Source organism: Thioclava sp. PTB-PU3-1, from assembly GCF_055666785.1.
The window spans coordinates 54,323-165,938 of the sequence record NZ_JBVNVL010000006.1; the positions used below are offsets into that span (position 1 = coordinate 54,323).

The window sequence follows — 111,616 nt, forward strand, 5'->3', positions numbered from 1 at the left end:
AGCTGTCAGGGTCTTGCCCAGATGCACCGTGTTGCGGGCGCTGTCGGGCCAGTCGTAATGCGGGCACTCGGCCAGCAGCTTGCCATCCTTCGCGACGGTCTTGCCCCGCGCGATGACCTGCTCGACCGGCAGCGTCGCCAGATCCGAGGTCAGGATCAGATCGGCCCGGCGGCCCGGGGTGATCGAGCCCAGCTCGCGCTCCAGCCCGAAATGCGTCGCGGTGTTGATCGTGCACATCTGCAGCGCGACCAGCGGATCGGCCCCGCAGTCCACCGCATGGCGGAAGACCCGGTTCATATGCCCGTCATTCACCAGCGTGCCGGAATGGCAGTCATCGGTGCACAGGATGAAATTGCGCGGATCGAGGCCCTTCTCGGTCACGGCGGTGATCTGCGTCTCTACGTCATACCAGGCCGAGCCCAGCCGCATCATCGAGCGCATGCCCTGACGCACCCGCGCGATGGCGTCGGCCTCGCAGGTGCCCTCGTGATCGTCGGCAGGCCCGCCCGCGACATAGGCGCGGAACGGCGCGCCCAGATCGGGCGAGGCGTAATGCCCGCCGACCGTCTTGTGCGCGTCTTGCGTCGCCGCGATCTCGGCCAGCATTTTCGGGTCGGCATTGATCACGCCGGGGAAGTTCATCATCTCGCCCAGACCGATGATGCCGGGCCATGTCATCGCCTCGGCCACATCCTCGGGGGTGATCTCGAAACCCGTGGTCTCCAGCCCCGGCGCGGAGGGCGCGCAGGAGGGCATCTGGGTGAAGATGTTCACCGGCTGCATCAGCGCCTCGTCATGCATCATCCGCACGCCGTCGAGGCCCAGCACGTTGGCGATCTCATGCGGATCGGTGAACATGCTCGTCGTGCCATGCGGGATCACCGCGGCGGCGAATTCGGCGGGCGTGAGCATCCCGCTCTCGATATGCATATGCGCATCGCACAGGCCCGGCACCATGTAGCGGCCCTCGGCCTCGATCACTTCGGTGTCGGGTCCGATGCTGTGCGAAAGATCGGGAGCCACGGCGGCAAATCGCCCTTCGGCCACGGAAATATCGTAGCCCTCGAGAACCTCACGCGTGTGGACATTGACCCATTTGCCACCCCGGATCACGAGGTCAGCGGGTTCGCGCCCGGCAGCCACGGCAATCAATCGCGGTGCGGCTTCGGGCCAGGATTTGATCTTGTTCTTCTGTTCCATGTCCAAGCCTGTCATTGCGTGCGGGAAGGTTCAAGAGACGTTGTTATGCCTTCACACAGCCTCTACCTATGACGGATGACAGAAACGCAAAGGGGGCCGTGATGCCGACGCTTCTTTCCATCGGACATGGCTATTCCGCCCGTGCCCTCGCGCCGCTTCTTCTGGCGCGCGGCTGGCGGGTGATCGGCACGACGCGCAGCGTAGAGAAGGCCGAAATGCTGCGCAGCGAAGGCGTGGAGCCGCTGGTCTGGGAAGGCGGGTCTCTGCCGCTCGATCAAGCGACACATCTGCTGAGTTCCGTGGCGCCGGGGCCAGAGGGCGACCCGGTTCTCGCTGCGCAGCATTCCGAAATTGCTGCAGCGCAGCATATCGAGTGGATCGGCTATCTTTCAACGGTCGGCGTCTATGGCGATCACGCGGGCGGCTGGGTCGATGAGGCGACGCCGCTGACCCCCTCGACCAAGCGCGGACAGGCGCGGGTGGAGGCCGAGGCGGCTTGGTGCGCGCTGGCCGCAGCTCATGACCTGCCGCTGCATATCTTTCGGCTCGCGGGGATCTATGGCCCCGGGCGCGGGCCCTTCGAGAAGGTGCGGCAGGGCAAGGCCCGGCGGATCGTCAAGGAGGGGCAGGTCTTCTCGCGCACCCATGTCGAAGATATCGCGCAGGTGTTGCTGGCCTCGATCGAGCATCCCGATCCGGGCGCGGTCTATAATGTCTGCGACGACGATCCCGCGCCGCCGCAGGACGTGATCGCCTATGCCGCCGAGCTGCTCGACCTGCCGCTACCGCCCGAGGTGCCGTTCGATGAGGCCGATCTGAGCCCGATGGCGCGCAGCTTCTATGCCGAGAGCAAGCGGGTGCGGAACGACAAGATCAAGCGCGACCTTGGCGTTACGCTCCGCTACCCAGATTACCGCGAAGGGCTGCGCGCGCTGCTCGATCAGGCGGGCTGAAGCTCGACCCGTTTCTCGCGCACCGGCAGGTGCACGATGGCCGAGAATGCGCCGACGCCCACGCCGACCCACCAGACCAGCGTGTAATCGCCGTAGATGTCGTAGAGCTTGCCGCCAAGCCAGACGCCGAGGAAGGCGCCCACCTGGTGCGAGAAGAAGACGATCCCGTAAAGCGTGCCCATGTAGCGCAGCCCGTAGATATGCGCGACCAGCCCCGACGTCAGCGGTACGGTCGCAAGCCACAGCGCCCCCATCGCGAGCGAGAAGATCAGCACCGTCGCGGGCGTCATCGGCGTCAGGATGAAGGCGCCCGCGACGAAGGTGCGCAGCAGGTAAATCCCGGCCAGCAGGTATTTCTTCGACCAGCGTTTGCCCGCCCAGCCCGCGTAGATCGTGCCCACGATATTGGCCAGCCCGATTACCGAGATCGCCGCCGCGCCAAGCGCCGAGGTCGTCTCGATCCCGATCCCGGCGAGCAGCGATCCGGGCGGCACCGCGCCGCACATCTCGGTCACCATCGCGGGGAAATGCGCGGTGATGAAGCCCAGTTGGTAGCCGCAGGAGAAGAAGCCGAGGAAGATCAGCGTATAGGAAGGATCGCGGAAGGCGCGCATCAGGACGCTGCCCATGCTCTCAGCCAAGTCTTCGCGGCTGGCGCGTTCGGGCGCGCGGATCAGCGGCAGGAAGGCCAGCGAGGCGAGGATCACGGCGGCGAAGATCACGAAGACCGTCTGCCATGGGAAATGGCCCAGCAGCAGCTCCGCCATCGGGGCGCCGAAGACCTGCCCGGCCGAGCCTGCCGCCGTCGCGATGCCAAGCGCGAGCGAGCGGTTCTCGTCCGAGGTCGCGCGGCCCACCACGGCAAGGATCACGCCGAAGCCCGTACCCGCGATGCCGAAGCCCACGAGGATTTCCAGAAGCTGATGCTGCCCCGGCTCCACCGCGAAGGCCGACAGGACCAGCCCCAGGGCATAGACCAGCGCGCCGAGGATGATCGCGAGCCGGTCGCCCCAGCGCTCGGCAATCGCGCCGAAGATCGGTTGGCCGATGCCCCAGGCAAGGTTCTGCACCGCGATGGCGAGCGAGAATTCGGCGCGTGGCCAGTTGAACTCGCTGGCGATCGGAATCTGGAAAACGCCGAAGCTCGCCCGGATGGCGAAGCTCAGCATCAGGATCACGGCACCGCCGATCAGAACCGGCGTGAACAGTTTGGCTTGCGTCATTTTACATCTCCCGGCGGATCTCCCTTCCGCGCGGGCCGCATATCGACATGTATGCTGCAGCGCGTCAATCTTGGGCTTGTCCGGGTCACAATCGCGCGGAGATGATTGTGCGGTGCCCTTGAACCTCCCCGGCAGCCGTGGCCCAATGTCGCGACTTTCGACGGGAGGCAGGATGTATACGGTTATCGGAACGGTCGGCTCGCGGACGCTGCGCGTGCTGTGGATGCTGGAGGAACTGGGCGCGGAGTATCAGCATGTGCGGGCCGCGCCGCGCTCGGACGATGTCGTCGCTTTCAACCCGGCGGGCAAAGTGCCGGTGCTGGTCATCGACGGCACGCCGATCACCGATTCCACGGCGATTCTCACCTATCTCGCGGATGCGCATGGGAAATTTACCCATGAGGCGGGCACGCTGGAGCGCGCGCGGCAGGACAGTCTGACGCAATTCCTGCTCGATGAGTTCGACGCGAATCTTTGGACCGCGGCGCGGCACAGTTTCATCCTGCCCGAGGAATTGCGGCTGTCGGGCATAAAGAATTCGCTGCGCTGGGAGTTCGAGCGGTCGCAGCGCACGCTGATCCACCGGATGGGCGAGGGTGAGTTCGTGATGGGCGAGGAAATGACCGTGCCCGATATCATTCTGGCGCATTGCCTCGACTGGGCGCTGATGGCGAAATTCCCGATCGTCGAGCATCGGCTGAGCGAATATCACGACCGGATGCGGGCGCGCCCTGCCTATAAGCGCGCGGTTGCGATGCGCGACGGGTGAGGGGGCGGCCTGCGAGCCCCCACTCCGCACTGGCAATCAGCCTTGACCCAAGTCATTCATCTGAAGGCGAGTAGCCGTCGGTGAGGGTTTGCAGGAAGGCGATGATATCCGCCTGATCTGCCTCGGTAAGCGCGTCGCCATCCTCGGGCGCGCGTCCGAACGGCGCATCGGCGCGATCGATATTTCCCTGATAGCGAGTGGGCAGGTCGTCGAAGCGCTTCACCTGACCGTCGCGTGTGGGGTAGATCGCGCGTGGGTCGCTGTCGCGCTTGGCGTAGAAGCGCAGGACCTGTTTCAGGCTCGTATAGACGCCGTTGTGAAAGAAGACGTGCCGGGTCGCGACGTTGCGCAGGCTCGGGGTCTTGAACATCCCGCAATTGCCGGGCTGCGTCGAAATCGCATCGTGGCGCAGCGGGCCGCAGAGGCCGAGATCGACATAATGCGGATCGGCATTGGCCGGGATCGCCGGGTTGCGCGGCACGCCGAGCGCCTCGTATTCGAAATCCGTGAATTGCGGCGGGCGACCATCGGCGGACCGTGTGTCGAGATGGCAGGCAGCGCAATTGCCTTTCTTCGGATCGTCGAAAAGCGCGCGCCCGCGTGCCTCGGCGGGCGACAGCTGCGCCTCGCCCGCCAGCACGGCATCGTATTTGCTGGTATAGGGGTGAAATTCCACCGCCTCGGTCTGGTAGCGCGACAGCGCGAAGGCAGCCTCGTCGATCAGCATCTTGTCGTCGTCCCGCACGGCAGCGGCGAAGAGCTGCGCGAAGCGGTCGCCGTAGCGCGCTCGTAAGGTTGCAGCGAGGGTTGCGCGGTCGGGCTCTGCCATCTCGAAATGGGTGAAGAGGACGGCCAGCGCCTGCTCTTGCAGCGTGTCCGCGCGCCCGTCCCAGAACAGACCGCCGCGCAGCACCGGGCTCGCAGCAGGGGGCGCGCCAGCGGTTTTTCGCGGCGCGGGCTGGGTGGAGGCGCTTGGCGCTGCAGTCTCTTTCGCGCCCGTCCCCTGCTGTGCGACCGCCAGCGGCGCGGCCTCGCCCGCCTCCGAGGTCGGGTCGAGCACGCCGAAGGTGAAGGGCGGCGTCTGGCGCTTATAAGTGAGCGAGGGCACCGCGCGCAGCCCCGGCAGGTCGAGATGCGGCCCGCCAAGCTGCACTGCGCGGGCGTTGGCGGGGGCGAAGTGATTTTTCGGGTCGTGGCAGCTCGCGCAGCTCATCTGGCCACTGGCTGACAGCGTGGGGTCGGAAAACAGCGCCTTGCCGATCGCGGCCACGGCGCTCAGATCGACATCGCCCTGAGGGCGCGCACCCGGCGCGGGATCGGTCGCCGCCCCGACGGAGGCGGCCGAAAGGAAAGCCGCGAGCGTGATGCTCGCGGCCCCCTCTGCCGAACGGATCGTCTTGGGAGTGATCAATCGTAGGTTCGGCAATCTCATCGCCTCAGCCCTTCGGGGTGCCGGTGGCCGGGTCGAGGATCAGCTTGCCATTGGCCGCTTTCGAGAAGTCGAACATGCCGTTGAGCGTGCCCGCCTGTGCGTCGAAGGAACCCTGACCGATGCGCTGCCCGTTCAGCCAGTTATCCTCGATGAACTTTGTGACCGAGGATTGATCGACCAGCGTGTGATCCACCGCGTTCTTCTTCGCATAGGGCGAGATCACCAGCATCGGGATGCGGGTGCCGTAGCCGCAGCGGCCCTGCGCCGGCTTGTCGTCGAGACCGGGCAGCGTCTTGTCGCTGGCGCAGTTGCTGCCATTGAGCACGTCATAGCCCGCGACCGGGATATTCGAGCCGTTCACCACCGCCATCGCGTGGTCATACCAGCCATCGGAGTCGTCATAGGTCACGACGATCGCGGTGTCCTTCCAGTCCTTCGACTTCTGCAGCGCATTGACCGCGTTGACGATGAATTCCTGCCCGTCGAGCGGGTCGGAATAGCCCGCATGACCGTCCTGATAGGCGGACGCCTTGAGGAACGTCACCGCCGGCAGGTTGCCGTTCTTCAGCGCAGCGTAGAAATCCTTGCTGTCATATTGGTGGTTCGCGCCGCCATCGTCCGAGGTGCCGATCGCATCGACCGAGGCGGGCCGGGTGTGATCGAGGTTCTGGGTCGATTTGTAATACTGGAAGGGCTCGTGGTGGGGGATGTAGTCCTTCGAGGTCTCGCCGGTCACCTGCGAGAGCGACGAGCGGTCGCAGCCGGTGGTGCCGTTGCCGTTCACCGCGGTCAAATCGAAGCCGCCCTCGAACCAGCCCCAGGTTACGTGTTTTGCGTTCAGCAGATCGCCGATATTCTTGCCGCCCATCAGCGTCGTCGGGTATTTCGGGTTCGAGCAGACATCGCCGGTCGGGTCGAGATCCGAGATCATCGTCCAGCCGCCATTGCCGTCGGGCACGACGCGCCCCTTGTCATAGGTGCCATCGGCCTCGAGTTTGTAGCCCTTGGGCAGCACCGCGCCATTGGTCTGGCCCGAGACGAGGTTGATCGCGCCGGGCGTCGAGGGGCCGAAGGTGCTCGAGAAGGCGTTGTCGTTCATCGCGTAGGCCTGCGCGTAGTTCCACAGCGCGGTGACGGTGTTGCCGTCATAATAGCCCATCACCTGACCCTTGGTGCCGAAGGCGCCCGTGCCGCCCTTGGTGCCCTTGCCGGTATTGGCCGGGAAGGCATCCATCTTGCCGCCGTGGAACGCGGCCTGCTCGGCGGTGTAACCGTGGTTCTGGTCCGCAGTCGCGGCCTGCGTCCGGTCGAGCCGGAACGGGGCGGCGGCATTCGCGCCATTGGCGGCATTGGTCTTGTTGGGGTTGGTCTTCAGCAGACCGGCGCTTGCGAGCGTATCGGCCTTGGGCGTGTCTTTCGCGGCGGTGAATTGCGGCTCGCCCTTGGGGTTCGCAGCGTTCGGATAGGTCGCGAAGTAATGGTCGAAGGAGACGTTCTCCTGAAAGATCACCACGAGATGCTTGATCGGGGTGGCGGTCTGGGTGTCGGCGGCGGCGGAGGTGCCCGCTTGGGCGGTCGCGGCGGCGCAAGCCAGCGCGAGTGCGCTGACGGCACCGGTGAGGCGGAGCGTGTCGGTCATCTAAAGTCCCTCATTCAAATGGCAGCTTCCCCGTGAGCTACGGGGCGCGTGGCATCTCGCTAGGAACGGCGTGTGGCAATTTGGTGACAGTCCCGCTCACGCACCATCACCACTGGGTGAGACCCCCGCGGATGCACGCGGATGGGATGCAGCGTGAGCGTTCGGTGATCGGCGCGGGCGGTGGCGCGGCGCGATGGGTGAGGGGGCTCTGCCCCCCGTCGCCGGAGGGCGACAAGCAATGCGGAAAGAGGGGGCTCTGCCCCCGGTCCTACGGACCTCCCCCGGGATATTTACATCAAGGGGAAGAGAGCCGTTGGGCCGCGGCGCGCCCGGCATGGCGGCCTGAAGCGAGGCAGGCGGTCAGCAGGTAGCCGCCCGTCGGGGCCTCCCAGTCGAGCATCTCGCCCGCGGCGAAGACGCCGGGCAGGGCTGTCAGTTCCAGATCGTCGGTGAGGCTGTCCCATGCGATGCCGCCCGCGCTGGAGATCGCCTCGGCGATCGGGCGCGGCGGGCCGAGCGGGATACGCAGAGATTTGAGCGTTGCTGCAAGCTGCGCCGGGTCCTTGGGCAGCGGGCGGCCCCATTCCAGCGCAAGCGCGAGTTTCACCGGATCCAGCTTCGCGCCTTTGCGCAGGCGGTTCGTCAGGCTCTGTTTCGGCGGGATTTTCGCAAGCCGCGCGGCGAGGTCTTCGGCGCTTTGATCCGGGGCGAGATCGAGGCTCAACGGCGCGCCCTCGCGCAACTCGGTGGAGAGTTCATAGATGCCGCCGCCTTCGAGCCCGCGCTCCGAGATCACGAATTCTCCGCGCGTGCGCCGCGTCGGCGTAATCAGCGCCGCACCTTTCACGGGCTGGCCAAGCTGGTTTGTCATATGCGCCGACCAGTCGATCTCGAAGCCCATATTGGCGGGGGTGAATGGGGTGATCTCCACGCCTTTCGCGCTCAGCCACGGCACCCAGGCCGCATCCGAGCCAAGCCGCGGCCAGCTTGCGCCGCCGAGCGCGAGGATCGTAGCGTCGGGCCTCAGGCTCTGACGGCCTTCGGGCGTGTCGAAGATCAGCGCTGCGCCGTCGAAGCCTTGCCAGCGCCAGCGGGTGTGGATCGTGACGCCGAGGGATTCGAGCCGCGCGATCCAGGCGCGCAGCATCGGCGAGGCTTTCATCACGGTCGGGAAGACCCGACCGGTGGAGCCGGTAAACAGCTCGATCCCAAGATCGCGGGCGAAGCTCTGCGCCGCCTCGGGGCCGAAATCGCGGGTGATCGCGGCGATCTGCGGGTGGGAATAGTGGGACAGGAAGGCGTCGAGCGGCTCGTCCCTCGTTAGGTTCAGCCCGGATTTTCCCGCCATCAGGAATTTGCGCGCAAGCGTCGGTTTGGCCTCTGCCAATGTCACGGGAACGCCGGCCCGCGCCAGTTCCTCGGCTGCCATCAGGCCCGCCGGGCCGCCACCGATGACGAGCGCGGATTTCGCCGCCGCGCTCACCGCCGGGCCAGCATCGCGAGCCGCATCAGCGCGCGCTCCATCACCGCCATTTGCGGCGCGCGGCTGGCGGAGCGCAACGTCAGATCGGTCTCGACCAGTTCCTTCAGCGCGGTCTCCAGCTTGTACATGCCCCAGCTTTGCGCCTGCCGCTGCATCCTGTCGCGGCGCGGGCCGAAGATCGGCGGGCGCATCCGGGCGATGCCGGCACCCGGGCCCTGCGGGTCGGAAGCGGCGGCATGCAGCGCGCGGAAATGGCGCATCGCGGCGATGGCGAGTTGCACGGGCTGCACCCCTTGGCTTTCCAGCCGCCGCATCACCGGGCCAAGCTCTGGTGCGCGGCCCTCGGCCACGATGGAGAGCACATCATCGACGCCCGCCTCGACCGAAGACGGCGCGCAGGCGGCCACGTCGGCGGGGCCAAGTGGCGTGTTGTCGCCGAATTTGTAGAGCGAGATCTTCTCGACGGTCTGGCGGAAATCGCCCGGATCGAGCGCGCGCGACAGCGCCACGAGGTCGGTCATCGCGTCGTTCGAGATATCGCGCAGATCGGCGCGGCGCAGGATGTCCTCGATCTCCTCGCGGCTCGGCGGGTCGTCGTAAATCCCGACGGAATAGGCGTTGTTATGGCCCTCGAAGGCTTTGCGCAGCTTCGATTTGGCGGCGAGCGAGCCTGCGGTGACCACGATCTGCGCATCGCCTTCGCGCCATTCGTCGAGCGCGGTCTTCACCGCGTCCGAGACCGCATCGGTCGCATCCTCGACGAAAGCCACGCGCGGGCCGGGGAAGAAGCCGACCTCCTTGATCGCATCGAGCAGCAGTGAGGGTTGCTTGCGCAGATCGCCGCCCGCGATCCGGCTCAGGCGCATCTCTTCTTCGCCCTTCGGGCCGATCAGCGCGGCGATGACTTCCTGACGGCGCAGGGCCACGCGCATCGCATCGCCCCCGAAGATCAGCAGGCCGGTGCGCTCAGGCTCGGGTTTGGCGAAATAGCGGGTCGCTGCTACGCCGGTCAGCTTCATTCCGGTAGACCCGGCGCTTGTGACAGAAGTCGCGTCACGATCTGATCTGCGAGGATCACCATCAGGCGGCGATGCGCGTCTTCCTGCGCGGCCTGCGAGGCGACCACGGTGCCGGTCGCGGACCACGAGGTAAAGGAGGTGACGCGCCCGGTCAGCAGCACGGCATTATCCGCCGCATCGCGCAGCGTGTAATCCACCGTGCCATTGAGCTGGTAGCGCGTCGTCGCATTGTCGGGCGAGATGCCCTGACCCAGCGACTCGGTGTCGATCTTGTAGTCGAGCCGGTAGCGGGTGACCTGCGAGGCCCCCAGCCGCGCGTTCAGCTGCTGGACGAGGGCGAAGGCGTCGCGCGTCGTGGGCGCGGCCGGTTCGACCCCTTCGAGCAGTTTCGCCGCCCCACCCTGAGGCCCGTAGGCCGGGGTGAAGCCGCAGCCCGCGAGAAGGCCAGCGGCCCCCGCGAGCCCCAGAAATCCGCGTCTGTCAGATGACCACATTGACGATCCGCCCCGGCACAACGATCAGCTTCTTGGGCTGGCCACCGGCCAGCGCCTTCACGACAGCTTCGTCGGCCAGAACCAGCTTTTCAACCTCTTCCTTCGGCATGTCCTTGGGCACCGAGATTTCGGCGCGGCGCTTGCCGTTGATCTGGATCGGCAGCGTCACCGAATCCTCGACCAGCAGTGCCGGGTCCGCCTCGGGCCAACGGGCTGCGATCACGAAGCCCTCGCCGCCCAGCATCGACCAGACCTCTTCGGCGAGGTGCGGGACCATCGGCGCCAGCAGTTGCGCCATCAGCTTCATCGCGTCGCGCTTGGTCTCGGCCCCGGCCGTCGATTTCGACATCGTGTTGGTCAGGCCATAAAGCGTGGCGACCGCCTTGTTGAAGGTGAAGCCCTCGATCGACTTGGTGACTTCGTCGATCGCCTTATGGGTGGCCTTCAGGAGCGCCGTATCCTCTGCCTCATTCGCGGGCGCATCCGAATTGGCGATATCGTCGGCAATTCGGTGCACGCGGGCGAGGAATTTCGAGGTCGCTTCGGCGCCAGCGGCGGTCCATTCGACGTCGCGCTCGGGCGGGCTGTCGGACATCACGAAGAAGCGGGCGGTATCGGCCCCGAACTCGGCGATGATGTTCATCGGATCGACAACGTTCTTCTTCGATTTCGACATCTTGGCCGAGGGGATGGTCTCGACCGCTTCGCCGGTGGCCTTCAGCTTGCCGTCTTCGACCTCTTCCGGGAGGTGGTAGACGGGACGATTCTTGGCGTCACGCGTGAGGTAGATCTCATGCGTCACCATGCCTTGCGTGAACAGCGCGTCGAAGGGCTCGATCGCTTTCGCGGGCAGGTGGCCGGTCTTGTGCATCGCGCGGGCATAGAAGCGCGAATAGAGCAGGTGCAGAATCGCGTGCTCGATGCCGCCGATATATTGGTCGACGTTCATCCAGTACTCGGCCTCGGCCGGATCGGTCGGCGTGGTAGCACCGGGCGAGGTGAAGCGCGCGTAATACCAGCTCGAATCGACGAAGGTATCCATCGTGTCGGTCTCGCGCTGACCCGGCCCGCCGCAATTCGGGCAGGTGCAGTCGCGCCAGCTCGGATGACGATCGAGTGGGTTGCCGGGAATCGAGAAGTCGATCTTCTGGCCGTCCTCGTCATAGGGCAGCTCGACGGGGAGGTTTTCCTTCTTCTCCGGCACCACGCCGCAGGTCTCGCAATGCACGACCGGGATCGGGCAGCCCCAGTAGCGCTGGCGGCTCAGGCCCCAGTCGCGCAGGCGGAACTTGGTCACGCCCTGACCGATGCCGTTTTCCTCGCAGAAGGCGATCGCACTCGCGACGCCCTCTTCGCCGGTCTGCACTTCGTCGCCCGCGAAACCACGGATGTAGCGGACTTTCTCGGATTTCAGCGGAACGTATTCGGCCTCAGGGTAGTCACCCTCGACCGGCTCGAAGACGGGCGTGATCGGCAGCTCGTATTTCGTCGCGAATTCGAAGTCGCGCGCGTCATGCGCCGGGCAGCCGAAGATCGCGCCGGTGCCGTAATCCATCAGGATGAAGTTGGCGATATAGACCGGCAGTTCCCAGCTCGTGTCGAGCGGGTGGCGGACCTTGATGCCGGTATCCATCCCCAGCTTCTCGGCGGTTTCGATGGCTTCCTCGGTCGTGCCGCCTGCGCGGCATTTCGCGACGAATTCCGCGACCTTGGGATCGTGCCGCTCCAGATGCTTAGCAAGCGGATGATCGGGCGAGATCGCCGCGAAGCTCGCGCCGCGCAGCGTGTCGGGGCGGGTGGTGTAGACTTCGAGCCGGTCGAAGCCTTCCGGCGCATCGACGGTCGAGAAGGCGAATTGCAGACCGCGCGACTTGCCGATCCAGTTGGCCTGCATCAGGCGCACCTTCTCGGGCCAGTCCTTGAGGTTGTCGAGCGCGTCGAGCAATTCCTCGGCATAGTCGGAGATCTTGAAGAACCACTGCGTCAGCTCGCGGCGTTCGACTTCCGCGCCAGAGCGCCAGCCCTTGCCGTCGATCACCTGCTCATTGGCCAGCACGGTCATGTCGACCGGGTCCCAGTTCACCACCGCGTTCTTGCGATAGACCAGACCGGCCTCGAGCATGTCGATGAACATCGCCTGCTGCTGGCCGTAATAGTCCGGGTCGCAGGTCGCGAATTCGCGCGACCAGTCGATCGAGAGGCCGAGCGGCTTCATCTGGTCCTTCATCACGGCGATGTTGCCGTAGGTCCAGTCCTTCGGATGGCCGTTATTGTCCATCGCGGCGTTCTCGGCGGGCATCCCGAAGGCGTCCCAGCCCATCGGATGCAGCACGGAAAAGCCCTTGGCCATCTTATAGCGCGCGACGACGTCGCCCATCGTGTAGTTGCGCACATGGCCCATATGGATGCGGCCCGACGGGTAGGGGAACATCTCGAGGACGTAATATTTCGGTTTGGCCGGGTCACGGCGCGCGGCGAAGAGATCCGCCTTGTTCCAAGCCTCTTGCCATTTCGTCTCGCTCTGGCTCGGTTCGTAGCGTGCCATGTCGGGCCCCTCATCACGTCGAATTCTGCGCGAGCTTGCTACACTGGCCTTGGGGGCGAGGTCCAGCCGCCGCGCTCATTTGGACAGAAATATCCCCGCCGGAGGCTGGCTCGGGCGGGGATCTGAATGCGTCTTACGGTCGCCTTGCGGGAATCAGAGTTGCGAGTCGCGGACCCGCAGCTGGCGTGCGCGGGTGAGAATCGCGTTCTCCACGGCGCGCTGCGTATCTGCCGAGACCGCGCCACCCTGTGTGCGGATCGACACTTTGAGCGAACGCGCATCGAGCGCCGGGTCGGTAACGTAAACCGTGGCCTTATAGGCGCGACCGCCGCCCGGCGGGGTGCCATAGCCGGTCACGATGACGCCGGAGAAGGGGTCAACCTCTTGAATCGGCAGGAAGTCGAGCACTTCGAGCGAAGCCTGCCAGAGATACTTGTTCACTTCGACGGTGATGTTCGGATCGCCATTTCCGCCGAAAATATCCCAAACGGTCGATTTCTTCTGAACGCGGCGCGTGGGGCCGTCGATCACGGCTTCGTTCGAGCCGGGCGTGTGGTCGAGCTGATTGGCTTCGCGCTGTGAAGCGGTAGCCCCGCTGCCACCCGAGAAGATGTTGCCGCTCGAGATACCCTTGCCGCAGCCTGCGAGCACGAGGCACACGCCCAGAATTGCCGTGCGTTTCAAAAGGGTTCTGGAAGTCATGCGAAGCTGTCCCCGTCGGCCTGCGTCATTGATTGCCTTTTCTCTAGCTCATGGCCCCCAGCCCGACAAGGTTTTTCCCCTTTGCCCCCGGATTTCGACCGACCGGCGCCTCGGGGGAATGCCGCCCGATGCCGCTATACGCGCATGTAAGGGGCATTGTAGGGCGGTGTCAGAGGCCAACCGCAATTGCACGCTGACGTTACTGTGACATGTCTGCACCATCAAACACCCTATTCGACCCGGGCGGGCGCTTTGAGTTGCAATGAAAGGGGTGGGGAGAGAAAACACCGTCATACCCAACTTCGGATTCCCCAGGTTGGGGGTTACCTGTAAGACAATGAGGGAAAACGATGAAAAAGGTTCTCTTCGCGACGACCGCGCTCGTGTTCTCGGCTGGCATCGCTGCCGCTGAGGTCTCGGTTGGCGGCGACGGCCGCATGGGTGTCGTCTACAACGGCGACGACTGGAATTTCTCGAGCCGCATCCGCGTCTCGTTCACCGCTTCGGGCACCACCGACGGTGGCCTCGAGTTCGGCGGCTCCGTCCGTGCTGACCAAGCTATCGCTGCTACCCGCGGCACCTCGGCTTCGGTCTACATCTCGGGCGCGTTCGGCAAGCTCTCGATGGGCGACGTTGTCGGCGCTCCGGAAGCTCTGTTCGGCGACTTCTACGAAGTTGGCTACACCGACCTGTCGTCGGCTGGCGGTTCGAACGACATCGGCTACCTGACGGCTGACAACGGCGGCAACGTCGACTGCACCAACGTCGGTCCGGGCATCAGCGCTTGCGCCAACTCCGGCCCGAACCTGCTGTACACCGGCACCTTCGGTGCGTTCTCGGTCGCAGCCTCGATGTCGGACGGCAAGCTGAACGGCGCAACCATCGGCGGTCTCGGCGTTCCGGTCGCGGTCGGCAACAGCACCGTTGCTACGCTCACCACCGAGACCTCGGTCACCCAAGAGTACGCCATCGCTGGCGCTTACACCTTCGGCAACTACACCGTTGGCATGGGCTACGAGTACTCGAACGGCCGTAACCAGCTCTCGGGCACCGACATGGACGTCGACATGATCTCGCTCGCTGGCGTCGGTCAGTTCGGCAACACCTCGGTCAAAGCCGTGATCGCTCACCGCGGTCAGGATGCTGACGTTGATTGGTACGGCATCGGTGCTTCGTCGGTCTTCGGCGCAACCACCGTTGGCGGCTACATCCAGTACGCTGAAGACAACAACGCCAACACCGACGTGACCTGGTACGGTCTCGGCGCTGAGTACGACCTCGGCGGCGGCGCGTCGATCAAAGGCGGTATCGCTGACTCCGACGTTTCGGGTTCGGACGCGGTTGCTGACCTCGGCGTGAAGTTCTCGTTCTAATCCTTCGGGACAGAACGATGGGAAGAGCGGGCCTTGTGCCCGCTCTTTTCTTTTTGAGCCCTTCGGTGTTTCTTGGGCGCGCTGACGAGGGAGGGCCAGATGGGACTGAGCGACATTCAGGCGCGGATCGCGAAAGCGGAATCAGAGGCAGGGCGCGAGCCAGGATCGGTGAAGCTGATCGCCGTGTCGAAAGTTCAGCCCGCCGAGCGAGTCGAGGCGGTTCTGCGCGAAGGCCATCGGCTGTTTGGCGAGAACTACGTGCAGGAAGCGCAGGGCAAGTGGCCCGCCTGGCGCGAGGAATTTCCCGGCTGCGAAGTTCATATGATCGGGCCGCTGCAATCTAACAAGGCGAAGCTGGCGGTGGAGCTGTTCGAGGCGATTCACACGCTCGACCGGCCCTCGCTGGGCAAGAAGCTGGCCAATCTGGCGCAGACGCGCGGGGCCTCGCCCGATCTCTTCATTCAGGTAAATACCGGGTGCGAGCCGCAAAAGGCGGGCGTGCTGCCCGATGATCTCGACGCTTTCGTCGCGGATATGCGCGGGAAGGACCTGCCGGTCGTCGGTCTGATGTGTATTCCTCCCGAATCCGAGGACCCTGCGCCGCATTTTGCGATGCTGGCCGAGATGGCCGGGCGCAACGGGCTCGACGGTCTGTCGATGGGGATGAGTTCCGATTTCGAGAAAGCGATTGCCGCCGGTGCGACCCATGTGCGTGTGGGTTCGGCGATCTTCGGCGCGCGCGACTATTCCTAAGCTTTGTCGCGGGCGTTGAGCGCCGGGGGCTTTCCGCCCCCGGACCCCCGGAGGATATTTCCGCCAAGCCGAAGGGGAATCTCCAGCGGCTCACCTGGTGTGATGCGCTGTGCGATCCAGATCAGGTGATCGCGGCGGAAGGCGAGGCAGCCCGCAGTCGGGTAGCCCGCGCGGCGGCGCTGATGCAGGAAGATGGCGGAGCCTTTGCCTGCCTCTGCGGTTGGATAGTTCCAGTCGGTCACCAGCACGATGTCGTACAGGGGATCGGCGCGCCGCATCGCCTCATGCGAGGCGGGGTAGGGGGCGCGAACCAAGTGGTTATAGGCCGAATCCCCGGATGCATCGCACCACAGATCACGCGGGCCGATCGGTTCAGCCCAGTCCTGAGGCGCAACGATCCGATCCGCGCGGTAGAACATGCGCAGGATATGCAGCCGCCCCGAAGGAGTCGCGCCGTCGCCCTCCTGCTTGCTGTCGCTGACGCCGCCGCGGCCGATCTCGACCGGGAAACGGCGGCCGCGGAACAGGAGGCCCGTGGGCGTGAGGCGCATCACAGGATATGCCCCGATTTCGCGGCTTTGGTGGCGAGGTAGTTCTCGTTATGGCGGCTCATGCCGACCTTCAGCGGCACGCGCTCGGTCACGTCGATGCCATTGGCTTCCAGCATCGCCACCTTGGCAGGGTTGTTGGTCAGCAGCCGCACCTGCGAAAATCCGAGCTTGCGCAGCAGCGCCGCGCCGATGCGGAAATCGCGCTCGTCATCCTCGAAACCGAGCCGGTGGTTCGCCTCGACCGTGTCGAATCCCTGATCCTGCAGCGAATAGGCGCGCATCTTGTTGGCCAGCCCGATCCCGCGCCCTTCCTGATTGAGATAGAGCAGGATGCCCGCGCCCTCATGCCCCATCAGCGTCAGCGCCGCGTCCAGCTGCGGGCCACAATCGCATTTCAGCGAGCCCAGAACGTCGCCGGTGAAGCAGGCCGAATGCAGCCGCGCGAGGACAGGTTTGGAGCGATCCGGGCGACCGATCTCGATCGCGTAATGCTCCTCAGCGCCATTGTCGGGGCGGAAGATATGCAGCCGACCGGCTTCGGCGGCGCGCATCGGCACGCGCGCGGCAGAGACCGGGGCGAAAGCCTGCGGGATGTCGGCGGCGGCAAGCGCCTCTTCGGCGGTGATGCAGGTCAGATCGGTCGGCGTGGGATCGGGCGCTGCGACCATCAGCGCTGCGGGCAGAAGCTGCGCGGATTTCGCCAGCCGGATCGCGGCGCGGGCGAGGTCCGCAGCGCCGCCGCGAAGCGCCTTGAGCGGGCCTTTCATCGGCACGCGCAGATCGTCTGCCGGATCGGCGAGCGCGCGCAGCCAGAGCAGATCGGCGTCAGCGGGCACCTCGATCCGGGCGATATCGGCGTCGTAGACGCGCGCTTTCAGCGTCTCGGCCCGGCGCGCGGTCAGGACCAGCGTCAGCGGCCCCAGCGCGCGCAACGCCGCGAGCCGCTCGGGCGAGAGCGTCTCGACCGCCACGGTGAGGTGATCGGATAGCAAAACGGGCAGCCCCATGCGCAGATCGGCGCGGGCGCGATTCAGTCGTTCAGCCGGGCTCGGCCCGAGGGAAAAATTGCCGGTCATGCGCTCTGAGATAGCCTCGACTGTAACAAATTGAAATATCTGCCGGTGATTCGACACGTCAGCGTGAGATAGGTTTCACCACCCTTGCCATCGCTGTGAAAGGGCAACAGCTATTCGTCGAACACATATGGAGGCTCAGGACATGGCATCATTGAAGAAGGTCCTTTTGGTTGACGATGACAACGATCTGCGCGAGGCGCTCGCCGAGCAGCTCGTCGCGACCGATGATTTCGAGGTCTTCGAGGCCAGCAATGGTCACGAAGCGGTAGATAAGGCGAAATCGACGCTTTACGACCTCGTCGTGCTGGATGTGGGCCTTCCCGATACCGATGGCCGCGAGCTGTGCAAGAAGCTGCGCAAGAGCGGCGTGAAATGCCCGGTCGTGATGCTGACCGGCCATGACACCGATGCCGACACGATCCTCGGCCTCGACTCCGGCGCCAACGACTACGTGACCAAGCCCTTCAAGTTCCCGGTGCTTCTGGCCCGTCTGCGCGCCCAGCTGCGCACCCATGAACAGTCCGAAGACGCCGTCTTCCAGCTCGGCCCGTATACGTTCAAGCCCGCGATGAAGATGCTGGTGGACGACAAGGACCGCAAGGTGCGCCTGACGGAGAAGGAAACCAACATCCTCAAGTTCCTTTACCGTGCGACCGACGGCGTGGTGCCGCGCGATGTGCTGCTGCACGAGGTCTGGGGTTACAATGCGGGCGTCACCACCCACACGCTCGAGACGCATATCTATCGCCTGCGTCAGAAGATCGAGCCCGATCCCTCGAATGCGCGCCTGCTGGTGACGGAATCGGGCGGCTATCGTCTGGTGGCCTGATCCGAGGCGTTTCGTGCGCCAAGGTTGGAAATGAGGAAGGCGGCTCCTGCGGGGGCCGCCTTTGTCGTGTCCGGTGGTCGCCGCGCGGCTCAGACCGTGGGGTAGATGTCTTCCTCGGCCTCTTCGAGCGAGATGCCGAGCGCATTCAGACCGTCTTCGAGATGATCGGCCAGCATCGGATTGCCCAGCAGGTAATCCTCGGTCGGCGCGGTCGCCTCGGCTTTGGCGGTGGCGATCGCCTCGTCGAGTTCCGACGCGTCATAGGTGTCGCGCCCGATCCACATCACCGCGGTCAGCGATGCCTTTTCATCCTCGTTCAGCGCCGCGATGAAAGCGCGCAGCTCGCGGGCCTGACCCGAGCCGGGAACGCCCGCGTCGAACTTGCGAGCGCGGATGATGACATGGGCGATTTTCGCCGGGCTGATGGTGAGCATGGCTGCCTCCGTTCTTGAGTTCATCATCTCGCCATTGCATGGCCTGCGCAAGCGTTTGCGTGTCGCATCATAACTGCGCGGGGATCAGGCCGCGCAGGGAGTTGCCCATGAAGACCTCGCCCTGCGCCAGATCTTCGGGCCGCAGGACGGCTTCGCGGGCGGCCCCTGTCTCCAGCATCTCCTCGCGCAGGATGCCCGGCAGCAAGCCGCAGGTTAGCGGCGGGGTCAGGTAAATTCCGTCGCGCTTGAGGAAGAGATTGGTGATCGTGCCTTCGCAGATCTCGCCGCGCTCGTTGAGCAGGATCGCCTCGTCCACGCCCTCGGGCAGGGCGGCGCGGGCGGCATCGTAGGGCGCGCGCGCCGTGGTCTTGAGGCGCAGCATCGGGTCCTGGCTGTCGAGGGTGACGCTCGAGATATGGAGGCGCCAGGCGGTGGTTGGCGTCAGGGGGGCAGAGGTGATCTCGATCGCGCCCTTGGCGTCGAGGGTCAGGCGCACCCGCAGCGGGCTCTCGCCGGAAACTGCCGAGAGGGCTGCCGTCAGTTTTTCTCGGTCGAGCGGGTAGCCAAGCTGCTCGGCGCCGCGGGTCAGCCGGGCGATATGGCGGGCGCGGCGGCGGATGCCTTCGCCGGGATGCCAGCCGAAGGTCTCGATCAGCTTCAGATCTTCAGGAACCGGGTTTTCCAAAGCGCTTCCTCATATTCACCGTGGGCGGTGGAGTCATAGACCAGCCCGCCGCCGACATTCACTCGCCATTGGCCGGGGCCGGTCTGCATCAGCGTGCGGATCGCGACGTTGAACTCCATCCGGCCGTCCGGGGCCGTCCAGCCGATCGCGCCGCAATAGATGCCGCGTGGGTCGGGTTCCAGCTCGTGGATGATCTCCATCGCGCGGATCTTCGGCGCGCCGGTGACAGAGCCGCAGGGGAACATCGCGCGCAGGATCTCGGGCAGGTAGGTGCCGGGGACCAGTTCGCCCTCGATCTCCGAGATCATCTGGTGGACCGAGCGATAGGTCTCGACCTCGAAGAGGCGCGGCACCTTGACCGAGCCCGGCGTGCAGATCCGCGAGATGTCGTTGCGCAGCAGATCGACGATCATCAGGTTCTCGGCGCGGTCTTTCTCGGCCCCCATCAGATCGGATTTCAGCGCGGCGTCCTCATCGGGCGTCGCCCCGCGCGGGCGGGTGCCCTTCATCGGCCGGGTGACGATCTTGCCACCCTCGACGCGGAAGAACAGTTCGGGCGAACGTGACAGCAGCCGCATCCCGGCCAACGCGACATCGGCCCCGTGCGGCACTTGGCCCGCGCTGGACAGGGCCGCGTATAGCGCCTCGGGCGCGACGTCGCTTGTCACGGGGATCGGGAAAGTCAGGTTCACCTGATAGCAATCACCCGCGCCGATATAGTCGTGGACCGCCCGGAAGGCCTCGGCATAGCGCGCCTCGGGCCAAAGCGGCTCGCCCAGCTCGATCTGCGGCGCGTTCTCCGAGACCGGCGGCGGGACATCCTCGGGCGCGTCGTAAACCCCGAAGGCCAGCAGCGGCAAATCCCGGTTCTCGGGTAGGAGCGGTGCGAGGCGTTCGCTCAGACAATAGCCCAGCTCGTAGGACGCGAACCCCGCCAGCCATCGCCCGTCGTCCTGCGCGCGCGTGATCGCCGCGAAAGCTGCGGGCAGATCCTCCGGCGCGTCGGCGCGGATGACCTCATGGGGGTCGCGGAAGCGGCAGGGCCGACCGTCCGGCCCCCTGTCGAAACGGACCTCGTCACTCATGGGCACACTCTATGCCAATCTCCGAAGGGGGGCGCAGCCGAAAAGCGACGCTTGGCGCCGCTTAGGCCTTCTTTTCGGCGGTCGAGACAAGCAGCGGCTGTGCGGCGGTATCGGGGGCCAGCTCCTCGAAATCGAAATTGTCTAGGCGACGCGCGCGTTTCCCGGCCTTTTCGGCAGAGATCTTGATCTCAGAGATGTCTTTCGCTGCCTGCCCGAAATGCCGGTCGAGGTTTTCGACACGGGTGCCGAGCCGGTCGACATCGGAATAAAGCGCGGCCAGCTCTTTTCGGATCGCGCCCGCCTGTTCGCGCATCCGTGCATCCTTCAGCACCGCGCGCATCGTGTTCAGCGTCGCCATGCAGGTCGTGGGCGAGACGATCCAGACCTTCGCGGCAAAGCCTTCGCGCACCAGTTCGGGGAAATTCGCGTGCAGCTCGGCATAGACCGCCTCGGACGGCAGGAACATCAGCGCGCCGTCCGCCGTCTCGCCTTCGAGAATGTATTTCTCCGAGATCGCCTTGATATGAGCGCGCACCGCGGTTTTCATCGCGCGGCTGGCCTCTTGGCGCTCCCATTGCGTGTCGGCGCGGCGTAGCGCCTCATAGGCTTCCAGCGGGAATTTGCTATCGATGACGATGGGGCCGGGCGGGTTCGGCAGGTGGATCAGGCAATCCGCGCGCTTCCCGTTCGAGAGGGTCGCCTGCATCGTGAAACTGTCCGAGGGCAGCGCCTTGCCGACGATATCGTGCAGCTGAATCTCTCCGAAAGCGCCACGGGTCTGCTTGTTCGACAGGATGTCCTGCAGGCCCAGCACATTGCCGGAAAGCTTCTCGATATTGGCCTGCGCCTTGTCGATCGCCTCGAGCCGCTGATGCAGATCTCCCAGCGAGCGCGCTGTGCGGGTGGCGGTGCCATGCAGGCTTTCCGACATGCCGCGCGAAACCTCGGCCAGACGCCTTTCCATCAGAGCGAGTACCTTTGTCTGGCTCGCGGCCTGCGCCTCGGAGACGTGATGCAGCCCGCCGGACAGCTGTTGCTGCCCGTCCGAGAGGCTTTGCACCCGCTGAGCGAGAAGGTTCATCTGGCCGACCATCGGGTCCATCGCACGGGTCTGACGGCCCGCAGCGCGCAACATGGCGACCATCAGGATCAGCAGGATAACAAGTGCCGCGCTGCCGAGCAGAAGGCCGAGCGTCAGCGGGTCGTTCAGGGTCAGGGTCATATCGCCAAGCTGGATCATGTGCGGCCAAACAGTCTTTCAATATCGCTGAGCTTCAATTCGACATAGGTCGGACGCCCATGGTTGCACTGGCCGGAATGGGGCGTGGCCTCCATCTGGCGCAGTAGCGCGTTCATCTCGTCGGCGCGCATCTGGCGGCCCGAGCGGATCGAGCCATGACACGCCATGCGGCTGAGCACCGCTTCGATCTTGGCCTGCACCAACTGGCTGTCGCCCAGATCGGACAGCTCGTCGAGCACGTCGCGCAGCAGGCCTTCGGCATTGATCTCGCCCAGAACGGCGGGGGTCTCGCGCACCGCGATCGCGCTGCCGCCGAAGGGTTCGATGGTGAGGCCAAGGCGCGACAGAGCGTCGGCATGTTCCAAAAGCAGCGCGGCGTCGCCCTGGCTGAGTTCGACGATCTCGGGGATCAGCAGCGCCTGCGCGGGCACGCCGTTCTCGGCCATCTGGCCCTTCAGCTTCTCATAGACGAGCCGCTCATGTGCCGCGTGCTGATCGACGATGACGATGCCGCGCTCGGTCTGCGCGATGATGTAATTCTCATGCACCTGCGCACGCGCCGCGCCCAAGGGCTTCTCGGTCAGCGCGGCTTCGGCGGGCGCCGCGGCCTCTGCGCGCGCCGAGGGTGCGTAGTCGAAGCTGGGCGCCGGGGCCTCCTGGAAGGAGGGCTGCGGGTAGGACGGTTGTTGATAGGCCGGATCGGGCAGCGGCGCCTGCGCGGAGTAGGAAGAGCGCATCGCGCCAAGGCTCGGCCGATCCATCTGGTAGATGCGCGGCGGCTGATCGGCGGTCGGTTCAGGCCGCATCGCGCCAAGCGTCGCATCCGAGACGGTCGACGAGGCCCGATGCCCCGCTTGCGCCAGCGCATGGCGCAGCCCTGTCACGATCAGCCCGCGCACGGTCGCGGCCTCGCGGAAGCGGACCTCGGCCTTGGCGGGGTGGACGTTGACGTCGACGCGCTCGGGTTCGCAGGTCAGGAAGAGGCAGGCGGCGGGGTGACGCTCGCGGCTGAGGAAATCCATGTACGCCGCGCGCAGCGCCCCGGTCAGCTGCTTGTCGCGCACGGGGCGGCCATTGACGAATAGGAACTGCTCCACCGCCGCGCCGCGCGAATAGGTGGGCAGCGCCGCGTAGCCGGTGAGGCGGATATCCTCGCGTTCGGCCTCGATCCGCACCGCGTTATCCGAGAAGGCGCGCCCGATCACCCGGGCCAGACGTTCCGAGAGCGCATCGAACAGCTCTCCCTGTTCGCCATCGGCGCGGAAGATTTCGCGCGATTTGCCGTTCGAGACATCGGTGAGGGTGAAGCTGACATAGGGCTCCGCCATCGCCAGCCGCTTCATCACATCGGCGATCGCCTGCGCCTCGGCCCGATCGGTGCGCATGAACTTCAGCCGCGCGGGCGTGGCGAAGAACAGGTCGCGCAGCTCGACTACGGTGCCCCGGTTCAACGCCGCCGGTTTCACCGGTCCGATCTGGCCGCCCGCTACGCCGATCTGGAAGGCGTCGAGACCATCGACACGCGAGGTAATCGTCAGCCGTCCGACCGCGCCAAGCGAGGGCAGCGCCTCGCCGCGAAAGCCGAAAGTGTGGATGTTGAGAAGGTCCGAGCCATCGATTTTCGAGGTGGCATGGCGCGAGAGCGCCAGCGGCAGATCCTCGGCGGTCATCCCGCAGCCGTCATCGGTCACGCGGATCAGCGTCTTGCCGCCGTCGCAATATTCCACCGAGACCCGCGACGCGCCCGCATCCAGTGCGTTCTCCACCAGCTCTTTCACCGCCGATGCAGGACGTTCGACCACTTCGCCCGCTGCGATGCGGTTTGCCGCAGCGTCATCGAGCTGCCGGATCACGGGACGCTCAGTCGCGCCGATATTGCGGTTGTGCTGGTTCATTCCACTAGGGATAGCATGGCGCGGCGCTCATCTAAAGAGATTCGCGCCAGCTATCCCCAGCGAAATCAGTTCAGGCCCTGCGGGCGTCCGACGACCACGAAGGTCAGGTTGTCGGGGTTCAGGATGCGCTTGGCCACGCGCTGGACATCGTCCTTCGTGACCGCGTTCACCTTGTCGTTGCGGGTGTCGATATAGCTCGGCGCCATGTCGTTGAGCTGCATCCCCGTCAGGATGCCCGCGATCGTGCCATTGCCGTCGAAGCGCAGCGGATAGGCGCCGGTGAGGTAGGTCTTGGCGTCCTCCAGCTCCTTGTCGGTGACCTGGCCGGTCGCAGCTTTCTTCCACTGCTCTTTCACGACCGAGATCGCCTCGGCGACCTTCTCATTGGCGGAGGCGAAGCTGCCCTGCCACGTCTTCGCCAGATCCTTGTCGACGATATAGGAGGCGATTCCATAGGTCAGGCCGCGCTTCTCGCGCACCTCGTCCATCAGCCGCGACGAGAACCCACCCGCGCCGACGATCTGGTTGAGCACATAGGCCGCGAAGAAATCGGGGTCTTTCAGGCCGATCCCCTTCTGGCCGAACATCACCACCGATTGCGGGCTGTCGAAATCGACCGTAGTCACGCCGCCCTTGAAGCTGGGGTCGGCGGGGGGCGGCATGTCGGCGCCCTTGGCGGGCAGATCGCCCAGCAGCTTGTCGAGCATCGGCCCGAGTTCTTCCGGGGTGATGTCGCCCACGGCGGAGACCACCAAGTGATCGCGGCTCATCACGCGGTCCTTGGCTTCGAACAGATCCTCGCGCGTGAGGCCCTTCACGCTGTCGACGGTGCCGTTGAGCGAGCTGCCATAGGGGTGATCGCCATAGGTGATCTCGCGGAATTTCTCGCCTGCGATGTCGTTCGGGTCCTGCTTGCTCGATGCGATCACGGCCAGCACCTGCTGGCGGACGCGTTCGATCGCGCTTTGATCGAAGCGCGGATTGACCAGCGCCTCGCGCAGAAGGTCGACGGATTTGTCGCGGTTCTCGGTCAGCATCCGGGCCGAGATATCGAGCGAGTCGTCGCCCACGTCGAAGCCGAATTGCGCGGCCAGCGCTTCCTCGGCCTCGGCGAATTGCTGCGAGTTCTTCTCGCCCGCGCCCTCTTCGAGCGTCGCGGTCATCAGATTGATCGCGCCGCGCTTGCCTTCGGCATCGAGGCTCGCCCCGCCGCGGAAGGCGATGTCGAGCGCGGTGAAGGGGATGTCGTGATTCTCCACCAGCCACGCCTTGATGCCGCCGGGCGAGGTGACCTGCTGAATGTCGATCGCACGGGCAGGCAGCGCCAGCACGAAGGCGAAAAGCGACGCCATCACGAGGCGCGTGGTGATCGGGAAACGGGTGTGGATCATTGGGTGATCTCCTGCGCAGGCGCGGGCGGCGCGGCGGGGGCCGCAGCTTCGGTGGGGGCGTCATCGGGGCGCTTGGCATAGCCCGTCACCGAGTCCTTGTTCTGGAACAGGTCGCGGGCGGCGGCCATCACGTCCTCTTCCGTCACCGAGGTCAGAACATCCGGCCAATCCTCGACATCTTTCACCGAGAAGCCGGAGGCCAGCGCCTCGCCATAGCGCCGCGCGAGCCCTTGCGTGTTGTCGCGCGAATAGATTTCGGCGGCCTTCACCTGCGTCTTGATGCGGGCGAATTGCTCGGGGTCGATGCCTTCCTTCAGGAATTGCTTCAGCGCCGTGTCGAGCGCCTTTTCGGCCTCGGGGAGGCTCACATCCTTGGCGGGCATCACCGAGAGATTGAAGGTCGTCGCATCGATCGACATGCCGTCATAATAGCTCGACGCATAGATCGCGGTGCCGTCGCCGTAGATCAGCTTGCGGCCCAGCACGGAGGTCGCCTGATTGCCGCCGAGAATCTCGGACAGCACAGTCAGGGCGGCGGCGCGCTTCTGGTCGCCCGGATTGCGTTCGGGGGCGAGGTAGCTGCGCACCAGATAGGGCTGGGCGATCTGCGGGTCCTCGAAGGTCAGGTGCCGCGAGGCGCGTTGCGGCGGCTCCTGCGGACGGGCGCGGGGCGACAGGTCCTCGGTCGGTTTCAGCTTGCCGTAATACTTCTCGGCCAGCGCCTTCACCTCGTCGGGCTTCACATCGCCCGCGACCACGAGGATCGCGTTATTGGGGGCGTAATATTCGTGATACCAGTTGAGCGCGTCCTGCCGGGTCAGCCCTTCCATCTCCTTGCGCCAGCCGATGACCGGCGTGCCGTAGGGCGAGTTGAGGAACTGGGCGGCGCGCTCCTGCTCGTTGAACAGTGCCCGCGGGTTGGAATCGGTGCGTTGCGCGCGTTCTTCGAGGATCACCTGCAGCTCGGTCTTCGCATCATCGGGCGAAATCCGCAGATTGCGCATCCGGTCCGCTTCCATCTTCATCACCAGCGGAAGCCGGTCGGCCGCGATGCGCTGGAAATAGGCGGTGTAGTCGTAGCTGGTGAAGGCGTTGTCCGAGCCGCCATTGGCCGCGACCGTCTTCGACAGCTCACCGGGTGCCATCGTGTCGGTGCCCTTGAACATCAGGTGTTCGAGGTAATGGGCGATGCCGGATTTACCGCGCTTCTCGTCGGCCGATCCGGCCTTGTACCAGACCATATGGACCACGACCGGAGCGCGATGATCCTCGATCACGACGCCTTTCAGGCCGTTTTCCAACTCGAAGGTAGAGACGTCACCGGCCACCGCCGGGCTCAGACCTGCTAATGTCAGCAGGGCGAACAGGAATGCACGCAATGCCCAACTCCTCACAAGACACAGTTTGGGCGAAGATAAGCACTCTCGCCCGACGTGCAAACGCCGGTGACGTTCTCGTGATGATTTTTCGGATTACTTGACCGCGCGCTGCGCTTCGCCCGAGGGCGGTGCGCCGGGCGTGACGACGCCGAGACGACGCCAGCGCTCGAGCTCTGCCGACTGGTCGAGCTCCATCGGCTTGTAGGCTTTGTAATAGACCGAGACCTGGAACAGACGCTCCAGCAGGCGGCCGTCGTGATCCTTGCGCCATTGATAATCCTCGGCGGCGAGGGTCTGGCGGATGCCCGACTGGCTGCCGTAGCGCGACGCGGCGGAGACCAGCGCGCGATCCGAGGTCGGGACCTGCCCTGTCTCGTCGAGGCGGCGCGGGTTGCCACCAAGGGCTGCAACGGCATCGGCTTCGGGCGTAGGATCGGTGATGTTCTTGCCACCCGGCGTGGGCGGCGGCAGCGCATCGAGGTTCTCCGGCATCTCCAACGGTTTCGTCGGAATCACGCCGAATTCGTCCGGGCCCTGGTGCGAAGACCGCAGATTCATCAGGCTGGGATCGCGGGAATTGCCGCAGGCAGCCAGCGTCAGTACCGCTGTAAACGCGAGTCCGAGCGTGCCGATCTTCGCCTGCATGAACCACTCCCTTGCCAGTTCCGCCCCCGTCTTAACGCAACATTGGAGCGTCGTCACCTGCGAAAAACAGGCTAGCCGTCGTTGGCGCGATGGTCCTTGCCGGTGAACAGCACCAGACCGACCGCGCCGAGGAAAATCGCCACATCGGCGACGTTGAAAGAATAGGGGTTCTGCCAACCCGGTAGCGACATGTTCAGAAAGTCCGCCACCGCGCCATAGACGAGCCTGTCGACCACGTTGCCAAGCGCACCGCCGACCAGCAGCCCTGCCGAGATATTCACCCGCGTCGAATGCGGCTCACGCGCGATCCAGACCCAGACCCAGAGCGAAATCACCAGCGCTACGATAATCAGTACCCAGCGCATCCAGTCGGTTTCGCCGGAGAACAGGCCGAAATTCACGCCGCGATTCCATGCCATGCGAAAGTTGAGATAGGGCGGCACCACGTCGATCGCGCCGCGCTGATCGAGATGCATCCCCTGCACGACGATATATTTCGACACCTGGTCGAGGAGCAGGACGCCCGCTGTCACTTTCGCTGCTAGCCGCATCTGGCCCTCGTTTGTTTCTCGTCACGTCTTCATGCCAGAAGGCGCAGCCCGGTATCTACCGGGCTACGCAAAGATACCGGCAGATCAGTGGCGGAAATGGCGCATTCCGGTGAAGACCATCGCGAGCCCGCGCTCGTTCGCCGCGTTGATCACTTCCTGATCGCGCATCGAGCCGCCGGGCTGGATGATCGCGGTGGCGCCGGCCTCAGCCGCGGTGATCAGACCGTCTGCGAAGGGGAAGAAGGCGTCGGACGCCACGACCGATCCCTTGGTGGGCGTCTCGGTCAGGCCGGCGGCTTCCATCATGTCTTCGGCCTTGCGCGCCGCGATCCGGGTCGAGTCGACACGGCTCATCTGGCCCGCGCCCACGCCGACGGTCGCGCCGTCCTTGACGTAGATGATCGCGTTCGACTTGACGTGTTTCGCGACTTTCCACGCAAACAGCAGGTCTTTGAGTTCCTGCTCGGAGGGCTGGCGCTCGGTCACGACTTTCAGGTCGTCCAGCGTGATCACGCCATTGTCCTTGTCCTGCACGAGGAAGCCGCCCGCGACCTGACGATAGGTCGTGATCGGTGCGGTGATGTCGGGCAGGCCGCCGGTTTCCAGCAGGCGCACGTTCTTCTTCTTCGCGATGACCTCTTTCGCGGCCTCGTCGACCGAGGGCGCGATGATGACTTCAGAGAAGATCTTGGTGATCTCTTCGGCGGTCGCCGCATCCAGCGTCTGGTTGAGCGCGATGATGCCGCCGAAGGCCGAGGTGCGGTCGCAGTCGAAGGCGCGCTTATAGGCCTCGATCACGGTCTCGCCGGTCGCAACGCCGCAGGGGTTGGCGTGCTTGATGATCGCGACGGCGGGTTTCTCGGTGCCGAATTCCGAGACCAGCTCATAGGCGGCATCGGTGTCGTTGATGTTATTGTAGCTCAGTTCCTTGCCCTGAAGCTGCTTGGCGGTCGCGACGCCCGGACGGTTCGTGCCGTCGAGGTAGAAGGCCGCCTGCTGATGCGGGTTCTCGCCGTAGCGCAGGGTCTGCGCGAGCGTGCCTGCGAAGGCACGGCGGCGCGGGGTCTCTTCGCCGATGGCGCCTGCCATCCAGGTCGAGACGGCGGCGTCATAGGCCGCAGTGCGGGCATAGGCGATCTGGGCGAGGCGCTGGCGGAACGGGTAGGAGGTCGCGCCGTCATTCGCGTCGAGCTCTTCCAGAACGGCGGCGTAATCTTCGACATCCACGACGGTCGAGACGAAGGCGTGGTTCTTCGCCGCAGCCCGGATCATCGCCGGGCCACCAATATCGATATTCTCGATGCAGGTGTCGTAATCGGCGCCCTTCGCGACCGTTTCCTCGAACGGGTAGAGGTTCACCACCAGCAGGTCGATCGCCTCGATCTGATGCGCTTCCATCGCGGCGAGGTGTTCTTCGTTGTCGCGCAGCGCCAGCAGGCCGCCATGCACTTTCGGATGCAGCGTCTTGACGCGGCCGTCCATCATCTCCGGGAAACCCGTCAGATCGGCGACGTCGCGCACGCTGAGACCGGCTTCGCGCAGGGTCTTGGCGGTGCCGCCGGTCGAGAGAAGTTCGACGCCGCGCGCAGCGAGCGCTTGGGCGAAGTCGACCAGTCCGGTCTTGTCGGAAACGGAAATCAGCGCACGGGTCAGGGGGATCGGGCGGGTCACGGGCAGCTCCTCGCAAGGCTCAGGTCAGGGGCGCCCAGGGCCATCCTCGGGATCTGCCCCAAGGTCAGGGCGCGTCGATGGCCGTGGAGTTATCGCGTGCTTGCGAAAAGGTCCAGCCAATCTGGCAAGCCCGGTCCAGAACCTTGCTCGAAAGCACGATCTGTTGTGCAGGACGCGGGCGAATGCGCCCTTTTTCGAGGTAAACGGAGGGTTCCAGCGCCAGATCGGCGACCCCGTCATGCCGGAAAATCCAGATTTCCCCGGTGCGCAGCGCGACCGAAACGGCGGTACCGCCCAGATCGAGCGCCGCGTCGCAATCGGGATGCAGGTGGAAGCGGATGTCGAAGGGAATGCCGCGCAGCCCCTCGCGCTCGAAAATCTGGTCGAACCGGTCGATGTCGTCAGGGGTCATCGCGCCGAGCGTGTCGCGCCCGCGCAATTCGCGCCCGTCGACGGACAGGTCCAGCTCGCGGATATGCGACATGCCGTGGGTCTCGGCATAGCCGTCATGGCCGAAGATCATCCCGGTCTCCGACAGGTCGTCGGGCTTGAACCAGACGGTTTTCGGCGTTTTGTCGAGATAGGCGCGCGGGGCCCGCCCGAACAGACGCTCGGGGCCGAGGCGGGACGAGGAATAGCCGTAGATCGAGAGGGTCGAATGGCTGGCAGTGGCGCGGCCTGCGCGGTGCCAGTCCGAGCCGAACTGCGCACCCGAGCCGCAATTGACGATCAGCGGGCGGCGGCCCGAGGTCAGTTCGAAGGCCAGCGTCGAAGCATGGGCATTGGCCGAGGCCTCGCCCTGCGGCGGTCGCGCCGCGTCGATGATCAGCGAGCCGCGCCCGCCCTGCATCCGCACGAAACCCATCGCGATCGGCTCGCGCCGGACGCTGCGGATACCGGTCGCCGAAAGCGCCGTGTCGAGCCGCCCTTCGGGTCCGCGCCCGCCACCGTGAAACCGCGCCAGTGCCCCATCGGAGTGGCGCAGCGCGCGCAGGGTGGGGGCGATCCGCGCGATCGCATCGAGGATCGGACCGGGCGGCGTGCGCCCCGCCGTCTGCAAAGCCTCCGCCGCCCAGTTCAGCAGCGTCAGAATTTCCAGCAGTTCCTCGGGGTTTCGGGTCGCGATCCCGCCCTCGGCGTCGATCTCCGCCGCGCAATCGCGCGACAGGGCCTCCAGCGCGGGGTCGGCATGGCGCTCCATCCCGGTCAGCGCGAGCCCCGCATAGACGAGCCCGGTTAGCGCTTCGAAACGGGGCAGCCCGCAGGCCGCACCCGCCCAGCGTTTCGACAGGAAGATCGTTTGTTGCCCCAGCGCGCGGAAGAAACGGTCGGCATCCTCGCGTTCGCGTCCGTTCAGCAGCAGGATCGCATGGTTGATCCAGCGGATCAGGCGGCGCCCCGTCAGATCGGGCGTCCAGCCCGGACCGCTGCCGTCGCCGAAGCGGTCGATCCAGCCGAAGACCCAATCCTGTGCGCGCAGGCGCGCCTCGCGGGTGCCCAGCGCCGCGAGATCGTCGAGCCAGCCGCAGCCCTGCAGCGCATCCTCGAAAGCCGGGCCGGGTATCGGCAGGTCCCAGATATTGACTCCCGAACCTTCGATCAAAGAGCCCGCAAACAGGAAGTTGCCCTGAACGAGTTGCCGTCCCTTGGCGTAAGAGCCGATCGTGCGCGGCTCGGGCTGGCTGACGAATCCGGTCGCCGTCTGCGCACGGCCTGCGCGCGCAGCAGCAAGGCGGTTCAGCGCCGTGCCGAGTTTTGCCGATGATCGGGTTCTGTCCTTACCCATTCCGTTGCCGCTTGCATGCCCTTCTGTCGGGGAATGCGGTCACGTTACTGGGAGGCAGGCGCGCTGTCACCGCCTCGGCGGTCGGTTCACGCAGAGCGTTGCAGTCGCGCCATGTAGAACCCGTCCATCCCCCCGAGATCAGGCCAGAAATCGGGCCGCAGCCGCAGCCCGCCCTCCTCGGTGATCCAGTCCGGCGCGATGCCGGGCAGGTCGGGACGGATCACGGTAAGGTCCGGATGCCGGGCAAGCGCCGCCTTGATCTGCGCCTCGCCTTCTTCGGGCAGAAGCGAGCAGGTCGCATAAACCAGCGTGCCGCCGGGTTTGAGCCATTGCAGCGCGCGGTCCAGAAGCTGTTCCTGCAGCGTGAAAAGCGGCTTGATCGACGCGCCGTCCTTGATGAAGGGCAGGTCGGGATGTCGGCGGATCGTGCCGGTGGCCGAGCAGGGCGCATCGAGCAGGATCGCATCGAAGGGGGCCTCAGGCTCCCATTCGAGCGCGTCGGCCGCGACGATCTCGGCCTCTATCTGCGTCCGGTCGAGGTTTTCCGCCAGCCGCTCCAGCCGCGCCTCGGAGATATCGAGGGCGGTCACATCGGCGCCCATCGCGGCGAGTTGCAGCGTCTTGCCGCCGGGGGCTGCACACAGGTCGAGCACGCGTGCGCCAGATGCCGGGGCCAGCAGCTTCGCGGGCAGCGCGGCGGCAGCATCCTGCACCCACCAAGCGCCGTCTTCGAAACCGGCCAGTTCGGACACTTTGCCCGGATCGGTCAGCCGCAGCGAGCCCGTCGGCAGAAGCGTCGCCCCCAGCGTCTCGGCCCAACCTGCGGCATCGTCTTTCACGCTCAGATCGAGCGGCGCGCCCGCCAGATGCGCAACCTCCATCGCCTGCGCGGCCTTCTTGCCAAAGGACGACATGACGCGCCCGCGCAGCCAGCCCGGCATTTCCGGCGCGGGCGTCGCGGCCCATTTCTCGCCTTCCTCGGAGACCTTGCGCAGCACGGCATTCACCAGCCCCGAGAAGCTTTGCAGCTTCGGCCCGGCCGATTTCACCAGCGTCACGGCAGCATCGACCACGCCATGTGGGGCTTGCTTTTCCTCCAGCAGCTCGACCGTGGCCAGCCGCAGGATCGCCATCACATCCGTTGGCGTGCGACGGCGCAGATGCGGTTTGATGATCCGGTCGGCGCGTCCCAGGTGGCGCAGCGTCGTCGTCGCAAGGCGCTGGGCGCGGGCACGCTGTGCAGGCTCCAGCCCGTCGAGCGCCTCCGCACCGATCTGCTCGGCGAGGCTTTCGCGATCCTCGAGAACGCCCACGATCAGGCCAAGGGCTGCGCGGCGCGCGGGGTCGGGTCTGGACATGGGCTGCGGCTTCCTGGCTTGTTGCGGCTTAAGCACGGGCCTATATCATGCCCCGATCCACAGACAAGAAAGGACGCGCCATGTCCGATCAGCCCGAAGAGACCCGCGACCTGCCGCCCGCCGCGATCCGCGCGCTCGCCGAAGCCGAGGAGCGCCGCAAGAACGCGCAGGCGGCAGAACTGCCGACCGAGCTTGGCGGTCGCGACGGACCCGAGCCCGTGCGCTACGGCGATTGGGAGAAGAAGGGCATCGCGATCGACTTCTGATCGCGGCGCGGTCTCAGAGGCCGGGGGCGCTGCCCCCGGACCCCCGGGATATTTGAATCAAGAGGAAGAGGGCGCCTTTCAGAGCCCCAGCACGTCGAGCATGTCGTACTCGCCCGGCCGCTTGTCCTGACCCCAGAGCGCGGCCTTGAGCGCGCCGCGCGCGAAGATGGCGCGATCGGTAGCTACATGGCGCAGGATGATCCGCTCGCCCATGCCGGCGAACAGCACGTCATGCTCGCCCACGATATCGCCGCCGCGAATGGCCGAGAAACCGATCGCACCGTGTTTGCGCGCGCCGGTGATGCCGTCGCGGCCCGACTCGCGATTGTCTTCGAGCGAGATGCCACGGCCTTCCGCCGCCGCCTCGCCCAACATCAGCGCGGTGCCCGAGGGCGCATCGACCTTCTTGTTGTGATGCGCCTCGATGACCTCGATATCCCAATCGGCATCGAGCGCGGCTGCGACTTTCTTCGTCAGCTGCGTGAGAAGGTTCACCCCGAGGCTCATGTTGCCCGCCCGCACGATCACGGCGTGCCGCGCGCAAGGTGCGAGCGCCGCGATATCGTCCTCGTCCATGCCGGTCGTGCCGATCACATGGGTCAGGCGTGCCTGCGCCGCGATCTTGGCGAATTCGCGGGTGGCGGCAGGCGCGGTGAAGTCGATCACCGCCTGCGCGCCGGAAAACGCCTCGAGCGGATCGTCGGTCACGATCACCCCGTTCGGCGCGCCGCCCATCGCCTCGCCCAGATCTTTGCCGACCCATTCGTGGCCCGTGCGTTCGACGGCGCCGACAAGGCGCGCCTTGTCGCTCTCGCTCACGGTGCGGATCAGCATCTGGCCCATCCGGCCCGACGCTCCGGTAATCACGATGCCCGGCAGGTCGCTCATGTCTTTCTCCTTCACGGTTTCGCGCTATCTAGCTTGCACAGGCGGGCTTGGCAAAGCCCCCGTTGCGCAAAACCCGCAGACGCCCTATGTGAGCGCCATGGCAAAGAACCGTTTCTCCTCGGGCGATGGCCCTTCGCAACGTCAGCTTCGCATGGGCGAGTTGATCCGACGCACGCTGTCGGACCTCCTGATGCGGGGCGATGTGCATGATCCCGACCTCAACCGCGTCTCGGTGACGGTGGGCGAGGTGCGCTGCTCTCCCGACCTGAAGGTCGCGACCGCCTATGTCACGCCCTTGGGCGGCGAAGGCGGGAAAGAGCTGATCGCGGCGCTTGCGCGCAACAAGGGCGAACTGCGCCGCTTGCTCGGCAAGGAAATGACCGCGAAGTACAGCCCCGATCTGCGCTTCCGGCTGGACGAGACCTATGATCGTCTCGATGAGACGCGTCGGATCTTCTCGGACGAGACGGTGCAGCGCGATATCGCTGCGCGCGACGATGACGAAGACGATGAAGACGATCGCGACTAATGCTGCGGCGCTGATGCTGCTGGCCACGCCTGCGCTGGCCGACGCACCCTGTGCGGATCGCAGCTTCGACGGAACGACCTACACGGTCTGCGAAGCCAAGCTCGGGCAGGACCTGAAGCTGTTCCTCGACGATCCCGACGGCAATCTGATCGGCACGCCCGAGCGGCTCTCGGAAGTCGTGCCCAAAGGTGATCGCGTCGTCTTCGCGATGAATGCGGGGATGTATCATCCCGATCGCAAGCCGGTGGGTCTGTTCATCGAGAACGGCAAGGAGCTGCATTCGATCGTCACCTCCGAGGGGCCGGGCAATTTCGGTTTGCTGCCAAACGGGGTCTTCTGCATCGGAGAGAGGTTCTCGGTGACGGAATCGCGCGCCTTCGCCGCCGATCCGAAGGATTGCACCTATGCGACGCAATCGGGGCCGATGCTGGTGATCGACGGCGCGCTGCATCCGAAATTCCTTGCCGATGGCACGTCGAAGAATATCCGTAACGGGGTGGGGGTCTCGGCCGATGGCAAGACCGCCTATTTCGCGATCTCCGATGCGCCGGTGAGCTTTCACGAATTCGGCCGTTTCTTCCGCGACGAGATGCAGGTGCCGAACGCGCTTTATCTCGACGGCAAGATCTCGCGGCTAACCGTGCCCGGTCAGGGGCGCGAGGATATGGGCCTGCCGATGGGACCGATCGTCGCGCTGATCGCGCCTGCCGCCCCCGCTGCTGGAGATTGACGGCTCGCGCCGCTTGGGCTAGCAGGCGCACCCTGTCGAATATGGAGGCCTCATGGCACGCAAGAAGGGTCGCGACATTTCCGGCTGGCTGATCGTGGACAAGCCCGCAGACATCACCTCCACCTCGGTGGTGAACAAGGTGCGCTGGGCGCTGGGCGCCAAGAAGGCGGGCCATGCGGGCACGCTCGACCCGGCGGCGACCGGGGTTCTGGCGGTCGCGCTGGGCGAGGCCACAAAGACGGTGCCGTTCATCACCGATGCGCTGAAATGCTACCGGTTTCAGGTGCGGCTGGGCGCTGCGACGAAGACCGACGATGCCGAGGGCGAGGTGATCGAGACATCCGATCTACGCCCCACGGATGAAGAGATCGCCACTGCGCTGACCGCCTTCGAAGGCGATATCGAACAGGTGCCGCCGCAGTTTTCCGCCGTGAAGGTCGATGGTGAACGCGCCTATGCGCTGGCCCGTGCGGGCGAGGAGATGGAGCTGGCCGCGCGGCCTCTTTATGTCGAAAGCCTCGTGATGCTGGGCCGTCCCGATGCCGACACGGTCGAGCTGGAGCTGGTCTGCGGCAAGGGCGGCTATGTGCGCTCCATCGCGCGCGATCTGGGGCAGAAGCTGGGCTGCCTCGGCCACGTGCTCTGGCTGCGCCGCGAATGGTCGGGGCCCTTCGAGGCGAGCGACGGGATCACGCTTGCGGAGATCGACGAGCTCGCCAAGACGCCCGAGCTCGATGAGAAACTGCTGCCCGTGGAACTGGGCCTTGATGATTTGCCGCAGCTGAAAGCGACGCCTGAAGGCGCGGTGCGGCTGAAGAACGGCAATCCGGGGATGGTGCTGCCGGGCGAGGTCGAATGGGGCGAAGAAGTCTGGGTCAGCCATGAGGGCAAGCCGCTTGCCGTCGGTATCTATAAATCCGGCGAGGTCCATCCGAGCCGCGTCTTCAACCTTTGACGCGCCCCTTCCCCTTGGTCCAAATATCCCCGCCGGAGGCATCCGCCCTCTGTCACGCACATAACGGTCAGGACGAGAGATGATCACCCGCGAGCATATCAAAGGCGACGCCCCCTCCATCGCGGTCTATTCGGATTGCGAGAATTACCGCTATCTGCTCACGAGGGTTTGGGATGACAGCAAACCGCGGGCGCTGTTCATCATGCTCAACCCCTCGACCGCGACCGAGGTGCAGAACGACCCGACCGTGGAGCGCTGCGAGCGCCGCGCGCGGGCGCTGGGCTTCGGGGCGTTCCGGGTGACCAATATCTTCGCCTATCGTGCGACCGATCCGAAGGTGATGCGGGCGCAGCCGGACCCGGTCGGGCCCGAGAACGATGCGGCGATCCGCGAGAGCGTCGACTGGGCGGGCGGTCCCGAGGACCGGATCATCTGCGCCTGGGGCGCGCATGGCGCGCATCTCGCGCGGGGCGCTGCGGTGGAAGACCTGCTGCGCGAAAGCGGTCGGGCGCTGCATCACCTCGGGCTGACCAAGGCGGGCGCGCCGAAGCATCCGCTCTATATCGCCTATGAGCATCAGCCCGAGCTGTGGTTCACCCGCGAAGGCTGAGCGAACCGTTAAGCATTTAACGCTTGTTTCCTAGGGTATCCGCGCCGGCAGCGGTAGATTTCTCGCATCTTCACGGGGGTGAGAGAGATGTTGTTTCTGTCGGGTGTTCTGGGCCTGCTGATGGCGGGCGCCACGGCGGGTCTCATGGTGGCTTCCTCCGAACCCGAGGAGGAGACGCCGGACGATCTCGAGACCGCTGATGCCGAGGCTGGGGAGGTCTCTCTGCTGGCCGAGGTCAGTGCTGGAGAAATCGCACCCGAGCCGCTCGCAGCGTCCGAGCCGGGGCCGGGCGATGACATCACTTGGGGCGATGCGTCCGACGATGCGATCGCCGGGGAGGCGGGTGACGATCAGATCAACGGCTATGATGGCGATGACAGCCTTTGGGGCGGGGACGGCGACGACCAGATCCTCGGTGCGTCCGGCAACGATACGCTCTGGGGCGATGCGGGGACCGACACGCTGATCGGCGGCGACGGCGAGGATGAACTCGTCGGCGGCATGGAGGCGGATCTCCTATCCGGCGAGTTCGGATCGGATCGGCTCTTTGGCGAGGCCGGGGAGGACACGCTGATCGGGGGCGCGGGCGACGATATGCTCGCGGGCGGCGCCGACGACGACACGCTAATCGGGGCCGAAGGCGCGGATGTGCTGAGCGGGGATGCCGGGCGCGACGAGCTGAACGGCGATGCCGGGAACGATGTGCTGTTCGGCGTCACGCCGGAGACGCGCGATGCGGGGGCGGCCGATGCCGATACGCTCAATGGCGGGGCAGGGGAGGACGTGCTGCTAGGCGGCTCGGGCGATTGGCTGCATGGCGGCGAAGGGGGCGATAGCTTCGCGCTGGGCGATTGGATCGATCCGAACGCCCCTGCGACAATCGCAGATTACACGGCCGGGCAGGACCGGCTGGCGGTCATCTACGATCCGCAGGGCACCGCCACGCCGCAGATCAGTATCGAGCCTTCCGAGGCGCATCCCGGTGCGGCGTGGATCCTGCTCGACGGCATCCGGCTGGCCGAGGTGCTGGACGCGGCGGGGCTGAACGCGCAGGACGTGGCGCTGCTCACGCCCGCGCAATTCGCAGCGCAGCAGGCCATAGCGCTTTGAAATAAGGCTTTTCAACACGACGATTCGCGTCTATACGCGCGCATCTGTTCCGAAAGGGGCAGTCTATGGACCTTGCTGGACGACATCCCGGCTTGCGCCCGAACCCTCAATTTAAGGAGATCCCGATGTCGATCACTGTCGAAGACAAGAACGCGCTTATCAAGGAATACGGCACCAAAGAAGGTGACACCGGTTCCCCGGAAGTTCAGGTCGCAGTTCTGACCAAGCGCATCGCGAACCTGACCGAGCACTTCAAAGAGCACAAGAAAGACAACCACTCGCGTCGTGGTCTTCTGATGCTCGTCGCGCAGCGCCGCAAGCTGCTCGACTACCTGAAGGCGAAAGACGTCGCACGTTACCAGTCGCTGATCGAGCGTCTCGGCCTGCGCCGCTAATCCGCCTCGGATTGGAATTCGAAACGCCCGTGCCTTAGGCGCGGGCGTTTTCATTTGCACTATTCCGACTGAATTGCGCAAATTGGCAATAACAGCCCTTCTGCCTGCAAGCTTCAAAACTTTTGGGTGAATAGCCTTCCCACCAAAAAACTTTGGTCGGTTCGACTTCTTGTCCTCCTGTATCGTCCGCTCCAAACGGGAAAACGCAAGCATCTGCCCTACCTTGCAGGTGCGTTAACAGGGAGGATTGAGATATGCAGATCGGAGTCTGGATCAGCTTGGCACTGTATTTCGTGCTGATGCTGGCCATTGGGGTCTATGCGTGGCGCAAGTCCACGTCGAGCTCTGAGGAATATATGCTGGGCGGGCGTAACCTGCCGCCTGCGGTTGCCGCCCTGTCGGCAGGCGCATCGGACATGTCGGGCTGGCTGCTTCTGGGCCTGCCGGGCGCGCTCTTCGTGTCGGGTCTGACGCAAAGCTGGATCGGGATCGGCCTTTTCGTCGGCGCTTTCGTGAACTGGGTCATCGTGGCGCCGCGCCTGCGCGAGCAGACCGAGCGCTATGACAACGCGCTGACCATCCCCGGCTTCCTCGCCAATCGCTTCCCGAGCCACGCGACCTTGCTGCGGATGGTTTCGGCGGTGATCATCGTGGTGTTCTTCGCGGTCTATACCGCGTCGGGTCTCGTCGGCGGCGGCAAGCTTTTCGCCAGCGCCTTCGGCGGCAGCTACATGACCGGGGTCATCCTGACGCTGGGTGTCGTGCTGGTCTACACCGTGATCGGCGGCTTCCTCGCCGTGTCGCTCACCGATTTCGTGCAGGGCTGCATCATGATGCTCGCGCTCGTCATCATGCCTATCGTGATCCTCACGACCGGTCAGGGCGACGGGGTGGACGCGGCTGCGAGCCGGCTGAGCAATATCGACCCGAATTTCCTGTCGATGACGAACGGGCTGACCTTCGCGGGCTGGCTCTCGGCGGTCGCCTGGGGTCTGGGCTATTTCGGCCAGCCGCATATCATCGTGCGCTTCATGGCCGTGCGTTCGGTCGCCGATGTGCCGAAAGCACGGAATATCGGCATGGGCTGGATGGCGATCTCGCTGATCGGCGCGATTTCGGTCGGTATCTTCGGCCGCGCCTACGCACAGCGCAACGGTCTCGACGTGCAGGATCCGGAGACGATCTTCATCATCCTCTCGAACCTGCTGTTCCATCCGCTGGTGACCGGCTTCCTCTATGCCGCGCTTCTGGCGGCGATCATGTCGACCGTGTCGAGCCAGCTTCTGGTGTCGTCCTCGTCGCTGACCGAAGACTTCTACAAGATCGTCTTCAACAAGGACGCCTCGGACCGCACGTTGGTGAATGTCGGCCGTCTTGCCGTGCTGGCAGTGGGGATCGCGGCGATCATCATCGCGTCGAACCCCGACAGCAAAGTGCTCGGCCTCGTGTCGAACGCATGGGCCGGTTTCGGTGCCGCTTTCGGTCCGCTGATCATCCTGTCGCTGACCTGGAAGCGGATGACGGGTCTGGGCGGCGTGGCTGGCCTCGTCGTCGGTGCGCTGACCGTGATCGTCTGGATTTCGCTGGGTTGGGGCTCGTTCCTCTACGAGATCATCCCGGGCTTCATCGCGGCCTTCATCGCCATCGTGGTGGTGAGCCTCGCGTCCGAAGACAGAGGCGAGTTCCGTCCGATCGAGTGATCGAAGAGCTTACGAGTATCATTGCGCCCGTCCCGAAAGGGGCGGGCGCTTTGCGTTCTGGCTATTTCGCTGCGGCGGAAAGACGAGAAAATCCATTAGGACGGCATCGCACGCGTGCCTTGGGCCCCTTTGGATCAAGCGCGAAGAGGTTCGGACGGTTCGAAAAATAGGGGCGCCACTTTTTATCTGGCAAGTTCCCGATCAAGACCCCGTGGTCTTTCTTCATGATCGTCGCCAGTTCCGCGAGGGGCACTCCAGCGCCGTCCTTGCTGTGTGCCTCGATCGCTGCGCGAATTTTTTCATCGAGACTGGCAGATTTCTTGACTGCTGGCGGTCGTGCCGGAGCTGCGGTCGTTTTTGACTTCAGCAGATGAAACACTGAACAGCTTTCACGAAATGCCTTCGGCGCTTTCTCCTGTCCGACGCCGAGCACTTCCATCCCTTTTTCGCGGAGCCTGGTCGCGAGGTGGGTGAAGTCACCATCGGAGCTTGCGATGACGAACCGTTCGGCGCGTCGTTCCAAAGCGAGCTCGAGTGCGTCGAGGGCGAGCAACACGTCTCCTGCGTTCTTGCCGCTTCCGGAATGCACCAGCCGGATCGAAGGGCTGTCGCCCCACGATCTAATCTGCGCGACATCACCGTAGGCACGCCGGATGAAAGCGCCTGGCGCGAACTTGAGGATCTGGGAAGCAAAAGTGGCGGAGATATTCTCGCCGTCGATGAAAAGGGCGGTGGGTTTGTTCATGGGGTCACAATAATCAATGTTAATAACTACCGGCTGAGGATGGCGCGCCAATCTGGCCAGAATTGGGCGTTGGCCGTTTCTTTCCCTAAGGACTCTTCGCTTCCCAAACCCCTTCATTTCCTGTATTGGCAGGCCCATCTGAGACGTGACGCCTCGAGCCCCCGGGCGCGTGCAACAGGATAAGGGGGCGGCGGCAATGGGGCCGCCATTCAAATCGGGAGACACGGGATACGCCCGTGAGAGCTCCCAGACAGGATACGCTGAATGTTCAATGTTGTGAAAAAATCCATCCAGTGGGGCGAAGAAGAGCTCACTCTGGAAACCGGCAAGGTTGCCCGTCAGGCTGACGGTTCGGTCATCGCCACTCTGGGCGAAACCTCCGTCATGGCCAACGTGACCTTCGCCAAGGAACCGAAGCCGGGCCAGGACTTCTTCCCGCTCACGGTTCATTACCAAGAGAAATACTATGCCGCCGGTAAAGTGCCGGGCGGCTTCTTCAAGCGCGAGGCTCGTCCGTCCGAAAAAGAGACGCTCACCTCGCGCCTGATCGACCGCCCGTGCCGTCCGCTCTTCGTGGAAGGCTTCAAGCATGAAGTGCTCGTGATGTGCACCGTGCTGTCGCATGACCTCGTCAACGAGCCCGACATCGTCGCGATGATCGCCGCTTCGGCCGCGCTGACGATCTCGGGCGTGCCGTTCATGGGCCCGATCGCCGCTGCGCGCGTCGGTTTCTCGGATGGCGAATACGTTCTGAACCCCGAAGTCGACGACATGCAGAAGCTGCGGGAGAACCCCGAGCAGCGTCTGGACCTTGTCGTCGCGGGCACCAAGGACGCCGTGATGATGGTGGAATCGGAAGCTTACGAGCTGTCCGAAGCCGAGATGCTGGGCGCGGTCAAGTTCGGCCATGACGCGATGCAGCCGGTGATCGACATGATCATCGATCTCGCCGAAGCCGCCGCGAAAGAGCCCTTCGACTTCAAAGCGCCGGACTACTCGGCGATGCTCGAGACCGTCAAAGGTCTGGGCGAAGAGAAGATGCGTGCCGCTTACGCGATCTCGGACAAGCAAGAGCGCGTCGCCGCGGTCAACGCCGCCAAGGAAGAGATCAAGTCGCAGCTCACCGAAGAGCAGCTTGAAGATCCGACCCTCGGCACCGCGATGAAGAAGCTGGAATCGGCTGTTCTGCGTGGTGACGTCGTGAAGAACGGTCGCCGCATCGACGGTCGTGCGCTGGACGAGGTTCGCCCGATCGTGGCGGAAACCGGTCTGCTGCCGCGCACCCATGGTTCGTCGCTGTTCACCCGCGGCGAGACGCAGGCGCTGGTCGTGACCACGCTGGGCACCGGCGACGATGAGCAGATCATCGACGCGCTGCACGGTAACTCGCGCTCGAACTTCCTGCTGCACTACAACTTCCCGCCCTACTCGGTCGGCGAAGTTGGCCGCGTCGGTTCGCCCGGTCGTCGTGAGATCGGCCACGGCAAGCTCGCATGGCGCGCGCTGCAGGCGGTTCTCCCGGCTGCGACCGACTTCCCCTACACGATCCGCCTCGTCTCCGAGATCACCGAATCCAACGGCTCGTCCTCGATGGCGTCGGTTTGCGGTGGCTCGCTGGCAATGATGGATGCGGGCGTTCCGCTGAAATCGGCCGTCGCGGGTGTCGCGATGGGTCTGGTGCTCGAAGAGGATGGCTCCTGGGCCGTTCTGACCGACATCCTTGGCGACGAGGATCACCTCGGCGACATGGACTTTAAGGTCGCAGGCACCGAAGAGGGCATCACCTCGCTGCAGATGGACATCAAGGTCGCCGGCATCACCGCCGAGATCATGGAGAAAGCTCTGGAGCAGGCACGCGCTGGCCGCATGCACATCCTCGGCGAGATGAACAAGGCGCTCTCCGCGGGCCGCACGGAATTCTCCGCCCACGCTCCGCGCATCGAGACGATGACCGTTCCCACCGACAAGATCCGTGAAGTGATCGGTTCGGGCGGCAAGGTCATCCGCGAGATCGTGGAAGTCTCGGGTGCCAAGGTCGACATCAACGACGACGGCGTGATCAAGATCGCTTCGGCCAATGCCGAGGCCATCAAGAAAGCGCATGACATGATCCACGCCATCGTGGCTGAGCCCGAAGAAGGCCAGATCTACACCGGCAAGGTCGTGAAGCTCGTCGATTTCGGCGCCTTCGTGAACTTCTTCGGCAAGCGTGACGGTCTCGTCCACGTCTCCCAGATCGCCAACAAGCGCCTGAACCACCCGAGCGATCTGCTCAAGGAAGGTCAGGAAGTGAAGGTCAAACTTCTGGGCTTCGACGATCGCGGCAAGGTGCGCCTTGGCATGAAGATGGTCGATCAGGAAACCGGCGAAGAAATCGCGCCGGAAAAGCGTGAAGAGAAAGCCGACTGATCGGTTTGATCCGCTGGAAGATTGAGAAAGGCTCCGGAGCGATCCGGGGCCTTTTGCTTTTTGCGCTTCGGGTGGGGCGCGCGGATATGAAAAAGCCCCGGACGCTGCCGGGGCTCTCTCGTAAGCGGGTAAGCTGGGCTCAGCCCTGCGACTTGACGGTGCGCAGGTAGGGCAGTTTGACGTCGACTTCGCCGAACTTCTCTTTCGCTTCGTCGGTCGAGACCGACAGCGCGACGATCACGTCCTGACCCGGCACCCAGTTCGCGGGGGTCGCGAAGGGCTTACCGTCGGTCGCCTGAACGGCGTCGAGCGCGCGGATGATCTCGGCGAAGTTGCGGCCGACCGACATCGGGTAGGACATGGTCAGGCGGACTTTCTTGTCCGGGCCGATGATGAAGACGGTGCGCACGGAGGCCGAATCCGCGGCGGTGCGACCGTCGGGCATGTAGGCATCCGCGGGCAGCATGTCATAGAGCTTCGAGACGTTCAGCGAGGTGTCGTCGATGATCGGGAAGTTCGCGGGCGCGCCGGCGACCTGCTCGATATCCGATTTCCACTTCACGTGCTCTTCGACGCTGTCGACCGAGACGCCCATGACCTTGGTGTTGCGCTTCTCGAACTCGGGGGCGAGTTGAGCAACTGCGCCGAATTCGGTGGTGCAAACCGGGGTGAAGTCTTTCGGGTGCGAGAACAGGATGGCGTAGCTGTCGCCGATCCAGTCGTGGAACTTGATCTCGCCAGCGGTCGAGTCGGCGGTGAAATCGGGAGCGGTGTCATTGATACGCAGGCCCATGAAAAACCTCCTGTGTTTGCGTAAAATCACGTCTTTCCGGGATATAAGCCCTCGCCGGGGTCCGTTCCAGCCAGTTTAGAACCTTTTTAAACTCGGAGCCTGCGACCTTTCGTCAGGCCTTGCGCAGGACGGGGAGTGGTGAAACGCTCGCGCGCAACATCTGTGTGCCGGAGGCTGATATGATCGAGAAGCGGAATTTCTACATCGACGGGGAATGGGTCGCTCCCAAGGCGGCGCGCGACTACGAGGTGATCGACCCGTCCACTGAGGATCCCTGCGCGGTGATCTCGCTGGGTGACCAAGCCGACACGGATGCGGCGGTCGCCGCGGCGAAGGCCGCGCTGCCCGGCTGGAAGGCCACGGACCCGGCAGAGCGGATCGCGGCGGTCGAGCGGATCGCGAAGGTCTATGCCGAGCGCGCCGAGGACATGGCGCAGGCGATGAGCCTCGAGATGGGCGCGCCGATCGATCTGGCGCGCAAGAACCAGTGGGGCGCGGGCGCCTATCACATCAAGAATTTCATCGACGCGGCGAAGGCTTTCGACTGGGTGCATCCGCTGGGCGACGGCACGCCGGGCGCGATGATCGCCTATGAACCCGTGGGCGTCGTGGGTCTGATCACGCCGTGGAACTGGCCGATGAACCAGGTGACGCTTAAGGTGATCCCGGCGATCCTCGCAGGCTGCACGATGGTGCTGAAACCGTCCGAGGAAGCGCCGCTGTCCTCGCTGCTGTTTGCGGAAATCCTCGACGCGGCGGGTCTGCCCAAGGGCGTGTTCAACCTCGTGAACGGTGACGGCGTTGGCGTCGGCACGCAGCTTTCGACCCATCCCGATGTCGAGATGATTTCCTTCACCGGCTCGACCCGGGCTGGCAAGGCCATCTCGAAGGCGGCGGCCGATACGCTCAAGCGCGTGACGCTGGAACTGGGCGGCAAGGGTGCCAACCTGATCTTCGCCGATGCGGATGAAGATGCGGTGGCGCGCGGCGTGAAGCACTGCTTCCAGAACTCGGGCCAAAGCTGCAACGCGCCGACGCGGATGCTGGTGGAGCGGTCGGCCTATGACAAGGCCGTGGAAATCGCGCGCCAGACCGCCGAGGCCACGCAGGTGGCCAGCCCCCGCGAAGAAGGGAAGCATATCGGCCCGGTCGTGAACAAAGCGCAGTTCGACAAGATTCAGGGCCTGATCGAGACCGGCATCGCGGAGGGCGCGAAGCTCGTCGCGGGTGGTCCCGGGCGACCCGAGCATCTCAATCGCGGCTTCTATGTCCGTCCGACGGTCTTTGCCGATTGCGATCCCTCGATGACGATCATGAACGAGGAAATCTTCGGCCCCGTCCTGTCGATCATGCCGTTTGACAGCGAAGAGCAGGCAATCGAAGTGGCCAATGCTACGCCTTATGGTCTGACCAATTACCTGCAATCGGGCGATGGCGCGCGGCGCAACCGTCTGGCGCGGCAGCTGCGCTCGGGGATGGTCGAGATGAACGGCCAGGACCGAGGCGCAGGCGCGCCGTTCGGCGGCGTGGGTTCCTCTGGCCGGGCGCGCGAGGGTGGCCGCTGGGGCATCGAGGAATTCTGCGACGTGAAGTCGATCTCGGGCTGGGCGGAGTAAAAGGGGGCGCTGCCCCTCTTGGCCTATCGGCCAATTCACCCCGGGATATTTTGAAAGAGCGAAGAGGGGCGGTTGCGCAAGCGGCCGCCCTTCGACATGATCGCGCGGCTTTTGGAACGGGAGAATGAGATGAGCTTCACGCTGGCGACCTGGAACATAAACTCGGTGCGGCTGCGCGAGGGGCTGGTGCGCAAGCTGATGGAGGAAGAGGCGCCCGACGTGCTCTGCCTGCAGGAGTGCAAGAGCCCCGTCGAGAAGATCCCGCTCGAGGGATTCAAAGAGCTCGGCTACACCCACATGGTTGCGCGCGGCCAGAAGGGCTACAACGGCGTCGCGATCTTCTCGAGAATCCCGATGGAAGAGAACAGCGCCCATGATTTCGCCGATCTCGGCCATGCGCGTCACGTCGCGGGCACGCTCGAGAATGGCGTGACGATCCACAACTTCTATGTCCCCGCGGGCGGCGATGTGCCGGATCGCGAGGTGAACGAGAAGTTCGGGCAGAAGCTCGATTACCTCACTCAGATGCGCGATTACTTCAAAGCGGAAACGCCGCAGAAATCGATCCTCGTGGGCGATCTGAATATTGCTCCGCGCGAGGATGACGTCTGGAGCCACAAGCAGCTTCTGAAGATCGTCAGCCACACGCCGATCGAGGTCGAACATCTGCACGACACGATGGAGGCGGGCAAATGGGTGGACATCACCCGGCAGGACATTCCCGAGGGGCTTTTGTACTCGTGGTGGTCCTATCGGGCGCGCGACTGGGATGCCGCCGACAAGGGGCGCAGGCTCGATCATATCTGGGCGACGCCGGATATCTCGAACGCGGCCCATGGCAGCCGCGTGCTGCGGGCGGCGCGCGGTTGGGAGAAGCCCTCCGATCACGCGCCGGTTTTTGCGACCTTCGATCTGTAATCGCTTGCGGCAGCGCGCCGCGGTCAAACGGGTTTGCGTTCGGCCCATCCGAGGCCATATAGGAAAGCAAATCCTCCGCAATTTCGGGAGACGGACATGCTGGAACTGGGTGGCGGCGCCAAGGCCGCAGGCAAGAGCGAATACGTCAAGGACGTGACCGAAGCCAACTTCATGGCCGAGGTGATCGAGAAATCGCAGACCGTGCCGGTCATCGTCGATTTCTGGGCGCCGTGGTGCGGCCCGTGCAAGCAGCTCGGCCCGGCGCTGGAAGCCGAGGTCGAAGCCGCGAAAGGCGCGGTCGTGATGGCCAAGGTCAATGTCGACGAAAACCAGATGATCGCAGGCCAGATGCGCGTGCAGTCGATCCCGACCGTCTACGCCTTCTGGCAGGGCCAGCCGATCGACGGTTTCCAGGGCGCGCTGCCGCCCTCCGAGATCAAGAGCTTCGTGGCCAAGCTGATCGAAGCGTCCGGCGGTGAGGCCGGCAACGGTCTGGGCGATGCGGTCGAGGCGGCGGAAGCGATGCTGGCCGAGGGCGCGGCGGAAGATGCGGCAGAGACCTTCGCGGCGATCCTCGAAGAAGATGGCGAGCTGGCGGAGGCCCATGGCGGCCTGATCCGCGCGCGCATCGCGCTGGATCAACTGGACGCGGCAGGCGCGGCTTTGGCCGCCGTGCCCCCGAAACTGTCCGACAGCGCCCCGGTCGAGGCTGCGCGCGCGCAGCTCGATCTGGCGAAGCAGGCGCAATCGGCCGGACCGCTCGACGATCTCAAATCCAAGGTCGAGGCCAATCCCGACGATCATCAGGCGCGCTTCGACTATGCGCAGGCGCTATATGCGGCCGGCAATGCCGAGGAAGCCGTGGACCAGCTTCTCGAGCTGTTCCGCCGGGATCGCGAATGGGACAACGAGGCCGCGAAGACGCAGCTTTTCACCATTTTCGACGCGCTCAAGCCGAACGATCCGGTCGTGGCGAAAGGCCGCCGTCGTCTGTCGTCGATGATATTTGCCTGAGGGCATGGTCGCGCTAGTTTCATCCGCATGATGAAGAAAGGCGACTTGCCCGAAATCCTTCCGCTTTTTCCGCTGCCCGGAGCGCTGCTGCTGCCCCGGGCGCGGCTTCCGCTGCACATCTTCGAGCCGCGCTATCTGCAGATGATCGAAGATTGCATGAAGACCAAGTCTCGGCTGATCGGAATGATCCAGCCGATCAAGGGGCCGGAGGGGCAAAACCACCTCAACGCGATCGGCTGCGCGGGCCGTCTGACCGGGTTTTCCGAGACCGAGGACGGGCGCTACATGATCACCCTGTCGGGGATCTCGCGCTATCGCATCGTGAAACAGATCGAGGGCTTCACCCCCTATATCCGCGCCGAGGTCAGCTGGGCCGGGTTCGAGCGCGATCTGGGCGCGGCCGAGCATGACACCGGCTTCGACCGCGACGAATTTCTCGACCTGCTGGCGAAGTTTTTCCATGCGCAGGGGCTGGATACCGATTGGGAAACCCTGAAAGATGCCGATGACGAGTTGCTGATCAACTCGCTCGGGATGCTGCTGCCGCTGGAGCCGGAGGACAAGCAGGCGTTGCTGGAGGCGCCCTGTCTGGCCACCCGGCGCGAGACCTTGGTGACCCTGATCGAATATGCGCTGCATGGCGGCGGAGAGGAGCGGTTGCAATGAGCGACGAGACTGAGAGCGCATCGACCCCCGAGGCGGCTCGCGAGAAGCCGCTGTTCGACCGGCACATGCTGGAGGCGCTCGTGTGCCCTCTGACCCATGCGGTGCTGAAATACGATGCCGAGAAGCAGGAACTGGTTTCGCAGCCCGCGAAACTGGCCTTCCCGATCCGGGGCGGCATTCCGATCCTGCTGGCAGACGAGGCCCGCCGGATCGACGAGTAAGGCGCGTCGCTTACAGCGCGCGGCCCTGCAACAGGCGGGGCAGGGGGCCCGACAGGCCCGCCGCTTGCTGCATGAATCCGCGGCGCAGCCCCGGGATCGCCTGCACCAGACCCATCCCCAGATCGCGCCCCGCTTTCAGCAGCGGATTGTCGTTCGAGAAGAGCTTGTTCACGGTATCCATGCCGAGCGCGAGCGACGTCGAGTCGAAGCGCCGCCAGCCCTGATAGCGCTCCAGCACGTCCTCGGCGCCGATATCCTCGCCGCGGCGCATCGCTTCCACGACGATCTCCGCCAGCGCCGCCACATCGCGCAGCCCGAGGTTCAGACCTTGCCCGGCGATCGGATGCACGCCATGCGCCGCATCGCCCACCAGCGCCACGCGCGGCGCGACATAGGCTTTCGCAAGCGTCAGGTTCAGCGGGTAGGAAAACCGCGGCCCGGCTAGTTTGATCTCGCCGAGGAAATCCCCGAAGCGCGGGCACAGTACGGCGAGGAAATCCTCGTCATTCAGCGCCGAGATCGTCTTCGCGTTTTCCTCGGTCTCGCTCCAGACGATCGACGACCGGTTGCCCTTCAGCGGCAGGATGGCGAGCGGCCCGGTCGGCATGAAGAACTGCTGCGCGATGCCGTTATGGGGCTTCTCGTGCTCGACCGCGGCCACCAGCGCGGTCTGGCCGTAGCCCCAACCCTCGCGGGTGATCCCGGCGCGTTCGGCCACGCCTGAGCGGCGACCATCGGCCCCGATCAGCAGCTTCGCGGTCAGGGTCTTGCCGGTGGACAGGCTCACTTCTACGCCGCCCGGCACGACCTGCTGCCCTGTCACCTGCGTCTCGTGCAGCAGCGTGATCTTGTCGCTCGCCTCCATCGCATCGAGGAAAGCGCGATAGAGGTAGCGGTCCTCCAGCATGTAGCCGACCGGCGCCTGATCCAGCTCGCGCGCGTCGAAATGCAGGAAGAACGGGGCCGCCCCTTCGCCCGCGTGACCGTCGGCGGCTTTCACTTCCATCATCGGCTGCGCTTGATCGGCCAGCCCGTCCCAGACGCCAATCGCGCGCAGCAATTTCTGCGACGCGATCGCCAGCGCATAGGCGCGGCCGTCGAACGTGTCGGTCGCGCGCTGGCGTGCCGGGGCGGCGTCGACAAGGGTCACGGAAAGGCCGGCGGAGGCCAGTGCAAGCGCCAAGGCGGGGCCGTTGAGCCCGCCGCCCGCGATGATGACGTCTGAATCGTGTTTCATGGCGCCTACTATGGCGCTGGAAGCGGGATTGTCCATGCGCGGGACTGTCGCTAGCGTGGCGGAAAGAACGAAGGAGGCGGGCATGGAATGGCGGTTGGCAGGGGCTGCGGAACAAGGGCGGGCAATTGCCGCCGGTCAGCTCGATCCGGTGGAGCAGACCGAGGCCTATCTGGAGGCGGCTGAAGCCTCAGAGGACATCTATGCGCGTCTCACGCCGCAGCGGGCCCGGGACGAGGCAATGGCTGCGCATCAGCGTGCCAAGCAAGGGCGCAGGCGCGGGATGCTCGACGGGGTCGCGCTGTCTTGGAAGGATCTCTACGACACCGCCGGGGTCGCGACCGAGGCGGGCTCGCGACTGTTGGCCGGGCGTGTGCCCGAGCGCGACGCCGATGTGCTGATCGAAGCCACGCTGGGCGGTTCGGTCTGTCTGGGCAAGACGCATATGACCGAACTGGCCTTCTCGGGGCTTGGCGTGAACCCGATGACCGCGACGCCGCCGAATATTCATGATCCCGAACTCGCGCCGGGCGGTTCGTCCTCGGGCGCGGCGCTGTCGGTGGCATGCGGCTTGGCGGCGGCGGCGGTCGGCTCGGACACGGGCGGCTCGGTGCGTATTCCGGCGGCGTGGAACGATCTCGTGGGGCTGAAGACGACGCATGGGCGGATCACGACGAAAGGTGTCGTGCCGCTGTGCCGGACCTTCGACACGGTCGGGCCGATCACGCGCAATGTCGAGGATGCCGCTCATGTCTTTGCGCTGCTCGAACGGCGCAGCGCGCCCGATCTGCGTGACGCGAGCCTCAAGGGCAAACGGCTGCTGGTGCTGGAAGGGCTGCCCTTTGAGGGCACCCGCGAAAAGCCGGTGCAGGGCTTCGAGCGGGCCGTCGAGGCCTTCGCCAAGGCGGGCGCGGTGATCGAGCGGCGGGGGCTGCCGATGGTGCGTCCGGCGATGGACCTTTCCGGTGTTCTCTTCGCCCCCGAAGCCTATGGCGAATGGAAGCACGAGATCGAAGCCGCGCCCGAGAAGATGTTCGCGGCGATCCTCGAACGGTTCCGCAGCGGGCGCGACGCGCTGGCCTCGGATTACGCGAAAGGCTGGCACGATCTGGCGGGCTACCGCGCGGCCTATCTGGAGGCGACCGCGCAATATGACGCCGTGCTGATACCGACTTCGCCGATCCTGCCGCCCGATGTTCGCCGCCTTATTAGCGACAAGGCCTATTTCCACGAAGAGAACGTGCTCGCCCTGCGCAATACCCGGATCGGGAACGTGCTGGGGCTGTGCGCGCTGAACCTTCCGACGGGCATCCCAAGCTGCGGGATTTCGCTGATGGCGCCGCCGATGACGGAGGATCGACTGCTGCGTTTGGGCATGGCCGCTGAGTCGGCGCTGACGTGAAAACCACATTTCTTGTGGTCAACCCGCTCTGGAGCTTGTCTTTTTCTGGACGAAACGGCGGAGCTTTTGTAACCTCGTCGGCAATAAGGGGCGACATAGACCCCATTCGATGAGGCACAGATGGACTTTCCCGAGCGGTTTTCGAACCTGCCCGAATACGCATTTCCGCGTTTGCGCGCGCTGCTCGATTCGCATGAACCGGGCGGCGACGTCTTGGCGATGTCCATCGGTGAGCCGCGCCATCCGATGCCCGAGTTCGTCGGCGATGTGATCGCGCAAAGCCTTGGAGAATTTGGGAAATATCCCGCCAATGACGGCACTCCCGAATTGCTGGATGCGATCTCGGACTGGCTGAAGCGGCGCTATTCGGTCGAGATCGGACCCGAGCGGATCATGGCGCTCAACGGCACCCGCGAGGGTCTCTACAACGCCGCGATGGCGCTTTCGCCCGAACAAAAGCGCGGCAAAACGCCCGTGATCGCGATCCCGAACCCGTTCTATCAGGTCTATGCGGTCGCAGCTGCGGCGGTCGGCGCGGAGCCGGTTTTCGTGCCCGCGGGCGCTGATACGGGGTTTTTGCCTAATTATTCGGCACTTGCGCCCGAGGTGCTGGACCGCATCACCGTGGCCTATCTGTGCTCGCCCTCGAATCCGCAGGGCGCGGTCGCGAGCCGCGATTATCTGGCCGATCTGCTGCATCTGGCCGAGAAGCACGATTTCATCGTTTTCGCCGACGAGTGCTATTCCGAGATCTGGCGCGAGGCCCCGCCGCCCGGTGCGGCACAGGTAGCCGCCGAGGAGGGCATCGACCCCGAGCGCGTAGTGATCTTCCACTCGCTCTCGAAGCGGTCGAACCTGCCGGGTCTGCGCTCGGGCTTCCTCGCCGCCGGGCCGCAAAGCATCAAACATATCCGTCGCCTGCGCGCCTATGCCGGTGCGCCGCTGCCGCAGCCGCTGCAGCGCGTGGCCGAGCGCGCTTGGGCGGATGAGGCTCATGTCACGGAAAATCGTCGCCTCTACGCCGAGAAATACGAGATCGCGGGACAGATCTTCGACGGCGTCGATGGCTTCCAGCTGCCGCAGGGCGGCTTCTTCCTCTGGCTTCCCGTCGAAGACGGGGAGGCAGCGGCGCTCAAGCTTTGGACAGAGACCGGCATTCGCGTGCTGCCGGGCGCCTATCTCGCGCGCGAGGTGAACGGGGAAAACCCCGGCCAGAAATATATCAGAGTGGCTCTGGTCGCTCCAAAAGCAGAAACGCAGCGCGGGCTGATGCAGCTCCGCGACTGCCTATACGGTTGAGGACGGTAGGTTATGGCATCTTATCAGGTTCGACAGCGCGATCCGCTTTTCGATCAGGACACGCAAGCCGTTCTGGAGCGGCGTGGCAAGGAATTGGTAGGGGGGCTGCTGGTCGTCTTCGGCTTGCTCGCCGCGATGATGCTGTTCTCCTATCACCCCGAAGATCCAAGCTGGATGGCGTCCTCGGATGAGCCGGTGCAGAACTGGTTGGGCCGGATCGGCGCCGGGATCGCCTCGCCCCTGTTCGTGATCGTAGGCCACGGCGCGTGGCTGCTGCCCGCGGCGCTGGTGGCCTGGGGTCTGCGCATGATCACCCATCGCGGCGAGGAGCGCCTCGTATCGCGGATGATCTTCTTCCCGATCGCCGTGGCCGTCGCCGCCGTTTACGCAGCGCTTCTGGTGCCGGGCGATCAATGGGGTCAGGCCTTCGGCCTCGGTGGGCATTTCGGCGACATGATCGCGGGCGCGATGCTGGGGATCGTTCCGATCTCGGGCGTGGTCGGGCTGAAGCTTCTGTCGCTGGTCCTTGCTGCGGCAATGCTGGCCATGGCGACCTTCGTTCTCGGCTTCACCAAGCCCGAGCTGCAGGCGATCACGCGTTTCATGTGGTTGGGCACGGTCGCGATCTATGTCGGCGCGATGAACATTCTGGGCCGTGGGGCATCGGCCTCGGTCACGGGGGCTCGCTCGGCGGCAGAACGGGCGCGCCAGCGCCGCGCGGAAGCGGCCGAACGCGCCGCAGAACAAGCCGCATGGGAGGAGCAACAGGCCTATGCCGCGCATGACTGGGCGCCCGAGGTCGAAGCGGCCCCGGCGGCACGCCCGTCCTTCCTGTCGCGCATCCGTCGCCCGGTGGAACCCGATTACGATCCCTATGATGCCTCGCCCGAACTGTTCGAGACCGAGCCCTATTGGGACGACCAGCCGCAGCCCGCAGCGCCGTCCGAGGATCGCATCCGCGCCCGGATCAGCCAGGCGGTGCAGAACCGCAAGTCGGCGCCGATCGTGACCGATTACGCGCCCGAGCCTGAGGCCCCGCTGCATCACGATATGCCCGAGACCTTCGCCGACCCCGAGCCGGAGCCGCCGCGTCCGTCGGCCTCGGTGCTGGCCGCCGTCGCCAAACGCCTCGCGCGCGCACCGCGCCAGCCGCAAGTGGTCCATCAGGAACCGCCGCTGCGGGCCGAGCCGCAACTGCGCGCCGAGCCGCCGCTCAAGGCCAAGCCGCGCTTCATGCCGGGTTTCGGCGCGCCTGCAAGTGCCGCCGAGCATGCGCCCGAAATGGCCTATGCGGGTGCCGACGAGCCGCAAATGACGGCGGCGGAGCAGGTCGCGCAGGGTTATGACTACGCGGACGACGACAGCCGCGACTGGACCCACCCGGATTACGAAGGCTTCGAGGCCGATCCTCGCGACATGCGCACCGAGCATTTCTATGCCGGTGAGCCGCACTCCTTCGACGAGTCGGGCGCTGCGCAATGGATCGAGGAAGACGTGGTGCCGGAAATCCCGGCCTCCGCGCGCGGTCTCGACCGTCAGGTCATCAAGCAGCCCGAGCCGAAGCGCGTCGTGCAGCCTGCGGCGAAACCCGCAGCTCCCTCGCGTCGTGCGATCGAAGAGGCCCAGCCGAAGATGGCTTTCGAGAAGCCGAAAACCGCGCCTTTCGAGATGCCGCCGCTGTCGCTGCTGACCAACCCCACGACGATCCAGCGCCACCAGCTCTCGGATGAGGCGCTGGAAGAGAACGCGCGGATGCTCGAAACCGTGCTCGACGATTACGGCGTGAAGGGCGAGATCGTCTCGGTCCGCCCCGGCCCCGTCGTCACGATGTATGAACTCGAGCCCGCGCCGGGTCTGAAAGCCAGCCGCGTGATCGGTCTGGCCGACGATATCGCCCGCTCGATGTCGGCGCTGTCGGCACGTGTCTCGACCGTGCCGGGCCGTTCGGTGATTGGTATCGAGCTGCCCAACGATCACCGCGAGAAGGTCGTGCTGCGCGAGATCCTCTCGGCGCGCGATTTCGACGACAAGAACATCAAGCTGCCGCTGGCTCTGGGCAAGACCATCGGCGGCGAGCCGATCGTCACCAACCTTGCCAAGATGCCCCACCTGCTGATCGCAGGGACGACCGGCTCGGGTAAGTCGGTGGCGATCAACACGATGATCCTGTCGCTGCTCTACCGTCTGACGCCGGAAGAGTGCCGCCTGATCATGATCGACCCGAAGATGCTCGAACTCTCCGTCTATGACGGCATCCCGCATCTGCTGTCGCCGGTTGTGACCGATCCGAAGAAGGCGGTCGTCGCGCTGAAATGGGTCGTCTCGGAGATGGAAGAGCGTTACCGCAAGATGTCCAAAATGGGCGTGCGGAACATCGAGGGCTACAACGGCCGCGTGAAGGAAAGCCTCGACAAGGGCGAGATGTTCAAGCGCACCGTGCAGACTGGCTTCGACGAGGAGACCGGCGAGCCGATCTTCGAGACGGATGAATTCCAGCCCGAGCCTTTCCCCTATATAGTCGTCATCGTCGACGAGATGGCCGACCTGATGATGGTCGCAGGGAAAGAGATCGAGGCCTGCATCCAGCGTCTGGCGCAGATGGCGCGGGCCTCGGGGATTCACCTGATCATGGCCACGCAGCGCCCCTCGGTCGATGTCATCACCGGCACGATCAAGGCGAACTTCCCGACCCGGATCTCCTTCCAGGTGACGTCGAAGATCGACAGCCGCACCATTCTGGGCGAGCAGGGCGCCGAGCAGCTTCTGGGCATGGGCGACATGCTCTACATGGCGGGGGGCGGCAAAATCACCCGCTGTCACGGGCCGTTCGTGTCCGACGAGGAAGTCGAAGAAATCGTCAACCACCTCAAGAGCTTCGGTCCGCCGGAATACATGTCGGGCGTGGTCGAAGGCCCCGATGACGACACAGCGAGCGATATCGACGCAGTGCTCGGCCTCAACACCGGCGGCAATACCGGCGGAGAGGATGCGCTCTACGATCAGGCGGTGGGCATCGTGATAAAGGATCGCAAATGCTCGACCTCCTACATCCAGCGCAAGCTGGGCATCGGCTATAACAAGGCCGCGCGCCTCGTGGAGCAGATGGAGGATCAGGGCATCGTGTCCTCGGCCAACCATGTCGGCAAGCGCGAAATCCTCGTGCCCGAGCAGCAGTAAGCCGGTCACAATCAGAAATGCGATGCGCCCCGGGGAGACCTCGGGGCGCTTTGCGTTTCAGGGGCCCCTTACTCGGGACGACCGCCGGGCGCAGTGATCCGATACGGGGGCGCTGTTATTGAATGACATCCCCTGTTAGGCGCAAATGCGCTCAAGACGGACCCGCAGCGCGATTGGCGCGTTACGGCGGGACTTCCGCTTTCGCAAGGAGTGCCTAAATCTATGGTCATGAAACAGATCCGCATCCTGCTCGCCGCGATCTTCACGCTGGCGCTCGCCCTTCCGGCCTCGGCCGGAAAAGTCTCGCTGAATCAGATATCGTCCTATCTGAACTCGCTGACCTCCGCGTCGTCGGATTTCACGCAGGTCAATTCGGACGGGTCTATCTCGACCGGCAAGCTGTTCATCAAGCGGCCCGGTCGGGCGCGCTTCCAGTACAATAACGACAAGACGTTGGTGCTGGCCTCGGCCAACCGAGTCGCGGTGTTCGATCCGAAATCGAACCAGCCGCCGGAGCAATATCCGCTGGTGAAGACGCCGCTGAACCTGATCCTGGGCCGCAATATCGACCTGAACCGCAATGGTATGGTCGTGGGCTACACGACGGACGGGCCGAAGACGATCGTCACCGCGCAGGACCCGCAGCATCCCGAATACGGCAATATTCAGCTGGTCTTCACCGACGGGCCGGTCGAGCTGCGCCAGTGGGTGATCACCAACCAGTCGGGCGAGAAGACCACGACGATCCTGAACAACCTGCAAAAGGGCGGCAACTTCGCCACGTCGATGTTCTCCATCGATCAGGCATTGGCCCAGCGGCGCTGATTTCTCAGCGCCGGCAGGATTGCAGTTGGATTTCGTACATCTGCGCGCGGGACGCGACGCGGTCGGCCACGGCGAGAAGCCAGGATTTCGACCGGTGTGACCCGCGCGAATAGCCGCCGCGCCCTTCGTGATAGGCCAGATACTGGTTGCGCGCGTCGGCCTTGGAGATGCCGAGCTTCTTCTGCGTGCCGTCCATGTACCAGCCCATGAAGTCGGTGGCGTCCGAGATGCGGTTGCGCCTCGCACCGAAGCGATGGGTATCTTCGCGATACTCATCCCAGGTGCCGTCCAGGGCCTGGCTGTAGCCATAGGCGGAGCTTTGACGGCCCAACGGGATGATCCCGAGCGCGAAGCGCTGCGGCGTCTTCGCATTGCCGTCGAACTTGCTTTCCTGGTGGATCGTGGCCATCTGCACGGCGACCGGAACGCCCCAGCGGGCCTCCGTCCGGCGCATGGCGTTGAAGTATTGCGGGCGTTCTTTGATGATCGCGCAGGCGTCATCAAGATTGCGCGGGGGCTTGGACGGTCCGCCTCCACAGGCGGCCACCGCAAGCACTACGCCGAGGGCGAGGTATTTCTTCATAACTGCTCTTCTTTGCTCTGACGGCCTTGTTTTTTGTCAGTCTATGCGTAATTGGCCCGTTCGAAAACCGGGAAACGCACAGGATCAGCGGACTGTCGCGACGAATCGGACAATCTGTTTCCGGCGGAAATGAGGCGAAAACGTGGACCTGAGCGGTTTCACGATTTAGAATTAAGGTATGAGGATAGATATGCATACCACGCACGCGAAATATCACATCGGCCAAGTGGTGCGGCATCGCAACCACCCGTTCCGCGGGGTGGTGTTCGATGTCGATGCGATCTTCTCCAACTCGCAGGAATGGTATGACGCGATCCCCGAGGAATCGCGCCCGTCCAAGGATCAGCCCTATTACCACCTGCTCGCCGAGAACGACGAGAGCTACTACGTGGCCTATGTGTCCGAGCAGAACCTCGTTGCGGATTTCTCAGGCGAACCGGTGAGCCATCCCGATCTCGAGGACCTCTTCGGCGAATTCGGTAACGGGTCGTATCAGCTGCAATTCCAACTGAACTGAACCGCGCCGCCCACGGTGCAAGGCTGCGGGTCGGGCAGGGGCCCTATCCCGCCTGTCGAATTTCGATCGGGTCTAGCGGCATGCGGAAGGCGAGCAGATTGCGCCCCTCCTCGCGGTGATAGCCCAGATCGGTCGCAAGATCGCGGATCAGGAACCAGCCAAAGCCGCCTTCGGGCAGGCTGGTCGGGTCGGGCCGCTCCGGGTCGCGGTCTTCCAGATCGAGGCAGGCCGGGGGTAGCGCGACCCCGTCGTCGCTGACCGAGCAGGTGAGCCCCTTACCGTCGCGCGCGATGGAGAGCGAGATCGTGCCTTTGCCGCTATCGCCGTAGCCATGCTCGACGATGTTGTTGAGGATTTCCGCGAGAATCAATTCCAGCGTCCCGGCCTCTTCCTCGGTCATCAGACGGATGAAACGCGCCACGGCGGCCCGCAGCGCGTCGCGCACCGCGATCGGTGTCGCCGCGAAGCTGAGGTTGAAGACCCGCACTTCGGCCTGCTGCGGGTGCGGGCTTGGGCGCGCGGTGCTGGGGGGTGATTTCGGTCTCACACGCTCACGCATATTTCCGGCCCTCCCCCAGCGCGGCTTCGAGGTCGGCGTGGATCGGCAGCACCGAATCCATGCGGGTCAGGCGGAACACCTTCGCGACATTCGGCGTCAGCCCGCAAAGCTCCAGCTGTCGGTTTGGCGCGAGCGATTTCATCACCGCCACCACCGCACCCAGCCCGGAACTGTCGAGAAACTCCACCTTCGAGAGGTCCAGCAGCACCCGCGCCGCCGGTTGCACGGTCACATCGCGCATTCTTTCCTTGAACCGGATCGCGATGGCAGCATCCAGCCGCGCCTCGGCCAGATGGACGACAAGCGCGCCTTCCAGCGCTTCGGCAGTGAGGTTCATGTCCGACTCCCACGGTTGATCTGACGGGAAGGCTAGACGGCAATGCTTACCATTCGGTATCCGTGGGACAGAATTTTGGAGGGTATCATGGAAAACGTGGTGATCGTCGGAGCCTCGCGCACGCCGATGGGCGGAATGCAGGGCGTCTTTGCAGCTGTGCCTGCGTCGGAACTGGGTGGGGCCGCCATCAAGGCGGCGATGGACGGTGCAGGCGTCGCGCCTGCGCGGATCGAGGAAGTTCTGATGGGCTGCGTGCTGCCCGCAGGTCAGGGGCAGGCGCCCGCACGACAGGCAGGCTTCGCGGCGGGGCTTGGCGAAGAGGTGCCCGCGACGACGCTGAACAAGATGTGCGGCTCGGGCATGAAAGCGGCGATGGTGGCCTATGACCAGATCGCGCTCGGCCAGACCGGGGTGATGGTCGCGGGCGGGATGGAGAGCATGACCAACGCGCCCTACATGCTGCCGAAGATGCGCGCAGGGGCACGGCTCGGCCATGCTCAGGCGCTCGATCACATGTTCCTCGACGGGCTGGAGGATGCCTATGACAAGGGGCGTCTCATGGGCACCTTTGCCGAGGATTGTGCGCAGGCCTTCCAATTCACCCGCGAGGCGCAGGACGATTACGCGATGGCCTCGCTGAACCGTGCCGTTGCGGCGGAGAAATCCGGGGCTTTCGCCGATGAGATCGCGCCGGTGACGGTGAAGACCCGCAAGGGCGAGACGGTGGTCTCCATCGACGAGCAGCCGGGCAATGCACGCCCCGACAAGATCCCGCATCTCAAGCCCGCCTTCCGCAAGGACGGCACGGTGACGGCGGCGAATTCGTCCTCGATCTCGGACGGGGCGGCTGCGCTGGTGCTGGCCTCGGAGGCTGCGGCGAAGGCCGAGGGCCTGCCGATCCGCGCCCGCATTCTGGGCCATGCGAGCCATGCGCAGGCGCCCGCCGATTTCCCGACGGCGCCGGTGCCGGCGGCGGAGAAGCTGCTGAAGAAGCTCGGCTGGACGGTCGATGACGTCGATCTGTGGGAGGTCAACGAAGCCTTCGCGGTCGTGCCGATGGCCTTCATGCACAAGCTGGACATCTCGCATGACAAGGTGAACGTGAATGGCGGTGCCTGTGCGCTTGGCCATCCGATCGGCGCGTCGGGTGCGCGGATCATCGTGACGCTCCTCAATGCGCTGGAAAAGGCCGATCTCAAGCGCGGCGTGGCCGCGATCTGTATCGGTGGGGGCGAGGGCACGGCCATCGCGATCGAACGGGTATGAGCGTGGATTACGACGATCTGGCGAAACGCATCGCGGCGCTGACCGAGGGTGAAACCGACGAGGTCGCGCTGATGGCGACGCTGGCCTGCGAAATCCATCATGCGGATGACCGCTTCGACTGGACCGGCTTCTACCGGGTCACCGAACCTGAACTGCTGAAGATCGGCCCCTATCAGGGTGGGCATGGCTGCCTCGTGATCCCGTTTTCGCGCGGGGTCTGCGGGGCGGCTGCCCGCGAGGGAGCTACCCAACTGGTGCCCGATGTCGAGGCCTTCCCCGGCCATATCGCCTGCGCCAGCTCCACCCGCTCGGAACTGGTGATCCCGGTCTATGCAAAGCGCGGTGTCATCGCGGTGCTCGATATCGACAGCGACCAGCCGGATGCCTTCACCGAAGAGGATGCGGCGGCGCTGGATGGGATTCTGAAAGACGTGTTCGGACATTTGTGAGGAAGCCATGAAACATACCGGCGCGTGCCTCTGCGGGGCGGTCAGCTACGAGGTCGCGGGCGACATGCGGCCCGTGCTGGCCTGCCATTGCAGCCAATGCCGCAAGACTTCCGGCCATATCTGGGCCTCGTCGCAGATCGATGACCATCAGCTTGTGCTGATCAACCGCGACGGGCTGCGCTGGTATCGCTCCTCGGAAACGGCGGAGCGGGGCTTTTGCCAATTCTGCGGCAGCTCCGTGTTCTGGCGGCTGGACGGCGAGGGGCGGATTTCGGTTGCGGCGGGGACGCTCGACCTGCCGACGGGGCTTTCGATGGCGGAGCATATCTTCGTGGCGGACAAGGGCGATTACTACGAGATCGAGCCGGGGACGCCGCAATCGCCCTGAGGCTTGACCCGACAGGCGGCGCAGTGCATCTCGCAGCGCATGAGTTACGTCTATGACCCGCCACAGGAGGCCCCGCGCATCCTTCATGCCGATCACGAAATCCTCGTGGTCGACAAGCAGGCGGGGTTGCTCTCGGTGCCAGGCAAGGGGCCGGACAAGGCCGATTGCCTGATTGCGCGGCTGCGGGGGATTTACCCCGAGGTTCTGCTGGTTCACCGGCTCGATACCGATACCTCGGGCGTGATGGTCTTCGCGCTCACGCCCCATGCGCAGCGCCACCTTGGCCTGCAATTCGAAAAGCGACAGACGAAGAAAGCCTATCAGGCGCGGCTCTGGGGTGAGCTGGCCGAGAAGGAGGGGCGGGTCGACCTGCCGCTGTGTGTCGACTGGCCGAACCGTCCGCGCCAGCATGTCGATCACGAGAACGGCCGCCCCGCCCAGACCGACTGGCGGGTGATGCGCCATGAGGACGGCACGACGCGCGTGCGGCTGATGCCGATCACCGGGCGCAGCCACCAGCTGCGGGTGCACATGGCCGAGCTGGGTCATCCGATCCTCGGCGATCCGCTCTATGCCGAAGGCCCGGCGCAGGAGTTCGAGCGCCTGATGCTCCATGCCGAAACCCTGCGCTTTCGCCATCCAGATGGCGGCATGCATATGACCTTCACCGCGCCGGTCCCGTTCTGAAACCGATACAATCGCAGGTCTTTTCCCCGCCTGCGCGCGCAGGCATACTCCTGCGAGACTTATTGCGGAGAGCCCGATGCCCAAACCTTTGCGCCTTGGTGTGAATATCGATCACGTGGCCACCGTGCGGAATGCCCGCGGCTCGGCCTATCCTGACCCGCTGCGCGCCGCGCGTCTGGCCGAACAGGCGGGGGCCGACGGGATCACCGCGCATCTGCGCGAAGACCGCCGCCATATCCGTGACGCCGATATCGACGCGCTGCGCGGCGGGCTCGACATCCCGCTGAATTTCGAGATGGCCGCGACGCCCGAGATGCAGGAGATCGCGCTGCGCCATCTGCCCCATGCCTGCTGCATCGTGCCGGAAAAGCGCGAAGAGGTGACGACCGAAGGCGGTCTGGACGTCGCTGGCGATCTCTCGCGGCTGACCGATTACGTGGGGCCGCTCGTCGAGGCGGGCATCCGCGTGTCGATGTTCATCGGTCATGATCCGGCGCAGATCGAAGCCTCCGCCAAGATCGGCGCGCAGGTGATCGAGCTGCATACCGGCCATTTCTGCGACATGCATTACGAGGGCGATTTCGCCGCCCGCGATGCCGAGCTGGAGGCGCTGAAAGCAGGCGCTGCCTATGCCGACAGTCTCGGGCTGGAGGTGCATGCGGGCCACGGCCTGACCTATGAGACGGTCGAGCCGATCGCCGAAATGAAGCAGATCCGCGAGTTGAACATCGGCCATTTCCTGATCTCTGAGGCGATCTTCGTCGGGCTCGGTCCCGCAATCGTGCATATGCGCAAGCTGATGGATGCGGCGCGGGGATGAAGCTGCGCGGCGTCATGCTGACCGGTGCGTTGCTTGGCGCGGCTTGCGCGGCGCAGGCAGGTCCGGCCTATGTCGGGCCCTGCGATTTCACTGCGCGCGCCGATAATATCGTCGAGCCTTGGTCGGAGAATACCGCGACTTTCGCCAAGGGCGCGGTGCGGCTGGCGCTGATGGATACGATCGAGCCGGCTGCGGCGGCGTTCCATATTCTCGTCCTGTCGCCCCCCTATGACGAGGTCGGCGGGCGGCAATGCCGGGTCATCTCGGCTGCAGAGGGCACCGGCTTCGGCGGGGTCGATTTCGCGGCGCTCTCGGCCAGCTACGATCCCGCGACCGGGTTGAGCCTCACCCTGCCGGTCTCCACCTATGACGGCACGGGTGACGCAATGTCGCATCAGTTGCACATGACGCTCAATCAGGCGACGGGCGCGATCACCACCGAGGTCACCCCATGATCCTCGGTATCGGCACCGATCTCGCGAATATCGAGCGGATCGAGCGCACGCTCGAACGCTTTGGCGACCGCTTCCGCAATCGGGTCTTCACCGAGACCGAGCAGCGCAAGGCCGAGCGCCGCAAGGATGTGGCCGGCACCTATGCCAAACGCTGGGCGGCGAAAGAGGCCTGTTCCAAAGCGCTTGGAACCGGGTTGCGCATGGGCATCGCATGGAAGGATATGGCGGTCACGAATCTGCCAACGGGGCAGCCGGTGATGCAGGTCACGGGCTGGGCGGCGGACCGGCTTAAGGAAATGACACCAGAGGGTTACGAGTCCGTCATCCATGTGACGCTGACCGATGACCACCCCTGGGCGCAGGCCTTCGTCGTGATCGAGGCCCGCAAGCTTTCTTGACTCGGGCGCGAGGCCGCGTATTGAGGCCAAGGAATTTTGAGGCAGGGTAAGAGATAATGGCGAAGAACAAGGCCGAGGGCGGTATCCTCGACACGATCAAGACGATTGTCTGGGCACTGGTGATCGCGGGGGTGTTCCGCACGCTGTTCTTCCAGCCCTTCTGGATTCCCTCCGGCTCGATGAAGGACACGCTGCTGATCGGCGACTTCCTCTTCGTGAACAAGATGGCCTACGGCTATTCGCGTTACTCCTGCCCGTTCTCGGCCTGCCCCTTCGACGGGCGCCTGCTGGCCAGCGACCCCGAGCGCGGCGATGTGGTGGTGTTCCGTCACCCGACCAAGAACGTCGATTTCATCAAGCGTCTGATCGGCCTGCCGGGCGACAAGATTCAGATGATCAACGGCGTTCTGCAGATCAACGGCAAGGCGGTCGAGATGAAGCCCGAGCCCGATTTCGAGGAAGTCATGCAGCCGCAGGGCCCGCAGGGGCTGTTGCCGCGCTGCTCGAACTCGCCGGTCGGCATGGGCGATACCTGCATCAAGAAACGCTATGCCGAGACGCTGCCCAATGGCGTCACGCATGACATTCTGCAGATCAACAATGACGGCCCCGTGGACAACACGCCCGTCTACACCGTGCCCGAGGGCATGTATTTCTTCATGGGCGACAACCGCGACAACTCCGAAGACAGCCGCTTCCCGCAATCGGTGGGCGGTCTTGGCTTCGTCCCGAAAGAGAACCTGATCGGCCGGGCCGACCGGGTGATGTTCTCCTCGGCGGGTCGCTCGCTGTTCTACTTCTGGACCTGGCGTCCGGATCGGTTCTTCAAGGCGATCAATTGAAGCTAAGCGCGGAGATCAAGGCATTCGAGCAGCGCCTCGGGCATAAGTTCAAACGGCCCGAGCTGCTGGCGCGCGCGCTGACGCATAGTTCGATCTCCACGCCGACCCGGCCCGACAACCAGCGGCTGGAATTTCTGGGCGACCGCGTCTTGGGCCTCGTGATGGCCGAGGCGCTGTTCCTGGGCGATCGTGCCGCTTCCGAGGGCCAGATGGCGCCGCGCTTCAACGCGCTCGTGCGCAAGGAAGCCTGCGCCGATATCGCCCGCAAGATCGACCTCGGTGCGGTGCTCAAGCTCGGCCGGTCCGAGATGATGACCGGCGGGCGGCGCAAGCTGGCGCTGCTGGGCGACGCGATGGAGGCGGTGATCGCGGCGGTTTATCTCGATGGCGGGTTCGATGCGGCGAAAGTGCTGATCCTGCGGCTTTGGGAAGATCGGCTCGACAGCGTCGAGGAAGACGCGCGCGACCCGAAAACCGCGCTGCAGGAATGGGCGCAGGCCCGCGGTCTGCCACCGCCGCACTACGAGATCATCCATCGCGACGGTCCCGATCACGCCCCCAATTTCACCATCGAGGTGCGTCTGGAGAACGGCGCGCGCGAAACGGCCAAGGCCGGTTCGAAGCGTCAGGGCGAAATGACCGCTGCGAAGACGCTGCTGAAACGTCTGGAAGAGGGCGCCGAGGGTTGAGTGAAGGTCTTGGCGCGGGGCGACCAGCCCCGGGCCGCGCCCGACCCTCCCCATGGGAGGGCGCATTGGCGATGTCGGCGCGGGCATATCCGCCACTCGGGCTTGAAAGATAAACTGCCCGGCCACGGACGAAGCGAAGCGCCCACCCGAGGATCGGGCGCGGCCCTCGTCGCACAAGCCACATGACAAGATGACTGGCAACGCGCGCCGTTATAAGCTACCCCGCGCCCCGTATCGCTTTCGCGTATCGCCAAAAAGGAACACCCATGACCACACGCGCCGGTTTCGTCGCCCTGATCGGAGAGCCCAATGCGGGCAAATCCACGTTGCTCAACGCGATGGTGGGCGCGAAGGTCTCGATCGTCACCCATAAGGTGCAGACCACCCGCGCCCGCATCCGTGGCGTCGCGATGGAAGGCCAGAGCCAGATCGTCTTCGTCGACACGCCCGGCATCTTCCGCCCGCGCCGTCGTCTGGATCGCGCAATGGTCAACGCGGCTTGGGGCGGGGCGGCCGATGCCGACATGATCGTCCTGCTGGTCGAAGCCCATCGCGGCCTCACCCCCGGCGTCGAAAGCATCCTCGAGGCCCTGCGCGGTCGCGAAGGCACGCAGCCGGTGGCGCTTGCGATCAACAAGATCGACAAGGTGAAATCCGAGGAGCTTCTGGGCCTGACCGCGAAGCTCAACGAGGCGTACCAGTTCACCAAGACCTTCATGATCTCCGCCGAGCGCGGCTACGGCGTGCAGGATCTCAAGGAATGGCTTGCGGGTGAGATGCCCGAGGGGCCGTGGCTTTATCCCGAAGACCAGATCGCCGACCTGCCGATGCGCATGATCGCCGCCGAGATCACCCGCGAGAAGCTGACCCTGCGCCTGCACGAAGAGTTGCCCTACCAGCTGACCGTCGAGACTGAGAGCTGGGAAGAGCGCAAGGACGGCTCCGCGCGGATCGATCAGGTGATCTATGTCGCCCGCGACGGTCACAAGGGGATCATCCTCGGCAAGGGCGGCGAGACGATCAAGGCGATCTCGAAAGCCGCCCGCGAAGAACTGATCGAGTTTCTCGACCGGCCCGTGCATCTCTTCCTGCAAGTGAAGGTGCGCCCGAACTGGCTGGAAGAGGCCGAGCGCTATTCCGAGATGGGGCTCGACTTCAAGGACTCGAAGTGATGAGCGAGGGGCGTCTGACCACGGATTTCTGGGTCCGCGCCTATCTCAAGCGGCTGGAGCTGGCGAATATCCCCGCCTACGTCACCGCGCATGGGCAGGCGTCTTCGGGGGCCGTGCTGGTGAAATGCGCGCGGCTCGACGGGACCGCGCAAAGCTACGAGCGGCGTGCCGATCTGATGACCGGAGAGAGCGCGTGGATGCTGTTGCATGACGGTCCCGAGGCTGAGGTCGATGCCAGCATCCGCAAGCAACGCGGCTTCGACCCGGACCTCTGGGTGATCGAAATCGAGAGCCGCGAGGGGCGCACGATGCTTGACGAGGATGGCCTCAGCGGCTGATCCCGAGGCGGTTGAGCCCGCGCCCGAGCGTCACGATCACCAGCCCGCCGATCCAGAAGGCCACGAGGAACTTCACGCACCACAGGCCCAGCCCGCCCCATCCGAGCTTGTCGAGGTTGAGGAAAAAGTACGGGTAGAACCCGGTCTCCAGCCCCCGGATCACCGCATAGACGAGATAGACCAGCGGCCAGGTCAGCCAGATCACGGCGTGATGGCTCGTCAGCCCGCCTTTCGGAGCGAAGGCCAGCCACCAGACCGGCACGAGGATCGGGGCGGCGGTGTGGTAGAGCAGGTTCGAGACGTAATCGAGCCCGTGCAGCGGCGCGTCGCCGGCCAGCAGCAGGTGGTAGACCACGCCGACGATCAGGATCCACAGCACCAGCGCCGCGAGGAACGGCTTCGCCAGTGCCCGCTTGCGCCACACCATCCAGCCGAAGGCGAGGCCCACGAGCGTATTCGTCCAGATCGTGAAGTAGCGAAACATCAGCCACAGGATGCCCAGCGGCACGGCGGCATGGGGGTGTTCAGCCATGTTGTTGACGAAGCTCGCGCCGAACGCCGCCAACTCGACGAGGGCGATCAGGGCGGCGAAAAGGATCGAGGCGCGTTTCATGGGTGTGAAGCTAGTGCGGCGCGCGACGTCTGCGCAATTCACGAAGCCGCTTGCGCCGCAACGTCACGGAAAGGATAGTCCCTCGCATGGACTGGCAAGACCTCGGCACGATCCTCTCGGCACGACCGCATGGCGAAAGCTCGATGATCGTCGAGCTGTTCACCTCGGCGCATGGGCGACATGCGGGCGTCGTGCGCGGTGGGGCGTCGCGCAAGATGACGGGGATCTTGCAGCCGGGAAACCGGGTCACGGCGACGTGGCGCGCGCGACTCGAAGATCACCTCGGCAGCTACACGATCGAGCCTTTGCAGAGCCGCGCGGTGATCCTGTCGGACCGGCAGGCGCTGGCCGGGCTGAACGCGGCGACGGCGCTTCTGCGGTTCACGCTGCCCGAACGTGAGGCGCATGACGCGTTATTCATGGCCTCCGAGGCGCTGTTCGATGCGATGGCCGAGGGCGGCGACTGGGTGCCGACCTATCTGCGCTGGGAGTTGGGACTACTGGAAGAGATGGGCTACGGGCTCGACCTGTCGCGCTGCGCGGTGACCGGGTCGCGCGACGATCTGGCCTATGTCAGCCCGCGCTCGGGGCGTGCGGTGAGCCGGCAAGGGGCCGGGGAATGGGCGCCCAGACTTCTGCCGCTGCCGCTCTGTCTGTTGGGGCAGGGGCCTGCGAGTCTTGGCGAGATCGTGCAGGGGCTGCGGCTGACCGGGTTTTTCCTTGGCGAGCGGATGGCGCCCGATCTGGGGGATCGGCCCTTGCCGGAGGCGCGGCAGCGGTTCGTGGATTTGCTGGGGCGAAGTGCGCGGTAGCTCATAAAGCCAGGCGCGGGGCGACCAGCCCCGGGCCGCGCCCGACCCTCCCCCCGGGAGGGCGCATTGGCGACGTCATCGCGGGCACGTGAGGCATGCGGGCTTGCAAGATAAAGCGCCAAGCCACAGGCGGAGCACAGCGCCCACCCAAGGGTCCGGCGCGTCCCTCAGCTCAAGCTCAAGGCCGCTCGCGATCGTCCAGCAGCAGCGTCAGCAGCGCCAGATCCAGCCAGCGCCCGAACTTCTTGCCGACCTGGGGCATCAAGCCCACCTGCGTGAAGCCAAGCCGCTCATGCAGCCGGATCGAGCCCTCATTCGCGGCGTCGATCGCGCCGACCATGACATGAAACCCGCCTTCCTTGGCACGCGCGATCAGCGCTTCCATCAGCTTCGCGCCCTTGCCGCCCGCGCGGTGGTCGCGGTGGACATAGACGGAATGCTCGACGCTCAGGTGATAGCCGTCATGGGGGCGGAACGGGCCGAAGCTCGCATAGCCCACGGCGCGCCCGTCTTCCTCCCAGACCAGCACCGGATAGCCTGCCGCCTGCCGATCCGCGATATAGGCGCGGCGGTTCTCGGGGCCGACCTCGATCTCGTTCCAGATCGCGGTCGTGTTGCGCACCGCGTCGTTGTAAATCTCGGTAATCGCCTCTGCGTCTTGCGGTCTTGCGTCGCGGATCATCTGCGCCCCTCCAGTCTGTCGCGCCAGATTTGGCTGCGAAACCGGGCGAGCGCAACGCTATTTCTGCACGATGAAATGTCCGGTGCGGCGCACGGCCTCGGCGGCGGACACGAACTCCACCCCAAGATCGCGGGTCGCGGCCTCGTGGCTAAGCCGCATCTTCATCCCGAGCATCGGCTTGATCAGCGCGATCTGCTCATCGAACAGCGCGAGGATCGAGACGATCCAGTTCGGCGCTTTCCGCGTCGGGATCTTGCGCTCGGGGAACTCGGCCTTCAGCACGCGCGCCATCTCGAGGAAGGACATGAAGCTTTCCGCACAGATGTAGCGGCGACCGATGCTCTCGGTCCGGTCGAGCGCCGCGACGTGACAGGCGGACACATCGGCCACATCGACCACCGGAATATCGAACTCCGGCGCCATCGGGTCCTTGCCCGCCATCAGCCGCTCGATCACCGCGACGGACGATCCGGTGTGACGATCCATCGGCGTGCCGCAGACGAGGCCGGGATTGATCACGGTCAGACGCATCTCGTGATGATCCTCGATGAATTCCCACGCGGCTTCCTCGGCGAAAATCTTGGAGCGCGTATAGGGGCTGCAGGTCGGCGCGCGCGGGTTCGACCAGTCGCGCTCGGTCATTGGGTTGGAAGTCACGCCATGCATCACCGCTTCCATCGAGGAGGTCTGGATCACGCGGGTCACACCGGCGGCCTGTGCCGCAGCCAGCACCCGCTTGGTGCCCTCGACCGCAGGCTGGATTACCTCGGCCTCGTTCTTCGGCTTGCTGAGCGGGAAGGGGGAGGCGGTGTGGATCACGGCATCGACCCCCGCCATCGCCGTATCCCAGCCCTTGTCCGCCATCAGATCGGCCTCGACGAAGCTCAGCCGTTCCAGCGCTTCGGGGCCAAGGTCGCTCAAGGCGGTTTTTACCTCCTCGCCGCGGCTGGCCTTGCGCAGCGTGCCGCGCACGATCTCGCCCTGCGCCAGAAGGTCATAGGCAATGCGTTTGGCGATGAAGCCGGTGATGCCTGTGACCAGAATTGTGCGAGCCATGCGCCCTCCATTGTGCTGAACCTCGTCGTTCAGCTTGCGGGGGCGTAGCACGGGTGTCAAATCAGAACGGGGCGATGCGAGGTTCGCCCGCATCGCCCCGTTGAATAGAGTTTCGCTGGCTCAGCCGAGGAGACGCCTCGCGATCACCTGCGCCTGAATCTCGGCGGCGCCCTCGAAGATGTTGAGGATGCGCGCGTCGCACAGGATGCGGCTGATCTGGTATTCCAGCGCGAAACCGTTGCCGCCATGGATCTGCAGCGCGTTGTCGGCAGCGGCCCACGCCACCCGCGCACCCAGCAGTTTCGCCATACCGGCTTCCAGATCGCAGCGATGGCCGTGATCCTTTTCCCAGGCCGAGAAATAGGTCAGCTGGCGGGCGATCATCGTCTCCACCGCCATCATCGCGAGCTTCGACGACACGCGCGGGAACTCGATCAGAGACTTGCCGAATTGCTTGCGGTCGATCGCGTATTGCATCCCGATCTCCAGCGCCGATTGCGCGACGCCCACGGCGCGGGCGGCGGTCTGGATGCGGGCGGATTCAAACGTCTCCATGAGCTGCTTGAAGCCCTTGCCCTCTTCGCCGCCCAGAAGGTTCTCGCCCTTCACGCGGAAATTGTCGAAGCCGAGCTCGTATTCCTTCATGCCGCGATAGCCGAGCACTTCGATCTCGCCGCCGGTCATGCCCTCGGTGGGGAAGGGGTTGTCATCGGTGCCCGGCGTCTTTTCCGCCAGGAACATCGACAGCCCCTTGTAGTTGTCGGTCGCGGGATCGGTGCGCGCGAGCAGCGTCATCACATGGGTGCGCTGCGCATGGGTGATCCACGTCTTGTTGCCGGTGATCAACCAGTCGTCGCCATCCTTGACCGCGCGGGTGCGAAGCGAGCCCAGATCCGAGCCGGTATTCGGCTCGGTGAACACGGCGGTCGACAGGATTTCGCCCGACGACAGGCCCGGAAGCCATTTCTGCTTCTGCTCTTCGGTGCCGCCGCAGATGATCAGCTCGGCCGCGATCTCGGACCGGGTGCCGAGCGAGCCCACGCCGATGTAGCCGCGCGAAAGCTCCTCGGTCACGACGACCATAGAGGCTTTCGACAGGCCGAGCCCGCCATATTCTTCCGGAATGGTCAGCCCGAAGACGCCCAGTTCGGCCAGTTCCTCGATGATCTCCATCGGGATCAGCTCGTCCTTGAGGTGCCATTCATGCGCATTCGGCTTCACGCGGTCCTCGGCATAGCGGTAGAACTGCTCGCGGATCATCTCGAGGTCTTCATCGAGACCCGACTGCCCGAAGATCGAGCGGCCCTGAACGTCGCGCATCAGCTCGACCAGACGCATCCGGGCGGCGTTGGAATTGCCCTCGGCGATCAGTTTCGCGGCGGCCTCGGACGGGGTCCAGCTGACGCCCATATCGGCCAGGCGCACCATCTCGCCCTGGTTCATCTGGATGCCGCCCGCGATCTGCGCGAGATATTCGCCGAAACCGATCTGCACGATCAGCTTCTCCATCTCGCCCAGTTTGCCTTCCTCGGCCAGACGTGCGGCCCAGCCGTGCAGTTGCTTGAGCGACTGCTGATAGGTGGTCAGCCAGGCAAGACCGTGGGCGCGATATTGGTTCGTCTCGAGAGCGGCGCCGGAAATGCGGCCGTCTTTCTCGGTCGCGGCGCGCAGGCTCGCGGTCGCGTCGGAGACCAGCGTCTCCAATTCGGGCAGGCTCGCCTCCGCAAGGCCCATCAGGTCGTCCAGAATGATCGTCGTCGGCATATCGGCCCCGTCATGTGCCATGAGTCGGCTCCTTATTCTGCAGTTGCAGCCTGTCTAGTTACTTCGCAACCGCAGCGCAATAAAAATTCGCCAGTAGCGACAATTGCGACGGATAATGTCGCGGAGGTTGTCGGCGTGGTCGGGTATGCGCCTGATTTCACGTCGCTTCACGGCTGTATCCCGCGGCGTAACCCGGTAGAAGCGACGCGGGACAGGAAAGGGGAACGCGCATGTTCGGGATGGAAGTTTGGCAAATATTCGCGGCGCTTGGCGTCACGCTTTTCGCAGGTTTCGTGAAAGGCGCGGTCGGTTTCGCGATGCCGATGATCATGCTCTCGAGCTTCGCGTCCTTCCTGCCGCCGCATCAGGCGCTGGCGCTTCTGATCCTGCCGACGCTGGTGACCAACGTGATGCAGGCCTTCCGTCAGGGGGTCGGCGCGGCGGTGGGTTCGATCAAGAATTACCGGCTGTTCATCGCGATGATCATCGTCTTCATCCCGATCAGCGCGACCCTCGTCGACGTGATCCCGCAGCCGGTGATGTACGCGCTTTTGGGCGGGCCGATCGTCGCCTTCTCGATCTGGCAGATCTCGGGCCGGCAGATCCCGATGCCCACGCGCCACCGTGCGGTGACCGAGACGGGGCTGGGCATCGTCGCGGGGCTCTATGGCGGGATTTCCGGGATCTGGGGACCGCCGCTGATCATCTACCTGATCTCGATCGACGCGCCGAAACAGGAGGCCGTGCGCATCCTTGGCGTCGTCTTCCTCACCGGGGCGATCATCCTCACCGGCTCGCATCTGGTCTCGGGCGTGCTGAACGCGCAGACGATCCCGCTGTCGCTTCTGATGATCCTGCCCGCGCTGGCGGGGATGAAGCTGGGCTTCAAGGCACAGGACCGGCTCGACCCGGTGCGGTTCCGGTGGTGGACGCTGATCCTGCTGGGCGTGGCGGGGCTGAACCTGCTGCGCCGTGCGCTGATGGGTTAAGCCACGAAGGGACGCAGCCCCTGACGGCGGGCGGAGGCCAGCGTCTTCGCCTCGTAACCCGAGACGATCTTGCGCACCGGCTTGCGATGGAGCGGCACCCCGCCTTCGCGCACCAGCCCCGCAAAGGCCGTGGTCGCCGCCAGAAGCGGTTGCCGGGCGAGCCGCCCGATATGCAGGCTCTCCAGCTTGCAGCCATCCGCGATCAGCAGGTGATGGCCGCCCAGGAGCAGCCCGTGCCATTCGAGCACGCCGGGGCAATCGGGTTGCAGCGCGGCGCAGCCATCGGCGAGCGAGCGCGCCTCGATCAGCACCTCGTCCTCGCCGAAGATGAAATCCACCGACGGCCCGCTCAGCGCCACGCGGTGCTGCGGCATGACCCACAGATCCTGCCGCGCCGAGAAGACCGGTGCACAGAGCTTCACCGGGCGTAGGTGCCCGATCGCAGGCAGGCTGATCCGCCCCGACCAGAGCACCGGCTGCGGCCCGGCATCGACGGTCTCGACCAGATCGCCTGCGTGCAGCCGCGCCGCCGGCACCACGCCCTCCGGCGTCTGGATCGGCGTCGCGGGGGCGAAACAGCCCGCAGGTCCCATCGGTTGCAGATGATCGCCAAGCGCCAGCCAATCGACGCGCGGCCCGATCCGCGCGGGCCCCGCCGGATCGAGCAGGGCCGCGGCCTCGTCGCGGGTCAGCGGCAGCGGCGCGACCCCTGCCTGCTGCCGGATCGTGCGCTGGTCGAGCGCCTCCAGCGTCAGCAGGCTCTCGCGCCCCGGCCCGTCCCAGCGCCATGTGAGCCGCATCCGTCCGCCGGTCAGCCTCTCCTGCGTGGCGTCGATCGAGATCGCATGGACCGCCGAGCCGCGCCGCTGCGCCAGCACGATGCGCCCGTCGACATCGAGATTGAGCGAGAGGAAATTCCGCCAGCCTTCGCGCTGATGCAGATGGATCAGCGGCAGGGGCGATTGCTCGCCGCGCATCAGGGTGAATTCGAGCATCAGGCTGCCGCGTGCGAGCAGCTCCGGCAGTCTACGCTCGTCAAACCTGACCGCGCCGCGATGTGCGATCTGCGCACCGATCCAGCCCTGTTGCGCCCTCATCCGCGACGCTCCGAATGCTGCCTTGATCCCATGCCTGTCTCCGCGCCCGGGGAAACCGACACGAAAAACGCACGCCGCCTGAATGGGCCGCGCGTGGGTCTGTTGCGTCTGACTCCGGGCTTTGCCCTGCTCGATATGCCCGATTCCGGGCTTTTGCTTTTGACATATCATGGCACCGAGACCTGCCTTTGGGTAGCCCCTGTCTCTGCGTCACATGCGCCCGGTGTCGAGCCTGCAACAGCCATTGCCCCGAGGGCTTCGGCGCTCTAAGCCTGTAGCGCTGAAAAGGAGTGCCCATGACGACCGATCCCATCCGCCTGAGCGCCGATCTGATCCGCTGCCCCTCGGTGACCCCGGAGGAGGGCGGCGCGCTTGTGTTGCTGGAAGGCTTGCTGAGCGGGGCGGGTTTCACCTGCACGCGCGTCGATCGCAACGGCACGCCGAACCTCTACGCGCGCTGGGGCGCGAAGGGGGCGGCGAAAAGCTTCGGCTTCAACGGGCACACGGATGTCGTGCCGGTGGGCGATGCGAGCGCCTGGACGCATGACCCGTTCGGCGCCGAGATCGTCGACGGCGTGATGTGGGGGCGCGGCGCGACCGACATGAAGACCGCCGTGGCGGCCTTTGCCGCGGCAGCGGTGGATTTCGTGACCGAGACGCCGCCCGACGGGGCGGTGATCCTCGCCATCACCGGCGACGAGGAAGGGCCGGGCCGCGACGGCACGCGGGCGCTTCTGGATTGGATGAAGGCCGAGGGCGAGGCGATGTCGGTCTGCCTCGTGGGCGAGCCGACCTGCCCCAATGAGATGGGCGAGATGATGAAGATCGGGCGGCGTGGCTCGCTCAGCTTCTATATCGAGGCCGAGGGCGTGCAGGGCCATGCCGCCTATCCGCATCGCGCGAAGAACCCGCTGCATGCGTTGGTCGATCTGCTGGGCCGGATGACCGCAGAGCCGCTCGATCACGGCACCGATCATTTCCAGCCGTCGAGCCTGCAGATCACCACCATCGATTGCGGTAACCCTGCCAATAACGTGATCCCGGCCAAGGCGCGCGCGACCGTGAATATCCGCTTCAACGACGCCCATACCGGCGAGGGGCTGATCGCCTGGGCCGAGGCGATGGCCTCCGAGATCGCCGCCGAGACCGGCATCCGTATCGCGCTCAACCCCGATATCTCGGGCGAAAGCTTCGTCACCCCGCCCGGTCCCTTCGTCGATCTCGTCGCGAAATCGGTCGAGGCGGAAACGGGCCGCGCGCCGGAGCTGTCCACCTCGGGCGGCACCTCGGATGCGCGCTTCGTGAAGGATCATTGCCCGGTCGTGGAATTCGGCCTCGTCGGCGCGACGATGCATCAGGTCGACGAGCGCGTGCCCCTCGATCAGATCGAAGCGCTCACGCGCGTCTATGCCCGCATATTGAGAGACTATTTCGCATGATCAAGATCGAGCCGGTCACCGATTACACGCCCTGCCACGCGCTGCGCCGCGCCGTGTTTATCGAAGAACAGGGCATCCCGGAGCCCGAGGAATGGGACGATCTCGACGATCAGGCGGTCCATCTTCTGGCCAGCGATGACGGCACGCCGCTCGGCACCGCGCGGCTGATCCGCAAGGGTGAGACCGGCAAGATCGGTCGCATCTGCGTGGCGAAATCCGCGCGTGGCACCGGGCTTGGCGCGGCGCTGGTGCGCGACGCCTGCGAACGGTTCGAGGAGATGGGCTGCACCCGTGCCTATCTCTCGGCCCAGAGCTACGCGATCCCGTTCTACGAAAAGCTCGGCTTCGTGCCCTATGGCGCGGATTACGACGACGCGGGCATTCCGCATCGCGATATGGAAAAGCCGCTCTGAGCTTCCTCTTGGCGAAAATATCCCGGGGGGTGAGCCGGGGTCAGCGGCCTTCCGGTGGAAGGACGCCCCGGCGAACGCCCGAAGCGCAAGCGCAGGGCTCGACACCACTCATCCGTGCCACACTCTTTGAGTGACGCCCCTCACGCCCCATGTTAGGCAAACCCATGAGCAAACCCGCCCCCATCCCCTCGCGCCAGCAAATCCTCGACTGGCTGAACGACAACCCCGACCAAGGGGCCAAGCGCGACATTGCGCGGGCCTTCGGCGTGAAGGGGCAGGCGAAGATCGAGCTGAAGCGCATCCTCAAGGACATGGCCGATGAAGGCCTGATCGAGAAGCGCCGCCGCAACTTCCGCGACCCGAACGTGCTGCCGCCGGTGTCGGTGCTTCGCGTGATGCGCGAGGATAGTCAGGGCGACCAATGGGCCGAGCCTGCGGAATGGAATGGCGAGGGGCCTGCGCCTTTGGTCCTCTTCGTTCCGAAGGACGGCGATCCCACGCTGGCCGAGGGCGACCGTATCCTCGGCCGCCTGACCCCGGTCGAGGATGAGGATTACGGCTACGAGGCGCGGCTGATCCGCAAGATCGGGCAGGCCTCGCATCGCATCGTCGGTATCTTCCGCAAGAATGCCGAGGGCGGGCGGATCATGCCGATCGACAAGGGTGTCGGCAACGAATGGCAAGTGCCGGCGGCGGTGACCCAAGGCGCCAAGGATGGCGAGCTGGTCGAGGCCGAACAGACCGGGCCGCGCGGCCGCATGGGCCTGCCCAAGGCGCGCGTGATCGAGGTGCTGGGCGATCCGTCCGCGCCGAAAGCCGTGTCGCTGATCGCGATCCATCAGCATGGCATCCCCGACGATTTCCCCGATGCGGTCGTGGCCGAGGCCGATGCCGCCAAGCCCGCGCCCTTGGGAGATCGTGAAGACCTGCGCAAGCTGTCTTTCGTCACGATCGACCCGGCGGATGCGCGCGACCGCGACGATGCGGTGCTGGTGATCCGCGACGACGATCCGAAAAACGACGGCGGCTTCCTGATCTGGGTCGCGATTGCCGACGTGGCGCATTACGTCACGCCGGGCTCCGAGCTGGACCGCGAGGCGCGCAAGCGCGGCAACTCCACCTATTTCCCCGACCGCGTCGTGCCGATGCTGCCCGATAGCCTCTCGGGCGATCTGTGCTCTCTGCATGAGAACGTGGACCGTGCGGTGCTGGCGGTGCGGATGAAGATCGACGCGCAGGGTCGGAAGGTCTCGCATCGCTTCACGCGCGGGATGATCCGTTCGGTCGGCTCGCTCGAATACGGGCAGGTGCAATCGGCGCGCGACGGCAATCCGGACGAGAAGACCGAGGATATGGTCGAGGAGATCATCGACCCGATCTACGAGGCTTACGAGGCGCTCAAACATGCCCGCGCGATCCGTCAGCCGCTGGAGCTGGACCTGCCCGAGCGGCAGATCGTGATCGGGGACGACGGGCATGTCGCCTCGATCCGGTTCAAGGAGCGGCTCGACGCGCATAAGCTGATCGAGGAGTTCATGGTGCTGGCCAATGTGGCCGCCGCCGAGGAACTGGAGAAGCTGCGCCGTCCGCTGCTGTATCGTGTTCACGAAGAACCCAGCCTCGACAAGATCGAGAGCTTGCGCGAAGTGGCGCAGGCGTCGGGCTTCACGCTGGCGAAGGGGCAGGTGCTGCAGACCGCGCATCTGAACAACCTGCTCAGCCAGTCCGAGGGCTCGGAGTTCGACGAGCTGATCAATATCTCGACGCTGCGCTCGATGACGCAGGCCTATTACGCGCCGACGAATTACGGGCATTTCGGCCTCGCGCTGCGCTCCTACGCGCATTTCACCTCGCCGATTCGGCGCTATTCCGACCTGATCGTGCACCGCGCGCTGATCCTCGGCCATGGCTGGGGCAAGGACGGGCTGAGCGCGTGGGATATCGAGAACCTCGAGGACACGGCGAAGCAGATTTCCGATACCGAGCGCCGCTCGATGGTGGCCGAGCGCGACACGACCGACCGCTATCTGGCCGCCTACCTGTCAGACCGCGTGGGCAGCGAATTCACGGGCCGCATCTCGGGCGTGCAGAAATTCGGCGCCTTCGTGAAGCTCGACGAGACCGGCGCGGACGGGCTGATCCCGATCCGTGAGATCGGGCGCGAATTCTTCCATTTCGACCGCGAGGCGCAGGAGCTGGTGGGCTCGGATACCGGGATGGTCATCACCATCGGGCAGCGCGTCCGGGTGCGGCTGTCCGAGGCCGTGCCGATCACCGGCGGGCTGATGCTGGAGCTGCTGGAAGTCGAAGGGCAGGGGATGCCCTCGGGCGACGGCAAGCGCCGCAAGGGCCGCCGCCCCGGCACGCGTCCGCCGCGCAAAGGCCCCGGAAAGGGGCCGCGCAAACCGGCCCGCGACGCCGCCAAGAAGAAGGCGGTCGCGCGCAAGGTGAAACGCACGCGCAAGAGCTGAGGCTTACAGCATCCACTCGATCGGCAGGCGCTGCGCGACCCACAGGAAGATGCGGTGCGAGAAGGGCACGCCTGGCTCGCGCTTGCGCACGCCATGTCCGGGGCGCGACCAGCGCAATTGCTGCGCGCGGGTGAGGCGCAGCCGCCATGCGCGGGCGGGGATGAATTCCTTGAAGGTCTCGGAGATTTCCGTCGCGATCTCGGGCGCGTCGATCACGATGCCCAGCTCTGTATTGAGCCGCATCGAGCGTGGATCGAAGTTGAACGAGCCGATGAAGACGCGCGCGCGATCCACCGCGAAGACCTTCGCGTGAAGCTTGTTGCGCGAGAAGGGCGAGGTGCCGCGAATGTCGGAGCCCAGCAGCCGCTCGCGCCGGTTGCGCTCGCTCGGGCGGCGGTCTTCGGCATCTGCGGCGTATTCGTAAAGCTCGATCCCGGCGCGCAACAGGCCCTTGCGGCGATGCGCATAGCCGGAATGGACCAGTGCTACATCGGTCGCGGCATAGGAATTCGTCAGCACCTTGATGGTCGCGCCGGACTTGGCGATCCGCTTGAGGTAACGCACCCCCGTCCGCGTCGGTACGAGGTAGGGCGTCACCAGCACCAGTTCTTCCAGCGGTTGCCCCAAGGCGCGCACCAGATATTGCCAGAGCAGTTTGCGCCCCTGCAAAAGCCCGTGGATTTTCGACGGGTGGTCGTAGATCAACTGCGCCTCGGCGAAGATCACCCGCGCCTTGCCCGACAGCAGCCGCGACAGCCGGTCGGGATGCTGAAGGTCGTCGGCATAGCGCTTCGCCTCGGGTTCCGAGAGGCGGACCTCTTCGGTCTTGATGATGGTCTCGGCCTCTTTCGCCTCGCAGCCGCCCAACATCTTTTCCGCCGGGATCGCGGGGGGCGCGTTCCAGTAGAGGTCGAATTGCTTGCCGATCTGCGTCAGAACCGGACCCGCGACTGCGACGTCGAGATCCATGTAGAGCCCGCTCTCGGAGAGGCTGTTGAAATAGTCGTCGCCGATATTGCGCCCGCCGAGGATCGCCATCCGCCCATCCGCGATCATCGCCTTGTTGTGCATCCGGCGGTTCAGGCGGCGGAAATCGGACAGGTAGCCGAGGAAGCGCGCGGTCCGGATCGGGAAGGGGTTGAACAGGCGCACGTCGACATTGGGCAACTGGTCGAGCGCGGCCAGCGTGCGGTCCATCCCCGCCGTGCCGTTATCGTCGATCAGCAGACGGATATGGACCCCGCGTTTGGCGGCCTTGCGCAGCGCGCCGAGCATGATCGCGCCCGCGGTGTCGTTCTGCCAGATGTAGTATTGCAGATCGAGCGAGACCTCCGCCGCGTCGATCAGTTCGAGCCGCGCCGCCAGCGCGTCGAGCGGATCGGCGAGCAGCTGGACCGCGCTCTTTGTCTCAATTCCCGCGAGCCGGTCCTGAAGCGCGGACGCGAAGCGCCCGGTTTCGGGGGCGAGTTGCATATGGGACTCGGGGAACGGGCCTTTCGGGCGCCGATGCGACAGCCGGGCGACGATCAGCGTCACACCGGCCAGCGCGATGAGGCCGGCGATCAGGGCGAAGCCCAGAATATGAAGCAGTTCCAGTTTCATGGCTGGCATCATGTAGGCGGTTCAAGGGTTTAGGAAAGTGGGCTTCGCGCATGAAAAAGGCCGACGTGATCGCCGGCCTTCTTAAAAATCTCGTGTTCCGGGTTCAGCGGATCAGCCGATCGCCGCGGCTTTCACGTCGTCGTCGATATAGGGCACGTATTGCGCGAAGTTGTCCGAGAACATCTCCACCAGCTTCTGCGCCTGCGCATCATAGGCCGCCGCGTCGTCCCAGGTGCGGCGCGGGTCCAGAAGCACGTCCGAGACGTTCGGGACCGAGACCGGAACTTCGAAGCCGAAGTTGGGATCCTTGCGGAACTGCACGTCATGCAGCGAGCCGTCGAGCGCGGCTTTCAGTAGCGCACGGGTCGCGCGGATCGGCATCCGCGAGCCGGTGCCGAACGCGCCGCCAGTCCAGCCGGTGTTCACCAGCCAGCACGACGCGCCGGTGTCGCGGATCTTCTCTTGCAGCAGCTTGCCATAGACCTCGGGGCGACGCGGCATGAAGGGCGCGCCGAAGCAGGTCGAGAAAGTCGGGAGCGGCTCGACCACGCCGACCTCGGTGCCCGGGGTCTTCGAGGTGAAGCCCGACAGGAAGTGATACATCGCCTGCGCCGGGGTCAGCCGCGCGATGGGCGGCAGGACACCGAAGGCATCGCAGGTCAGCATGATCACGTTCTTGGGCTGGCCCGCCATCGCGGTATCCGAGGCGTTCGGGATGTAATGCAGCGGATAGGCGCAGCGCATGTTGTCGGTGATCGAGTTGTCGTTGAAGTCCAGCTCCAGCGTCTCCTCGTCGAACACCATGTTCTCGACCACGGTGCCGAACATCGAGCAGGTGTTGTAGATCTCCGGCTCGGCTTCTTTCGACAGGTTGATCGTCTTGGCGTAGCAGCCGCCTTCGAAGTTGAAGATGCCGTTATGCGACCAGCCATGCTCGTCATCGCCCACGAGGATGCGCGAGGGATCGGCCGAGAGCGTCGTCTTGCCGGTGCCCGAGAGGCCGAAGAAGACCGCCGCATCGTCGGGGTCGTCGATCGCGTGGTTGGCCGAGCAGTGCATCGCCATGATGCCTTCGCCGGGCAGGATGTAGTTGAGAAGGGTGAAGACGCCCTTCTTGTTCTCACCCGCATAGGCGGTATTGCCGATCAGGATCGTCTTCTTCTCGAAGTTCAGCGCGATCACGGTCTCCGAGCGGCAGCCGTGCTTCTCGGGATCGGCCTTGAAGCTCGGGCAGTTGATGATCGTCCATTCCGGATTGAACGCGTCGAGCTCCTCACGCTCGGGGCGGCGCAGCATGGTGCGCAGGAACAGCCCGTGCCAGGCCATTTCCGCCACGAGGCGCACGTCGAGCCGATGCTCGGGATCGGCGCCGCCGAAGAGGTCCTCGACGAAGTAATCCTTGCCCTTCATGTGCTCCAGCATGTCGGCATGGAGGCGGTCGAAGGCTTCGGGCTCCATCGGGGAGTTGTTCTCCCACCAGATGCTGTCTTCGACCGAGGCGGTGCGCACGACGAACTTGTCTTTGGGCGACCGGCCCGTGTGTTTCCCGGTGGTGCAGTAGAAGGCGCCACCCTTGCCGAGCGTTCCTTCGTCGCGCTTGATCGCTTCTTGGATCAGCGCCGGTTCCAGCAGGTTATAATAGACATTCCCGAGACCTTCGATGCCTTGATCTTCCAGCCGTTTCGCGGGGTTAACGCGTCCAATGTCCATCTGATGCTCCCGATGCCGTCGCGCGGCGTTCACAGGGTTATTCCCGGCGCGTCGGGGCCTCGAAGCGCCGATCCGAGCAACAATGTTACCCGGATGGATCGCCTATAGCATGACAATTTTGCGAAGGAACAGAATGGATAGGGGGAGTTAGCGCAACCATTTCTAGGTTTAGCGCAATCACGGCGAAATGTCGCGGAAAGGTGAGGCAAATTAGTCAAAGGTTCGGAAATTTTGGCTCTGATGATTCGCGAAACCTTGGTGATTCGCAGCTTTTTGTTGATTTGAAGGCAACGAACGCGGAATATGCGTGTAATAACTATAAAGTAGCAGTGAAGGGATATTCCGACATGTCGAGAATCGCGCTGGTCGACGACGACCGCAATATTCTGACCTCTGTCTCGATGACGCTCGAGGCGGAAGGTTACGATGTCGAAACGTATAACGATGGACAGGCTGCATTCGACGCGTTCACCAAGCGTCTCCCGGACATGGCGGTTCTGGATATAAAGATGCCGCGAATGGACGGCATGGAGCTGCTGCAGCGTCTTCGCCAGAAGACCGCGATGCCGGTGATCTTCCTGACCTCCAAAGACGACGAAATCGACGAGGTTCTGGGTCTGCGCATGGGCGCGGACGACTACGTCAAGAAGCCGTTCTCGCAGCGTCTTCTGGTCGAACGCATCCGCGCGCTGCTGCGCCGGCAGGAAGCGATCTCGACCGGCGAGGTCGCCTCGACCGAAGACACCAAGGTCATGGTGCGCGGCTCGCTCGAGATGGACCCGCTGCGCCACGCGGTGACCTGGAAGAGCAAGGACGTCACGCTGACCGTGACCGAATTCCTGCTGCTTCAGGCGCTCGCGCAGCGGCCCGGTTTCGTGAAATCGCGCGATCAGCTGATGGACGTGGCTTACGACGATCAGGTCTATGTCGACGACCGCACGATCGACAGCCACATCAAGCGCCTGCGCAAGAAGATGCGCAGCGTCGATGATGATTTCACGGCGATCGAGACACTCTACGGCATCGGATACCGGTATAACGAAGAGTGATGCTACGTCGATGAGTATTGCCGGGAAGATCGGATTGGCTCGAAAGCGCTCCTCAAACTTCGCCCGTCGCGCGCCGGAAACGGAAGTCGTGCTCGGCGAGGATTGGATCGGCCCGGCCGATATCGTCGACGACGATCTGCGCAAGGGTCGGGCGCGGCGGTCGATGTTCTCGCTCAACCGCTCGCCGCTGGCGCGCAAGATCATCACCTTCAACCTGTTGGCGATGATCGTGCTGGTGACCGGCGTGCTCTACCTCAACCCGTTTCGTGACAGCCTCGTGCTGCAGCGCGAAGGCGGGTTGGTGAACGAGGCGCAGCTGGCCGCCGACGTGTTCGAGGCGCAGCTTCCGGCGGGCGCTCCGGTCAATCTGGCGGCGGGAGACGGGCTCGACCCGCTCGCGACGATCCGCGGGATGGAGCTGCCCGAGGGCGCCGATCTCTACCTGTTCGATCCCAGTGCGGCGCTGCTTGGCACCACGACCACGGGCGACCGCGCGCCGGTCGAAGAGGTCGACGGGCTCAATTTCGACAAGCGTTCCACCGTGCTGAGCGATTTCCTCGGTCAGATCTGGGACTCGGTCGCGGGTCTGTTCGAGCGCGGTGGCGGCACCGCCGCCGATAGCGCGCTCGACATGGTGCGCGATCTGGTGCCCTCGGCGCTGGATGGCCGCACCAAGATCGCCTCGCAGAAGAACGCCGCCGGCGAGACCATCTTCGCCGTCGCCACCCCGATCCGGCAGGGCGATCGCGTCGTGGGCGTCGTGGGGCTGATCTCCGTTGCGGGGCAGATCGACGCGCTGGTCCGCGTCGAGCGCGAGCAGGTGCTGCAGATGTTCGTGATCGCGATCATCGTCTCGATCGGGCTGTCGCTGGTGCTGGCCTCGACCATCGCCAACCCGCTTTCCGATCTTGCCGCCGCTGCCGAAATCGGGCGCGACAAGAACGCGCGCAAGATGGCGCCCGCCCGGGTGCGCATCCCCGACCTGACCGCGCGACCTGACGAGATCGGACGATTGTCGGGCGCAATGCGCGGCATGGTCGGCGCGCTTTACGAACGCATCGATGCGAACGAACAGTTCGCCGCCGACGTCGCCCACGAGATCAAGAACCCGCTGGCCAGTCTGCGCTCTGCCGTGGCCTCGCTGCATATGGTCAAGAAAGACGAACAGCGCACCCGTCTTCTCGAGGTCATCGATCACGACGTGCGCAGATTGGATCGTCTGGTGAGTGACATTTCCAATGCATCGCGGCTCGATTCCGAGCTGGTGAAAGAAGAGGAAGAGCAGTTCGACCTGATCAAGATGGTGTCGAATCTCAGCGAATTCCTCGGGCAGCAGGCGCGCGAGAAGGGCGTCGATTTCATCACCGACCTGCCGTCGCAATCTGTGGTCATCTCGGGTCTGGAAGCGCGTCTGGCGCAGGTCTTCGTGAACCTGATCACCAATGCGACCTCGTTCTGCGAAGAGGGCGATGCGGTGCGGGTCTGGGCGCGCCAGCGCGACAATCGCGTGCTGGTCGTGGTCGAGGATACCGGGCCGGGCATTCCCGAAGAGGCGCTGACCAAGGTCTTCAAGCGGTTCTATTCGGAACGCCCCGAGGGGCAGTTCGGCGACCACTCGGGCCTCGGCCTCGCGATCTCCAAGCAGATCGTCGAAGCCCATGGCGGCGTGATCTGGGCCGAGAATATCCGCCCCACCGATGCCGACCGGACCTCCGATCCTCTGGGCGCGCGTTTCGTCGTGGGCCTGCCGGTCAGCTGAATGGCTGGGTCGGACGACCTCTCGACCAATCTCCATGCCAGCGCCGTCGCGCTCGACCCCGAGCGCGGCGTTCTCATTCGTGGCGCCTCGGGCAGCGGCAAATCGCTTCTCGCGTTGCGGTTGATAGCGCTGGGGGCGTCACTTGTCGCCGATGACCGGGTCGATCTGCGCGCCGAAAATGGGGCGCTGATCGCAAGCGCACCGGAGGCGATCGCGGGCCGGATCGAGGCGCGCGGCGTGGGTATCCTGCGCGCCGATCACCTGTCGCAGGCCCGCATCACCCTGCTGGTCGATCTCGATCGGGAAGAGGTCGAACGCTTGCCAACCTGTCGAAAAGACAGGGTGTTGGGGGTCAATCTGCCCCTTGTGCTGCGCGTGCAGCATGGTCATCTTGATGTGGCAATCTTGCAATGGCTGAAAGGGGGCCGATGGGCGTGACCCGATCCGATCCGGTATGGGCACAGGCTGGCCAGCGCGTCGTGCTGGTGACCGGCCCGTCAGGTGCGGGCCGCACGACTGCCATCGGCGCTCTGGAGGACCTGGGCTACGAGCCGATCGTCAACCTGCCGCTGAGTCTCGTGCCGCGCCTTCTCAAGGGCCATCTGACCGGTCCGGTCGCGCTTGGCGTCGATGTCCGCGGGCGCGATTTCTCGGCCGCGGCGCTGATCGAACTGGTCGATATGCTGACCAAACGCCCGGACCTGCATCTCGATCTGCTTTATCTCGACGCGCGCCCCGAAGTGCTCGAACGGCGCTATTCCGAGACCCGTCGCCGCCATCCGCTGTCGCCCGAGGAAGACCCCGGCGCAGGCATCGCGCAGGAGATGGACCTGCTCTCGCCGATCCGCATGCGCGCCGATGTCCTGATCGACAGCTCCGAGATGAGCCCGCATGATCTGCGCGCCGAGGTCGGGCGGTTCTTCGACACGGGCCGCACCGAGGCGCTCTCGGTCACGGTGAATTCTTTCAGCTACAAGCGCGGGGTGCAGCGCGGGCTCGATCTGATGTTCGATTGCCGCTTCCTCGCCAACCCCCATTGGGAGCCGGAGCTGCGCGCGCTTGACGGGCGTGACGCGGCGGTCGCCGATTATGTCGCCGCCGATCCCCGCTTTGCGGAGTTCCACCAGCGCGTGCTCGATCTGCTGTTGTTCCTGCTTCCCGCCTATGTCGCGGAGGGCAAGGCTTACCTCTCGGTCGGCTTCGGGTGTACCGGGGGGCAACACCGCTCGGTTGCAATGACCGAGAGCATCGCCAAAGCGCTTGCGGAAGCAGGGTGGCGCGTGTCTAAACGTCATAGGGAATTGGAGCGTCTCGGCCATGCCGAGAACGAAGAAACGAAGGTGAGGTCGGGCGCGTGATCGGTATCGTGATCGTGGCACATGGTGGTCTGGCGCGCGAATATCTCGCCGCTATAGAGCATGTCGTGGGCCCGCAGCGCGGCATTCGTGCCATCACGATCGAGGACGATCACGACCGCGCGGGCAAGCAGGCGGAGATTCGCGCCGCCGCCGATGCGGTCGATGACGGCACCGGTGTCGTGGTTGTGACTGACATGTTCGGCGGCTCTCCGTCCAACCTGTCGCTGATGGCCTGCGAGGCGCGAGACCGCGAAATCATCTACGGTGCGAACCTGCCGCTGCTGATTAAGCTGGCGAAATCGCGCAGCCTCGCGGTCCATGCTGCGGTCGAGGCCGCGCTCGATGCGGGGCGAAAATATATCAATAGTTACAATGCCCAAGCGGGAGTGGTGAAATGTCCGTGACCCGCGAGTTGGAGATCGTGAACGAGAAGGGCCTGCATGCGCGCGCCTCTGCCCGTTTCGTCGAGGTTGTCGAGGATCATGACGCCCGTGCGACGGTGGCGAAGGATGGCCAGTCGGTCTCGGGCGACTCGATCATGGGGCTTTTGATGTTGGCAGCTTCGCGTGGAACCACTATTGAAGTGACGACAAGCGGGGCCGAGGCAGAGAAGCTCGCCGATGCGCTTCAGGCATTGGTGGCCGATAAATTCGGCGAAGGTATGTGACGCTCCGCACCCAGCGAGGGGGTTCGCCCAATGAACCAAGAGAGCGACATCGCAATCGACGCCGCGCAAGCGGTATCGCGACCCTATGACAAGCGCCGTCTGTCCTATGCGGGTACGTTTTCCAATCCGTTCAAGGTCGGCACGATCCGCACCTTGGAATGGCTGACCGCGAAGGCGCAGCTTCTGCATCTGATCCGCAAGTTCGAGAAACGCGGTGCCCCGGTCGGGGCCGAGTTCTGGCCGCAGGCGCTCGATGTGATGGGGATCGATGTCACGACGCCCCCCGAGCAGATCGCCCATATCCCGAAAGAGGGCCCGCTGGTGGTCGTCGCGAACCACCCGCACGGGCTGGTGGACGGGATGGTGCTGGCCTACTTGATCGGGCAGGTGCGTGACGATTTCCTGATCCTCACCCGCTCGCTGCTGACCGGCATTCCCGAGGTCGAGCAATACATGCTGCCCGTGCCCTTCCCGCATGAGCCCAATGCCCGCGAGGACAGTCTCAAGATGCGCGCCGCCTGCATGGCCCAGCTCAAGCGCGGCGGCGTGGTGGTTCTGTTCCCGGCGGGGCAGGTGGCACATTCCGAGACGCTGATGGGTCCGGTGATCGAGCAGGAGTGGAACCCGTTCACCGCGAAAATGCTCGCCCGGTCGAACGCCTCGGTGCTCCCGATCCACTTCCCGGGGCAGAATTCGCGCGCCTATCAGATCGCCAACAAGCTCAGCGCGACGGTGCGGCAGGGGCTGCTGCTCTATGAGATCAAACGCGCGCTGAACAAGCCGCAGAGCCCCGCGATTGGTCCGGCGAAGAGCGCAGACGAGATCGCCGAGGCGCTGCAGAACCCGCGCAAGTTCCTCGCGGACCTGCGGGCGGAAACGCTGGCGCTGTAAGGCATCTGACGGAGGGGGCTCTGCCCCCGCGGCTCCGCCGCCCCCCGGGATATTTTGAAAGAGCGAAGCCGCTTACTCGGTCTTAACGAGACTCGGGGCAGTCTGTCTTTGCGGGACAGGCGGGGACGCCGATGGCCGCAAGAGCGAAGACACCCGGTTCCCCCGCAATCGCGGCCCGAGCCGGGTGTCGATCCGTCTTGTATTCGCTCTTGGAAAATATCCCGGGGTGAGCGGCAAAGCCGCGAGGGGCAGCGCCCCTCTATCCCGTCGGTTCAGCGCGTCGGCACTGGCTCTTCACCGCGATAGTCGTAGAACCCGCGCCCGGTCTTGCGCCCGAGCCAGCCGGCTTCGACATATTTCGTCAGAAGCGGGCAGGGGCGATACTTGGTATCGGCCAGCCCGTCATGCAGCACGTTCATGATCGCGAGGCAGGTGTCGAGCCCGATGAAGTCGGCCAGCTCCAGCGGCCCCATCGGATGGTTCGCGCCGAGCTTCATCGACTCGTCGATCGAGCGCACGTTCCCCACGCCTTCATAGAGCGTATAGACCGCCTCATTGATCATCGGCATCAGGATGCGGTTCACGATGAAGGCCGGGAAGTCTTCGGCAGACGCGGCGGTCTTGCCGAGCTTTTCCACCACCTCGTGCAGCGCCTTGTAGGTCTCCTGATCGGTGGCAATGCCGCGGATCAGTTCGACCAACTGCATCACCGGGACCGGGTTCATGAAGTGGAAGCCCATGAATTTCTCGGGTCGGTCGGTGCGCGAGGCGAGCCGCGTGATCGAGATCGACGAGGTGTTCGAGGTCAGGATCGTCGTCGGCTTGAGATGCGGAAGCAGGTCTTCGAAGATCGCCTGCTTGACCGTCTCGCGCTCGGTCGCGGCCTCGATCACCAGATCGGTCGGACCCAGATCGCTCAGTTTCGTGGTCGTAGTGATCTTCTTCAGCGCCGTGTTCTTCTCGTCCTCCGAGATCTTGCCGCGCGACACCTGCCGATCGAGGTTCTTGGTGACCGTGGAGAGCGCTTTCGTCAGCGCCTCGTCGCTGATGTCGTTCAGCAGAACGTCATATCCGGCCAGCGCGAAGACATGGGCGATGCCATTGCCCATCTGCCCAGCACCCACGATGCCCACTTTCTCGATCGCCATAATTTTCCCTCTCACGCTTTGCGCCCTGACCATAGTTCTCCGCTCGGTCCATGCAAGCGAAACGCAGGGCTGAGATCATTTTAACATTAGCCGTTTGGCAAGATTTTGGGCGCAATCTGGCCTCGGGTGAGTCGAACACAGACTGAGGTGGGAAAATGGCTTTCGAATATACGGGCGATGGCGCCCTCGATTACTTTCCGTGCAGATACGGGAAATCCAAACTGCTGTTCCGCGGACCGCGCCGTGCGCTGCAAGGCGATTTCATCGCCGCGATGGGCGGGACGGAGACCTATGGCAAATTCGTGGAGCATCCTTGGCCCGCGCTGCTCGAGGCGCGGCTGGAGATGCCGGTGGTGAATTTCGGCTTTCTGAATGCCGGGATCGACGTGTTCCTGCACGAGCCGCAACTGGCCGCCGCATCGGAGGCCGCGAAGGTCACGGTGATCCAGTTGCTCGGCGCACAGAACATGTCGAACCGCTTCTATGCGGTGCATCCGCGGCGCAACGACCGCTTCCTGCGCGCGTCGAGCCTGATGCGCTCGGTCTTCCGCGGCGTGGATTTCACCGAGTTCAACTTCACGCGCCACATGCTGAGCGCATTGAAAGAACGCGAGCCCGAGAAATTCGCCTTGCTCGAGGTCGAATTGCAGGAGGCGTGGCTGCAGCGGATGACTGCGCTTCTGGCCAAGATCAAGGGGCGCAAGCTGCTGCTTTGGCTGGGCGAGTTTCACGATCCGGCGCATAGCGACACGCTCGGGCATGAGCCGCTGATGGTGACGGAGGCGATGGTGGAGACGTTGCGGCCGCTCGTGGCCGATATCGTGCGGGTCGAGCCTTCGGTGACGGCGCGCAGTGCGGGCACGACGGGGATGCATTTCTCCGCGCTGGAAGAGCCTGCGGCGGAAATGGTGCCGGGGCCGCTGGTGCATGAGGAGATCGCCGCGGCCCTCACGCCTGCGCTGCAGCCATTTCTCTAACAGGAAAGGGCGGGGAAATTCCCCGCCCTTTCGACTTGGTTCAACTCTCCCGGGGGGCAGTGCCCCTTCCGAGGATCAGAGCTTTTCGGTCAGCGCCGGAACAGCGTCGAAGAGGTCCGCGACCAGGCCGTAATCGGCGACCTGGAAGATCGGCGCTTCTTCGTCCTTGTTGATCGCGACGATGATCTTCGAGTCCTTCATGCCGGCGAGGTGCTGGATAGCCCCGGAGATGCCGCAGGCGATGTAGAGCTCGGGGGCCACGACCTTACCGGTCTGACCGACCTGCCAGTCGTTCGGCGCGAAGCCCGAGTCGACGGCGGCGCGCGAGGCACCCACAGCAGCGCCAAGCTTGTCGGCCAGCGCTTCGATCACCTTGAAGTCCTCTTCCGAGCCGACGCCACGGCCGCCCGACACGACGATCTTCGCCGAGGTCAGCTCCGGACGATCGCTCTCGGCGACCTTGTCTTCGATCCAGCTCGACAGAGCGGGCGCATCCGACATGGCGACGGTCTCGACCGAAGCCGAACCGCCTTCACCGGCGGCGTCGAAGGTCGAGGTGCGGAAGGTGATGACCTTCTTCTCGTCCTTCGATTTCACGGTCTGGATCGCGTTGCCCGCGTAGATCGGGCGCTCGAACGTGTCGGCATCGACGACGCCGGAGACATCCGAGATCACCATCACGTCGAGAAGCGCGGCCACGCGCGGCATCACGTTCTTCGCATCGGTCGTGGCAGGCGCCACGATATGCGAATAGTCGCCCGCGAGCGACACGATCAGCGCGGCGGTCGGCTCCGCCAGACGGTGGCTCAGCGAGGGATCCTCGGCCACGAGCACCTTCGCGACACCGTCGATCTTGGCGGCGGCTTCCCCCGCGGCGGCGGCAGACGCACCCGCGCAGAGCACGGTCACATCGCCCAGTGATTTTGCGGCGGAGACGGCCTTGGCGGTCGCGTCGACCGACAGTTCGCCATCATTCACTTCACCCAGCAGCAGAACGGCCATCACACGACCCCCTTCTCTTTGAGTTTCGCAACCAGCGTGTCGACGTCCGGCACCATTTCGCCAGCCTGACGCGCTTCGGGCTCGGTGGTCTTCACCACTTCGAGGCGCGGCGAGACGTCGACGCCGTAGTCGTCGGCGGTCTTCTCGTCGAGCGGCTTCTTCTTCGCCTTCATGATGTTCGGCAGCGACGCGTAGCGCGGCTCGTTCAGACGAAGGTCGGTGGTGACGATCGCGGGCAGCTTGACCTCGATGGTCTGCAGACCGCCGTCGACTTCGCGGGTGACCTTCGCGGCCTCGCCCTCGACCACGACTTCGGACGCGAAGGTCGCCTGCCCCCAGCCCAGAAGCGCCGCCAGCATCTGGCCGGTCGCGTTCATGTCGTTGTCGATCGCCTGCTTGCCGAGGATCACCATGCCGGGCTGCTCTTCCTCGACGACCTTGGCGAGGATCTTGGCGACGGCCAGCGGCTCGATATCGGTCTGCACGTCATCGGCGGCAACCACGAGAATCGCACGATCCGCACCCATCGCGAGCGCGGTGCGCAGGGTTTCCTGCGCCTGCTTCACGCCGATGGAGACCGCGATGATCTCTTCGACGGCGCCCTTCTCCTTCAGACGGATCGCCTCTTCGACAGCGATTTCGTCGAACGGGTTCATCGACATTTTGACATTGGCGAGATCGACACCGCTTCCGTCCGCTTTCACGCGAGCTTTCACGTTATAGTCGATCACGCGCTTCACAGGCACGAGAACCTTCATGGCGTGTCTCCCTTGTGTAGTCCGCCAAATTGCGGCGAACGGATTCATTCGGCAATTTTGTTACAAGAGCAAAGGGCGAAGGGACAGGGGGAAAACGCCTCGTTTTGGCCCTGAAACGTCACGTCTTTTCGACTGTTTGCGCTAGCGGTGCGTGCAGATTGCCCTAGCGTCGCGCTGTGTCCGCGATCCGCCCATGAAAAAGGCCGCCCGAAGGCGGCCTTTCGCGTTTGTCTGCCGGGCAAGGTCAGTCGTCCTTACACTCACCGGCGATCTTGCAGTCGTTCTGCATCTCGAGCCACATCGCGTTGGCGACGGCGACCAGAGCGGCCAGCGGAAGCCCGAGGATCCATGCGAAATACCACATCTGTCTGTCTCCTTAGTAAACGGTATGGCTGTCGCGCTCGACGTCTTCGACCGTCACCTTGCCCCACAGGACCTTATAGACCCATGCGGTATAGGCGAGGATGAGCGGCATGAAGATGAGCGCGCAGACAAGCATGATGAAGAGCGTCTGGTGCGAGGACGAAGCGTCCCAGACCGTCAGCGACGCGTCGGGCATTTTCGAGCTCGGCAGGATGAAGGGGAACATCGTCAGGCCGACCGAGGAGATCACGCCGAAGATGCCCAGTTTCGACCAGAGCAGCGTCGAGACTTCGCGCCCGGCGCGCAGCCCCCGTACCGCCATTGCGATACCCGCGAGGCCGAGGATCGGCGCAATCGCGATCCAGGGGCGGTCCGCATAGGCCTGCATCCAGCTCCCGCTATGCTCGACCGTCGAGAAGAGCGGGTTGGAGGGGCCGTTGTCCGGCACGACCGAGGTGATGTGGTAGCCCGTGATCCCGAAGGCGAGCCAGATCCCCGCGAGGATATAGGCCACGAAGGCCACCATGCCTGCAACGGAGCCGATCTCGGTCGCGCGAACCTTCACCGCGCCTTCGGTCTTCACCGAGAGCCACGCCGCGCCATGCATCATCAGCATCGACAGCGACACCACGCCAGCCAGCAGCGCATAGGGGTTCAGAAGGCCCAGCAGCTTCATGATGAAGTTGCCCGGATAGAGCGGCATCAGCATGTCGTTGAGCTCGAAGGGCACGCCTTGCAGGACGTTGCCCATGGCGACGCCGAAGATCAGTGCCGGCACCGCGCCGCCCACGAAGAGCGCCCAGTCCCAGCCGTTGCGCCAAGCCGCCGAGTCGCGCTTCGAGCGATACTTGAAGCCGACGGGGCGCAGGATCAACGCCGCGAGCACGAGGAACATCGCGAGGTAGAACCCCGAGAAGCTCACCGCATAGAGGGGTGGCCAGGCCGCGAAGATCGCGCCCCCGCCGAGGATGAACCAGACCTGGTTACCTTCCCAGACCGGGCCGACCGTGTTGATCGCCACGCGGCGCTCGCTATCGGTCTTGCCGACGAAGGGCAGAAGGGCACCCACGCCCATATCGAAGCCATCGGTGAGCGCGAAACCGATCAGCAGGACGCCCAGCAGCAGCCACCAGATGACGCGCAGAACGTCGAGGGGGATGAGTTCATAGAGGATCATTGGTTCTTACTCCGCAGGCATGGTGACAGGGGCGTTGCCGTCACGACCGGACAGGCGGTCGTCATGGCGCTGCAGCCACTCTTGAGTGACCTCGACATCCTGATACGGGCCTTTTTTGATGTATTTGATCATTAGACCCATCTCGATGACGAAGAGCACGGTGTAGAAGGCCACGAAGCCCAGCAGCGTGAACAGCAGGTCGCCCACCGACAGATGGCTGACCGAAAGTGCCGTCGGCAGCACACCGTCCACCGTCCAGGGTTGGCGTCCGAACTCGGCGGTGAACCAGCCCAGTTCCGCGGCGATCCACGGGGCGGGGATGACGATCACGGCCAGACGCAGCGCCCAACGCGGATATTGCATGCCCTTCCAGTTCGAGACGACGAAGAAGTAGACCATCAGCGCGATGAAGGAGAAGCCAAGCGCCACCATCAGGCGGAAGGACCAGAAGATCGGCCAGACCGTCGGAACGGTGTCATCCGCGGCCATCTTGATCTGCGCATCGGTCGCCTGACGCGGATCGTCCACGTAGCGTTTGAGCAGGTAGGCATAGCCCAGATCGCCGACGTTTTCGTTGAACTGCTTGGTGACATCGGGCGGGACATCGCCCTTGGCTTCGCGGATTTTCAGCAGGTCGTCATAGGCGACGATACCGTTGCGAATCCGCTCTTCCGAGCCTTTGACGAGCTCGTCGATCCCGGTGATCTGCTCGGTCAGCGAGCGCGTGCCGATCAGGCCCATCACCCACGGGATGTGGATCGCGTATTTGGTCTCGCGATCTTGCTGATCGGGAATGCCGAAGAGGGTGAAGGAGGCGGGGGCCGGTTCGGTCTCCCACATCGCTTCCATCGCGGCGAGCTTCATTTTCTGGTTGTGAGTCGTCTCGTAGCCCGACTCGTCACCGAGGATGACGACCGACAGGGCTGAGGCGAGACCGAAGGCGGCCGCAACCGCGATTGAGCGGCGGGCGAGTTCGAAATGACGGCCCTTGAGCATGTACCAGCTCGACACGCCCATCACGAAGACAGCGGCCGTGACGTAGCCAGCCGACACCGTGTGCACGAACTTGGCCTGCGCGACGGGATTGAACACGACGTCGAAGAAGGAGGTCATCTCCATCCGCATCGTCAGCGGGTTGAAATGGGCTCCGACGGGGTTCTGCATCCAGCCATTGGCGATGAGGATCCAGAGCGCCGAGAAGTTCGACCCGATGGCGACGAGCCAGGTGACGACCATGTGCTTGACCGGCGAGAGCTTCTCCCAGCCGAAGAACATCAACCCGACGAAGGTCGCTTCCATGAAGAAGGCCATCAGGCCCTCGATGGCGAGCGGCGCGCCGAAGATGTCGCCCACATAGTGCGAATAGTAGCTCCAGTTCATGCCGAACTGGAATTCCATCGTGAGGCCCGTGGCCACGCCCAGCACGAAATTGATGCCGAACAGTGTGGCCCAGAACTTGGTCATTTGCCGCCAGATGGGGCGGTTGGTCATCACATAGACCGTCTCCATGATCGCCACGATGATCGATAGACCAAGCGTCAGCGGCACGAAGAGGAAGTGATACATGGCGGTCATGGCAAATTGCAGCCGTGACAGCTCAACGATCCCGAAATCCATTCTCGTTCTCCGTTTCCCTACTTGCACCCGACCTCGCCAAAAGCCGAGTTTCTCGGAAATATTATTCCTGGATGCAGCTTATGGGCGGGCGGTCTGCGCCTGACATTGAGCCAAATCAAATTGACGATGTGTCGCACGGAGGTGTGAAGAGCCGTGAACGACAATATGTCACATGAAATTAAGGACTTATTGTCGCAGGTCGTGCGTCATTTCAGCGCGATGGTGCCCCTGGCGGCGCTCTGATCGGGCTGTCTGTGAGACACCAGAAGGAAGCCTGCGTCGGGCAAAAGCGCGCGCAATCCGGAGAGAGTCGCGGCGGCCGTCGGCGCGTCGAGCCCCTCGGTCGGCTCGTCCAGCAGCAGGATATCAGGTTGGCGCAAAGCCGCACGGGCCAGCGCCAGACGTTTCGTTTGACCGCCCGAAAGTCCGGTGCCGCCTTCGCCGAGCCGTGCCTCGAGACCACCGCGCGCGGCGATCACCTCATCGAGCGCGACGGCGCGCAGTGCGGCCCAGGCCGCGTCTTCATCGAGCTGCGCCTCGGGCGGCAGGGCGAGCGCGAGGTTCTCGGCGATGGTGCCACCGATCAGCTGGCTGCGCTGCGGAACCATGGTGAGCACATCGCGCAGGTCGCCCTCGGGCCAGTCGGGCAGCGTGCGGCCCATTACCGTGACCTCGCCGCCGGACGGCTTGAGAAGGCCGGACAGCACGGCGAGCGCGGTGGATTTTCCCGCGCCCGAAGGGCCGGCAAGCATCACCGTCTCGCCACGCGCGAGGCTGAAGGTCAGATCGGAAAAGAGCGGCGCGGCGCTCTTGGCGCGGGTGAAGGCCACGTTGCGCGACTCGATCAGCGGGGCGTTGGTATCAGTGGGGGCGTGGCCGTCGGGCTGCGGCCGCTCGGGCGTATCGGTCAGGTCGATGACCCGCGCGCCCGCCTCCTGCATCCGCCCGATCTCTGCCATGCCGCGACGGAGCAACATCAGCGACTCGGCCAGCGCCAGCGCGACGAACAGGCCCATCGCAGCGCGGGCGGGCGTGATCTGCCCGGCCAGCGCCATCTGCCCGGCAATGGCCAGGGCGGCGGCTCCGGCAAGCGCGGTGGTGGCGGAAATCACGGCCCCCACGCGCCGGTCGAGCGCCTCGAGATTGCGCCGCGCCAGCGCCTCGGCCTCGACCTCGGCCAAGGTCTGCGCCGTGGCAGCCTCCAACTGTCCGGCCACGGCGAGATCGGCCCGTGCTCGCATCGTCTCCAGCGCGCGGCGGCGGATGTTTTGCAGTGCGGTCTCGGCGGCGCGGGCATCGTGGCGGGCGGCGCGGGCCACCCAGATCAGCCCGAGCCCGCCGCCCAGCAGGTAGATCAGGAAGACCGCAAGCCCGATCGGCAGCCCTTCGAGCCACCACAGCATCAGAAGCGCCGCGATCTGCACCATGCCGCCCGCGAGGAAGGGGATCACCAGTCGCAGAAGCACGCCGTCCAGCGCATCCACATCCGAGGTGATCCGGTTCAGCGCCTGCGCACCGCGCAGCCGCGCCTGTTCCTCATGCGGGCGGCGCGAGACGCCATCCATCAGGTCGATGCGCAGCTTGGCCAGCGCGCGCAGCGTGGCGTCATGGGTCAGCAACCGTTCGCCATAGCGCGAGACCGCGCGGCCCAAAGCCAACCCGCGCACGCCTGCCGAGGGGGTGAAGAAATTGAAGTTGAGGCCCAGCCCCGTGATCCCGGCCAAGGCCGAGGCGGTGATGAACCAGCCCGACAGGCCCAGCAGAGCCGCCCCCATCGCGAGCACGAGGAAGGACAGCGCGAGGCCCCGGCTGAAGGCCCATTTCTGATCGGCGATCAGACGGGCGGTGAGGGTCAGAAGCGTTTTCATGCTGCGCCCTCCAAGTCGATCTGGCGGTCCATCGCGGCGACGAGCGCGGGGTCGTGGCTCGCGACGATCAAGGTGGAGCCGTGGGCGCGCAGCGCCAGCAGCGCCGCGATGACCTTGGCGCCTGTCTCGGCATCGAGATCGGCGGTCGGCTCGTCGGCCAGCACGATCGGGCGGCCCGCATAATGGGCCCGCGCGATCAGCAGACGCCGCGCCTCGCCGCCCGAGACGCCGCCGCCCATGTCGCCCAGCCGGGCGTCGAGCCCGCCGGGGAGGCCCGCGACGACCTCGGTCGCCTGCGCCGCGTCCAGCGCAGCCTCGAGATCGCCGGGACGGTTCAGCGTGATCAGCTCGCGCAGGCTCGCATCGGCGAATCGCGGGCTTTGCGGAATCCAGCCGAAGGCCGCGCGCCAGTCATCAGCGTTTTGCTCGGTCAGCGCGGTGTCGCCCAGCGTGATCTCGCCCCCCTCGGGGTGGATCAGCCCGACCAGCGCGGTCAGAAGCGTCGTCTTGCCTGCGCCCGACGGCCCGGTGATCGCCACCGCCTCGCCCGGCGCGATATCACCATCGGGCAGGGGGATCGGATCGGAGGCCTCGCCGGGGCGGATTTGCAGACCATGCCAATGCAGCGCGCCCAGCCGCGGCGCCGTGCCTTCGCCGCCGGTGCCCATCAGCGTGTTGGCCTTTGCGATTTCGGTCTCGGTCGTCTCCAGCTCGGAGGCGACGGCGAGCGCGGCTGCCCGGTCATGCCATGCGGCGGCCAGATCACGCAGCGGCTGGAAGAACTCGGGCGCGATCATCAGCAGGAAAATCCCCTCGGCCGGGGTCATCTTGCTGCCCCAAGTTCCGAAGTTCATCCAGCCGATCAGCGAAAAGCCGACATAGACCGCGACCAGCGCCACGCCGATCGCGGCGAACAGTTCCAGAAGCGTCGAGGAGAGGAAGGCCACCCGCAGAACCGCCATCGTGCGGACGCGCAGGTCTTCGGATTTGGTCTCCAGATCGGCACGCGAGCGGGCCTCCGCGCCGAGAAGCCGCAGATCTGTGATCGCGGCGATCCGATCAATCAGCAGCCGGTTGAGCGAGCCGATCTCGACCATCTGCTTTTCCGAGGCGTCCTGCGCGGCCATGCCCACAAGTGCCATGAAGAGCGGGATCAGCGGCCCTGCGATCAGCAAGATGCCCGCGACCGCCCAGCTTTGCGTGGCGGCGAGCAGGATGAAGGCGAGGGGGATGATCCGGGCGCGCAGGAAGGCGGGCTGGTAGCGCGTGGCCCAAGGGCCGAGTGCGCCGAGCTTCTCCGCCGAGAGCGAGGCCAATTCCGCGGGCGACAGCGCGGCGGCCCCGCTGGCCTGACGCAGCGCCTTTCGGATCAACGTCTCGCGGCTTTCACGCAGCACGACCTCGGCGGCATCGGCGGAAAGCTTCTGCGAAACCCAGTCGAGCGCAATCCGCACGAGCGCCAGCGCCACGAAACCCGCGGCCCCGGCAAGCGGCGAAAGCGCGGGGCTAACCCCGGGCGCGACCAGATCGCCCAGCACCAGACCGATCAGAGCGGCCTGCGCGGGCCAGATCAGCGCCGAGGCTACGCCGAGCCAACCGGCGAGCTTCAACTTCCCCGCCACCGGCTGAGCGATACGGGCAAGAACGGCTTTCGGCTTCGGCGCTTCGGTCGTGGCGTCTGTCATAGGGATTTTGGGGTCTTTTCCTCTGTCGCGTTTGGCTGTGGAGATAGCCGGGCAGAGGGTCTGCGGCAATGGCGTGCGACAATCCGCGCTTGTCACGTCTGCGGGACATCCCGCCATGCGCGCATGAAAAAACCGTTCGGATGAGGGTCCGAACGGTTTTCGAGGTTACCTGTGGCGGGGCCTTAGCAGGGCGCGATGTACTCGCGGCCATAGGAGTCGCGATAGCGGCACTGACCCGGCTGGTTGGCTTTGCCGATCAGAGCGCCGGCAACGGTGCCGACTGCGCCGCCGATCGCGGCGTTCTGCACGCGGTCGCCGTCATCCGAAACAGCAGCGCCGATCGCGGCACCGGCAACACCGCCGGTCGCGGCGGCGCGGTCTTGTTGCGACATCTGGCAGCCTGCAACGGCAACGGTGGCGCTGAGCGGCAGGATGAGGAACATCTTCTTCATGGTACGTGTCTCCCTTCTGTATCTTCGGACATCCAACGTCGCCCCTCTCCGAGCAGTTCCAAGTTTTTATTAATTAGTTTTGAGCGCCTATCCTGAAGCCGTGATGGTCGTGCGCCTTGACACGCGAGGTCATTCGGGGGTCAAGCAGTATGGAACCCTTCGACACAGACGACAGAAAGACACGCCTATGAGTTCGACCGCTTGGCGCGTTCCCCTGATCGGGGCGCTTTTCCTTTTCGCGCTGAGCGCGGTGGTGTTGATGATCATGCGTCCGCTGATGGCGATCGACGAGACGCGCTATGTCACGGTCGCCTGGGAGATGTGGCAGGGCGGCTCCAAGCTGGTGCCGCATCTCAACGGGGCGATCTATTCCGACAAGCCGCCGCTTCTGTTCTGGCTCATCAATATCGTCTGGAGCGTCACGGGCCCCAGCGAATGGGCGGCGCGGCTGGTCGCGCCAGCCTTCGGGCTGCTGTCGGTCGGGCTGGTGGCGATGCTCGCGCGCAGGCTCTGGCCGGAGGAACCCGAGCGTGCCGGGCTCGCCGCTTTGATCCTTGGGACGAGCGGGGTGTTCCTGCTGTTCGGCTCCACGACGATGTTCGACACGATGCTGACGGCGGCGACGCTGCTGGGGATGCTCGCGGTCTGGGTGATGCGCGACACCGATCGCTTCGCGCCGGTGATCGGGCTTGGTATCGCGCTGGCCTTCGGCGTCTTTGCCAAGGGGCCGGTGATCCTGGTGCATGTGCTGCCAACTGCGCTTCTGATGCCGCTTTGGGCGACCGGGACAGAGCGGCCCGCGCTCAAACAATGGTATGCGCGGATCGGGATCGGTTTTCTGATCGGTTTCGGCATCGTGCTGCTGTGGCTCGGGCCCGCGATCATCTTCGGCGGCGCGGAGTATCGCGAGCAGATCCTGTGGAAGCAAAGCGCCGGGCGGATGGTGGAAAGCTTCGCCCACGGTCGCCCCGTCTGGTTCTTCGTGGCGCTGCTGCCCTTTTTCCTCTGGCCGTGGGGCTGGAGCCGCGCGGGGCTGGCCACCTTCAAACCCTCGCGGCTCTGGGAGGATGCGGGTTCGCGGTTGGCGACGGTCTGGTTCGTCACCGCCTTTGTCGCCTTCTCGCTGATTTCGGGCAAACAGGCGCATTACCTCGTGCCCGAATTGCCCGCGCTGGCGCTGATCCTGTCAGGGCTGCTGCCCACCGCGGAGCATCGGATGCGCTGGCTGCGGCTGCTATGGCTCCTGCCCGGCGTGGCGACGGCGATCGCTGCCGCGGCGGTGCATTTCGGGGCGTTCCCGGATCTGCCCGAGGGCACCGGCTCGTGGCTCTTCGTGATCGCGGGTGTGGCGCTTCTCGTGGGTGGTGCGCTGATCGTGCTCAAGGCGCGGCAGGGCTGGTTCGCCGAGGCCTTCGTCGCACCGCTCGTGCTGATCGCCATTCAGATCATGGTCTGGCCGATCCTTTGGAAAGTCTATGATCCGGCCCCGATCGCGAGCCTGATCGCCGCGCATTCCGAAAATGGCGTGGCCACCACCGATCGCGGCTATGCGGGACAGTTCTCGTTCGTCGCGCGGCTTGAGAAACCCGTGACGGTGCTCGACAACAGCGCCGATCTGGGGCGCTGGATGGCGGATCATCCCGGCGGTCTGATCCTCGCAGCGAAGCCGATCGAGGGCGCCGACGGTCTCAGCCAGATCGCGGAGCGGCATTTCCGGCAGGACGACTGGCGGCTTTATCAGGTGGCGGAGACGATCGCGCCGCCGACCTCCGACGCTGCGCCCGCGCCCGCATCGACTGCCGCGCCCAACGGCGCAAACTGACCCTCCAAACTAAAAGACACGCCCGAAGCAGATGCTCCGGGCGTGCCTTCTAACCGATAGACGTCAAGTATTATGACTTGGTCTTCTCGGTGGGCCGCTCATCAAGAGTGACGGAGAGCGTGAGCGGCTTGTTCGCGCGCAGCAGCGAGAGCTGCACTTCGGTGCCCGGCGCGTCGGACCCGATCGCACGGGTCAGATCGCGAGGCTCTTTCATCGGCTTGCCATCGACGCCGACGATGATGTCGCCGCGCTTCAGGCCAGCTTTCTTCGCGGGCGTATCGGACGACACATCGGCCACGAGGACGCCTTCGGGTTTGTCGAGACCCAGCGCCGCCGCGATGTCTTCGCTGACCGGCTGGATCTGCACGCCGAGGAAGCCGCGCTTGACGGTGCCGTCATTCTGCAGATCGGCGACGACGCCCTTGATCGTGTCGGAGGGCACCGAGAAACCGATCCCGACGGAGCCGCCGGTGGGCGAAAGGATCGCGGTGTTCATGCCGATCACTTCGCCTTGGGCATCAAAGAGCGGGCCACCCGAGTTGCCTTTGTTGATGGCTGCGTCGGTCTGGATGTAGTTATCGAACGGGCCCGATTTCAAGTCGCGGCCCTTGGCCGAGACGATGCCGGTCGACACGGAGGTGCCAAGGCCGAACGGGTTGCCGATTGCCACGACGGGCTCGCCGACCTGTGCGGTCTGGCTGTCGCCGAAGCCCACGGTCGGCAGGTCCTTGTCGGTATCGACCTTGACCACGGCGATATCGGTGGCCTTGTCTTCGCCGATCACTTTCGCATCTGCGGTCGAGCCGTCGGAGAAGGTGACCTTCACGCTCTCGGCACCGTCGACGACATGCGCGTTGGTGACGATATGGCCGTCTTTCTGGATGATGAAGCCGGTGCCGAGGCCGGTGATCTCAGGACGTTGCATCTGCTGGCCCTGACCGTTGGGACCCGGACCCATGTCGGGCATGCCGAAACGACGCTGGAAGAACTCGAAGGGGAAATCCTGCGGCATCCCCATCTGGGCCATTTCCTGATCGTTGGCCTGCTTCTTGATCTCGATGGTGACCACGGCGGGCATCACCTTCTTCACCAGATCGACGGTGTTGGTGAAGGTTTCGGCGGCGGCCACGTTCGGGACCAGTGCCAGACCGCTCGTCGCAACGGCGCCTGCGCCGAGCATGGCGGTGGTGGCGAGGGTGCGCAGCAGGGGGGCTTTGCGGAAGTCCTGCATGTTTCTCTCCTTGTTGACAGGTATGCACCCTATGTGAGGGCCTAGCCTGTCAGGGACTCTGCGGGAAGATTGCAGACCTGTTATCCTTTTCACCTTTAGGGGAGGGGTGCGTGACTTGTGCGGTGGCATCGGCCACATATGTCGCGAACCGAGAAAGCGAGTGCGATGAAACTGCTGTTGATCGAAGACGACGCGACCACCGCCGATTACGTGCTGCGGGGCCTGCGCGAAGAGGGCCACACGGTCGACCATCTCGCGAATGGCCGCGACGGGCTGACCCAGGCGCTGGGCGGGACCTATGACGTGATGATCATCGACCGGATGCTGCCGGAACTGGACGGTCTCTCGATCACCCGCGCGATCCGCGCCGCAAAGGTCACGACGCCGATCATCTTCCTGACCGCGATCGGCGGGGTGGATGACCGGATCGAGGGGCTCAACGCAGGCGCGGACGATTACCTCGTGAAACCCTTCGCCTTCGGCGAGCTGTCGGCGCGGCTCGCCGCACTGGCGCGCCGTCCGCAGGCGCAGTCGGAGCAGGTGATGCTCGAGGCGGGCGATCTGAAGATGGACCTGATCGCGCGCAAGGTGACGCGCGGCGGGCAAGAGATCGACCTTCTGCCGCGGGAGTTCTCGCTTCTGGAATTCCTGCTGCGCCGCAAGGGCCGGGTGCAGACCCGGACGATGCTGCTGGAGGGCGTGTGGGATCTGAATTTCGATCCGCAGACGAATGTCGTGGAGACCCATATCTCGCGGCTCCGGAACAAGGTCGACAAACCGTTCGAGCGTGACCTCATCCACACCGTGCGCGGCGCGGGCTATCGGATCGAGGGCTGATGAAGGCACGTCTGAACCGCGCGGAAATCCTTGCCTCGACGCCGCTGCGGCAGGCGCTGGGGCTGATGGGGATCGTCTTCGCGATCCTTCTGGTGACGCTGGGCTTTGCCTATGTCGCGCTGCGCTCCTCGACCGAGGATTCGATCCGCGCCGATCTCAAGCAGCAGACGGCGGTGTTTCAGGTCGCGGCCAACCCCGAGACGCTCTCAGTTATCGTCTCCGCGGAGGCGCGGGCCTCGGACCCGTCCGAGCGGGCGATCGCCTTCGTCATGTCGGACGGGCGGCAGGTCGGCAATGTGCGGGTCACGCATCAGGGCGACCGCTGGGTCATCTCGCGGCATCCCGAATATGCGCCGCTCTCGAAACATGGCTATTTCACGCTGACGATGCCGCTTGCGGGTGGCTTGCTGGTGATCGGGGAGAGCCGTGCGCCGATTGCGGAACTGACCTCGACCTTCCTCGCGATCCTCGTTTTCTCCTTTGTGCCGTCGCTGCTGGTCTCTGCGGCCTATGGCGCTTGGGTCGGGATGCGGGCGCGCAAGCGGGTGAGCGCGATCGAAGAGACGCTTGACGATCTGACCGAAGGGCGGCTGGAGGCGCGCGTGCCGCGCGACGAGGTGAAGGCTCGGAAGGGCGACGACCTCGCGCGGATCGGGGCGCGGCTGAACGTGATGGCCGAGACGCAGGAGGCGACGGTCGCGGCGCTGCGTCAGGTTTCCGCCGATATCGCCCATGACCTGAAGACGCCGATGCAGCGGATTTCTGTGCTGCTGTCGGAGCTGCAAGAGGCTTTGCCCGAGGACACGCCGCCCCGGACGCTGGCCGAGCAAGCGGGCACCGAGGCCGAACGCGCGGTGGCAGTGTTCCATTCTCTCCTGCGGATCGCGCAGATCGAGGGCGGCAGTCCGAAGGCGCGGTTCGCGCGGGTCGATCTGGGCGCGCTCGCGGCCGATATCACCGAGCTTTACGAGGCCAGTGCGGAAGAGGCGGGCGGGGCGCTGACCCTGCAACGGCCCAATGCGCCTCTGATGGTGCACGGCGACCGGGGCTTGCTGGGGCAGATGCTGTCGAACCTGATCGAGAACGCGATCCGCCATGGTGGGCCCGCGCCGCAGATCGCGGTGCGCCTGTCTCGCGAGCGCGGCGCAATCATTCTCAGCGTCGCCGATCATGGTCCCGGTATTCCTGCGGCGGAGCGCGAGAAGGTTCTGCGTAGGCTCTATCGGCTGGAACGCTCGCGCACGACGCCGGGCAATGGGCTGGGGCTTGCGCTGGTTCAGGCGGTGGCAGGGCTGCACGAGGCTGAGCTGGAGCTGTCCGACAACCAGCCCGGCCTGATCGTTTCGCTGTGCTTCGCCGCGCCGGGTCAGTCGGCCTGATCGGGCAGGTCGATCTCGGTCAGGAAACGCAGGCTCAGCGGCAGGGTTGCAGCCCCCAGCGCGCGGGCATCGGGGCCCACCTGCCCCTCGCGCACGATCGGAACGCCCGCGCCCGAGAGGTTGATCTTCGCCAGTTCCGCTTCGGTGGCGGCGACGAGCCGCGCGCGCAAATCGTCAGGCATCCAGCCATCGATCACGATCGCATCGAGATCGCACAGCGCAGCCGAGGAGGCGGCGACAGTCGCGAGACCGCGCGCCGCTTTCGCGAGCCAGTCGTCGACGATGTCTTCGGGAAGCTCCCACTCGTCGCGCCGCTCCCAGAGGAAGCTCGCATTGAGACCGCGCTCCGCCATGGCTGTCTCGATGGCTGAGAGCGAGGCCACGTCGAGCAACTGGCATTGCCCGCCCTTGCCATCGGGCACCGGCATCGACGCAAGTGCACCCGCATTGTTGTTGGGACCGGTCACAAGCGAGCCGTTCATCACCAGTCCTCCGCCGACGAAGAAGCCCACGAACGCATAGAGGAAATCGTCCGGCAGGGTCTGATCGCCCAGCAACAGCTCTGCCGAACATGCGGCGGAGGCGTCGTTTTCCAGCACCACGGGGAAGGGATAGATCGCTTCCAGCTCGGCGCGGATGTCGCGCTCGCGCCAATCGGCCATCGCACTTTCGTCGAGGCCGAGCGCGACGCCCCAGTCCCACATCCGGAACGGCGCGCCGATGCCGAGACCCGAGATGCGTTCGCGTTTCGAGGCGGGCAATTCCGTCACCATCCGCGCGATCGCGTCGATGGCGAAGGCGATGGTGTCGGCGGCGGTGGGGTAGTCGTGGCGCGAGACGCTGCGCGAGATCGGTGTGCCCATCATGTCGATCAGGATCACTTCGCTGCGGCGACGTCCGACTTTCAGGCCCAGAAAATAAGCGCCCTCGGGGTTCAGGCGCATCGGAACCGTGGGCTGACCGACCTTGCCGCGCACCGGGTCGCAGCGCAGCAGAAAGCCTTCATCTTCGAGCGCACGCATGATGACGGAAACGGTCTGCGCCGAGAGGCCCGTCATCCGCGCGATCTCTGATTTCGCCAAGGCGCCACGGCGGCGAATCAGCGACATCACCAGCCGTTCGTTGCGGTTGCGCATCGAGGAATGATCCGTGCCAATTTTTACCGGGGCGGTCTTGATCATTTCCATCACGCGCTGGGGCACAGTTCATTCTCCGAGGCTGCTCGCGCTTAAGTTACGCTGAGTATTTATCGGCTTCCAGAGGGTGTTCTGTCAATTAATAAATCCACGTGATTTATCTATTGACGAGTCGCCCTGTCTTCGCACATGATTTGCCTCGAAGCCGATCGGAGAGACGGCTGAATTGTTTCTGGGAGGAGACCTGACATGATGAAGAAAACCGCAATTCTCGGTGCAACCGCGCTCGGTCTGATGGCGACGGGCGCTTGGGCGGAAACCACCGCCTGCCTGATCACCAAGACCGACACCAACCCCTTCTTCGTGAAGATGAAAGAGGGGGCCTCGGCCAAGGCCAAAGAGATGGGCATCACGCTCAACACCTATGCGGGCAAGCTCGACGGCGACGTGGAAAGCCAAGTCGCGGCGGTCGAAAGCTGCATCGCGGCCGGTGCCAAGGGTATCCTGATCACCCCGTCCGACAGCCGTGCGCTTGCGCCTGCGGTTACGAAGGCGCGCGAGGCCGGTGCGCTGGTGATCGCGCTCGACACCCCGTTCGAGCCCGCCGACACCGCCGATGCGACCTTCGCCACCGACAACTTCAAGGCAGGCGAGCTGATCGGTCAGTGGGCCAAGGCGAAAATGGGCGACAAGGCTGCGGATGCGAAGATCGGCTTCCTCGACCTCAACCCGAGCCAGGTCTCGGTCGATTACCTGCGCGATCAGGGCTTCATGAAGGGCTTCGGCATCGACATCAAAGACGAGAAGAAGATCGGCGACGAAGACGATCCGCGCATCGTCGGCCATGACGTGACCAACGGCAACGAGCAGGGCGGCCGCACCGCGATGGAGAACCTTCTCCAGAAGGATCCGGGCATCAACGTCGTCTACACGATCAACGAGCCCGCTGCCGCCGGTGCCTACGAGGCGCTGAAATCGGTCGGCATGCAGGATCAGGCGATCATCGTCTCGGTCGATGGCGGCTGCCCGGGCGTGCAGAACGTCAAGGAAGGCATCATCGGCGCGACCTCGATGCAGTTCCCGCTGAAGATGGCCTCGATGGGCATCGAAGCGATCGCGGCCTTCGCCAAGGACGGCACCAAGCCGCAGAACTCCGAAGGTCTCGACTTCTACAACACCGGCGTGACGCTGATCACCGACCAGCCGGTCGACGGCATCGACTCGATCTCGTCTGAAGAAGGCCTGAAGCAGTGCTGGGGCTGATCCCCGCCTGAAAGACCGGAAGGGCCGCCCCGCGCGGTGGCCCTTTCCTTTGGGCCGCGTGACGGCCCTTCACCCCACATTGCACAAAGAGGATAACGGACATGACCCAGACCGTTCCGCCTCGCGGCCAGTCCTTCGAGCACGGCCTCGACCAAAGCGACAAGACCGTCGCGGCCTTCAAGAGTAAGAAACGCGGGCTTCTCGGCACGATCCAGCACGGGCTGCACGGCAATCCGACGATGGTGCCGGTGATCGTGCTTCTGTTGTCCGTCGCCGTGTTCGGCCTGGTCGCAGGGGGCAAGTTCTTCTCGGCCTTCAACCTGACCCTGATCATGCAGCAGGTCTCGATCATCGGGATGCTGGCTGCGGCGCAATCGCTGATCATCCTGACCGCAGGCATCGACCTGTCGGTGGCCGCGATCATGGTGCTGATGTCGGTGATCGCCGGCAACCTTGCCGTCTACATGGGCGTGCCCGCACCGATCGCGCTACTGATTTCCTTCGCAGGCGGCACCGGCGCCGGTTTGCTGAACGGCTTCCTCGTCACCAAGGTGAAACTGCCGCCCTTCATCACCACGCTCGGCACCTGGTCGATCTTCTACGCGCTCAACCTGTGGCTTTCGGGCGCGCAGTCGATCCGCTCGCAGGATATCGACAAGTTCGCGCCCCTTCTGAAATTCTTCGGCAACACGATTACCGTCGGCAATGCGCGGCTGACCTATGGGTCGGTCCTGATGGTCGTGGTGTTCCTCGTGCTCTGGTATCTGCTGAACAAGACCGCCTGGGGCCGCCACGTCTATGCCGTGGGCGACGACAAGGAGGCGGCGGAGCTCGCGGGCATCCGCACCGACCGCACGCTGCTGTCGGTCTACGGTCTGGCCGGTCTCGTCTGCGCGATCGCAGCTTGGGCCTCGATCGGCCGCGTGGGATCGATCTCGCCGCAGGCCTTCTACGAGGCGAACCTGCATTCCATCACCGCCGTGGTGATCGGGGGCATCTCGCTCTTCGGCGGGCGCGGCTCGATCCTCGGCGCATTGTTCGGGGCGCTGATCGTGGGCGTGTTCCAGTCGGGGCTGCGGCTCGCGAATGTGGACGTGCTCTGGCAGGTCTTCGCCATCGGCTGGCTCATCATCATCGCGGTCGCTATCGACCAATGGATCAGAAAGGTTTCGGCATGACGCAAGAACCCATTCTCACCGCACGCGGTCTGGTCAAACGCTATGGCCGCGTCACCGCCCTCGACGAGTGCGACTTCGATCTCTACCCGGGCGAAATCCTGGCCGTGATCGGCGATAACGGGGCCGGGAAATCCTCGCTCATCAAGGCGATTTCCGGGGCCGTTACGGCCGACGAGGGCGAGATCAAACTCGAAGGCAAACCGATCTCCTTCAAGAGCCCGCTCGAGGCGCAGGATGCCGGGATCGCGACGGTCTATCAGACGCTGGCGCTCTCTCCCGCGCTGTCGATCGTGGACAACATGTTCGTCGGGCGCGAGTTGCGCCGCGCCGGTCCGATGGGCAAATGGCTGCGGATGCTCGACAAGCCCGCGATGCGCGCCTTCGCCCGAGAGAAGCTCAACGATCTGGGGCTGGCGACCATTCAGGATATCGATCAGGCGGTCGAGACGCTGTCGGGTGGTCAGCGTCAGGGCGTGGCCGTGGCTCGCGCGGCGGCTTTCGGGTCGAAAGTGATCATCATGGACGAGCCGACGGCGGCGCTCGGCGTGAAGGAGAGCCGTCAGGTGCTCAACCTGATCCTTGATCTCAAGGCAAAAGGTCTGCCGATCATCCTGATCTCGCACAACATGCCGCACGTCTTCGAGGTGGCGGATCGGGTTCACGTCCACCGGCTGGGCAAGCGGCTCTGCGTGATCGATCCCAAGAACCATTCGATGTCGGATGCGGTGGCCTACATGACCGGCGCGAAGCAGCCCGAGGATGCGAACGAGGCCGCTTGAGAGCAGGCAAGAGAGCCCTAAGCGCCCGGTCGGATCGGCCGGGCGTTTTTCGTTTGGGGGGTGAGGAGCGCGCCCGAGCCTTGGGTGGGTGCTTTGATCGGCGCGTGGCTGCGCGCTTTATCTCGCAAGCCCGTAAGTCATTCGTGCCCGCGATGACGCCGCCAATGCGCCCTCCCGGGGGGAGGGTCGGGCGCGGCCCGGGGCTGGTCGCCCCGCGCCAAGGGCGCCCCCCCCTTCAACCCCCAAAAGAAAACCCGCGCCCTCCCGAGCGCGGGTTTCCCGTGAAACAACAATGGGTGGTCAGTTACGGCGGCCCGCTTCCAGCGCGTCCTCGAAGGTGCGCAGCCCGGTCTTCGGCGCCTGCACCAGCACGGCCATGTTGCCCGGCTTGTGCTCGTTGCGCAGCATCTTGGTGTGGGCCTGCGGGATCTGATCCCACGGGAAAACCTCGGACATGCAAGGGTCCAGACGCCGCTCCACCATCAGCTTGTTGGCCGAGGCCGCCTGCTTGAGGTTGGCGAAGTGCGAACCCTGCAGGCGCTTCTGGTGCATCCACATGTAGCGCACGTCGAAGGTGCAGTTGAAGCCGCTCGTGCCGGCGCAGATCACGACCATGCCGCCCTTCTTCACGATCAGCGTCGAGACCGGGAAGGTCGCCTCGCCGGGGTGTTCGAAGACCATGTCCACGTTCACGCCCTTGCCGGTGATGTCCCAGATCGCCTTGCCGAACTTGCGGGCCTCTTTCAGCCACTCGTTATATTCCGGCGTGTTGACCGTGGGCAGCTGGCCCCAGCACTTGAAGTCCTTGCGGTTGATCACGCCCTTGGCGCCCTGATCCATCACGAACTGGCGCTTGCTCTCGTCCGAGATCACGCCGATCGCGTTCGCGCCTGCGGTATTCGCAAGCTGGATCGCGTAGGAACCCAGACCGCCCGAGGCGCCCCAGACCAGCACGTTCTGGCCCGGCTTGAGCTCATGCGGGTGGTGACCGAACAGCATCCGGTAGGCAGTGGCCAGCGTCAGCGTGTAGCAGGCGGCCTCTTCCCAGGTCAGGTGCTTCGGGCGCGGCATCAGCTGCTGCGCCTGCACGCGGGTGAATTGCGAGAACGAGCCGTCATGCGTCTCGTAGCCCCAGATCCGCTGGGAGGGAGAGAACATCGGGTCGCCGCCGTTGCATTCCTCGTCGTCGCCGTCGTCCTGGTTGCAGTGGATCACCACCTCGTCGCCGACTTTCCAGCGTTTGACCTTGTCGCCCACCTTCCAGACAATGCCGGACGCGTCCGAGCCCGCGATGTGATAGGGCTGCTTGTGGCCGTCGAAGGGCGAGATCGGCACGCCGAGACCGGCCCAGACGCCGTTATAGTTCACGCCCGCGGCCATCACGAGAACGAGCACTTCGTGGCTGTCGATCTCCCAAGTGTCGACGACTTCCTGCTGGAACGACTGCTCGGGCTCGCCATGACGTTCGCGACGGATCGCCCAAGCGTACATTTTCGGGGGGACGTAGCCGAGGGGCGGCATCTCGCCGATCTCGTAAAGGTCCTTCTCCGGCGCATCGTAGGGCGCGATACCGGTTTCCTGATCAAGGGCCATGGCTTTCTCCTGTCTGTCCTTGCCGCGCCGCAGAATCGGGCGGTGTTCGTTCAGAGGGATACGCATGGCCGCGCAACTTTTCAATCCCTCACGTTCCGTTTTTGTAATTTTATGTCCCTCGCGATTTTCGAGATGCGAGCAAACCCCTATTTATAAAGCTTCGCGTCGCGGACGCTGCGTGAAACCAGTCACGCCGCGTTGCAGCGAATTGACAGGATCACAAAATTCAATTTAAACCATCTCAACGCGCAACAATATTGCGCAGCGAAGATTCGTATTCCGATGGAGGCCGCCATGACCGACACGATGCCCGCCAAAGACCGCCCCTGGCTGTTTCGCACCTATGCGGGCCATTCCACGGCCTCCGCCTCAAACGCGCTCTATCGCAACAACCTCTCCAAGGGGCAGACGGGGCTTTCGGTGGCTTTCGATTTGCCGACCCAGACCGGCTATGACAGCGATCATGTCCTGTCGCGCGGCGAGGTGGGCAAGGTCGGCGTGCCGGTCTGCCATCTGGGCGACATGCGTGCGCTGTTCGATGAGATCCCGCTCGAGCAGATGAACACCTCGATGACGATCAACGCGACGGCTCCGTGGCTCCTGTCGCTCTATATCGCGGTGGCCGAGGAGCAGGGTGCGGATGTGTCGAAGCTGCAGGGGACGGTGCAGAACGATCTGGTGAAAGAATACCTCTCGCGCGGCACCTATATCTGTCCGCCGAAGCCCTCGCTCGCGATGATCACCGATGTCGCGGCCTATACCCGCGAGCACCTGCCGAAATGGAACCCGATGAATGTGTGTTCCTATCACCTGCAGGAAGCCGGGGCGACGCCGCAGCAGGAGCTGGCCTTCGCGCTCGCGACCGCGATTGCGGTGCTGGACGATCTGAAAACCAAGGTGCCGGAAGAGGCCTTCCCCGCGATGGTCGGGCGCATCTCCTTCTTCGTGAATGCGGGCATCCGCTTCGTCACCGAGATGTGCAAGATGCGCGCCTTCACCGAGCTGTGGGACGAGATCTGCCGAGACCGCTACGGCGTCGAGGACGAAAAATTCCGCCGTTTCCGCTATGGCGTGCAGGTGAACTCGCTCGGCCTGACCGAACAGCAGCCCGAGAACAACGTCTACCGCATCCTGATCGAGATGCTGGCCGTGACGCTGTCGAAGAACGCGCGCGCCCGCGCGGTGCAGCTGCCCGCCTGGAACGAAGCGCTCGGCCTGCCGCGCCCCTGGGATCAGCAATGGTCGCTGCGGATGCAGCAGATCATGGCCTATGAGACCGACCTTCTGGAATATGGCGATCTGTTCGACGGCAACCCGGCGGTGAGTGCGAAGGTCGAGGCGCTGAAGGACGGCGCGCGGGCCGAGCTGGAGACGCTCGACTCGATGGGCGGGGCAATCGCCGCGATCGACTACATGAAATCGCGTCTGGTGGAATCGAACGCCGCGCGGATCAACCGGATCGAAGCCGAAGAGACCATCGTCGTCGGCGTGAACCGCTGGCAGCAGGGCGAGCCCTCGCCGCTGACCGCAGGAGATGGCGGCATCATGGTTGTTGACCCGGCGGTGGAGCAGGAGCAGATCGACCGTCTGAACGCCTGGCGCGCCGAGCGTGACGAGGCCGCGGTGCAGGATGCGCTCGCGCAACTCAAGGCGGACGCGAAGGCTGGCAAGAATATCATGGAAGCTTCGATCGCTGCCGCGAAAGCGGGCGCGACCACCGGCGAATGGGCAGGCGTGATGCGCGCCGTTCATGGCGAGTATCGCGGCCCCACGGGGGTCTCGCGCTCGCCCTCGAACCAGACCGAAGGGCTCGACGATATCCGCGAGGCCGTGGATGCGGTGAGCTCGCAGCTGGGCCGTCGTCTGAAATTCCTCGTCGGCAAGCCGGGCCTCGACGGCCACTCGAACGGCGCCGAGCAGATCGCCTTCCGCGCCCGCGATTGCGGCATGGACATCACCTATGACGGCATTCGCCTGACGCCGGAACAGATCGTCGCCAAAGCCATCGAGGACGAGGCGCATGTGGTGGGGCTGTCGATCCTGTCGGGCTCGCATATGCCGCTGATCGAGGAGTTGATGGAGCGGATGCGCGCCGCTGGCCTCGACCATGTCCCGGTCGTCGTCGGCGGGATCATCCCGGATGAGGACGCGAAGAAACTGCTGAGCTTCGGCGTCGCGCGCGTCTATACGCCCAAGGATTTCGAGCTGAACCGGATCATGATGGATATCGTGACGCTCGCAACCCCGGCCGAGAAGGCCGCCTGAGCGCGCAGCCCGTTTGGGATCGGGAAGGAGCAGGCGTCTTCTTCTCGACCCAAATATCCCCGCCGGAGGCTCCCGGCGTCGGACCCCGCGAAAACCGCGCCCTTTCGCCCTTCCGCCCGCTAAGGCGCGCAGGTAAGGTCGCGCCATGACGCCCCCCATGATCCAGTTTTCCGAGGACCAGGCCGAGGCTTGGGATGCCGTTGCTTCCGCGCTCGAGGCGGCAGGGGTCGATATTCTCGAAGGCTCGATGACGCCGGAAAGCGGCAGCAATCGCGTGCTTTCGGTGATCGGCAAGGCGGGGTCGGGCAAGACGCTGCTTCTGGCGGAGCTCTATAAAGCGTTGGAGGCGGCAGGCGTCGATCTGGTCTCGGGCGATTTCGAGGGCAAGCGGCGCCGCGAAAAGCGCACGCTGGCGATCCTCGCACCCACGAACAAGGCGGCGAGCGTCTTGCGCTCGCGCGGCGTGCCCGCGACGACGATCCATCGCATTCTCTACACCCCCGTCTACGATCCCGAATACGAGCGGATCGCGGAATGGCTGACCGGGCAGGGCGAGCGGCCCAAGCCCGAATTGCTGATCGAGATGGGCCTGACCGAAGCGACGCTCGACCGGGCGAAAGCCTTCTACGAGCTGCATAAATCGATCCCGGCGGCGCTGGCCTCGGCGGGGCTGCGCGGCTCGGATTTCATCAATGGCTGGAAGCGTCGCGAAGACCCGCTCGATATCGGGTTTGTCGATGAGGCCTCGATGCTCGACGAGCGCCAGTTCGACGATCTGCGCGAAATTTTCCCGACGCTGGTGCTGTTCGGCGACCCGGCGCAGCTGGCGCCGGTGAACCAGTCGGGCGAGATGGTGTTCGAGCGTCTGCCCGACGAGCGAAAACACATCCTGCACCGCATCCACCGGCAGGCCGAGGATAACCCGATCCTCGATCTGGCGCATATGCTCGGCGATGAGAACCTGACCTTCGAGCAATTCGAGCGTGAGATCGAGAAGGCCGCCGCCAAGGACGACCGCGTCGTCTGGGCCGAGCGGGTGGAGAGCGATCTGATGGCGCGCTCGCCGGTGCTGGTCTGGCGCAACGCCACGCGCATCCGGCTGATCCACGCCTTCCGCGCCGCGCATTCCGCGCCAGCCGACATGATGCTGCCGGGCGAGCCCTTGATCTGCGACGGGATCGAACTGCCGGTGAAGCACCGCAAGAAGCGGATCGATCTGGAGGCGCGCGGTCTGATCAAGGGCGCGCAGGTGATCTATCTCGGCCCCGGCAAGAAGCCCGGTTTCTCGCGGCTGCATGTGATGGGGGCGGAAGATCCGCGGCTCTCGGCGGCCTCGATCGTGAAGATCGAAATGCCGGACGAGGAGGAGCCGTTCATTCCGTTCGCGGCCCGGATGGGCGCGACCTTCCTGCATGGCGCGGCGGTGACGATCCACAAGGCGCAGGGCTCGCAATGGGAAGACGTGCAGGTCTTCGCGCCCGATATCTACGCCGCCTACCGGGCAGGGCGCATCGAGGCGGGCATCCCGCTGTGGAAGCGCCTCGCCTATGT

General features: G+C 64.8%; 105 protein-coding genes (2 of these 105 cut by a window edge). 56 read left to right on the forward strand and 49 right to left on the reverse strand.

The window, feature by feature from the left end:
- Nucleotides 1-1,200 carry the 5' portion of an adenine deaminase gene (ade, locus tag ACZ7GB_RS15685; RefSeq protein ID WP_472159427.1) on the reverse strand. It extends 603 nt beyond the left edge of the window, so 1,200 of the gene's 1,803 nt are visible here — the first part of the coding sequence; it begins with the start codon at nt 1,198-1,200; its stop codon lies beyond the left edge, outside the window.
- 101 nt (nt 1,201-1,301) lie between these two features.
- Between ade and ACZ7GB_RS15690 the strand changes: the two genes are divergently transcribed.
- Nucleotides 1,302-2,153: an SDR family oxidoreductase gene (locus tag ACZ7GB_RS15690; RefSeq protein ID WP_472159428.1), complete on the forward strand. Its 852-nt coding sequence runs from the start codon at nt 1,302-1,304 to the stop codon at nt 2,151-2,153.
- Here ACZ7GB_RS15690 and ACZ7GB_RS15695 read toward each other — a convergent pair.
- Nucleotides 2,141-3,376: an MFS transporter gene (locus tag ACZ7GB_RS15695; RefSeq protein WP_078549521.1), complete on the reverse strand. Its 1,236-nt coding sequence runs from the start codon at nt 3,374-3,376 to the stop codon at nt 2,141-2,143. The genes ACZ7GB_RS15690 and ACZ7GB_RS15695 overlap by 13 nt on opposite strands.
- Nucleotides 3,377-3,548: 172 nt before the next feature.
- Between ACZ7GB_RS15695 and ACZ7GB_RS15700 the strand changes: the two genes are divergently transcribed.
- Complete coding sequence (locus ACZ7GB_RS15700) at nt 3,549-4,145, forward strand: glutathione S-transferase family protein (protein ID WP_078542496.1); 597 nt, start codon at nt 3,549-3,551, stop codon at nt 4,143-4,145.
- Between the two features lie 52 nt (nt 4,146-4,197).
- Here ACZ7GB_RS15700 and ACZ7GB_RS15705 read toward each other — a convergent pair whose 3' ends face one another.
- From ACZ7GB_RS15705 to ACZ7GB_RS15735, 7 genes are all read right to left on the reverse strand, one after another.
- Entirely contained in the window at nt 4,198-5,577 is a 1,380-nt protein-coding gene (locus tag ACZ7GB_RS15705; RefSeq protein ID WP_472159429.1) for a cytochrome-c peroxidase, read from the reverse strand.
- A gap of 4 nt (nt 5,578-5,581) precedes the next feature.
- Nucleotides 5,582-7,216: a phospholipase C gene (locus ACZ7GB_RS15710; RefSeq protein ID WP_472159430.1), complete on the reverse strand. Its 1,635-nt coding sequence runs from the start codon at nt 7,214-7,216 to the stop codon at nt 5,582-5,584.
- Between the two features lie 295 nt (nt 7,217-7,511).
- Complete coding sequence (locus ACZ7GB_RS15715; RefSeq protein ID WP_472159432.1) at nt 7,512-8,699, reverse strand: TIGR03862 family flavoprotein; 1,188 nt, start codon at nt 8,697-8,699, stop codon at nt 7,512-7,514.
- On the reverse strand, nt 8,696-9,718 hold the full coding sequence (gene holA / locus ACZ7GB_RS15720) for a DNA polymerase III subunit delta (RefSeq protein ID WP_472159433.1): 1,023 nt from the start codon (nt 9,716-9,718) through the stop codon (nt 8,696-8,698). The genes ACZ7GB_RS15715 and holA overlap by 4 nt, the downstream gene beginning before the upstream one ends.
- Nucleotides 9,715-10,212, reverse strand: coding sequence for an LPS assembly lipoprotein LptE (lptE, locus tag ACZ7GB_RS15725; RefSeq protein ID WP_078549513.1), 498 nt, complete (start codon nt 10,210-10,212; stop codon nt 9,715-9,717). Before lptE ends, holA begins: the two co-directional genes overlap by 4 nt.
- The gene (gene leuS, locus ACZ7GB_RS15730; RefSeq protein ID WP_472159435.1) at nt 10,199-12,757 is read right to left on the reverse strand and encodes a leucine--tRNA ligase; all 2,559 of its coding nucleotides are present in this window, start codon (nt 12,755-12,757) and stop codon (nt 10,199-10,201) included. The genes lptE and leuS overlap by 14 nt, the downstream gene beginning before the upstream one ends.
- 153 nt (nt 12,758-12,910) lie before the next feature.
- Entirely contained in the window at nt 12,911-13,459 is a 549-nt protein-coding gene (locus tag ACZ7GB_RS15735; protein ID WP_078549509.1) for a DUF3576 domain-containing protein, read from the reverse strand.
- Nucleotides 13,460-13,809: 350 nt separating this feature from the next.
- On the opposite strand from ACZ7GB_RS15735, the gene ACZ7GB_RS15740 reads away from it, so the two are divergent.
- Entirely contained in the window at nt 13,810-14,832 is a 1,023-nt protein-coding gene (locus ACZ7GB_RS15740) for a porin (RefSeq protein WP_472159436.1), read from the forward strand.
- 99 nt (nt 14,833-14,931) lie between these two features.
- On the forward strand, nt 14,932-15,585 hold the full coding sequence (locus ACZ7GB_RS15745) for a YggS family pyridoxal phosphate-dependent enzyme (RefSeq protein WP_472159438.1): 654 nt from the start codon (nt 14,932-14,934) through the stop codon (nt 15,583-15,585).
- On the opposite strand, the gene ACZ7GB_RS15750 is transcribed toward ACZ7GB_RS15745, so the two are convergent.
- Nucleotides 15,582-16,136 (reverse strand): L,D-transpeptidase family protein, encoded by a 555-nt coding sequence (locus ACZ7GB_RS15750; RefSeq protein WP_472159440.1) that lies wholly within the window; start codon nt 16,134-16,136, stop codon nt 15,582-15,584. The two genes, ACZ7GB_RS15745 and ACZ7GB_RS15750, sit on opposite strands and share 4 nt — an antisense overlap.
- Nucleotides 16,136-17,212 (reverse strand): GTP cyclohydrolase II, encoded by a 1,077-nt coding sequence (ribA, locus tag ACZ7GB_RS15755; protein ID WP_472159441.1) that lies wholly within the window; start codon nt 17,210-17,212, stop codon nt 16,136-16,138. Before ribA ends, ACZ7GB_RS15750 begins: the two co-directional genes overlap by 1 nt.
- A gap of 142 nt (nt 17,213-17,354) precedes the next feature.
- Between ribA and ACZ7GB_RS15760 the strand changes: the two genes are divergently transcribed.
- Nucleotides 17,355-18,041, forward strand: a complete 687-nt coding sequence (locus ACZ7GB_RS15760; protein ID WP_078521549.1) for a response regulator transcription factor — start codon at nt 17,355-17,357, stop codon at nt 18,039-18,041.
- 89 nt (nt 18,042-18,130) lie between these two features.
- Here the strand turns inward: ACZ7GB_RS15760 and ACZ7GB_RS15765 are convergent, their stop codons facing one another.
- The 12 genes from ACZ7GB_RS15765 to ACZ7GB_RS15820 all read right to left on the reverse strand — a co-directional run bounded on the left by ACZ7GB_RS15765 (nt 18,131) and on the right by ACZ7GB_RS15820 (nt 32,161).
- Nucleotides 18,131-18,475: a DUF3775 domain-containing protein gene (locus ACZ7GB_RS15765; RefSeq protein ID WP_472159443.1), complete on the reverse strand. Its 345-nt coding sequence runs from the start codon at nt 18,473-18,475 to the stop codon at nt 18,131-18,133.
- A gap of 67 nt (nt 18,476-18,542) precedes the next feature.
- On the reverse strand, nt 18,543-19,160 hold the full coding sequence (locus ACZ7GB_RS15770; RefSeq protein WP_472159444.1) for an aminotransferase class IV family protein: 618 nt from the start codon (nt 19,158-19,160) through the stop codon (nt 18,543-18,545).
- Entirely contained in the window at nt 19,133-20,245 is a 1,113-nt protein-coding gene (locus ACZ7GB_RS15775) for an aminodeoxychorismate synthase component I (RefSeq protein WP_472159446.1), read from the reverse strand. The genes ACZ7GB_RS15770 and ACZ7GB_RS15775 overlap by 28 nt, the downstream gene beginning before the upstream one ends.
- Nucleotides 20,246-20,306: 61 nt before the next feature.
- Nucleotides 20,307-21,485 (reverse strand): DNA recombination protein RmuC, encoded by a 1,179-nt coding sequence (locus ACZ7GB_RS15780; RefSeq protein ID WP_347430243.1) that lies wholly within the window; start codon nt 21,483-21,485, stop codon nt 20,307-20,309.
- The gene (mutL, locus tag ACZ7GB_RS15785; RefSeq protein WP_472159448.1) at nt 21,482-23,380 is read right to left on the reverse strand and encodes a DNA mismatch repair endonuclease MutL; all 1,899 of its coding nucleotides are present in this window, start codon (nt 23,378-23,380) and stop codon (nt 21,482-21,484) included. The genes ACZ7GB_RS15780 and mutL overlap by 4 nt, the downstream gene beginning before the upstream one ends.
- 65 nt (nt 23,381-23,445) lie before the next feature.
- Nucleotides 23,446-24,771, reverse strand: coding sequence for a M16 family metallopeptidase (locus tag ACZ7GB_RS15790; RefSeq protein ID WP_472159449.1), 1,326 nt, complete (start codon nt 24,769-24,771; stop codon nt 23,446-23,448).
- Nucleotides 24,768-26,150 carry a M16 family metallopeptidase gene (locus ACZ7GB_RS15795; protein ID WP_078542513.1) on the reverse strand — a complete coding sequence of 461 codons (1,383 nt, stop codon included), beginning with the start codon at nt 26,148-26,150 and terminating at the stop codon, nt 24,768-24,770. Before ACZ7GB_RS15795 ends, ACZ7GB_RS15790 begins: the two co-directional genes overlap by 4 nt.
- A gap of 93 nt (nt 26,151-26,243) precedes the next feature.
- Complete coding sequence (locus tag ACZ7GB_RS15800) at nt 26,244-26,795, reverse strand: DUF3035 domain-containing protein (protein WP_078542514.1); 552 nt, start codon at nt 26,793-26,795, stop codon at nt 26,244-26,246.
- Nucleotides 26,796-26,866: 71 nt separating this feature from the next.
- Entirely contained in the window at nt 26,867-27,346 is a 480-nt protein-coding gene (gene lspA, locus ACZ7GB_RS15805; protein WP_472159451.1) for a signal peptidase II, read from the reverse strand.
- An 84-nt stretch (nt 27,347-27,430) separates the two neighbouring features.
- Entirely contained in the window at nt 27,431-29,017 is a 1,587-nt protein-coding gene (gene purH, locus ACZ7GB_RS15810) for a bifunctional phosphoribosylaminoimidazolecarboxamide formyltransferase/IMP cyclohydrolase (protein ID WP_472159452.1), read from the reverse strand.
- Between the two features lie 64 nt (nt 29,018-29,081).
- Nucleotides 29,082-30,803, reverse strand: coding sequence for a heparinase II/III family protein (locus ACZ7GB_RS15815; protein ID WP_472159454.1), 1,722 nt, complete (start codon nt 30,801-30,803; stop codon nt 29,082-29,084).
- Nucleotides 30,804-30,889: 86 nt separating this feature from the next.
- The gene (locus ACZ7GB_RS15820) at nt 30,890-32,161 is read right to left on the reverse strand and encodes an RsmB/NOP family class I SAM-dependent RNA methyltransferase (protein ID WP_472159456.1); all 1,272 of its coding nucleotides are present in this window, start codon (nt 32,159-32,161) and stop codon (nt 30,890-30,892) included.
- Nucleotides 32,162-32,241: 80 nt separating this feature from the next.
- Here ACZ7GB_RS15820 and ACZ7GB_RS15825 point away from each other — a divergent pair, with 80 nt between their 5' ends.
- Nucleotides 32,242-32,427 carry a DUF1674 domain-containing protein gene (locus ACZ7GB_RS15825; protein WP_472159457.1) on the forward strand — a complete coding sequence of 62 codons (186 nt, stop codon included), beginning with the start codon at nt 32,242-32,244 and terminating at the stop codon, nt 32,425-32,427.
- A gap of 78 nt (nt 32,428-32,505) precedes the next feature.
- Here ACZ7GB_RS15825 and dapB read toward each other — a convergent pair whose 3' ends face one another.
- On the reverse strand, nt 32,506-33,315 hold the full coding sequence (gene dapB / locus ACZ7GB_RS15830) for a 4-hydroxy-tetrahydrodipicolinate reductase (RefSeq protein WP_472159459.1): 810 nt from the start codon (nt 33,313-33,315) through the stop codon (nt 32,506-32,508).
- Between the two features lie 97 nt (nt 33,316-33,412).
- Here dapB and rbfA point away from each other — a divergent pair, with 97 nt between their 5' ends.
- From rbfA to putP, 7 genes are all read left to right on the forward strand, one after another.
- Complete coding sequence (gene rbfA / locus ACZ7GB_RS15835) at nt 33,413-33,844, forward strand: 30S ribosome-binding factor RbfA (RefSeq protein ID WP_078521678.1); 432 nt, start codon at nt 33,413-33,415, stop codon at nt 33,842-33,844.
- On the forward strand, nt 33,813-34,574 hold the full coding sequence (locus tag ACZ7GB_RS15840; protein WP_472159460.1) for a phosphodiester glycosidase family protein: 762 nt from the start codon (nt 33,813-33,815) through the stop codon (nt 34,572-34,574). Before rbfA ends, ACZ7GB_RS15840 begins: the two co-directional genes overlap by 32 nt.
- Nucleotides 34,575-34,626: 52 nt before the next feature.
- A complete protein-coding gene (truB, locus tag ACZ7GB_RS15845; protein ID WP_078600906.1) occupies nt 34,627-35,529 on the forward strand; it encodes a tRNA pseudouridine(55) synthase TruB in 903 nt (300 codons plus the stop codon).
- Nucleotides 35,530-35,608: 79 nt separating this feature from the next.
- Nucleotides 35,609-36,139, forward strand: coding sequence for a DUF1643 domain-containing protein (locus ACZ7GB_RS15850; RefSeq protein WP_078549474.1), 531 nt, complete (start codon nt 35,609-35,611; stop codon nt 36,137-36,139).
- A gap of 87 nt (nt 36,140-36,226) precedes the next feature.
- Complete coding sequence (locus ACZ7GB_RS15855; protein WP_078600902.1) at nt 36,227-37,249, forward strand: calcium-binding protein; 1,023 nt, start codon at nt 36,227-36,229, stop codon at nt 37,247-37,249.
- A gap of 125 nt (nt 37,250-37,374) precedes the next feature.
- Nucleotides 37,375-37,644: a 30S ribosomal protein S15 gene (gene rpsO / locus ACZ7GB_RS15860; protein WP_075776826.1), complete on the forward strand. Its 270-nt coding sequence runs from the start codon at nt 37,375-37,377 to the stop codon at nt 37,642-37,644.
- Nucleotides 37,645-37,898: 254 nt separating this feature from the next.
- Complete coding sequence (gene putP, locus ACZ7GB_RS15865; RefSeq protein ID WP_078542525.1) at nt 37,899-39,344, forward strand: sodium/proline symporter PutP; 1,446 nt, start codon at nt 37,899-37,901, stop codon at nt 39,342-39,344.
- Between the two features lie 61 nt (nt 39,345-39,405).
- On the opposite strand, the gene ACZ7GB_RS15870 is transcribed toward putP, so the two are convergent.
- On the reverse strand, nt 39,406-40,089 hold the full coding sequence (locus tag ACZ7GB_RS15870; protein WP_472159462.1) for an NYN domain-containing protein: 684 nt from the start codon (nt 40,087-40,089) through the stop codon (nt 39,406-39,408).
- Between the two features lie 264 nt (nt 40,090-40,353).
- On the opposite strand from ACZ7GB_RS15870, the gene pnp reads away from it, so the two are divergent.
- A complete protein-coding gene (pnp, locus tag ACZ7GB_RS15875; RefSeq protein ID WP_472159464.1) occupies nt 40,354-42,498 on the forward strand; it encodes a polyribonucleotide nucleotidyltransferase in 2,145 nt (714 codons plus the stop codon).
- Nucleotides 42,499-42,637: 139 nt separating this feature from the next.
- Here the strand turns inward: pnp and ACZ7GB_RS15880 are convergent, their stop codons facing one another.
- Nucleotides 42,638-43,291 (reverse strand): peroxiredoxin, encoded by a 654-nt coding sequence (locus tag ACZ7GB_RS15880; RefSeq protein ID WP_078521505.1) that lies wholly within the window; start codon nt 43,289-43,291, stop codon nt 42,638-42,640.
- A 179-nt stretch (nt 43,292-43,470) separates the two neighbouring features.
- On the opposite strand from ACZ7GB_RS15880, the gene ACZ7GB_RS15885 reads away from it, so the two are divergent.
- The 5 genes from ACZ7GB_RS15885 (at nt 43,471) to ACZ7GB_RS15905 (ending at nt 47,726) form a co-directional block, all read left to right on the forward strand.
- Nucleotides 43,471-44,907, forward strand: coding sequence for an aldehyde dehydrogenase family protein (locus ACZ7GB_RS15885; RefSeq protein WP_472159466.1), 1,437 nt, complete (start codon nt 43,471-43,473; stop codon nt 44,905-44,907).
- Between the two features lie 129 nt (nt 44,908-45,036).
- On the forward strand, nt 45,037-45,825 hold the full coding sequence (locus ACZ7GB_RS15890) for an exodeoxyribonuclease III (protein ID WP_472159467.1): 789 nt from the start codon (nt 45,037-45,039) through the stop codon (nt 45,823-45,825).
- A gap of 96 nt (nt 45,826-45,921) precedes the next feature.
- Nucleotides 45,922-46,839, forward strand: a complete 918-nt coding sequence (locus ACZ7GB_RS15895) for a co-chaperone YbbN (protein WP_347430760.1) — start codon at nt 45,922-45,924, stop codon at nt 46,837-46,839.
- A 27-nt stretch (nt 46,840-46,866) separates the two neighbouring features.
- Nucleotides 46,867-47,505, forward strand: coding sequence for an LON peptidase substrate-binding domain-containing protein (locus ACZ7GB_RS15900; RefSeq protein ID WP_098412180.1), 639 nt, complete (start codon nt 46,867-46,869; stop codon nt 47,503-47,505).
- Complete coding sequence (locus ACZ7GB_RS15905) at nt 47,502-47,726, forward strand: Trm112 family protein (RefSeq protein ID WP_472159468.1); 225 nt, start codon at nt 47,502-47,504, stop codon at nt 47,724-47,726. Before ACZ7GB_RS15900 ends, ACZ7GB_RS15905 begins: the two co-directional genes overlap by 4 nt.
- Before the next feature lie 10 nt (nt 47,727-47,736).
- Here the strand turns inward: ACZ7GB_RS15905 and ACZ7GB_RS15910 are convergent, their stop codons facing one another.
- On the reverse strand, nt 47,737-48,999 hold the full coding sequence (locus ACZ7GB_RS15910; RefSeq protein ID WP_472159470.1) for an FAD-dependent monooxygenase: 1,263 nt from the start codon (nt 48,997-48,999) through the stop codon (nt 47,737-47,739).
- 46 nt (nt 49,000-49,045) lie between these two features.
- Here ACZ7GB_RS15910 and ACZ7GB_RS15915 point away from each other — a divergent pair, with 46 nt between their 5' ends.
- The 4 genes from ACZ7GB_RS15915 (at nt 49,046) to ACZ7GB_RS15930 (ending at nt 55,663) form a co-directional block, all read left to right on the forward strand.
- Nucleotides 49,046-50,362 carry an amidase gene (locus ACZ7GB_RS15915; RefSeq protein ID WP_472159471.1) on the forward strand — a complete coding sequence of 439 codons (1,317 nt, stop codon included), beginning with the start codon at nt 49,046-49,048 and terminating at the stop codon, nt 50,360-50,362.
- A gap of 120 nt (nt 50,363-50,482) precedes the next feature.
- On the forward strand, nt 50,483-51,661 hold the full coding sequence (locus ACZ7GB_RS15920; protein ID WP_472159472.1) for an aminotransferase class I/II-fold pyridoxal phosphate-dependent enzyme: 1,179 nt from the start codon (nt 50,483-50,485) through the stop codon (nt 51,659-51,661).
- Between the two features lie 12 nt (nt 51,662-51,673).
- Nucleotides 51,674-54,838, forward strand: coding sequence for a DNA translocase FtsK (locus ACZ7GB_RS15925; RefSeq protein ID WP_472159473.1), 3,165 nt, complete (start codon nt 51,674-51,676; stop codon nt 54,836-54,838).
- 228 nt (nt 54,839-55,066) lie between these two features.
- A complete protein-coding gene (locus ACZ7GB_RS15930; protein WP_078521674.1) occupies nt 55,067-55,663 on the forward strand; it encodes a LolA family protein in 597 nt (198 codons plus the stop codon).
- Between the two features lie 4 nt (nt 55,664-55,667).
- Here ACZ7GB_RS15930 and ACZ7GB_RS15935 read toward each other — a convergent pair whose 3' ends face one another.
- Complete coding sequence (locus ACZ7GB_RS15935) at nt 55,668-56,246, reverse strand: transglycosylase SLT domain-containing protein (protein WP_078542536.1); 579 nt, start codon at nt 56,244-56,246, stop codon at nt 55,668-55,670.
- A 190-nt stretch (nt 56,247-56,436) separates the two neighbouring features.
- On the opposite strand from ACZ7GB_RS15935, the gene hspQ reads away from it, so the two are divergent.
- The gene (gene hspQ / locus ACZ7GB_RS15940) at nt 56,437-56,763 is read left to right on the forward strand and encodes a heat shock protein HspQ (RefSeq protein ID WP_078542537.1); all 327 of its coding nucleotides are present in this window, start codon (nt 56,437-56,439) and stop codon (nt 56,761-56,763) included.
- Nucleotides 56,764-56,806: 43 nt separating this feature from the next.
- On the opposite strand, the gene ACZ7GB_RS15945 is transcribed toward hspQ, so the two are convergent.
- Nucleotides 56,807-57,322 carry an ATP-binding protein gene (locus ACZ7GB_RS15945; protein WP_472159474.1) on the reverse strand — a complete coding sequence of 172 codons (516 nt, stop codon included), beginning with the start codon at nt 57,320-57,322 and terminating at the stop codon, nt 56,807-56,809.
- Nucleotides 57,315-57,659, reverse strand: a complete 345-nt coding sequence (locus ACZ7GB_RS15950; RefSeq protein WP_134331133.1) for an STAS domain-containing protein — start codon at nt 57,657-57,659, stop codon at nt 57,315-57,317. The genes ACZ7GB_RS15945 and ACZ7GB_RS15950 overlap by 8 nt, the downstream gene beginning before the upstream one ends.
- 87 nt (nt 57,660-57,746) lie before the next feature.
- On the opposite strand from ACZ7GB_RS15950, the gene ACZ7GB_RS15955 reads away from it, so the two are divergent.
- The 11 genes from ACZ7GB_RS15955 (at nt 57,747) to ACZ7GB_RS16005 (ending at nt 65,163) form a co-directional block, all read left to right on the forward strand.
- A complete protein-coding gene (locus ACZ7GB_RS15955; RefSeq protein WP_472159475.1) occupies nt 57,747-58,925 on the forward strand; it encodes a thiolase family protein in 1,179 nt (392 codons plus the stop codon).
- Nucleotides 58,922-59,374 (forward strand): GAF domain-containing protein, encoded by a 453-nt coding sequence (locus tag ACZ7GB_RS15960; protein WP_472159477.1) that lies wholly within the window; start codon nt 58,922-58,924, stop codon nt 59,372-59,374. The genes ACZ7GB_RS15955 and ACZ7GB_RS15960 overlap by 4 nt, the downstream gene beginning before the upstream one ends.
- Nucleotides 59,375-59,381: 7 nt before the next feature.
- Complete coding sequence (locus ACZ7GB_RS15965) at nt 59,382-59,762, forward strand: GFA family protein (protein WP_472159479.1); 381 nt, start codon at nt 59,382-59,384, stop codon at nt 59,760-59,762.
- 39 nt (nt 59,763-59,801) lie between these two features.
- On the forward strand, nt 59,802-60,449 hold the full coding sequence (locus ACZ7GB_RS15970; protein ID WP_472159480.1) for an RluA family pseudouridine synthase: 648 nt from the start codon (nt 59,802-59,804) through the stop codon (nt 60,447-60,449).
- Nucleotides 60,450-60,525: 76 nt separating this feature from the next.
- Nucleotides 60,526-61,269 carry a pyridoxine 5'-phosphate synthase gene (locus ACZ7GB_RS15975; RefSeq protein ID WP_274961945.1) on the forward strand — a complete coding sequence of 248 codons (744 nt, stop codon included), beginning with the start codon at nt 60,526-60,528 and terminating at the stop codon, nt 61,267-61,269.
- Nucleotides 61,266-61,724: a hypothetical protein gene (locus ACZ7GB_RS15980; protein ID WP_246832523.1), complete on the forward strand. Its 459-nt coding sequence runs from the start codon at nt 61,266-61,268 to the stop codon at nt 61,722-61,724. Before ACZ7GB_RS15975 ends, ACZ7GB_RS15980 begins: the two co-directional genes overlap by 4 nt.
- Nucleotides 61,721-62,122 (forward strand): holo-ACP synthase, encoded by a 402-nt coding sequence (acpS, locus tag ACZ7GB_RS15985; protein WP_078521475.1) that lies wholly within the window; start codon nt 61,721-61,723, stop codon nt 62,120-62,122. Before ACZ7GB_RS15980 ends, acpS begins: the two co-directional genes overlap by 4 nt.
- 56 nt (nt 62,123-62,178) lie before the next feature.
- The gene (gene lepB, locus ACZ7GB_RS15990) at nt 62,179-62,964 is read left to right on the forward strand and encodes a signal peptidase I (protein WP_093477024.1); all 786 of its coding nucleotides are present in this window, start codon (nt 62,179-62,181) and stop codon (nt 62,962-62,964) included.
- Complete coding sequence (rnc, locus tag ACZ7GB_RS15995; RefSeq protein WP_078521471.1) at nt 62,961-63,653, forward strand: ribonuclease III; 693 nt, start codon at nt 62,961-62,963, stop codon at nt 63,651-63,653. Before lepB ends, rnc begins: the two co-directional genes overlap by 4 nt.
- Nucleotides 63,654-63,919: 266 nt before the next feature.
- Nucleotides 63,920-64,825 (forward strand): GTPase Era, encoded by a 906-nt coding sequence (gene era / locus ACZ7GB_RS16000; protein ID WP_078600868.1) that lies wholly within the window; start codon nt 63,920-63,922, stop codon nt 64,823-64,825.
- Nucleotides 64,825-65,163 carry a DUF1491 family protein gene (locus ACZ7GB_RS16005; RefSeq protein WP_472159482.1) on the forward strand — a complete coding sequence of 113 codons (339 nt, stop codon included), beginning with the start codon at nt 64,825-64,827 and terminating at the stop codon, nt 65,161-65,163. Before era ends, ACZ7GB_RS16005 begins: the two co-directional genes overlap by 1 nt.
- Here ACZ7GB_RS16005 and ACZ7GB_RS16010 read toward each other — a convergent pair.
- Complete coding sequence (locus tag ACZ7GB_RS16010) at nt 65,153-65,776, reverse strand: Pr6Pr family membrane protein (protein WP_472159483.1); 624 nt, start codon at nt 65,774-65,776, stop codon at nt 65,153-65,155. The genes ACZ7GB_RS16005 and ACZ7GB_RS16010 overlap by 11 nt on opposite strands.
- A gap of 86 nt (nt 65,777-65,862) precedes the next feature.
- Here ACZ7GB_RS16010 and recO point away from each other — a divergent pair, with 86 nt between their 5' ends.
- The gene (gene recO, locus ACZ7GB_RS16015; RefSeq protein ID WP_078549424.1) at nt 65,863-66,588 is read left to right on the forward strand and encodes a DNA repair protein RecO; all 726 of its coding nucleotides are present in this window, start codon (nt 65,863-65,865) and stop codon (nt 66,586-66,588) included.
- A gap of 178 nt (nt 66,589-66,766) precedes the next feature.
- Here the strand turns inward: recO and ACZ7GB_RS16020 are convergent, their stop codons facing one another.
- The 3 genes from ACZ7GB_RS16020 to ACZ7GB_RS16030 all read right to left on the reverse strand — a co-directional run bounded on the left by ACZ7GB_RS16020 (nt 66,767) and on the right by ACZ7GB_RS16030 (nt 70,111).
- Nucleotides 66,767-67,270, reverse strand: a complete 504-nt coding sequence (locus ACZ7GB_RS16020) for a GNAT family N-acetyltransferase (protein WP_078521463.1) — start codon at nt 67,268-67,270, stop codon at nt 66,767-66,769.
- 57 nt (nt 67,271-67,327) lie between these two features.
- Entirely contained in the window at nt 67,328-68,326 is a 999-nt protein-coding gene (locus ACZ7GB_RS16025; RefSeq protein WP_472159484.1) for an NAD-dependent epimerase/dehydratase family protein, read from the reverse strand.
- A gap of 120 nt (nt 68,327-68,446) precedes the next feature.
- The gene (locus tag ACZ7GB_RS16030; protein WP_472159485.1) at nt 68,447-70,111 is read right to left on the reverse strand and encodes an acyl-CoA dehydrogenase family protein; all 1,665 of its coding nucleotides are present in this window, start codon (nt 70,109-70,111) and stop codon (nt 68,447-68,449) included.
- A gap of 209 nt (nt 70,112-70,320) precedes the next feature.
- On the opposite strand from ACZ7GB_RS16030, the gene ACZ7GB_RS16035 reads away from it, so the two are divergent.
- The gene (locus ACZ7GB_RS16035; protein ID WP_098412161.1) at nt 70,321-71,079 is read left to right on the forward strand and encodes a sulfite exporter TauE/SafE family protein; all 759 of its coding nucleotides are present in this window, start codon (nt 70,321-70,323) and stop codon (nt 71,077-71,079) included.
- On the opposite strand, the gene ACZ7GB_RS16040 is transcribed toward ACZ7GB_RS16035, so the two are convergent.
- Nucleotides 71,076-72,176 (reverse strand): Hint domain-containing protein, encoded by a 1,101-nt coding sequence (locus ACZ7GB_RS16040; protein ID WP_472159486.1) that lies wholly within the window; start codon nt 72,174-72,176, stop codon nt 71,076-71,078. The two genes, ACZ7GB_RS16035 and ACZ7GB_RS16040, sit on opposite strands and share 4 nt — an antisense overlap.
- A gap of 296 nt (nt 72,177-72,472) precedes the next feature.
- Between ACZ7GB_RS16040 and dapE the strand changes: the two genes are divergently transcribed.
- From dapE to rnr, 3 genes are all read left to right on the forward strand, one after another.
- A complete protein-coding gene (gene dapE, locus ACZ7GB_RS16045; protein ID WP_472159488.1) occupies nt 72,473-73,615 on the forward strand; it encodes a succinyl-diaminopimelate desuccinylase in 1,143 nt (380 codons plus the stop codon).
- Nucleotides 73,615-74,028 carry a GNAT family N-acetyltransferase gene (locus tag ACZ7GB_RS16050; RefSeq protein ID WP_472159569.1) on the forward strand — a complete coding sequence of 138 codons (414 nt, stop codon included), beginning with the start codon at nt 73,615-73,617 and terminating at the stop codon, nt 74,026-74,028. Before dapE ends, ACZ7GB_RS16050 begins: the two co-directional genes overlap by 1 nt.
- A 164-nt stretch (nt 74,029-74,192) precedes the next feature.
- On the forward strand, nt 74,193-76,499 hold the full coding sequence (rnr, locus tag ACZ7GB_RS16055; protein WP_472159489.1) for a ribonuclease R: 2,307 nt from the start codon (nt 74,193-74,195) through the stop codon (nt 76,497-76,499).
- A gap of 3 nt (nt 76,500-76,502) precedes the next feature.
- Here rnr and ACZ7GB_RS16060 read toward each other — a convergent pair whose 3' ends face one another.
- A complete protein-coding gene (locus ACZ7GB_RS16060) occupies nt 76,503-78,101 on the reverse strand; it encodes a phospholipase D-like domain-containing protein (RefSeq protein WP_472159491.1) in 1,599 nt (532 codons plus the stop codon).
- A 111-nt stretch (nt 78,102-78,212) separates the two neighbouring features.
- Nucleotides 78,213-79,811 (reverse strand): phosphoenolpyruvate carboxykinase, encoded by a 1,599-nt coding sequence (locus ACZ7GB_RS16065; RefSeq protein WP_472159492.1) that lies wholly within the window; start codon nt 79,809-79,811, stop codon nt 78,213-78,215.
- A 347-nt stretch (nt 79,812-80,158) separates the two neighbouring features.
- Here ACZ7GB_RS16065 and ACZ7GB_RS16070 point away from each other — a divergent pair, with 347 nt between their 5' ends.
- The 7 genes from ACZ7GB_RS16070 to ACZ7GB_RS16100 are packed head-to-tail and all read left to right on the forward strand — an operon-like array spanning nt 80,159 to nt 85,535.
- A complete protein-coding gene (locus ACZ7GB_RS16070; protein WP_078521444.1) occupies nt 80,159-80,860 on the forward strand; it encodes a response regulator transcription factor in 702 nt (233 codons plus the stop codon).
- A 10-nt stretch (nt 80,861-80,870) separates the two neighbouring features.
- Nucleotides 80,871-82,619, forward strand: a complete 1,749-nt coding sequence (locus ACZ7GB_RS16075; RefSeq protein WP_078549402.1) for a sensor histidine kinase — start codon at nt 80,871-80,873, stop codon at nt 82,617-82,619.
- Nucleotides 82,620-83,057, forward strand: coding sequence for an HPr kinase/phosphorylase (locus ACZ7GB_RS16080; RefSeq protein ID WP_472159493.1), 438 nt, complete (start codon nt 82,620-82,622; stop codon nt 83,055-83,057). It abuts the gene before it with no gap.
- A complete protein-coding gene (rapZ, locus tag ACZ7GB_RS16085) occupies nt 83,048-83,977 on the forward strand; it encodes an RNase adapter RapZ (RefSeq protein ID WP_078521438.1) in 930 nt (309 codons plus the stop codon). The genes ACZ7GB_RS16080 and rapZ overlap by 10 nt, the downstream gene beginning before the upstream one ends.
- Nucleotides 83,974-84,381 carry a PTS sugar transporter subunit IIA gene (locus ACZ7GB_RS16090; protein ID WP_075776867.1) on the forward strand — a complete coding sequence of 136 codons (408 nt, stop codon included), beginning with the start codon at nt 83,974-83,976 and terminating at the stop codon, nt 84,379-84,381. Before rapZ ends, ACZ7GB_RS16090 begins: the two co-directional genes overlap by 4 nt.
- A complete protein-coding gene (locus tag ACZ7GB_RS16095) occupies nt 84,372-84,644 on the forward strand; it encodes an HPr family phosphocarrier protein (protein ID WP_075776868.1) in 273 nt (90 codons plus the stop codon). Before ACZ7GB_RS16090 ends, ACZ7GB_RS16095 begins: the two co-directional genes overlap by 10 nt.
- 30 nt (nt 84,645-84,674) lie before the next feature.
- Complete coding sequence (locus ACZ7GB_RS16100) at nt 84,675-85,535, forward strand: lysophospholipid acyltransferase family protein (RefSeq protein ID WP_472159495.1); 861 nt, start codon at nt 84,675-84,677, stop codon at nt 85,533-85,535.
- 272 nt (nt 85,536-85,807) lie between these two features.
- On the opposite strand, the gene ACZ7GB_RS16105 is transcribed toward ACZ7GB_RS16100, so the two are convergent.
- The gene (locus ACZ7GB_RS16105; protein ID WP_472159497.1) at nt 85,808-86,683 is read right to left on the reverse strand and encodes a 3-hydroxybutyryl-CoA dehydrogenase; all 876 of its coding nucleotides are present in this window, start codon (nt 86,681-86,683) and stop codon (nt 85,808-85,810) included.
- Nucleotides 86,684-86,838: 155 nt separating this feature from the next.
- Between ACZ7GB_RS16105 and ACZ7GB_RS16110 the strand changes: the two genes are divergently transcribed.
- Complete coding sequence (locus ACZ7GB_RS16110) at nt 86,839-87,660, forward strand: DUF6473 family protein (protein WP_472159499.1); 822 nt, start codon at nt 86,839-86,841, stop codon at nt 87,658-87,660.
- 75 nt (nt 87,661-87,735) lie between these two features.
- On the opposite strand, the gene ACZ7GB_RS16115 is transcribed toward ACZ7GB_RS16110, so the two are convergent.
- The 8 genes from ACZ7GB_RS16115 to ACZ7GB_RS16150 form a co-directional block, all read right to left on the reverse strand.
- Nucleotides 87,736-88,662, reverse strand: coding sequence for an electron transfer flavoprotein subunit alpha/FixB family protein (locus tag ACZ7GB_RS16115; protein ID WP_078542565.1), 927 nt, complete (start codon nt 88,660-88,662; stop codon nt 87,736-87,738).
- Nucleotides 88,662-89,420 carry an electron transfer flavoprotein subunit beta/FixA family protein gene (locus tag ACZ7GB_RS16120; RefSeq protein ID WP_078521428.1) on the reverse strand — a complete coding sequence of 253 codons (759 nt, stop codon included), beginning with the start codon at nt 89,418-89,420 and terminating at the stop codon, nt 88,662-88,664. Before ACZ7GB_RS16120 ends, ACZ7GB_RS16115 begins: the two co-directional genes overlap by 1 nt.
- Nucleotides 89,421-89,664: 244 nt before the next feature.
- Nucleotides 89,665-89,784 (reverse strand): cytochrome bd-I oxidase subunit CydX, encoded by a 120-nt coding sequence (gene cydX, locus ACZ7GB_RS16125; protein ID WP_078521427.1) that lies wholly within the window; start codon nt 89,782-89,784, stop codon nt 89,665-89,667.
- 12 nt (nt 89,785-89,796) lie between these two features.
- Nucleotides 89,797-90,960, reverse strand: coding sequence for a cytochrome d ubiquinol oxidase subunit II (gene cydB / locus ACZ7GB_RS16130; RefSeq protein WP_078571214.1), 1,164 nt, complete (start codon nt 90,958-90,960; stop codon nt 89,797-89,799).
- A 6-nt stretch (nt 90,961-90,966) separates the two neighbouring features.
- Entirely contained in the window at nt 90,967-92,577 is a 1,611-nt protein-coding gene (locus ACZ7GB_RS16135) for a cytochrome ubiquinol oxidase subunit I (RefSeq protein ID WP_472159501.1), read from the reverse strand.
- Between the two features lie 206 nt (nt 92,578-92,783).
- Nucleotides 92,784-94,445: an amino acid ABC transporter ATP-binding/permease protein gene (locus ACZ7GB_RS16140; RefSeq protein ID WP_472159503.1), complete on the reverse strand. Its 1,662-nt coding sequence runs from the start codon at nt 94,443-94,445 to the stop codon at nt 92,784-92,786.
- Nucleotides 94,442-96,130, reverse strand: coding sequence for a thiol reductant ABC exporter subunit CydD (cydD, locus tag ACZ7GB_RS16145; protein ID WP_472159504.1), 1,689 nt, complete (start codon nt 96,128-96,130; stop codon nt 94,442-94,444). The genes ACZ7GB_RS16140 and cydD overlap by 4 nt, the downstream gene beginning before the upstream one ends.
- 182 nt (nt 96,131-96,312) lie before the next feature.
- Nucleotides 96,313-96,582, reverse strand: a complete 270-nt coding sequence (locus tag ACZ7GB_RS16150) for a YMGG-like glycine zipper-containing protein (RefSeq protein WP_075776878.1) — start codon at nt 96,580-96,582, stop codon at nt 96,313-96,315.
- A 187-nt stretch (nt 96,583-96,769) separates the two neighbouring features.
- Between ACZ7GB_RS16150 and ACZ7GB_RS16155 the strand changes: the two genes are divergently transcribed.
- The gene (locus ACZ7GB_RS16155; protein ID WP_472159506.1) at nt 96,770-98,404 is read left to right on the forward strand and encodes an ArnT family glycosyltransferase; all 1,635 of its coding nucleotides are present in this window, start codon (nt 96,770-96,772) and stop codon (nt 98,402-98,404) included.
- 70 nt (nt 98,405-98,474) lie between these two features.
- Here ACZ7GB_RS16155 and ACZ7GB_RS16160 read toward each other — a convergent pair whose 3' ends face one another.
- Nucleotides 98,475-99,635: a Do family serine endopeptidase gene (locus ACZ7GB_RS16160; RefSeq protein ID WP_078549381.1), complete on the reverse strand. Its 1,161-nt coding sequence runs from the start codon at nt 99,633-99,635 to the stop codon at nt 98,475-98,477.
- 165 nt (nt 99,636-99,800) lie between these two features.
- Here ACZ7GB_RS16160 and ACZ7GB_RS16165 point away from each other — a divergent pair, with 165 nt between their 5' ends.
- Both ACZ7GB_RS16165 and ACZ7GB_RS16170 read left to right on the forward strand, forming a co-directional pair.
- Nucleotides 99,801-100,472 (forward strand): winged helix-turn-helix domain-containing protein, encoded by a 672-nt coding sequence (locus tag ACZ7GB_RS16165; protein WP_472159508.1) that lies wholly within the window; start codon nt 99,801-99,803, stop codon nt 100,470-100,472.
- Nucleotides 100,472-101,851 (forward strand): sensor histidine kinase, encoded by a 1,380-nt coding sequence (locus tag ACZ7GB_RS16170; protein WP_078549379.1) that lies wholly within the window; start codon nt 100,472-100,474, stop codon nt 101,849-101,851. The genes ACZ7GB_RS16165 and ACZ7GB_RS16170 overlap by 1 nt, the downstream gene beginning before the upstream one ends.
- On the opposite strand, the gene ACZ7GB_RS16175 is transcribed toward ACZ7GB_RS16170, so the two are convergent.
- Nucleotides 101,839-103,053, reverse strand: coding sequence for an ROK family transcriptional regulator (locus ACZ7GB_RS16175; protein ID WP_472159510.1), 1,215 nt, complete (start codon nt 103,051-103,053; stop codon nt 101,839-101,841). The genes ACZ7GB_RS16170 and ACZ7GB_RS16175 overlap by 13 nt on opposite strands.
- A 186-nt stretch (nt 103,054-103,239) precedes the next feature.
- On the opposite strand from ACZ7GB_RS16175, the gene ACZ7GB_RS16180 reads away from it, so the two are divergent.
- The 3 genes from ACZ7GB_RS16180 to ACZ7GB_RS16190 all read left to right on the forward strand — a co-directional run bounded on the left by ACZ7GB_RS16180 (nt 103,240) and on the right by ACZ7GB_RS16190 (nt 106,207).
- On the forward strand, nt 103,240-104,250 hold the full coding sequence (locus tag ACZ7GB_RS16180) for a sugar ABC transporter substrate-binding protein (protein ID WP_078521667.1): 1,011 nt from the start codon (nt 103,240-103,242) through the stop codon (nt 104,248-104,250).
- 101 nt (nt 104,251-104,351) lie between these two features.
- The gene (locus ACZ7GB_RS16185; RefSeq protein WP_078521410.1) at nt 104,352-105,428 is read left to right on the forward strand and encodes an ABC transporter permease; all 1,077 of its coding nucleotides are present in this window, start codon (nt 104,352-104,354) and stop codon (nt 105,426-105,428) included.
- Entirely contained in the window at nt 105,425-106,207 is a 783-nt protein-coding gene (locus tag ACZ7GB_RS16190) for an ATP-binding cassette domain-containing protein (RefSeq protein ID WP_078521408.1), read from the forward strand. Before ACZ7GB_RS16185 ends, ACZ7GB_RS16190 begins: the two co-directional genes overlap by 4 nt.
- Nucleotides 106,208-106,507: 300 nt before the next feature.
- Here ACZ7GB_RS16190 and ccrA read toward each other — a convergent pair whose 3' ends face one another.
- Nucleotides 106,508-107,800: a crotonyl-CoA carboxylase/reductase gene (gene ccrA / locus ACZ7GB_RS16195; protein WP_078542614.1), complete on the reverse strand. Its 1,293-nt coding sequence runs from the start codon at nt 107,798-107,800 to the stop codon at nt 106,508-106,510.
- A 294-nt stretch (nt 107,801-108,094) separates the two neighbouring features.
- Here ccrA and ACZ7GB_RS16200 point away from each other — a divergent pair, with 294 nt between their 5' ends.
- Both ACZ7GB_RS16200 and ACZ7GB_RS16205 read left to right on the forward strand, forming a co-directional pair.
- Nucleotides 108,095-110,065 carry a protein meaA gene (locus ACZ7GB_RS16200; RefSeq protein WP_472159511.1) on the forward strand — a complete coding sequence of 657 codons (1,971 nt, stop codon included), beginning with the start codon at nt 108,095-108,097 and terminating at the stop codon, nt 110,063-110,065.
- 145 nt (nt 110,066-110,210) lie between these two features.
- Nucleotides 110,211-111,616, forward strand: the 5' portion of a protein-coding gene (locus ACZ7GB_RS16205) for an ATP-dependent DNA helicase (RefSeq protein WP_472159513.1). 139 nt of this gene lie beyond the right edge of the window; only the first 1,406 of its 1,545 coding nucleotides appear in the window; it begins with the start codon at nt 110,211-110,213; its stop codon lies beyond the right edge, outside the window.

Bases quoted from the DNA above. Each gene is read 5' to 3' on its own strand.
- ACZ7GB_RS15690 (WP_472159428.1), top strand. From the start codon at position 1,302: ATGCCGACGCTTCTTTCCATCGGACATGGCTATTCCGCCCGTGCCCTC.
- ACZ7GB_RS15695 (WP_078549521.1), bottom strand. From the start codon at position 3,376: ATGACGCAAGCCAAACTGTTCACGCCGGTTCTGATCGGCGGTGCCGTG.
- ACZ7GB_RS15700 (WP_078542496.1), top strand. From the start codon at position 3,549: ATGTATACGGTTATCGGAACGGTCGGCTCGCGGACGCTGCGCGTGCTG.
- ACZ7GB_RS15705 (WP_472159429.1), bottom strand. From the start codon at position 5,577: ATGAGATTGCCGAACCTACGATTGATCACTCCCAAGACGATCCGTTCG.
- ACZ7GB_RS15710 (WP_472159430.1), bottom strand. From the start codon at position 7,216: ATGACCGACACGCTCCGCCTCACCGGTGCCGTCAGCGCACTCGCGCTG.
- holA (WP_472159433.1), bottom strand. From the start codon at position 9,718: ATGAAGCTGACCGGCGTAGCAGCGACCCGCTATTTCGCCAAACCCGAG.
- lptE (WP_078549513.1), bottom strand. From the start codon at position 10,212: ATGTGGTCATCTGACAGACGCGGATTTCTGGGGCTCGCGGGGGCCGCT.
- leuS (WP_472159435.1), bottom strand. From the start codon at position 12,757: ATGGCACGCTACGAACCGAGCCAGAGCGAGACGAAATGGCAAGAGGCT.
- ACZ7GB_RS15735 (WP_078549509.1), bottom strand. From the start codon at position 13,459: ATGACTTCCAGAACCCTTTTGAAACGCACGGCAATTCTGGGCGTGTGC.
- ACZ7GB_RS15740 (WP_472159436.1), top strand. From the start codon at position 13,810: ATGAAAAAGGTTCTCTTCGCGACGACCGCGCTCGTGTTCTCGGCTGGC.
- ACZ7GB_RS15745 (WP_472159438.1), top strand. From the start codon at position 14,932: ATGGGACTGAGCGACATTCAGGCGCGGATCGCGAAAGCGGAATCAGAG.
- ACZ7GB_RS15750 (WP_472159440.1), bottom strand. From the start codon at position 16,136: ATGCGCCTCACGCCCACGGGCCTCCTGTTCCGCGGCCGCCGTTTCCCG.
- ribA (WP_472159441.1), bottom strand. From the start codon at position 17,212: ATGACCGGCAATTTTTCCCTCGGGCCGAGCCCGGCTGAACGACTGAAT.
- ACZ7GB_RS15760 (WP_078521549.1), top strand. From the start codon at position 17,355: ATGGCATCATTGAAGAAGGTCCTTTTGGTTGACGATGACAACGATCTG.
- ACZ7GB_RS15765 (WP_472159443.1), bottom strand. From the start codon at position 18,475: ATGCTCACCATCAGCCCGGCGAAAATCGCCCATGTCATCATCCGCGCT.
- ACZ7GB_RS15775 (WP_472159446.1), bottom strand. From the start codon at position 20,245: ATGAGTGACGAGGTCCGTTTCGACAGGGGGCCGGACGGTCGGCCCTGC.
- ACZ7GB_RS15780 (WP_347430243.1), bottom strand. From the start codon at position 21,485: ATGATCCAGCTTGGCGATATGACCCTGACCCTGAACGACCCGCTGACG.
- mutL (WP_472159448.1), bottom strand. From the start codon at position 23,380: ATGAACCAGCACAACCGCAATATCGGCGCGACTGAGCGTCCCGTGATC.
- ACZ7GB_RS15790 (WP_472159449.1), bottom strand. From the start codon at position 24,771: ATGATCCACACCCGTTTCCCGATCACCACGCGCCTCGTGATGGCGTCG.
- ACZ7GB_RS15800 (WP_078542514.1), bottom strand. From the start codon at position 26,795: ATGCAGGCGAAGATCGGCACGCTCGGACTCGCGTTTACAGCGGTACTG.
- lspA (WP_472159451.1), bottom strand. From the start codon at position 27,346: ATGCGGCTAGCAGCGAAAGTGACAGCGGGCGTCCTGCTCCTCGACCAG.
- ACZ7GB_RS15815 (WP_472159454.1), bottom strand. From the start codon at position 30,803: ATGGGTAAGGACAGAACCCGATCATCGGCAAAACTCGGCACGGCGCTG.
- ACZ7GB_RS15820 (WP_472159456.1), bottom strand. From the start codon at position 32,161: ATGTCCAGACCCGACCCCGCGCGCCGCGCAGCCCTTGGCCTGATCGTG.
- ACZ7GB_RS15825 (WP_472159457.1), top strand. From the start codon at position 32,242: ATGTCCGATCAGCCCGAAGAGACCCGCGACCTGCCGCCCGCCGCGATC.
- dapB (WP_472159459.1), bottom strand. From the start codon at position 33,315: ATGAGCGACCTGCCGGGCATCGTGATTACCGGAGCGTCGGGCCGGATG.
- rbfA (WP_078521678.1), top strand. From the start codon at position 33,413: ATGGCAAAGAACCGTTTCTCCTCGGGCGATGGCCCTTCGCAACGTCAG.
- ACZ7GB_RS15840 (WP_472159460.1), top strand. From the start codon at position 33,813: ATGACGAAGACGATGAAGACGATCGCGACTAATGCTGCGGCGCTGATG.
- truB (WP_078600906.1), top strand. From the start codon at position 34,627: ATGGCACGCAAGAAGGGTCGCGACATTTCCGGCTGGCTGATCGTGGAC.
- ACZ7GB_RS15850 (WP_078549474.1), top strand. From the start codon at position 35,609: ATGATCACCCGCGAGCATATCAAAGGCGACGCCCCCTCCATCGCGGTC.
- ACZ7GB_RS15855 (WP_078600902.1), top strand. From the start codon at position 36,227: ATGTTGTTTCTGTCGGGTGTTCTGGGCCTGCTGATGGCGGGCGCCACG.
- rpsO (WP_075776826.1), top strand. From the start codon at position 37,375: ATGTCGATCACTGTCGAAGACAAGAACGCGCTTATCAAGGAATACGGC.
- putP (WP_078542525.1), top strand. From the start codon at position 37,899: ATGCAGATCGGAGTCTGGATCAGCTTGGCACTGTATTTCGTGCTGATG.
- ACZ7GB_RS15870 (WP_472159462.1), bottom strand. From the start codon at position 40,089: ATGAACAAACCCACCGCCCTTTTCATCGACGGCGAGAATATCTCCGCC.
- pnp (WP_472159464.1), top strand. From the start codon at position 40,354: ATGTTCAATGTTGTGAAAAAATCCATCCAGTGGGGCGAAGAAGAGCTC.
- ACZ7GB_RS15880 (WP_078521505.1), bottom strand. From the start codon at position 43,291: ATGGGCCTGCGTATCAATGACACCGCTCCCGATTTCACCGCCGACTCG.
- ACZ7GB_RS15885 (WP_472159466.1), top strand. From the start codon at position 43,471: ATGATCGAGAAGCGGAATTTCTACATCGACGGGGAATGGGTCGCTCCC.
- ACZ7GB_RS15890 (WP_472159467.1), top strand. From the start codon at position 45,037: ATGAGCTTCACGCTGGCGACCTGGAACATAAACTCGGTGCGGCTGCGC.
- ACZ7GB_RS15895 (WP_347430760.1), top strand. From the start codon at position 45,922: ATGCTGGAACTGGGTGGCGGCGCCAAGGCCGCAGGCAAGAGCGAATAC.
- ACZ7GB_RS15900 (WP_098412180.1), top strand. From the start codon at position 46,867: ATGATGAAGAAAGGCGACTTGCCCGAAATCCTTCCGCTTTTTCCGCTG.
- ACZ7GB_RS15905 (WP_472159468.1), top strand. From the start codon at position 47,502: ATGAGCGACGAGACTGAGAGCGCATCGACCCCCGAGGCGGCTCGCGAG.
- ACZ7GB_RS15910 (WP_472159470.1), bottom strand. From the start codon at position 48,999: ATGGACAATCCCGCTTCCAGCGCCATAGTAGGCGCCATGAAACACGAT.
- ACZ7GB_RS15915 (WP_472159471.1), top strand. From the start codon at position 49,046: ATGGAATGGCGGTTGGCAGGGGCTGCGGAACAAGGGCGGGCAATTGCC.
- ACZ7GB_RS15920 (WP_472159472.1), top strand. From the start codon at position 50,483: ATGGACTTTCCCGAGCGGTTTTCGAACCTGCCCGAATACGCATTTCCG.
- ACZ7GB_RS15925 (WP_472159473.1), top strand. From the start codon at position 51,674: ATGGCATCTTATCAGGTTCGACAGCGCGATCCGCTTTTCGATCAGGAC.
- ACZ7GB_RS15930 (WP_078521674.1), top strand. From the start codon at position 55,067: ATGAAACAGATCCGCATCCTGCTCGCCGCGATCTTCACGCTGGCGCTC.
- ACZ7GB_RS15935 (WP_078542536.1), bottom strand. From the start codon at position 56,246: ATGAAGAAATACCTCGCCCTCGGCGTAGTGCTTGCGGTGGCCGCCTGT.
- hspQ (WP_078542537.1), top strand. From the start codon at position 56,437: ATGCATACCACGCACGCGAAATATCACATCGGCCAAGTGGTGCGGCAT.
- ACZ7GB_RS15945 (WP_472159474.1), bottom strand. From the start codon at position 57,322: ATGCGTGAGCGTGTGAGACCGAAATCACCCCCCAGCACCGCGCGCCCA.
- ACZ7GB_RS15950 (WP_134331133.1), bottom strand. From the start codon at position 57,659: ATGAACCTCACTGCCGAAGCGCTGGAAGGCGCGCTTGTCGTCCATCTG.
- ACZ7GB_RS15955 (WP_472159475.1), top strand. From the start codon at position 57,747: ATGGAAAACGTGGTGATCGTCGGAGCCTCGCGCACGCCGATGGGCGGA.
- ACZ7GB_RS15960 (WP_472159477.1), top strand. From the start codon at position 58,922: ATGAGCGTGGATTACGACGATCTGGCGAAACGCATCGCGGCGCTGACC.
- ACZ7GB_RS15965 (WP_472159479.1), top strand. From the start codon at position 59,382: ATGAAACATACCGGCGCGTGCCTCTGCGGGGCGGTCAGCTACGAGGTC.
- ACZ7GB_RS15970 (WP_472159480.1), top strand. From the start codon at position 59,802: ATGAGTTACGTCTATGACCCGCCACAGGAGGCCCCGCGCATCCTTCAT.
- ACZ7GB_RS15975 (WP_274961945.1), top strand. From the start codon at position 60,526: ATGCCCAAACCTTTGCGCCTTGGTGTGAATATCGATCACGTGGCCACC.
- ACZ7GB_RS15980 (WP_246832523.1), top strand. From the start codon at position 61,266: ATGAAGCTGCGCGGCGTCATGCTGACCGGTGCGTTGCTTGGCGCGGCT.
- acpS (WP_078521475.1), top strand. From the start codon at position 61,721: ATGATCCTCGGTATCGGCACCGATCTCGCGAATATCGAGCGGATCGAG.
- lepB (WP_093477024.1), top strand. From the start codon at position 62,179: ATGGCGAAGAACAAGGCCGAGGGCGGTATCCTCGACACGATCAAGACG.
- era (WP_078600868.1), top strand. From the start codon at position 63,920: ATGACCACACGCGCCGGTTTCGTCGCCCTGATCGGAGAGCCCAATGCG.
- ACZ7GB_RS16005 (WP_472159482.1), top strand. From the start codon at position 64,825: ATGAGCGAGGGGCGTCTGACCACGGATTTCTGGGTCCGCGCCTATCTC.
- ACZ7GB_RS16010 (WP_472159483.1), bottom strand. From the start codon at position 65,776: ATGAAACGCGCCTCGATCCTTTTCGCCGCCCTGATCGCCCTCGTCGAG.
- recO (WP_078549424.1), top strand. From the start codon at position 65,863: ATGGACTGGCAAGACCTCGGCACGATCCTCTCGGCACGACCGCATGGC.
- ACZ7GB_RS16020 (WP_078521463.1), bottom strand. From the start codon at position 67,270: ATGATCCGCGACGCAAGACCGCAAGACGCAGAGGCGATTACCGAGATT.
- ACZ7GB_RS16025 (WP_472159484.1), bottom strand. From the start codon at position 68,326: ATGGCTCGCACAATTCTGGTCACAGGCATCACCGGCTTCATCGCCAAA.
- ACZ7GB_RS16030 (WP_472159485.1), bottom strand. From the start codon at position 70,111: ATGGCACATGACGGGGCCGATATGCCGACGACGATCATTCTGGACGAC.
- ACZ7GB_RS16035 (WP_098412161.1), top strand. From the start codon at position 70,321: ATGTTCGGGATGGAAGTTTGGCAAATATTCGCGGCGCTTGGCGTCACG.
- ACZ7GB_RS16040 (WP_472159486.1), bottom strand. From the start codon at position 72,176: ATGAGGGCGCAACAGGGCTGGATCGGTGCGCAGATCGCACATCGCGGC.
- dapE (WP_472159488.1), top strand. From the start codon at position 72,473: ATGACGACCGATCCCATCCGCCTGAGCGCCGATCTGATCCGCTGCCCC.
- rnr (WP_472159489.1), top strand. From the start codon at position 74,193: ATGAGCAAACCCGCCCCCATCCCCTCGCGCCAGCAAATCCTCGACTGG.
- ACZ7GB_RS16060 (WP_472159491.1), bottom strand. From the start codon at position 78,101: ATGAAACTGGAACTGCTTCATATTCTGGGCTTCGCCCTGATCGCCGGC.
- ACZ7GB_RS16065 (WP_472159492.1), bottom strand. From the start codon at position 79,811: ATGGACATTGGACGCGTTAACCCCGCGAAACGGCTGGAAGATCAAGGC.
- ACZ7GB_RS16070 (WP_078521444.1), top strand. From the start codon at position 80,159: ATGTCGAGAATCGCGCTGGTCGACGACGACCGCAATATTCTGACCTCT.
- ACZ7GB_RS16075 (WP_078549402.1), top strand. From the start codon at position 80,871: ATGAGTATTGCCGGGAAGATCGGATTGGCTCGAAAGCGCTCCTCAAAC.
- ACZ7GB_RS16080 (WP_472159493.1), top strand. From the start codon at position 82,620: ATGGCTGGGTCGGACGACCTCTCGACCAATCTCCATGCCAGCGCCGTC.
- rapZ (WP_078521438.1), top strand. From the start codon at position 83,048: ATGGGCGTGACCCGATCCGATCCGGTATGGGCACAGGCTGGCCAGCGC.
- ACZ7GB_RS16095 (WP_075776868.1), top strand. From the start codon at position 84,372: ATGTCCGTGACCCGCGAGTTGGAGATCGTGAACGAGAAGGGCCTGCAT.
- ACZ7GB_RS16100 (WP_472159495.1), top strand. From the start codon at position 84,675: ATGAACCAAGAGAGCGACATCGCAATCGACGCCGCGCAAGCGGTATCG.
- ACZ7GB_RS16105 (WP_472159497.1), bottom strand. From the start codon at position 86,683: ATGGCGATCGAGAAAGTGGGCATCGTGGGTGCTGGGCAGATGGGCAAT.
- ACZ7GB_RS16110 (WP_472159499.1), top strand. From the start codon at position 86,839: ATGGCTTTCGAATATACGGGCGATGGCGCCCTCGATTACTTTCCGTGC.
- ACZ7GB_RS16115 (WP_078542565.1), bottom strand. From the start codon at position 88,662: ATGGCCGTTCTGCTGCTGGGTGAAGTGAATGATGGCGAACTGTCGGTC.
- ACZ7GB_RS16120 (WP_078521428.1), bottom strand. From the start codon at position 89,420: ATGAAGGTTCTCGTGCCTGTGAAGCGCGTGATCGACTATAACGTGAAA.
- cydX (WP_078521427.1), bottom strand. From the start codon at position 89,784: ATGTGGTATTTCGCATGGATCCTCGGGCTTCCGCTGGCCGCTCTGGTC.
- cydB (WP_078571214.1), bottom strand. From the start codon at position 90,960: ATGATCCTCTATGAACTCATCCCCCTCGACGTTCTGCGCGTCATCTGG.
- ACZ7GB_RS16135 (WP_472159501.1), bottom strand. From the start codon at position 92,577: ATGGATTTCGGGATCGTTGAGCTGTCACGGCTGCAATTTGCCATGACC.
- ACZ7GB_RS16140 (WP_472159503.1), bottom strand. From the start codon at position 94,445: ATGAAAACGCTTCTGACCCTCACCGCCCGTCTGATCGCCGATCAGAAA.
- cydD (WP_472159504.1), bottom strand. From the start codon at position 96,130: ATGACAGACGCCACGACCGAAGCGCCGAAGCCGAAAGCCGTTCTTGCC.
- ACZ7GB_RS16150 (WP_075776878.1), bottom strand. From the start codon at position 96,582: ATGAAGAAGATGTTCCTCATCCTGCCGCTCAGCGCCACCGTTGCCGTT.
- ACZ7GB_RS16155 (WP_472159506.1), top strand. From the start codon at position 96,770: ATGAGTTCGACCGCTTGGCGCGTTCCCCTGATCGGGGCGCTTTTCCTT.
- ACZ7GB_RS16160 (WP_078549381.1), bottom strand. From the start codon at position 99,635: ATGCAGGACTTCCGCAAAGCCCCCCTGCTGCGCACCCTCGCCACCACC.
- ACZ7GB_RS16165 (WP_472159508.1), top strand. From the start codon at position 99,801: ATGAAACTGCTGTTGATCGAAGACGACGCGACCACCGCCGATTACGTG.
- ACZ7GB_RS16170 (WP_078549379.1), top strand. From the start codon at position 100,472: ATGAAGGCACGTCTGAACCGCGCGGAAATCCTTGCCTCGACGCCGCTG.
- ACZ7GB_RS16180 (WP_078521667.1), top strand. From the start codon at position 103,240: ATGAAGAAAACCGCAATTCTCGGTGCAACCGCGCTCGGTCTGATGGCG.
- ACZ7GB_RS16185 (WP_078521410.1), top strand. From the start codon at position 104,352: ATGACCCAGACCGTTCCGCCTCGCGGCCAGTCCTTCGAGCACGGCCTC.
- ACZ7GB_RS16190 (WP_078521408.1), top strand. From the start codon at position 105,425: ATGACGCAAGAACCCATTCTCACCGCACGCGGTCTGGTCAAACGCTAT.
- ccrA (WP_078542614.1), bottom strand. From the start codon at position 107,800: ATGGCCCTTGATCAGGAAACCGGTATCGCGCCCTACGATGCGCCGGAG.
- ACZ7GB_RS16200 (WP_472159511.1), top strand. From the start codon at position 108,095: ATGACCGACACGATGCCCGCCAAAGACCGCCCCTGGCTGTTTCGCACC.